Source organism: Photobacterium carnosum (assembly GCF_021236965.1).
Taxonomy (GTDB): domain Bacteria; phylum Pseudomonadota; class Gammaproteobacteria; order Enterobacterales; family Vibrionaceae; genus Photobacterium; species Photobacterium carnosum.
This window is the reverse complement of the sequence record NZ_WMDN01000011.1, coordinates 57,672-144,781: the sequence shown is the minus strand read 5'-3', so window position 1 is coordinate 144,781 and position 87,110 is coordinate 57,672. Positions and strand designations below refer to the sequence as shown.

The window sequence follows — 87,110 nt, the reverse complement described above, 5'->3', positions numbered from 1 at the left end:
GATAATGAGTCAGCTCATTATTTAAAAAGAATTTAGTGTGCCGACTTAGCTCAGTAGGTAGAGCAACTGACTTGTAATCAGTAGGTCACCAGTTCGACTCCGGTAGTCGGCACCATCTTTTGAAAGCCTCATCTCTGATGAGGCTTTTTTTTCGTCTGTAAAAAAAGCACGAAAAAAAACGACAACCTCACCGCTGTCGTTTTACACTACCATCAATAGCCAGTTTTCATCTTAATCTGCAAACATATGCTTGATCCATGTTGCAGGCTGATTATCATGACACTGCGCTTTTAACTCGCCATTTTTATCCCATGCTGGTAATGCAACACTACCATTACAATCAAACCGTAAACTACCATTGGCTGCTGGTTGATACTTAACAGTGGTGATATAAGGTGGCCAGCCGATATTTAACGGCAATGGTTGGCGACGAGCAAGATAATCAGCATAAACCCGTAATGCACCGCTAGAGCCCGTTAATCGTACTGATGTATTATCATCACGACCAACCCACACGACGCCAACTTCGCGGCCATCAGCTCCTGCAAACCAACTATCACGGTTATTATCGGTTGTTCCCGTTTTACCCGCTAACTTAGCAGAACTGAATTTACTCTGAAGAAAACGGGCTGTCCCTTGGCTTACCACTTTTTTCATATCATACGTCGTTAACCAAGCCGCTTGTTCTGGTACCACCTGTTCAATCTGAGACTGGTGTTGATACAAAACACGACCTCGACTATCAACAACGGCATTCAAACTAAACAGCGGTGCTTTACGGCCGTTATTGGTAATGCTCTGGAACATTTGTGCAACTTCAAACGGTGATAAACTAAATGCGCCCAATAATATTGAGGGTAAATGAGGAATTTCGTCCCGCTTAACCCCCAGTTTAGCCATAGTGTTAATTACCGTTCCTAGCCCGACTTTTAAGCCTAGATTTACCGTTGGCACATTTAATGAATGTGCGAGGGCGTAATATAACGGCACTTGACCACGAAATTTTCGATCATAGTTTCTTGGTCGCCACGATGTGCCTTTACTGCCTTTTAAAACAATGGCGCTATCACTCAAGGTAGTCGCTAAGGTGAACTTTTGTGGTTGACTTAGCGCTGCTAGATAAACCGCTGGCTTAGCGAGTGAGCCTATTTGACGGCTAGCATCCAACGCACGATTAAAACCTGCATAGCCCGGGCGACTACCACCAATCAGTGCTCTTACCGCACCATTTTGACGATCAACGACAACCATTGCTGTTTCGACTTTAACACCGGCTTTTTTATTTAACCGTGGCACCATTACGGCAATGGTTTTTTCTGCTGCTTGTTGAGACACCGGATCAAGGGTACTAAAAATACGCAGTCCTTTACCTGATTTGTAAATATCGCCAACATCTTGTTCTAGCTCACGTTGCAATTGTTGAAAATACGCAGGTTGACGACTGGCTATCTTGGGTGTTTTTTGAATCCCTAATGGCTCTGAAACTGCTTGTTCATATTCAGCTCCAGTAAGGTAATTGTGTTTTAAAAGTAACATCAACACTAAGTCACGACGTTTAGTGGTGCGATCAGGATGACGCCACGGATTAAATTGTGACGGCCCTTTTACCATTCCAACTAACATCGCCAATTGATCAACTCGCAACTCTTCTAACGAACGACCAAAATAGAACCGTGCCGCAAGAGGAAAACCATGTACTTCTTTAGCGCCATTTTGACCAAGATAAATTTCATTTAAATACGCTTCAAGAATACGATCTTTACTGTACCGATAATCAATAATAACCGCGATATAGGCTTCACGTACTTTGCGCCATAAACTACGTTCACGACTTAAAAATAAATTTTTTGCCAATTGTTGGGTTAAGGTACTGCCCCCTTGTACGGTATGACCCGCTTTAAGGTTTACCACCATTGCCCGTAAAATCGCTAATGGTGAAACACCTTCATGTTGATAAAAATCACGATCTTCAGTCGTTAACAAACCATCAATTAATAACGGCGGGAATTGATCGCGCGCCATAAAAATCCGTTGTTCATTACCCGTCAGTCCGAGCATACCCAGTAGCTTAGGTTCTATCTTGACCGTTTTTAGTGTTTTTTTTGTTGTAACATCAACGATCGAAGTCAGTCTACTGCCTAAAAAAGTCAACATGACATGTTGTTGTGGCTGAGGATCATCAACAAACTTAAAGGGACGACGAATTAATTCGATACGGGTTGCCGACGCTGAATACTCACCCATTCGTTGTGGGGTTGCTACTTTATGGTATTGCAACGCATCTAATTCATGGCGAACGTCACTTAACGTCATTGCTTGACCTGAATGTAAGGTAAGCACACGCCCATAAACAACAGAAGGTAAGTCCCAAATTTGACCATCCATTTTATTGCGTACCACAGTATCTAAATAAATACCGATCACGAGCAATATTGCTACGACCACCAGCATTATTTTAAATACCAAACTACCCATTTTATGCAGCCACGGATGAGGAGAAGTGTTCTTTTTGGACGTGCGTTTTTTAGTCGCTGTCTTTTTAACGACTGATTTTTTAGATGGTTTTTTTTTCGTAGCTGGTTTTACAGCAACCTTTTTTGGCATAACTGTAGGCTTTTTTGACTGTGGTTTTTGAGGTTGTGGCGACTTACTCATAATGCATCAACTACCGTTATTCCTATAGTGCAGAGGCCATAATAGGCCTCTACTTCATGATTCAGTATATTAAGATCCTAACAACTATAACTGATTATATATACAGGTATCGAGCTTGTTTACCGCGGTTAAAGGTATTTTTTGATTTTGCGGGTTGGAATATGATTTGCAGGATCATCAGGCCATGGATGCTTGGGATAGCGCCCTTTCATTTCTTTTTGAACCTCTTTGTATGAGCCTTGCCAAAAACCCGCTAAATCTTGCGTGATCTGCAATGGTCGTTGTGCGGGTGATAACAATTCCAGCACTAAAGCCACTTTACCGTTAGCGATAGTGGGCGTTGTTGGCTCACCAAACATTTCTTGTAACTTAACCGCCAACACGGGTTGTTGCTGTTCTTGATAACGGATCGTTATATTTGATCCCGTTGGCACTTGATAATGGGTTGGCAATAATTGCTCGAGTTGCTGTTTGTTGTTCCAACCCAAATACGCCTCTAATGCGGCCACCATATTGACTTTTTGTAAGCCTTTTAAGGTTGTAATCCCATTTAAGTAAGGCAATAACCATTGCTCAGCATTGGAGAGTAAACTCGCCTCGTCTAACGCTGGCAAGCCAAGCTCAGGTAACCATTCATTGGCACAACGACCACGAATCAATAATGCGTTGGCTTTTTCTGTCCAATTTAAAACGCCTAATCCTTTACGTTTAACTGCATTGAGTAACGCTTCACTGGCTAAGGCTGAATCTGGCGTCGCAGCAAGACTACGGGCGACAATTAATTTGCCACAATAAACTCGATGCTCAGCACTTAAACGGCCTTTTTTATCATCCCAATCGAGCCAATCACATTCAGTAAACAATAACGGTAAGGTTTGTTGTAATACACTGACGTCAGCCGCAATAGCAGAGAAGATACGACTATCACCTTGGCGGGTTTTAACAACATCGGCCACCACTAACAATGATTGAGTGGCAAGACTTTGACTACTATCAAGTACAACCCCTTGACCATTGGCTAACTGATACCGACCATCATCAGTACGGGATTGCGCAATACGATCAGGAAAACCAACCGCAAGTAAAATAGCGGCCCAATGATTATTAACCTTGAGCGGCGTATTTTTAGGTACTACGAGAGTTGTAAGGTGTTGATGCGTACGTTGCAAATAAGCATGACTTTTAGCGAGTTTTTTTGTTTCTAGTAAGTGCAACTGAAACGCTAAATCTGGATTATCAATACCACGCGGTGGATCTTCTAATAACGCCACTAGCATTGCCGCCGTCGTTAAAATAGTCATATCCGTTTGCTGCTGTGCCATTTGCTGAGCAAAAGCGAGCATCGCCCCATGACGCGGATCAGCACCTAAGGTCTGCATCACTTTCCCTCGCGATGTTTGCTGACCACGTTCATCAATCGCACCTAATTGCTGCAACAATTGCTGCGACTGTTGCAATGCAATCATCGGTGGTACATCTAACCATTGTAGATCTTGTGGATCATGACACCCCCATTGCACCAACTCCATTGCCAGAGCGGTTAAATCACTGCGCAAAATTTCAGGTTGCGGAGTTGCGGGCTGACGCTGTAATAATTCCTCACTGTACATCCGTAAACAAATACCCGCCTCTAAGCGTCCTGCACGACCTGCACGCTGCTCAGCAGATGATTGGGCTATACGTACTTGCTGTAAGCGACTAATCCCTGTTTTAGGCTCCCACAGCGCGATACGTTCAAAGCCACTATCAACCACCAATCGAATCCCTTCAATAGTCAAGCTGGTCTCGGCAATATTGGTCGCAAGTACCACTTTACGTTGACCTGCGGGGGCAGGATTAATCGCTTGCTGTTGTTGTTCGATGGGCAACTGACCATACAATGGACAAATATTGATAGGGTTATTGTTATTTGTTGCCGATAAACGTGTAGCCAATGCTTGCGCAAGCCGTTTGATTTCACCAACACCGGGTAAGAACGCTAATACCGAACCGGATTCTTGCGCGAGTAACTGGCTAATCGCAGCCGCCATATGATCAATCACATCGCGAGGATCATTAACATGCTGGTAGCGATATTCCACTGGGAAACAACGCCCTTGAGATTCAACATACGCCGCTGTAGGAAGTAGCTGTGCCAATGCGATTTGATCTAGTGTGGCTGACATCACTAATAATTGCAGATCGTCGCGTAGCGCTTGTTGGACTTCGATTGCTAACGCTAATGCAGTATCGGCATGAATGCTGCGCTCATGGAACTCATCAAAAATAATCAGCCCAATGCCCGTTAATTCAGGATCATGTTGCAACATTCGCGTCATTACGCCTTCTGTCACAATCTCTAACCGTGTTTGTGCACTGACTTTAGTTTCGCCGCGCACCCGTAAGCCAACGGTTTGACCGACACGCTCACCTAATTGCTGAGCTAAATAACCCGCAATGTTTCTAGCGGCTAACCGTCGCGGCTCCAACATAATAATTCGCCCCGCTATTGTTCCTTGTGCCAATAACGCCAAAGGCAAACGGGTTGACTTACCCGCTCCCGGTGGGGCTTTTAAAATTACTTGGGTATGGCTAGCTAATGCTGCAAACAAAGCAGCTAAAACATCATCAATAGGGAGTTGTGACAAGGGTGTCACCTTATGTCATGATCAAAACGGAACCACATTGTAACGAAAGCCTACTCACAACTAAAAATAATAATCCATGCATGAGGCCATAAATGAAATTTACTCCGCCACTACAAGCAGCCACCTTAATTAAACGCTACAAACGTTTTTTAGCAGACATCACATTAGATGATGGTGAGATTAGAACCATTCATTGTGCTAATACGGGTGCAATGACAGGTTGCGCAGAACCCGGAACCACGGTGTGGTATTCAACGTCTGATAATAAAAAACGTAAATACCCTAATAGCTGGGAATTAGCCCATACCGCCGCTAATGATTGGATCTGTGTCAATACCATTCAAGCTAATCATCTCGTCAAAGAAGCCATTGAACAACAACGCATACCTGAACTCAGTGATTATGAAAATTTACGTACTGAAGTAAAATACGGTGCTGAAAATAGTCGCATCGATTTATTACTTGAATCACAAACTCGTCAGCCCTGCTATATTGAAGTAAAAAGCGTGACCTTACTCACTAACAATGGTCAAGGTTATTTCCCTGATGCGGTTACCACTCGTGGTCAGAAACATTTACGAGAATTGACCGAAATGGCACAGCAAGGATCACGAGCTGTTTTATTTTTTGCGGTATTACATACGGGGATTAATCAGGTCAATGTTGCGAACCATATTGATCCGGAATATGCACGATTACTACAGCAAGCCATCAACGCTGGCGTGGAAATAATTTGCTATCGAGCGACTATTATTGCTGATGAAATAAAACTCGAAGACTGTATACAATTCCAGCATTTGACATAAAAAATGCCGTTTTCTTCACATTGACGTAGAATTGAAGTTATACAATAATTGCCACGCCGTAACCTTTCTGGTATAGATACCGCCCAAAATTAACCAGTGACGGTTATTAGGTACATTAGGAGATGCTATATGCCAGAGACCATTGTTAAAAAATCACTAGGCATCCTGGCTATTGCTGGGGTTGAACCTTATCAGGAAAAAGCTGGCGAAGAATACATGGGCGAAGCTCAATTAGAGCATTTCCTTAAAATTCTATCAGCATGGCGAAACCAACTTCGCGTTGAAGTTGATCGCACAGTAAACCACATGCAAGATGAAGCCGCTAACTTCCCCGATCCAGTGGATCGCGCCGCACAAGAAGAAGAGTTCAGTCTTGAACTTCGTAATCGTGACCGCGAACGTAAACTGATCAAGAAAATTGACAAAACCCTCAAGCGTATCGAAGAAGATGATTTCGGATTCTGTGATTCTTGTGGTGTTGAGATTGGTATTCGCCGTCTTGAAGCTCGCCCAACTGCAGATCTTTGTATCGACTGTAAAACACTTGCAGAGATCAAAGAAAAGCAAATGGCTGGCTAATTACGCCATTATCAGGTTAAAGCTAATTTTAGAGGGAGCGTAAGCTCCCTCTTTCGTTTACACTAGCGCTCAAAATAACACGCAGTAATTAACCTAATGGTTGTTTACTTACCGATGTCGCACGAGCTCTGCCTTTTAATCATAACCTCATGTTATAGATAAATAGGCACCAAACTGAATAGTGCTCTCATAAGTCGAGAGTCTTATTCAGTTTGGAGGGAATATATCTTGTCATATTTGCCCCTGACTCTGGGCGACATTTACGCTGCCGTACCAAATTAAATAATAATCAATTTGGATTTTATAACCGTTTATTAATGTATGACTAACACGAATCAATATGTCGGTCGTTTTGCACCATCGCCCACAGGGTTATTGCATTTCAGATCGTTAATTGCTGCACTCGGAAGCTACCTTCAAGCCAAATCTCGGCAAGGAAAATGGATAGTTAGGATCGAAGATCTTGATCCACCTCGCGAAATGCTAGGGGCTGCTGATGATATTCTTCGCACATTAGAAGCATTTGGCTTCATGTGGGATGGCGATATCATCTACCAGAGCTTGCGCCATGACGTCTATCAAGCTCAAATCGAAACTTGGTTAACGCAAGGTAACGCTTATTATTGTCAGTGTAGTCGAAAAAACATTCAGCAAACGGACGGCTTTTACCCAGGTACCTGTCGTACCCTCAATCAACGGCACAGCAATGGTGCGGTTCGGTTACAAGTAGACACACCAATAACCCATTTCGATGACCTATTACACGGCCGTATCGAATTGCCGTTAGCGTTAGCGCGTGAAGATTTTATCATTCGCCATCGCAATGGCCTATTTGCTTATAATCTTGCTGTAGTGCTAGATGATATCGAACAAGGGATCACCGACGTTGTACGCGGTACAGATTTAATTGAGTCTACTGGGCATCAAATGATTCTTTATCAACAACTTGGGCATCCTTTTGTGCGTTATTTGCACTTACCGCTCGCCATTACTGACAATGGGCATAAATTGTCGAAACAAAACCATGCTCCAGCGATTGATAAACACAATCCTCGGCCAGCATTAATGGCAGCGCTACGCTTTCTCGGCTTTTCGCCACCGACAGAACTTGTCATTGAAAATGTAGAACAAATTTTACAGTGGGGCATCACTCATTGGCAGCTCAAACAGCTACCAAAGACAACTGCTATCACACTAGCATTCTAAAATAGTCTGCCGTGATATATCATACACGGCTGTTTGTTGAACCATGTGCACAAAATGGGGTGTATTATCTTTAATCGAGTAGCTAACTTTTGCCGTAAAGTATTGAATCGCGATAGTAGTACTCGCGTTCCAGAGGAACCAACTTTGCAAGTTTACCAACGCCCAGAGCACGGCATTTCACGAAAAGATATCAGCGAAAATGCGCTGAAAGTACTATATCGTCTAAATAAAGCAGGTTACGACGCTTACCTTGTTGGTGGCGGCGTCCGTGATTTATTACTTCACAAACAGCCTAAAGACTTCGATATTGCAACTAATGCAACTCCCGAAGAAATCAAAAAACTGTTTCGTAACTGTCGCTTAATCGGCCGTCGTTTTCGTCTTGCTCACATCCTTTTTGGACGTGACATTATTGAAGTAGCTACCTTTCGTGGCCACCATTCAGACGCGCCAATACAAGTAACACCACCACAAGACAAGCAAAAACCACAACTATCTTCTCGTAGTGAAGAAGGCATGTTATTACGTGATAATGTTTACGGTACTGTTGAAGAAGATGCAGAACGCCGTGACTTTACCATTAATGCCCTATATTACAGCGTCAAAGATTTTACGGTTACTGACCATGCTCAAGGTATCGAAGATTTAAACAATCGTATCATTCGCTTAATGGGTGATCCTGAAACACGTTACCGTGAAGATCCAGTTCGAATGCTACGAGCAGTACGCTTTGCCGTTAAGCTCGATATGGATATTGACCCCGTAACCGCTGGGCCAATTCGTGAACTAGCACCACTGATGCAAGATATTCCGTCAGCGCGTCTGTTTGAAGAAAGCCTCAAGTTACTGCAATCAGGTCAAGGTCTAGAAACTTACCGTATGCTGCGTGAATACAATTTATTCCAGCAGTTATTCCCAATTTTATCTGACCATTTCACTGAGAATAACAGCAGCAAAACCGAGAAAATGATCGAGCATATCCTTACTTCGACCGATAAGCGAATGGCTGAAGATAAGCGGGTTAATCCAGCCTTTATTTATGCTGCTATGCTGTGGTATCCAATGATGACACGAGCAGAAGAAGTCTCTTTTGCTAGCGGTTTATCATTCTATGATGCCTTTATGGTGGCGAGTAACGATATTCTTGACGAACAAGTGCGTTCAATTGCTATTCCACGTCGCCATACCACCACGGTCCGCGATATTTGGCAGCAACAATTACGCTTTAGTCGTCGTAGTGGTAAGCGTGCATTTAAAACCATGGAACACCCTAAGTTCCGTGCTGCTTATGATTTCTTAGAAATGCGCAGTTTGTTTGAAGGCAGCGATATCAAAGAATTGGCCTTATGGTGGAATGAATTCCAAGACGCAGATTACAACCAACGCGGTCAAATGATGACTAACATCAATGATGGTGGTGGTACTCGTCGCCCACGTCGTCGTCGCCCACAGCAACCACGCCGTAAAAAACCACAAGTTAATTCATGATTCGCGCTTATATTGCTATCGGTAGTAACTTGGGCGACCCTGTCGCCCAAGCTCAAACCGCAATAAAAGCACTACACCACCTACCAAATACACATGTTATTAGCGTATCGTCGTTGTACAGCAGTACCCCGATGGGACCGCAAAATCAACCTGACTATATAAATGCGGTTGTCGCTATCGATACCACATTAGCTCCGCTTGAATTACTTGATCACACTCAAGCAATAGAGCTCGAACAAGGACGTGTTCGCAAAGATGAACGCTGGGGACCAAGGACGTTAGATCTCGATATTATTTTATATGGCGATCTACAGCACCAGTGTGAGCGCCTTACCGTGCCACACTATGGAATGAAAGTACGGGAGTTCGTACTGTATCCACTTGCCGAAATTAACCCTGCTTTAGTTTTGCCTGATCACACTTCTTTATGCACGTTATTAACTCAGGTTAACCGTAATGGCTTAGCTATTTGGCAAGCATAAATTCATCAGGGCGAGAAAGAAGCTATGAAAAAAATCACCATCAACGATCTCCTAAAATGGAAGCAAGAAGGTCGTAAATTTGCATCAATAACAGCATATGACGCGAGTTTTTCTCAGTTATTTGAGCAGCAAAATATGCCGGTTATGTTAGTCGGTGACTCGTTAGGCATGGTTCTCCAAGGTCAAAACGATACCCTTCCAGTAACCATTGATGATATCGCTTACCATACGCGCAGTGTTCGTGCAGGCAGCCCTAACTCGCTGCTAATGGCTGACATGCCATTCATGACCTTCGCAACCCCAGCACAAGCTTGTGAAAATGCCGCTAAACTAATGCGCGCAGGGGCAAATATGGTCAAAATCGAAGGTGGCGCTTGGGTTGCTGAAACGATTACAACCCTGACACAACGAGCAGTTCCCGTGTGTGCTCACCTTGGTTTAACACCTCAGTCTGTCAATATTTTTGGCGGTTATAAAGTGCAAGGCCGCAATTTGGATCAAGCTGAGACAATGGTTAAAGATGCCATTACTCTCGCGAAAGCTGGTGCCCAAATCATCGTATTGGAATGTGTTCCAGCAAGTCTTGCTGAACGTATTACCAAGGCGGTGGATGTGCCTGTCATTGGTATCGGTGCGGGTAATGCGACCGATGGCCAAATACTGGTTATGCACGATATGTTTGGTATTTCTGCAAACTATATGCCGAAGTTCTCTAAGAACTTCCTTGCGGAAACTGGAGATATGCGTGCTGCGGTTACTAAATACATTGAAGATGTTGAGTCTGGTACATTTCCAGGATCTCAGCATACCTTTGAATAAGGAATAAGAGATGCAAACATTCGCCGAGATTGCCCAGTTAAGAGAGCAAATTACGACGTGGCGCCGCGCAGGCCGTCGGATTGCCTTTGTTCCAACCATGGGTAATTTACATGAAGGTCATCTTACGTTAATGCGTAAAGCACGTAAGCATGCTGATATTGTTGTTGCGAGTATTTTTGTTAATCCAATGCAGTTTGAAAAAACTGAAGACTTAACTAATTATCCACGCACACTTGAGCAAGATATTGCCAAGTTACAACAACAAAACATGGTTGATGTGGTTTTTACTCCAACCCCAGAAAGCGTGTATCCAGCAGGTGTTAAAAACCGAACGTTTATCGACGTTCCTGGATTATCGACCATTTTAGAAGGCGAATTACGTCCGGGACATTTCCGTGGCGTAGCAACCATCGTTAATAAACTATTTAATATCGTGCAACCAGACGTGGCTTGTTTTGGCGAAAAAGATTACCAACAATTGGCACTTATCCGCCAAATGGTGATTGATCTATCCATGGATATTAAAATTGTTGGCGTACCAACTGTACGAGAAATGGATGGCCTAGCCATGAGTTCTCGCAATGGTAATCTAACCGTTGATGAACGCCAACGTGCGCCTGTTTTAGCCCGTACTATGCGTTGGATCAACAGCCAAATACGTGGTGGTCGTAATGACTATGACGAATTAATTGTTGATGCGAACGATCAACTTCGTGCCGCAGGCCTGCAACCTGATAAAAGTTTTATCCGTGATGCAGTGACCTTATTGCCCATTACTGACACAACCCAACAAGCGGTTATTTTAATGTCAGCACAATTAGGTAAAGCACGTTTAATCGACAACCAAGTAGTAGATTTATCCCCTGCTGTGACTGTCGAAGAAGAAGTCGCTGAAGCAAATTAATTGCTGATCGCTGACTAAAAAAATACCGCACGTTAACCATTAACGGGCGGTATTTTTTTAACTATATATTGTCAACTATGTATTTTTAGCGACTAGTTAATAAGAACCATCAGCGGTTATGATCGCAAACCAATACCACGTGAAATTAAGTAATAAGCGACACCGTACAACGCAATAACAAATAACGTTAATACCGTAAACGATGTACCAATACCGACATCAGATACCCCAAGAAAGCCATAACGGAATGCATTAACCATATACACAATCGGGTTAACCTTAGACACAATTTGCCATACTTCTGGCAATAGATTAATCGAATAGAATACACCGCCAAGATACGTCAGCGGCGTTAGCACAAAAGTCGGAATAATACTGATATCATCAAAAGTACGCGCAAAAATAGCGTTAATTAATCCACCTAACGAAAACACGATCGAGGTCATTACCACGGTTGCAATAATCACCCACAAATGAGCAATATTAAGGGATACAAATAATAAAGACACCACCGAAACAATCAGGCCGACACTTAATCCTCGCAATACACCACCACCAACATAACCGGCAATAATAATATAATTAGGTACAGGTGCGACTAATAACTCTTCGATATTATGCTGAAATTTGGCACTAAAAAATGAAGAAGCAACATTAGAATAAGAGTTAGTAATCACCGACATCATGATAAGCCCAGGCACGATGTATTCCATGTAGCTAAAGCCTTCCATGTCACCAATACGCTTACCAATCAGATTACCAAAAATAATAAAATATAACGTCATCGTAATCGCGGGCGGCACCAATGTTTGTACCCAAATCCGCGTAAATCGATGGATCTCTTTGCTAATTAAGCTTTTGAATGCCACCCAATACTGTTTTTTCATTACTGATTATCCGCCACTACTGATGCTTTATCTTTATTGACTAAGTTAACAAACAACTCTTCTAGCCGATTACTCTTATTTCGCATTGAACGCACGACAACACCTTGAATGGTTAAAGCACTAAAGACGCGATTTAAGTCATCACCTTTATTGAGATCAACTTCAAGGGTATTACTATCTATTAATCGACACTGACCAATATCTAACGTTGGTACAGCAGCAATAGTATCAATATCTAAAATAAAAGTTTCTAATTCAACCTGGCTCAATAACGCTTTCATCGAGGTATGCTCAACTAATTCGCCATGGTTGATAATACCGATATTACGGCACAACATTTCAGCTTCTTCAAGGTAATGAGTCGTTAAAATAATCGTTACCCCTTCGCGGTTAATGCGTTGCAAAAACGTCCACATTGAACGACGTAATTCAATATCAACCCCAGCAGTTGGCTCATCTAAAATCAACAATTTTGGCTCATGCATTAATGCGCGTGCAATCATCAATCGTCGTTTCATACCACCAGAAAGATTACGGGCACGATCATGACGTTTACCCCATAAATCTAATTGGGTTAAATATTTTTTCGCCCGTTGTTTAGCCAGCGAATGTTCAACCCCATAAAATCCTGCTTGATTAACAACAATCTGTTCTACGGTTTCAAACGGATTAAAATTAAATTCTTGTGGCACTAAACCGAGCTGATTTTTAGCATCTACCTTTTGAGTATCTAAGTCATAACCAAAAATACTGACCGAGCCAGAGGTTTTATTAACTAGCGAGCTAATAATACCGATGGTGGTCGATTTACCGGCACCATTGGGGCCTAGCAAGGCAAAAAAGTCCCCTTGTTCGACATTAAGACTCATGTTTTTCAGCGCCTTGACGCCGCCTTTGTAAGTTTTGCTTACATTTTTTATTTCTAAAGCATTCATTATATGCAATCTTTCTGTTAAATATTTATAGGCTAGTGACAAAACGCTAACAACTAATCCGATTTGCTATCAGCGCAGCTTGTGTATAGTAAGGAACATATTAATATAAGGCATTATCATGGCAGATATAAAGCAGCTCTTCGCAAATAACCTCTCGTGGTCAGAAAACATTAAGGATGAAGATCCCCTGTTTTTCTCTCACCTCGCAGAAGCGCAACATCCACAATATCTTTGGATCGGCTGTTCTGACAGCCGTGTTCCCGCTGAACGACTTACGGGTTTAACTTCAGGTGAATTGTTCGTACACCGTAATGTTGCCAACCAAGTTATCCACACTGATTTAAATTGCTTATCCGTGGTTCAATATGCGGTTGATGTACTTAAAGTGAAGCATATTATCATCTGTGGTCACTATGGTTGTGGTGGTGTTACTGCCGCCATCGAAAACCCACCTTTAGGGCTTATTAATAACTGGTTATTACACATTCGCGATCTGTATCTAAAACATCGCTCAGATCTTGGTAGCCTACCGCGAGACAAGTGGGATGACAAATTATGTGAGATTAACGTTGCCTCTCAAGTTTATCACCTTGGTAATTCCACTATTCTGCAACAAGCATGGGAACGCGGCCAAGATGTCAAAATTCATGGTTGGATTTACGGTACCAGTAACGGTATTTTAAAAGATTTGGGCGTAACAGCTGCCAGTCGTGAAAGTCTTGAAATCACTTATCAAGCAGCAATGTCATCGTTATTATCACCGCTTGAAAAGCAATTAGTACAACATCAAACGCAGCTAGAAAACAATAAATAGTGGCTAAAAAAAAGCGACCACCTAATTGGTGATCGCTTTTTTTGTTTTTATTCTGCGTCTGGAATAACTTTACCAATAAACGGTAAGTGACGGTATTTTTGCGCGTAATCGATACCCACACCAACCACAAACTCATCGGGAATAATAAAGCCATACCAATCAACTTTTACATTCACTTCACGACGATCAGGCTTATCAAGTAGCGTACAGATACTGATTGATTTTGGTTCACGTAGCGATAAAATCTCACACACTTTACTTAACGTATTACCCGTATCGATAATATCTTCCACCAATAGCACATCTTTGCCTTTGATGTCGTCATCTAAGTCTTTTAAAATACGCACATCACGATTACTTTGCATCGTATTGCCGTAACTTGAAGCGGTCATGAAATCCACTTCATGGGGAATTTCAATCGCACGCGCTAAATCTGCCATAAAAACAAATGAGCCACGCAGTAAGCCAACCATTACTAAGTCTGTTGAGTCTTTATAGTGTTCCGTAATCTGCTTTCCTAGCTCTTTGATACGTGCCTGAACATCCTGCTCAGAAATCATTACTTCAATAGTGTGCTTCATTTTATTCTCCATCAACTCGACCGCGTTAGCCGACTGGGGCTATATATTACAAAGGCCATTATTGTAGCATTCATTCATGTTAAGCGTTATTTAATCAATAGTGTCCAAAATCCGAAACACTTATTGATAGTTCAGTTTGAATCAACTCGGTTGCTGTTGTAGTGTTTATGTATAAAAAATAAACACAAATGCAGTAAATACAAACAGGGTTAGGGAATAAATAATTATGGATACGATTACCAAGAAACCACGTACACGCTTATCTCCGGAAAAAAGAAAGCAACAACTACTTGATTACTCAATTGAAGTTTTTTCTCGTCGCGGTATTGGTCGCGCGGGTCATGCTGATATTGCTGAAATGGCAAATGTTTCAGTCGCAACAGTCTTTAACTACTTTCCGACGCGAGAAGCATTAGTTGAACAAGTATTGATGGAAGTTGCCACCCAATTTAATGATCTACTCACTGAATGTATTGGTGCACCCAATAAAGCATTACATGCGCGCTTAACCTGCATTAGCAATAACTTAATTGATACCGTATTAGAACAACAAGATTGGATCAAAGTGTGGTTTGAGTGGAGTACATCCGTTCGTGAAGATGTCTGGCCTCAGTTTATTGAAAGCAACCAAAAAAACCTTAAGCAAGTGCAGAAAGCATTTACTCAAGCAATTGATAATGGGGAAATTAATTCAAATCAAACCCCAGAGAATTTAGCTAAAATGTTACATGGCGTCTGTTATGTCATTTACATGCAAGCGAACCAACACCCAGATCAAGATATACTGCGTGAGCAAGCTCAAATTTATCTACAATTTCTTACTCAGAAAAACTAAATAAATGCTGACATAAACAATCAAGGCTTGTATTTCAAGCCTTGATTGTATTTATACGTTAGTGAATATAACGGGTTGATGAGAGATAACATTAACCGCTACTCGCTCGCCAATATTCAATAATAAATTAGAATTAATCATTAATTTATGCTCTTCAAATTCAACGATATAACGACAACTATCCCCCATAAATTGCTGCTCAATAATAACAGCATTCCCCTCAACATCTGGCGTAACTGTTAAATGTTGTGGTCGCAATAACCAATCTACATCAGTGGCTACAGTGAATGGTTGCTCGGCAACTAATGCTTGCTCACCAAATGGCGTCAATAACTGTTGATTCGCGGTCACAGTAGCTGGTAAATAAGATCCAACACCTAAAAATTCTGCCACAAAACGACTACTGGGTTGATAGTAAAGCTCGGTTGCCGTACCAAATTGTTCAATCACACCGTTATTCATCACCGCCATTTTATCGGCAAAAGCAAACGCTTCTTCACGGCTGTGAGTCACAAAAATAGCGGTCACACCTTGGTCTTTAAATATTTGGCGAATATCACGAATCAAACTATGACGGACTTGAGTATCAATATTAGAAAACGGCTCATCTAATAAAATCAAATCAGGCTCATTCGCTAGCGCACGTGCAATCGCAACCCGTTGCTGCTGCCCACCCGATAATTGATGCGGATAACGATCATCTAGTTCAGTTAAATGTACCAGTTCTAACATTTGTTGAATTTTTGCAGCTACGCGAGGCTTATCCCAATAACGCAAACCAAAGGCAATATTTTCAGCCACCGTTAAATGAGGAAAGAGCGCATAATCTTGAAATATCATACCAATATTACGTTGCTCTGGTGGCAAGCATAATTGTTGGTCGACGATGACACGATCATTAATCGCCATTGTGCCTTGTGTCAGCGGTAACAATCCCGCAACCGCTTTGAGTAATGTGGTTTTTCCACAGCCACTCGCGCCAAGTAGACACACGATCTCACCCCGCTCAACCGCTAACGATAAATCTTGTAATATCGGTTGCCCATGGTAACAACACGTTAGATCAGTGACAGATAATGCATATTTCATCAATGTTTTTGCTCCAAAGAACGATTAACTATCACCAGCGGAATCAAGCCTACAATAACTAATAAAATGGCAGGAAATGCAGCCACTTCTAACTGTTCATCAGAAGCAAAGTTAAATACATAAGTGGCTAAGGTTTCAAAATTAAATGGCCGTAGCAATATTGCAGCATTAAGCTCTTTCATTGATTCGATAAATACCAATAAGCCGGCAATTAAGCAACCACGACGAATTAACGGCAAATGCACTTTACGTAACATGGCAGTCGATGCATAACCCATGGTTTTCGCAGCCATATCCAATGAGGGCGGAATTTTAATCAAACTACTTTCAACACTACCAATCGCTACCGCAGCAAACCGCACCACAAACGCAAAAATAATCGCAAACATTGACCCCGAGAAAACAAGTCCCGGACGACCTAAATCTAAACTGCGCGCAATATCATTCACTAAATGATCGGCGCTGGTTAAAGGGATCATCACCCCAATCGCCAATACAGTTCCGGGAACTGCGTAGCCTAATGAAGCCAGTCGCATCGGTACAATGCTGATACTGCGACCATCTAAACGTTGATAAAAATTGACCATCAACGCTAAACATACGGCAAATATAGCGGCCGAAAGTGACACTATTAAGCTATTAAAACTGTAAGTCTTAAATTGCTCGGTCCAACTTTGAGCAAAATAATCAACTGCGTAATAACCCAATTGTAACATCGGAAAAATAAACGCACACCCAACCAATCCCCAACACCAACCTACCGCAAGCCACTTTTTCCAACCGCTTAATTGGTATTTAGTATGGCTATCATTACCACATTGCTGCTGAAACATTTTTTGTTTACGACGACTAAAACGCTCGCTGCTGATCAATAAAAAAATCACCATCAACATAATTGCAGAAATTTTAGCGGCGGCATTAAGATTAGAATAACCCAGCCACGTATCGTAAACCGCGGTGGTCAAAGTATTTAAAGCAAAGTAACTCACCGTACCAAAATCACCCAAAGCCTCCATCGCAACCAATGAAACTCCAACCGCAATGGCTGGGCGGGCTAATGGCAATGAAATACGTTTGAAGCTTTGCCAAGGCGAGCAGCCAAGTAAGCGCGCAGATTGCAGCAGATTAGTACTTTGTTCCATAAAAGCAGCACGGACTAATAAATACACATACGGATATAGCACTAACGCTAATACAAAACATGCGCCCCATAATGAGCGTAAATCAGGAAACCAGTAATCGCTAACATGTTGCCAGCCAAACAGTTTACGTAGCCAAATTTGAATCGGTCCGGCGTAATCAAACCAATGGGTATAAAGATAACCGACAATATAGCCGGGCATTGCGAGGGGTAAAATCAGTGCCCATTGTAGTATTTTTTCGCCGGGTAAACGGCACATTGCCATTAACCATGCACAAGGAATCCCAAAGATTAAGGTCAATAATACCGTACCAACCACCAGCCCAAGGGTATTTAACGCATAGGTAGACATCACTGTATTCATCAAGTGTGAGAACACCTGATCAGAGTTACCCGTGGCGGTAATGAATATAGCGATAATAGGCAATACTAACAACGATCCTAATAACCAGCTGCTAATCCGCCAAAATAAAAACTTTTCTTTCATTTACTACTACTTAGTACGTTTTTCAATATATTTAAGCCTGTAACATCAGACCACTTTGTCAGTAAATACATCACTGTAAGCAAGCATGAGAAACTATCACAACTTATTGCAAAATAGACTAAGTTAAGCTGAAAAATGGGGCTTTAAACCCCATCTATTTTGTAACTAATTACAGATCAAACTTCACTTCATCTAACAATTTAATTGCCGCTTGATGATATTGTGCCACTTGATCAAGTGATACATCATCAGCTTTAAATTCACCCCATGATGCCACTAACGCTGAACGTTTAACGCCAACTTTAACGGGATATTCATAGTTCATTTCTGCATACATTTGCTGTGCAGTGGTCGCGGTTAAAAATTCCATTAACTTAAGCGCGTTATCTTTATTTGGCGCATATTTTGCCATTGCCATACCACTGACATTAACGTGAGTACCGTTACCTTGTTGGCCGGGGAAGTTAATTTCAACCGCTTCTGCCCATGCTTTTTGGTTGGGATCATTGACCATTTTGCCGAGGTAGTAACTATTACCAATCGCGATATCACATAAGCCTTCTTTCACCGCTTGTACTTGACCGCGATCGTTACCTTGCGGCTTACGGGCTAAATTAGCTTTAACACCTTCAAGCCACGTTTTAGTTGCCGCTTCACCATTGTGAGCGATCATCGCTGAAACGAGTGAAACGTTATATGGGTGCTTACCTGAACGCGTACAAAGTTTCCCTTTCCACTCAGGTTTAGCTAAATCACTGTAATCAAAAGATGCTGGTAATTTACCGATACGATCTTTTGATGAATAAACATTACGAGAACGCAGTGTTAGTGCAAACCACTCATCTTCATTATCACGAAATTGTGCAGGAATATTAGCATCAATGACTTTGCTATCTACGGACTGAACGAGCTTCTTATCTGACAGCTCAACTAAACGACTAATATCGGTTGTTAACACTACATCTGCTGGGCTGTATTCGCCTTCTTGTTGTAGTTTTTCAGCGATACCTGCTTTAGCAAACTTAACGTTAACCTTAATGCCCGTCTCTTTAGCGAACTCATTAAACATTGGCTCAACAAGAAAAGGTTGGCGGTATGAATAGACATTGACTTCTTCAGCCGCTGTCGCGATTTGAGGTGCCGCCAAACCGAATAATACAGCAGTAGCTAAAAGTTTTTTCATTGCTAAATCCCTTAATGCAAAATGTAATGATAATGTTTCTCAATTAGATTAATGCAGATTATACGTTTTTCGTATTCGAACACAATCTAGTGGTAACATTTCATTACAAAAAAACGTCACCGCTAGCGATGACGTTTTTTTTAACTTTAATAGCACTTAAATGCAGCTGTTATTGCTATTTTACACTGACAAACTCAGGATATGCATCAACACCACAGTCATGTGAATCCATCCCTTCTAGCTCTTCATCTTCCGTTACACGAATACCAATAGTGAATTTCAATATTCCCCATACCACTAAACTTGCACCAAATACCCAACCAAAGATAACCGCGGCACCAAATAACTGAGTTAAAAAGGCGGCATCGGGATTACTTAACGGCACCATCATTAAGCCAAACAAACCACACACACCATGGACAGAAATCGCACCAACAGGATCATCAACTTTCACTTTATCAAAACCAATAATACTGAATACGACTAATGCACCAGCAACACTACCAATCGCAACTGCAGCTAATGGGGACGGTGATAATGGGTCCGCAGTAATCGCAACTAATCCCGCTAATGCACCGTTAAGAATCATAGTAAGATCAGCTTTACCCCATCGTATTTTACACACAGCAAGCGCGATAATCGCACCCGCAGCAGCGGCAGCATTAGTGTTTAAAAATATTTGACCAACCGCCGTCGCATTCTCAAAATCAGATAACATTAACTGTGAGCCACCGTTAAAGCCAAACCAACCAAACCATAAAATAAATGTACCGACAGTGGCTAATGGCATATTTGAACCGGGAATCGGATGCACTTCACCATTTTTACCGTATTTACCTTTTCGAGCGCCAAGCAGTAATACACCTGCTAATGCCGCGGCAGCACCCGCCATATGAACGATACCAGAACCTGCAAAGTCACTAAAACCCGCTTCTGAAAGGAAACCACCCCCCCATGTCCAATAACCTTCAATCGGATAAATAAAGCCGGTTAATACCACTGAAAATAATAAAAATGACCACAACTTCATACGCTCAGCAACCGCACCGGATACCACTGACATTGCGGTAGCAACAAAGACGACCTGAAAAAAGAAATCGGATTCTAAAGAGTGATCGGCGCCTTCAGCTTGAGTACCAATTAACGCGCCAAACGAGGGTAACCACCCGCCACCGCTGTTATCGACATACATAATGTTATAGCCGACTAATAAAAAAGTGGTACACGAAATAGCATATAAACAAAAGTTTTTGGTGAGTATTTCAGTGGTATTTTTTGAGCGCACTAAACCTGCTTCTAACATGGCAAAACCCGCTGCCATCCACATTACTAGTGCACCAGAAATCAAAAAGAAAAATGTATCGAGTGCATAACGTAGTTCAATTACTGTCGTTGATAATTCCATGGTAATTTTCCCTTATACCTGATATTTATGATCCTGCTTCCATGCTGCGACTAAAGTGCTTCCCTGTCTACTTCTCCTGTTCGAATACGTACCGCATGTTCAAGATCGTATACAAATATTTTGCCATCACCGATTTTTCCAGTTTGCGCAGCCTTACTGATAGCATCGACAATATCATCTAAATTTTCGGCTTGAGTGGCGATTTCTAATTTCACTTTAGGTAGAAAATCAACTTGATATTCCGCGCCACGATAAAGTTCGGTATGCCCTTTTTGACGTCCAAATCCTTTTACTTCGGTTATCGTCATCCCTTCCACACCGACAATCGCTAATGCTTCACGCACATCATCTAATTTAAAAGGCTTAATAATCGCGTTAATTATTTTCATGATTTACTCCTCACTCTCAAACTATTCCCCAATATAATTAAACAACAAACAATCATCATGCCAACTATTTAACATACTGTTTAATAAGAAAATTAAAAAACAAACCTTTAAAAACGAAAAAAGGCCGCACCATATAGGTGCAGCCTTTTCACTATCATGTAGCACTTAATGGCTATTAATAACTAACCGATTAAAAACGGGTCACAAATGCTCGCCAAGCTTCTAGTGCTTGCGCTAAATCTTCAAAACCACACACCGACATACTTTCTTCATCATAAAAATGCAGATCTTCTTCAAAATCTTCATCTTCTTCTGAAAATAAACAGTTCGCTTGAACTAAAGCTTCATTATCTTGCAAGCATAACGTCAGTTCTTCACCCATTAATCGCCATTCTTTAGTACTATTTTTCAATGCACTAATTTGGCCAATTATCATATCTATTTTGTCGACATCCTTGCCTAACTCGTCAATGATCCAACGGCCTAACACTTCGTGGCCCATTGAAAAAATGGCATGATAACTACCGTCCAAGGTATTTTTTTTAAATTCGTAATCCATACCTTTAGTACCCCATCTCAGATCATCTTAGTTGTTAACTGCTACACTGCCAGCAGAATGCGCTTGGCGCCCATTGTCAGGATCTATCATTAAAATGCAACTCATCTCTAGTAACTAAATAGTTATATCCCTTTTAATCCACTGACTCTCAATATTAAGCGGCTGATAGATTATGAAAATTATTATTGCTCCTGACTCATACAAAGAAAGCCTGACTGCAATGGAAGTGGCAACCGCGATTGAGGCTGGTTTTCGCCAAGTAATACCCGATGCTGAATACATTAAATTACCGATGGCTGATGGCGGTGAAGGCACGGTGCAATCATTGGTTGATGCCAGCAACGGCACCATTATTGAGCATCAAGTTACCGGGCCTTTAGGTGAGCAAGTACCCGCATTTTTCGGCATTATGGGCGATAGTAAAACGGCGGTTATTGAAATGGCAGCCGCATCTGGCTTGCATCTTGTTAGCCCTGATTTGCGCAATCCAATGCTCACCACCAGTTATGGTACTGGCGAATTGATTCTAGCGGCACTGGATCACGGGGTTGACCATATTATTGTTGGTATCGGTGGCAGTGCGACCAATGACGGCGGTATTGGTATGGCACAAGCACTTGGCGTTCAACTACTGGATAACAAGGGTCAAGCACTTGGTTTTGGCGGCCAAGCATTAGCACAATTGGCTAGCATCGATATCACAACGGTCGATCCTCGTCTTGCCCACATAAAATTAGAAGTCGCCTGTGATGTTGATAATCCCCTTTGCGGTAAAAAAGGTGCATCACATATTTTTGGCCCTCAAAAAGGGGCAACACCAGCAATGGTTGCCGAGCTTGATCAACACCTCGATCATTATGCCGCCATTATTAAACGTGATTTAGCTATTGATGTTAAGGATATGGCAGGAGCTGGTGCGGCGGGCGGTATGGGTGCGGCTCTGCTAGGTTTATTTAATGCCCAATTACGCTCTGGAATCGAGATTGTGATCGATGCGGTTCACTTAGGCGACATTATTAAAGATGCAGATCTGGTGATCACTGGTGAAGGCCGCATTGATAGCCAAACCATTCATGGTAAAACACCAATAGGGGTCGCACGTACTGCCAAGAAATACCATAAACCCGTAATTGGTATTGCGGGTTGTTTAAGCCAAGATTGTGGCGTGGTTTATGACCATGGTATCGATGCAGTCTTTAGTGTTGTGCCCGCTGCGATGAGTCTTGAACACGCTTTTAACAATGCGGCTGTTAATGTCGAACTAACCGCTCGAAATATCGCGGCTATATATTGTTTAGGTCGTTAATAAAATTAGTCTCAACGCGTTAATCTAGGTTAATAACAACACAGATAAAAAACAATAAAAACGCCGCGACTATTCGCGGCATTTTTTATGACATGATATTAATAAAATTTAGTTCAACAACCACTTATACAGCTTGCTGAATAATCACTTCATCCGCTTTGCTGGTGTACTCCGCCATACGATCAAAATTCAAATAACGGTAAGTATCTGCCGCCGTCGCATTAATCTGCTGAGCGTAAGTTAGGTATTCTTCCATGGTCGGAATCCGCCCTAGAATTGCCCCCACCGCGGCTAATTCCGCAGAAGATAAATACACGTTAGCGCCATTACCTAAACGGTTAGGGAAGTTACGCGTCGAGGTCGACATTACCGTCGAATTATCTTTTACTCGTGCTTGGTTACCCATACACAAAGAACATCCAGGGGTTTCAATACGCGCTCCAGCACGACCAAAAATACCGTAATAACCTTCTTCAGTAAGTTGATCTTTATCCATCTTGGTCGGTGGTGCAATCCATAATCGAGTCTCTAATTGACCGCCAAATTTCTCAAGTAACTTACCCGCCGCACGGAAATGACCAATGTTAGTCATGCACGATCCAATAAACACTTCATCAATCGCAGTGCCTGCAACCTCAGACAATAAACGCGCATCATCAGGATCATTTGGCGCACATAAAATAGGCTCTTTAATATCCGCCAGATCAATTTCGATCACGTGCGCATATTCAGCATCTTTATCTGCGGTCATTAATTCAGGATTCGCTAGCCACGCTTGCATCGCCGTCACACGACGTTCAATGGTACGACGATCGCCATAACCTTCAGCGATCATCCACTTCAACATCACGATATTTGAGTTTAGATATTCAGTGATCGACTCTGGCGACAGTTTAACGGTACAACCCGCTGCACTACGCTCAGCAGATGCATCAGAAAGCTCAAACGCTTGTTCAACCGATAAATGCTCAACCCCTTCAATCTCAAGTACACGGCCTGAGAATTCATTGATCTTGCCCGATTTTTCAACCGTTAATAGCCCTTGTTGAATCGCAAAATAAGGGATGGCATGAACCAAATCACGCAGGGTGATCCCTTGTTGCATCTCACCTTTAAAGCGCACCAAAATAGATTCTGGCATATCGAGCGGCATTACTCCTGTTGCAGCAGCAAATGCCACCAAACCAGAACCTGCGGGGAATGAAATACCTAATGGGAAACGGGTATGAGAATCGCCACCCGTACCGACGGTATCTGGCAATAACATTCGGTTAAGCCATGAGTGGATCACGCCATCTTTAGGACGTAACGCCACCCCACCACGATTCATAATAAAATCAGGTAAAGTATGGTGAGTATTAACATCAATTGGTTTTGGATACGCCGAAGTGTGACAGAAAGACTGCATCGTAAGATCTGCCGAGAAACCTAAACAGGCGAGATCTTTAAGTTCATCACGGGTCATTGGGCCGGTGGTATCTTGTGAACCGACTGTGGTCATTTTAGGCTCACAATATGTATAAGGACGAACCCCCTCAACACCACATGCTTTACCAACCATCTTTTGCGCTAAGGTATAACCTTTGCCACTGTCTTTAACTTCAACCGGACGGCGGAATACATCAGAAGCCGATAAGCCTAACGCTTGACGAGCACGATCCGTTAAGCCACGACCAATGATCAATGGAATACGACCACCAGCACGGACTTCATCAATCAATACCTCAGTTTTTAATTTAAAGGTTGAGACAACTTCATCACTATCATGACGACAAACTTGACCTTTAAATGGATAAACATCAATCACATCGCCCATTGCCAGCTTCGTAACATCAACTTCAATCGGTAAGGCTCCCGCATCTTCCATAGTATTAAAGAAGATCGGCGCGATCTTACCGCCAAGCACATAACCCCCCGCACGTTTATTAGGAACATAAGCAATATCATCCCCCATAAACCATAACACTGAGTTTGTGGCTGATTTACGTGATGATCCCGTGCCGACCACATCACCGACATACACTAATTGATGACCTTGTTGTTTAAGGGCGTCAATTTGCGTAATCGGACCAATAGTGCCTGCTTGATCAGGGGTGATCCCTTCGCGCGCAATCTTTAACATCGCTAATGCGTGCAACGGAATATCAGGGCGTGACCATGCATCTGGCGCTGGTGATAAGTCATCAGTATTGGTTTCACCACTGACTTTAAATACGGTAAGAGTGATTTTTTCAGCAAGGGCTGGCTTTGATAAGAACCACTCGGCATCCGCCCACGATTGCATGACTTGCTGAGCAAAAGTATTACCCGCTTTGGCTTTTTGCTCAACATCATAAAATGAGTCAAACATCAGTAATGTATGAGAAAGCGCAGTAACAGCAATAGGCGCAAGTTCCGCATCATCAAGTAATGATACTAATGGCTCAATATTATAACCGCCTTGCATCGTACCTAATAACTGTGCCGCTTTAGCTTTAGTGACCAGTGGTGACTGTGCTTCGCCCGTAGTGATTGCAGCTAAAAATCCCGCCTTTACATAAGCGGCTTCATCAACACCAGGTGGAATACGATTTTCTAATAGATCCAGTAGTACCGCGTCCTCACCTTGCGGTGGGTTTTTTAATAACTCAATTAGAGCGGCAACCTGTTCAGCATTTAGCGGCTGGGCAACAACCCCCTCGGCCGCACGTTCTTCGACGTGTTTACGGTAGGCTTCAAGCACGACATATTCCTCTTATATTGGCTCGACGATAACGTCGAACATCCTTGGAAGTTAAATGATCTCTCACTGATCAGTTATTGCGATTTAATCTAGAATCAACATATTAACGGTTAACTTGAGATTAAAACTGTTAAATACCATATCATTTTTAACTTAAAATTAAAATAAATCGATAATTTACAACATTAACAATAAAAATAAATACTTCCTTTCTTGCCTCAAAAATACATCTAAAAATTGATAATCAAGAAGCTAGATATTATGTGATGAATATCAACATTCTTAGTTAAGGTTGGCGATAAGTCATATTGAGCACCATAAATCACTAAAGTTTTTTCATAAATAAGCCGATATATAAATATATATTTTCATTTCACCGACCATCATTACGTAACTGCGCATGGTCTGTTCATTTGCTCATAAATATAAGCCGTTTTATGAATTACAAACATTTAAGCATTAAATCAAAGCTGATCATCGCAATAACCATGGCAGTACTCGCTTCAACGACATTAGTCAGTGTACTCAGTCAAAGCCAGGTACGAGAAGCTATTACCACTCGAATCTTGGACTTAGAATTACCCTCTATCTTGCTGCAAATTCGCAACAACGTAGAAAAAGAAGTCACTCAATTACAATCAGCTGCAGAGCAATTAGCCAATAACAGTTACGTTATCGACAGCGTGTTAGCCACCAAAGCACCCCAAGACAAAACCCGCTTAGTCAAAGAACTGCAAAATATTCAAAAACAATACCAGTTATTAGATGTCTCTATCGCTAACCGTAACAATGGCGATTACTGGAACCAAAATGGTTTTCTGCGCCAGTTAACACCACATCAAGATCAATGGTTTTTTGATGCTATCAAAATTAACAAAACTCGTAGTCTCAGTATCTTTAGAGAAAAAACAGGTGAGGTAAAACTGTTTGTTAATTATCAGCAGCCGCATGGTAATACCTTGGCGGGGTTATCTAAATCCCTCGATGATATGGCACGTTTTATTAGTCAATTTAAAATTGAACAAACTGGATTTGTCTATTTAGTCGATAGTAAAGGGACGATTAAGATCCACCGTGATAATAATAAAATGCTGGATCACAATTCAATTACGACACTATTTAATTCAACCGTTGCCGCAACCTTATTAAACAAACAAAGTTTTAGTGTCGTAGAAACCCAAAATAACAACGAAGATGTCTTTTTAGCGGCGAGTTATATTCCAGCCATGGATTGGTATGTGATTGGTGAACTTCCTAAAAAAGAAGCCTTTGCAGCCCTTACTACTATCCGTAATCAGGTTATTTTATTCACTGCCATTATTGCCGCTATCTTTATTATTATTGCGATTTTTCTAGCCAGCAGCATTACTCGTCCAATTAAAAACTTGGCGTTAATGTTTAAAGAGCTCGGTGAAGGCGATGGTGATTTACGCCACCGTTTAACCGTTGAGGGGAATGACGAAATCGCGCAATTATCATCAGGGTTTAATGGCTTTATTGGTAAGATACACAATTCAATAATCGACGTTGCAGAAACTGGCAATTCCTTACGCCAAGCAGCTGAATCTGTTGCTTCTCAAGCTCAACTTACTCTTGATAATAGCCATAGTCAGCGTGATAGAACTCTGCTGGTTGTAACAGCAATAAATGAAATGGGGGCAACGGTCAATGAAATCGCCAGTAACGCAGCCTTAGCCGCCGAATCAACCCAGCAAGCAGAACAACAAACCCATGATGGTCAACAAGTGGTGAGTGAAGCGAGAAATACCATTAATCAACTGTCATCAGATATTGGTCAAGTCAGTGATGTAATTGATTCATTGGCAAATAATACCCAATCTATTGGTAGTATTTTAGATGTGATTAGAGGGATTTCAGATCAAACAAATCTGCTAGCATTGAATGCAGCCATTGAAGCAGCACGAGCGGGAGAACAAGGTCGAGGCTTTGCAGTTGTGGCTGATGAAGTACGTAATCTTGCGAGTCGAACGGCAACTTCGACTGATGAAATTCAAACGATGATTAACCGCTTACAACAAGAAGCCTCCAATGCAGTTAGCGCAATAGAGCAAAGCCGTCAGTTATCAGACAATGGCGTATCGGCATCAGATCAAGCTTCTACTGCATTAATCTCAATTGCAGATCGTATTAGCTTAATTGCCGATATGAATACTCAGGTCGCGACCGCTACCGAAGAACAATCGATCGTGGTACGAGACATTAATTGCAATATTGAAGAGATCAATGAAACCACCCAATTAACCGCAGAAACAGCAGCGCAACTGGCTGATTCTAGCCAATCATTGCGTCAACTTTCACAGCGTTTGGATGATATGGTGGGCACATTTAAATTGTAATTATGACCACTTGATGGCTATCAGTTCTCGGAATGGTAGCTAGCAAAGATATGTTTAACAAATGAATAAAGTGATAATTAATAAAACTATCGCTAATAAAAAAGCGCCATCAGGCGCTTTTTTTATTCACAGAGCATTAAGCGAGAATTACTTGTTACGCTTTACTGCTTTTGCATTTGGCAGGTCAGTGATTGAACCTTCAAATACTTCTGCTGCAAGACCAATTGATTCATGCAATGTTGGGTGAGCGTGAATAGTTAATGCGATATCTTCCGCATCACAACCCATCTCAATCGCTAGACCAATTTCACCTAACAATTCACCACCATTAGTACCCACGATAGCACCACCAATAACGCGGTGAGTGTCTTTATCGAAGATCATCTTCGTCATACCATCAGCACAATCAGATGCGATAGCACGGCCAGATGCAGCCCATGGGAATGTTGAAACTTCGTAGTTAATACCTTCAGCTTTCGCTTCTTTCTCAGTCTTACCTACCCACGCAACTTCTGGCTCAGTGTAGGCAATTGAAGGAATAACTTTAGGATCGAAGTAGTGCTTCTTCCCTGAAATAACTTCAGCGGCTACGTGACCTTCATGCACACCTTTGTGAGCAAGCATCGGTTGACCAACAACGTCACCAATCGCATGAATGTGAGCAACGTTAGTACGCATTTGTTTATCAACGTGAATAAAGCCACGCTCATCAACATTGATACCTGCTTTCTCAGCATCGATTAGTTGACCATTTGGTACACGACCGATAGCTACTAATACTGCATCATAACGTGTAGGCTCAGCGGGTGCTTTCTTGCCTTCCATTGATACGTAGATACCGTCTTCTTTCGCTTCAACTGCTGTCACTTTCGTTTCAAGCATTAGGTTGAATTTCTTAGAAATACGCTTAGTGAAAACTTTAATGATATCTTTATCAGCTGCAGGAATAACTTGATCGAACATCTCAACAACGTCGACATCAGAACCTAGCGCATGGTAAACCGTACCCATTTCAAGACCAATGATACCGCCGCCCATAATCAGTAACTTTTCAGGTACTTCTTTAAGCTCTAGCGCATCAGTTGAATCCCAAATACGTGGGTCTTCATGTGGAATGAAAGGCAGTTTAATTGGGCGTGAACCCGCAGCAATAATTGCATTGTCGAATGTTACTGTCGTTTGACCGTCAGCACCTTCAACAACGATTGAATTAGGACCAGTAAATTTACCGTAACCGTTAACCACGTTAACTTTACGCATCTTAGCCATTCCGCCAAGACCGCCAGTAAGTTGGGTAATTACTTTATCTTTCCATAGACGGATTTTATTGATATCGGTTTGTGGCTCGCCGAAAATCACGCCATGTTCAGCCATCGCTTTCGCTTCTTCGATCACTTTCGCTACGTGAAGCAGAGCTTTTGATGGAATACAGCCGACGTTAAGACATACGCCGCCAAGAGTATTGTATTTTTCGATTATAACCGTCTCTAGACCTAAGTCTGCACAACGGAATGCCGCAGAATAACCTGCAGGGCCTGAACCCAACACTACTACCTGGGCTTTAATTTCTTTGCTCATCATGACCTCGTTGTAAGTCTTTTATCCCTAACAGGCTATCAGCTATGCTGTACTTTTTAACGCTAAATTTACCGCTAAATTAATTAACAAGTCTACAGAACCGTTAACAACATAAGAAATAAATTACCGCAGCCTGTGAGCTAAACAACAATTCCATGCCTACTTAGCGCAGGCATGGCGTTGTGGATGTGAAATCTTATAGTACCAAACGGCGGATGTCTGATAGACAACCATTTAGGTAAGTAATGAAACGTGCACCTTCAGCACCATCAATCACACGGTGATCGTATGACAATGACAATGGAAGTTGTAGACGCGGTTCAAACTCTTTACCGTTCCATACTGGCTTCATTTCAGACTTAGATACACCAAGGATACCTACTTCTGGTGCATTCACGATTGGTGTGAACGCAGTACCACCTAAGCCACCTAGGCTTGAGATAGTGAAACAGCCACCTTGCATATCAGATGCCGTTAGCTTACCAGCACGTGCTTTCTTAGAGATAGTCATTAACTCTTCAGACAGCTCGTAAATACCTTTCTTGTTCACGTCTTTAAATACAGGAACAACCAAGCCATTCGGCGTATCTACCGCGATGCCGATATTGATGTATTTCTTCAAAATCAAGCTCGCGCCATCATCAGATAGTGAAGAGTTGAATGAAGGGAACGCTTCCAGTGCTTTTGCTACCGCTTTAAGAATGAACACAAGTGGCGTGATTTTCATGCCAGTGTCTTTCTTCGCTTCGATCGCGTTTTGATCTTTACGGAATGCTTCAAGCTCAGTGATATCTGCATTATCCCACTGTGTAACGTGTGGAATCATTACCCAGTTACGGTGCAGGTTAGCGCCAGAAATCTTCTTAATGCGAGAAAGTGGCTTAACTTCTGTGTCACCAAACTTGCTGAAGTCAATCTTCGGCCAAGGTAGTAGACCCAACGCTGCGCCATCGCCTTTACCTGAAGCCGATGCTGCTGCACCAGATTCAAGACGCTTAAGTGCATCTTTAACAAAGCTTTGAACGTCTTCTTTCAGTACGCGGTTCTTACGGCCAGTACCTTTAACTTTCGCAAGGTTAACGCCAAACTCACGTGCTAGACGACGAACAACCGGTGATGCATGTGCATAATCGTTGTTTTCTTCAAAATCGCCAGTCGTTGCCGCAGGTGTTGATGCAACAGGTGCTGCCACTGGAGCAGGAGCCGCTGCTTGCGCAGGTGCTGCAACCGCTACCGCAACAGGTGCTACGCCAACAACGTCAAAGATCATGATCAATGAACCAGTAGAAACCTTGTCGCCAGTCGCGATTTTAATTTCTTTGATAGTACCTGCAAACGGTGCAGGAACTTCCATTGAGGCTTTGTCGCCTTCAACAGTAATTAAAGATTGCTCTTCTTCTACTGTATCGCCAACTGCAACCATGATTTCAGTTACTTCAACTTCGTCACCGCCGATATCAGGCACGTGAACTTCTTTTGCTGCTGCAACAGCGGGTGCTGCCGCCACAGGTGCTACTACTGCAACTGGAGCAGCTACTGCGCCAGAGCCTGCAACTTCAAAGATCATCACAAGTGAGCCAGTTGAAACTTTATCACCCGTTGCAATTTTGATTTCTTTTAGTACACCAGCGAACGGTGCAGGTACTTCCATTGACGCTTTATCGCCTTCAACAGTAAGTAGTGACTGCTCTTCTTCGATGCTGTCGCCGATAGCAACCATGATTTCAGTTACTTCAACTTCATCACCGCCGATGTCAGGCACGTGCACTTCTTTAAGTTCTGCTGTCGCTGCTGCAACAGGTGCGGCAACTGGTGCGGCAACTGGTGCCACTTCTACTACAGGGGCAGCAACCGCTGCGCCTTCAGCTTCAAAGATCATGATCAATGAACCAGTCGATACTGTGTCACCAACAACGATTTTAATTTCTTTCACAATACCCGCTTGAGAAGCAGGCACTTCCATTGATGCTTTATCGCCTTCAACAGTGATCAGTGATTGTTCTTCTTCAACCTTGTCGCCAACGCTAACAAGAATCTCAGTTACTTCAACCTCATCTGCACCGATATCAGGTACATTAATTTCGATTGTCATTATATTTGCCTCTTACGCGTATAGCGGGTTGATCTTGTCTGCGTCAATGTTGAATTTAGCGATTGCATCTGCAACAACTGAATTCTCAATGTCACCACGTTTTGCCAATTCAGAAAGTGCTGCAATAACAACGTAGCCAGCATTAACTTCAAAGTGACGACGTAGGTTAGCGCGGCTGTCTGAACGACCGAAGCCATCAGTACCCAGTACTTTAAATGACTCAGAAGGCATGAACGCGCGAACTTGTTCTGCGTAGTTCTTCATGTAGTCAGTCGCAGCGATTGCAGGCTCAGAACCCATAACCGTTGTGATGTAAGGCACTTTCTGCTCAGCTTGTGGGTGCAGCATGTTGTAACGTTCAACATCTTGACCGTCACGGGTCAATTCGTTGAATGATGTTACAGAGTAAACATCAGACGCCACACCGTACTCTTCACTAAGAATTTGAGCCGCAGCACGGACTTCATTCATGATAGTACCAGAGCTCATTAACTGAACTTTTGACGTCTCACCAGCGTAAGATTCAAGCTTGTAAATACCCTTACGGATACCCGCTTCAGCGCCTTCTGGCATGCCAGGCATCGCGTAGTTTTCATTCATTACTGTTAGGTAGTAATAAATGTTCTCTTGGTTCTCACCGTACATGCGACGAATACCGTCTTGCATGATAACCGCTAGCTCGTAAGCAAACGTTGGATCATAAGAGACACAGTTTGGCACTGTATTAGCCATGATGTGTGAATGACCATCTTCGTGTTGAAGACCTTCACCGTTCAAGGTTGTACGACCCGCAGTAGCACCTAATAGGAAGCCACGAGCTTGTTGGTCACCCGCCATCCACGCCATGTCGCCAACACGTTGGAAGCCGAACATTGAGTAGTAAATGTAGAACGGAATCATTGGTAGGTTGTTGGTGCTGTATGATGTTGCAGCAGCAACCCAAGATGCCATTGAACCTAATTCGTTGATACCTTCTTGCAGTACCTGACCTGAGTTTGCTTCTTTGTAGTAAGAAACAACGCCACGGTCTTCAGGTGTGTAAGTTTGACCCGCTGGGTTGTAGATACCCACTTGACGGAACAGACCTTCCATACCAAAAGTACGCGCTTCATCACAAATGATTGGTACGATGTTTTTACCAATATTCTTATCTTTCAATAGAATATTTAGCGTACGTACGTAAGCCATTGTGGTAGAAATTTCACGCTTTTGCTCAACCAATAAAGAAGTAAACTCTTCAAGCTCAGGCACTTTGAATTCTTGAGTAAACTTAGGGCTACGCTTAGGTGTGTAACCTAGTAGTGCCTCACGACGAGCGTGTAAGTAGTTAAACTCAGCAGAGCCTTTTTCAAGCTCTAGATAAGGCAATGATTTAATTGCTTCATCAGAAATAAGATCTTGTAGACCTAAACGATCACGTAGGTATTGAACATGGGTCATGTCCATTTTCTTCACACCGTGAGCGATGTTTTTACCTTCCGCTGCATCACCCATGCCGTAACCTTTAACAGTTTTAGCAAGAATAACAGTCGGTTTACCTTGAGTGTCTTTCGCATTCGTAAATGCAGCAAATAGTTTCGATGAATCGTGACCACCACGTTTCAGATCGAAGATTTGCTCATCTGTCATGTCAGCAACAAGTGCCGCAGTCTCAGGGTATTTACCAAAGAAGTTCTCACGTACGTAAGCGCCATCTTTAGATTTAAATGTCTGGTAATCACCATCGACAGTTTCGTTCATTAACTGAAGTAACTTACCCGTAGTGTCTTTTGCTAGTAGTGAATCCCAGTTGTTACCCCAGATCACTTTAACCACATTCCAGCCAGCGCCTTTAAATAGACCTTCTAGCTCTTGAATGATCTTACCGTTACCCATAACCGGGCCATCAAGGCGCTGTAGGTTACAGTTGATAAGGAAACATAGGTTATCTAGCTTCTCACGTGCAGCGAAAGAAATCGCACCGCGTGATTCTGGCTCATCCATCTCGCCGTCACCTAGGAACGCGTAAACACGTTGCGCTGAAGTATCTTTAAGACCGCGACCATTTAGATATTTAAGGAAACGTGCTTGGTAAATCGCAGAGATAGGACCTAGACCCATAGATACCGTAGGGAACTGCCAGAATTCAGGCATTAACTTAGGGTGTGGGTATGAAGGAATACCTTTGCCATCAACTTCTTGACGGAAGTTATCAAGCTGATCTGCGGTTAAGCGGCCTTCAACGAAAGCACGAGAGTAGATCCCTGGAGAGATGTGACCTTGGTAATAAACCAAATCGCCGCCATCAACGTCATTAGGTGCGCGGAAAAAGTGGTTAAAACATACTTCGTAGAAAGCAGAAGCAGACTGGTAAGACGCCATGTGGCCGCCTAGGTCTAAATCTTTCTTCGAGGCACGCAATACGATCATGATTGCGTTCCAACGGATGATAGAACGGATACGACGTTCTAGCGTAGTATCACCTGGGTACGCAGGTTGTTGCGCCGCAGGAATCGTATTAATGTAATTAGTATTGATGCCTGTTGCCATATCAACACCGTCTAAACGTGCTTTATCCAATACTTGCTCTAATAAGTACTGGGCGCGTTCAACACCTTCTTCACGAACTACTGATTCAAGAGCTTCTAACCAATCTTGAGTTTCCAGTACATCCAGGTCACTCTTCATGACTTCAGACATGCGATCTATCCTTTCGTTATAATCAACTAAACTAACAATGTCGCGACTTGCAGATGGCCTTTGGCTGATAAAGAACCCTAGTCAAGTCCGTCCTTGCGTTGCTGGATTCGACGGAGAGAGCGTTGACGTCTGCTATCTTCTCGCGATAAATCCAACAAAGTTTCCTCAATATAAGCCAAATGTGCATGGGATGCTTCACGCGCCTTTATAGGCTGTTTTGAAACAATCGCCTCGACAATATTGGCTCTATGTTTGCTTACCTTATCCACCACCGCTTGGTGCCGATTAAGATATTCAAAATTCTGTAATACGTTCTGTTCTAACAACGGCGCTAAGCTACGAATAATATGTAATAACACCACATTATGTGCCGACTCGGTGACCGCAATAAGATATTGCATAACCGCAGTTGCTTCGGCGGCTAAATCACCTTGTTGTTGTGCTTGCTGAATACGCACATGACAATCTTTAATACGATTAAAATCATCATCATTACCACGCAGGGCCGCATAATATGCCGCTAATCCCTCTAGCGCATGGCGCGCTTCGACTAAATCTAATTGTGTTTCTGGGTGTGCGGCTAATAAATCTAGCAATGGTTCAGAAAAACTCTTCCATAACTTCTCTGTCACAAAAGTGCCGCCACCTTGACGACGAGTCAGTAAATGTTTGGCCTCTAAACGTTGAATAGCTTCACGAACAGAGGGGCGAGAAACATCAAATTGCTTTGCTAGTTCACGCTCAGGAGGCAGTTGTTGTCCGGGGGATAATGTTCCCTCGACAATCAAACACTCAAGCTCTTTTTCGATAGCCTCACAAAGTTTGGGTTGGCGAATACGTTTATACGTCATTATGATGAATGCTTCTTATAATCAATATGATTGATAACAAAACTAACAACACGGGTAATTGGTATTACCAATTTGCTGACGTGGAAAGTTTACAGAAATAATCATGAAAGTCCACATTCAACTTGATTGAAATCATAGAACGAAGATTGTTTAACAAAAAACTCACATTAAATGCAAAGCAAAACAACAATCACACTCAAATAAAACTACAGTCAATATTTAAAACCAACACTCAACCAACTACAGCCAATAGTTATTTTTCGTTTTTTATCAATAATATACTCAGTAGTTATTAATAAATAACCGCCTACAACTGAGCTTTATAACTATGCCAATCAAACACTAATCCCGGATCAGTTTTTCGCCCCGGTGCAATAAATTCATGCCCTGTTATTCGCTGCCGAGTAATCGCAGGATACTGCTGCATGATCTTTTGGGTTAAGGTGGCTAATGTTTCATACTGACAATCCGTGAACGGCAAATAATCACAGCCTTCAAGTTCAATTCCTATCGAATAGTCATTACATTTATCTCGCCCTTCAAAGCAAGAAATCCCCGCATGCCACGCACGAGCATTGAACGGTACAAACTGAATAATGCTGCCATCACGACGAATCAAGCAGTGCGCCGATACGCGAAACTGATGAATCAATGCGAAATAAGCATGCTCATTAGGATCAAGCTGCCCCGTAAATAACTGCTCAATGTAAGGTCCACCAAACTCCCCCGGCGGCAAACTAATGTTATGTACCACCAGCAGTGAAATATCATCATCAGGGCGAGTATCACAAAATGGCGATGGCACGTGTTTAACGTTATCAAGCCAGTGATCGCGATTAATGGTTAAAGTCATATCAACCTCAAAGTAAAGAAATAGGTATCGAGTATCGATTATCGAGATAAAAATTAAAACCTCTCTCCTCGAAAACTGATTTTTTTCCCTGTATGCTTTTGCTATCACTCGCGGTAATTCACTTACCGGCAAACTCTTGCTATGGATACGACATGACAACGATGGAACAAAAACACGACAGCAGCGCTCGTCTTGCTTACCTTAAACAACAATTGCCATTAGAAATCACCCGCGCAGTTGCTGATGCCTTGCGTGAAGATTTAGGCGGTGAGATTGATGCTAACCGTGACATTACCGCCAATTTAATTGCCGCAAATAGCCACAGCACCGCCACCATTATTACCCGTGAATATGGCGTTTTTTGTGGTCAACTATGGGCTGATGAAGTGTTTGCCCAATTGGGCGCTGAAGTGGTGATTGAGTGGCAGGTTGCTGATGGTGATGTCGTCAAACCCAACCAAGTGTTATGTACCCTGAGTGGCCCGTCACGGGTGTTGCTTACTGGCGAGCGTAATGCGATGAACTTTATTCAAACCCTTTCAGGCTGCGCTACCCTTACGGCGGAATATGTTAACCAACTGCAAGGTACCAACACCCGTTTATTAGACACCCGTAAAACCATCCCCGGTTTACGCAGCGCACTTAAATATGCAGTCAGTTGTGGTGGCGGTTTTAACCATCGCATTGGCGTGTTTGATGCCTACTTAATTAAAGAAAACCACATCATGGCCTGTGGTGGGATTGAAAAAGCAATCGCCACAGCCAAGAAATTAAACCCCGGCAAACCCGTAGAAGTTGAAACCGAATCGCTAGCAGAATTAGAACAAGCGATTATTGCTGGTGCGGATATTATTATGCTCGATAATTTTTCATTAGAGATGATGCGTGAAGCAGTAAAAATTAACGCAGGTCGTGCGGCGTTGGAAAACTCTGGTGATATTACCCTGAATAATATTCGCGAATGTGCGTTAACGGGTGTAGATTATATTTCAGTCGGTGCGCTAACCAAGCATGTACGGGCAATGGATCTGTCGATGCGGTTTAGTAACTAACCACCGTCGTTTTCAACAGGGAATGCCGAACTCACCCAGTCATTCCCTACAGTGAATGTCCGCGAGGGCGATAGGGAATCTACTCACTGCGCGTTGTTGAATTGATATTTTCACTGGCTTTTCCTGCTCTCCCTCGTCTCTTATTTACCTCACCCCCACCACATTTCTGCGCCCCAACTCCAGCCCTATTTTGTAACTGCTGCAACAATGGCATAAATAATTCAAACTGTGCCGAGCAATAACACCACTGTTATTCAATCAATATCTTAAGCCTTTTATTCTAGTTCCACAGCACTACCCCTTTGTCCATGTTGGACAACTTAAAACCTTCAAGGAATGGAATATGAAAAAGCAACAAGGCTTTACCCTTATTGAATTGATGATCGTGGTGGCGATCATCGGTGTGTTATCAGCTATCGCAGTCCCAGCTTATAAAGATTATGTGGCTAAAAGTGAAATGGCTTCAGCTATGGCTACTATGAAAGCCCTTATCACTCCAGCAGAATTAGTGATTCAAGAAGAAGGAAAGATTAGTGGTAGTGTTACTACATTAAATATTGCAGCAGACGCTAATCCACTAGGGGAAATAGATGTTGCAGATAATGGTTTAGGTCTTACGTTTGAGTTTAAATCAGGGTCTTTAGATACTAAAAAACTAACATTTAATCGTGATACTGATGAGGGTTGGAGCTGTCTAGCAGATAAGGGCATGCCACCAATTGATGGCTGTAAAGAAGATCCAACACCAACACCATAACCATGCAAACAAACCTCGCCTCGATCCTGTTCCAAGCTGAGTTAATCAGCGCCGAACAAGAGCAGCAAATAGTCGAGTCGGTGACGGCGGAAGGGATCAATGTCCCGACCGCCATTACTCGCCTAGGTATCATGGCGGATGATGAACTAGCACGTTCATTATCGCACCTGTTCAACCTAGATCGAGTGGATGTCCACCACTATGACTTTCAAGGTTGCTGTCAAAGTGTCTACCAACGTGAATTGGTGTTACGCCATCGCGTGCTGCCGCTTGCGCAAGACAATAGCACCTTATTCGTCGGCCTTAGCGATCCTACCAATGTCGAGGCGCAAGATGAATTTCGCTTCGCTATTGGTAAGAACGTTGAACCACTGTTATTAGAAAATAAACAACTTGAATCAGCGATTCGACGGGTTTACGGCAGTGATATCGGTGATGTCGGTAACAGCCGCCAAATCAGCGATGAAGATTTAGGTAACTTAATTGATATTAACGATCTTGAAATCGATGACTCAACCGATTTAAGTCAAGACAGCGCCCCTGTCACCCGTTATATCAACCAAGTATTAATGGATGCACTGCGCCGTAAAGCATCAGACATTCACTTTGAACCCTATGAAACCAGCTATCGGATTCGGTTTCGCTGTGATGGCATTTTACATCAACATTTAACCCCACCGTCAAGTTTGTCGCGGCGGTTATCAACCCGTTTAAAAGTAATGTCAAAGCTCAATATTGCCGAGCGTCGTCAACCACAAGATGGACGCATCAAGCTTAAGTTATCAGAATCACTAGCGATTGATTTACGGGTGTCGACCCTGCCCACGTTATGGGGTGAAAAAGTCGTACTGCGGATTTTAGACAGTTCCAGTGCCAGCTTAAATATTGATATATTAGGGTATAGCGATGCTCAAAAGCAGGCTTATTTAAACGCCCTGCAACGCCCGCAAGGGATGATTTTAATGACGGGGCCAACAGGCAGTGGCAAAACCGTATCGTTATATACCGGCTTAAGTATTTTAAATACCGATGAGCGTAATATTTCCACCGCCGAAGATCCGGTTGAGATCAACCTCCAAGGCATTAACCAAGTTCAGATAAATAATCTCGCAGGACTAGGCTTTGCAGAAGCATTACGATCATTTCTACGTCAAGACCCTGATGTAGTGATGGTTGGTGAAATTCGTGATTTAGAAACCGCCGAAATTGCAGTTAAAGCCGCCCAAACAGGGCACTTGGTATTATCGACGCTGCACACCAATTCAGCGGCAGAAACCATTACCCGTTTAACTAATATGGGAGTTGAAGATTTTAACCTTGCGTCATCACTGAGTTTGATTATTGCACAGCGGTTAGCACGCCGATTATGCAGTCACTGTAAACAACCGCACCTGCTGGATGACTTAACCTGTGAGCGCTTAAAACTGCCACTCAACACCAGCGTTTTTCAAGCCAATAAAGAAGGCTGTGATGATTGCAATAAAGGCTACGTTGGACGGGTGGGTATTTATGAAGTGATGCAGTTTAGCCGTGAGATTGCCGAAGCATTAATGCAAAATGCCACCAGCTTACAATTAGAAGATATTGCCGCCAGCCAAGGTATGCAACGATTACGAGAATCAGGCGTCGATAAATTAGTTGATGGCATTACCAGCCTTGTCGAATTACAACGGGTACTGCAACTCTGATCTCACCATCATATTATTGCTCGCAGCGCCCTTTAAACAATCTCTGTATTTTATTAAAAAGGATTTATTATGGTTGTTGCCACTAAAATTCGTTACTACCAATGGCGTGGCGTCAATCAAGCCGGACGTAAAGTCTCTGGCGTCACGATGGGGTTTCAAGAACAAGAAGTTCGCCATCAGCTTACCGAGCAAATGATCAACATTAAAAAGATCAAGCGTACCTCTCCTGGCACCTTAAACCGCCTTCGCAATCAAATGAAGTCCGAAGATGTCACCATGGTCACCCGTCAATTAGCCACCATGGTTGAATCAGGCGTGCCTGTAGTACAAGCCTTAACACTGATGGCGAACAGCCATCATAAAGCAGAAATGCGCGCGACCCTTATTCAGGTGACCAATCAAGTTGAAGCGGGATCGTCATTATCCAAAGCGATGCGTTCCAGCTCACCATTGTTTGATAAATTCTATTGCGACTTGGTCGATACTGGCGAGCAGACGGGGCACCTAAGGCAAGTATTTTCGCGTATTGCCATTTATCGTGAAAAAGCAGAAGCCATGCGCAAGAAGATCATCAAAGCGATGATCTACCCCTCAATGGTATCCATCACTGCAATATTAGTTACAGTACTCATGTTGGTATTTGTTATTCCGCAGTTTGCGGCTATTTTTAGTGGCTTTGGCGCTGAATTGCCGTGGTTTACTCGCCAAGTAATGAAAGCGTCCGATTTTTTAATTAATTATGGGCTTTATCTTGGACTTGGACTGCTATTCACAATCATCGGCTACCGTTATAGCTACCGCCATTATTATCGTTTTCATTACCGTATGGATAAACTGAGCTTAAAGTTACCGCTTGTCGGCGGAGTATTACTTAAAGCCACTATTTCCCGTTTTTCTCGCACCCTCGCGACCACCTTTAATGCGGGTATCCCACTGTTAACTGGCATTCAATCAGCAGGAAAAATCAGTAATAACCTTTATATTGAACAAGCCATTGATGAGGTTTATAACAGCACCGCCGCCGGCATGCCTTTATACTTAGCCTTACGTCAAGCCGATGTTTTTCCTGAATTAATGCTGCAAATGGTGATGATTGGTGAAGAATCTGGCGCACTTGATGATATGCTCAATAAAATGGCACAGTTATACGAAGATGATGTTGATAATACTGTCGATAACTTGGGTCAAATTTTAGAACCGTTTATTATCATTATTCTTGGTATCATTATCGGTGGTTTATTAGTTGCGATGTACATGCCTATTTTTACGCTAATGAGCGTTATGGGATAATTTCAACGTATTCAATAGCCATGATATTAACGTTAATCGATGTATTTTTTAAGAGAGCACTTCATGGCTGTACTGAGTTATTACCCGTGGCTATATCCGCTGTTTGCAACACTCTTTGGTTTATTAATTGGCAGCTTCCTCAATGTGGTCATTTACCGCCTGCCAATCATGATGGAACGCCAATGGCGTCAAGAATGTCAGGATTATTTTCCAGAACTGGATGATCCACAATCCAATGATGTAACCCCATTTAATTTAAGTGTGCCTCGCTCTCGCTGCCCTCATTGTCATCATGCTATCAGTGCGTTGGAAAATATTCCGGTTATTAGCTGGTTAGCTTTAAGGGGTAAATGCCGCGAGTGTAAAGCACCGATCAGCAAACGCTACCCTGCGATTGAACTCCTAACAGCCATGATTAGCTTAACTGTCGCATTAGTATTACCGCCAACATGGTGGGCTGTTGCGGTGTTAGGTTGTAGCTTTGCCCTGATTGCGCTGACGTTTATTGATATCGACAAAATGCTACTGCCAGATCAAATCACGCTGCCATTAATGTGGGCGGGTATTTTATTCGCTCTTATTGGTATCAGTCCGATTTCATTAACCGATTCAATTATTGGTGCAATGGCAGGATATTTATCACTGTGGTCAATTTTTTGGGCATTTAAGCTGCTGACAAAAAAAGATGGCATGGGTTACGGTGATTTTAAGCTATTAGCAGCTATCGGTGCGTGGGTGGGCTGGTCATTATTACCGTTTGTGGTCTTACTATCTTCTCTTGTCGGAGCGATATGTGGCATTGTCATGCTACGAATAAAGCATGAAGATCAACAAACCCCGTTCTCTTTTGGACCATATCTTGCTGTTGCTGGCGGGATTGCTATGCTATGGGGCGAACCAATTTTACATTGGTATGTTAGCTCTTATTTAGGATTCTGATTGATGACAATGGTGATTGGTTTAACAGGTGGAATTGGCAGCGGTAAAACGACTGTTGCTAATTTATTTGGTGCTTATGGAATTGATTTAATCGATGCCGACATCATAGCCCGCGAGGTAGTCGCCATCGGTAGTGTCGGTTTAGCGCGTATTATTGAAAAATTCGGTAACGACATACTGCTTGCTGATGGAAATCTAGATCGTAGCCAATTAAGAGCTGCAATATTTAGTGATCCACAACAGAAAAACTGGCTCAATCAACTGCTACATCCGTTGATCCGTGACAAAATGTTAGCAGATATCGATCGCGCGACTTCCCCGTATTGCCTACTGATTGTGCCGTTAATGATTGAAAATAACCTTCAAACCCTAACTGATCGCTTACTGGTAGTTGACGTTGACCAACAAACACAGATAATGCGTACCCAACAGCGAGATAATGTATCGCTTGAGCAAATAAAAAATATTCTTGCCGCACAAGCATCACGCCAACAGCGGCTTGATGCTGCCGATGATATCATTTGTAATAACGGTGATAATCAGGCACTGTTAACGCAAGTTGCTCAGCTACACCAACATTATCTCGCACTTGCACAAACTGCGAAATAACGCTTAGCGTGCATTCATTATTTTTTGATTTTCACTGGTTTTCCGTTATGCAAATACATAGCTATGAACATCCTCTAAATGAAAAAGTGCGTATTTACTTGCGCCTTGAACACTTACTCAAACAATTACACCACAGCAGCGAACTTAACGATCCGTGGCAATATACGATTTTCTTTAATGCATTGTTTGATTTTCTAGAATTAATAGAACAAATCCCAGTTAAAACCGATCTTGCTAAAGCGCTCAATAATCAAAGTATTAAATTGAAAGCATGGCTAGATTATGACGGCGTTGATCCCATCGCGATCCAGTCATTACTCGATAATATGAGTCATGCTCAGAAAAACCTATTAGCTGCACTACGTTTAGGTCAAAGCCTACGTGAAGACCGTTTTCTAAGCTCGATTCGTCAACGATTTTCGATTCCTGGTGGCACCTGTAGTTTTGACCTACCAGCGCTGCACTTCTGGTGTCAACAACCACTAGAAGAACGTCAACAAACAATGCAAGCATGGCTCGATCAATTGGCTGAAGTCGATGAAGCACTCAAGCTATGGCTACACTTAGTCCGTCAATCTGCACAATACCAACCACAATCAGCACATAACGGTTTTTTCCAAAATGATGCTAGCTTATCGTGTTTACTTCGCATTGAAATCGATGCAAGCTATGGTGTTTATCCTGTTGTATCCGGTCATCGTAGCCACTTCTCTATTCGTTTTTCTCCTTATGAAGAAGGAACGACAGTGGCAACCAATATCGACTTTAAACTAGCTATTTGCTGAGGTAACTATGTCGCAATCCCAACCGACTGTGGTGAAATGTCCAACCTGTAAAACTGACGTTGTCTGGGGTGAACAAAGCCCATATCGTCCTTTCTGCTGTAAACGCTGCCAATTAATTGATCTTGGAGAGTGGGCAGATGAAGAAAAAGCCATTGCTAGTGCGCCAGATATGTCTGACACTGATGTGTGGTCAGAAGATAACTACTAAAAACCACCATGCTATTTAGCAACTTATTGCTGATCAAGGGCGAACTAATATTACTATTAGCTCGCCCTTTTTAATGGCTACATTATTACTGACTGATTTTATGTAGGTACTACGTTATGACAAAAAAAGTGATAATCAAAAAACGAATTTGGATCGCAGCAGGGATCATTCTAAACCCAACTCAAGATCGAATTTTCATTACGCGTCGCCATGCGAATGCCCATCAGGGTGGATTATGGGAATTTGCAGGTGGCAAAGTAGAGGCCAATGAAACCGCTGAGCAAGCGGTTATTCGTGAACTTAACGAGGAAGTGGGGATTCAAGTCACTACGCTAACGCCATTGATTAGCCTTGCTCATGATTACCCCGATAAATCCTTACAGTTTGATTTTTTCGCCATCACAGCATTCACAGGTGAAGCGTGTGGTAATGAAGGTCAAACTGGATTATGGGTCGCAATTCACGATCTTGATCAGTATCCATTCCCTGACGCTAATGTAGCGGTATTGGCGAAGATAGCAGCGGTTTATGGGGAATAAAAAAAGGTCGCTCTAGGCGACCTTTTTTATAACAGCTTAACAGCGATCTTAGTCGATCTTACCGTGACACTGCTTGTATTTCTTACCAGAACCACATGGGCAAGGCTCATTACGGCCGACTTTACGCTCTTCGCGCTCAAACGTACCTTGATGACCATTGTCTTCTGCTGGTGATGATTCATCAGCAATTTGATTGTCTGCATTTTGATGTTGGAATTGTTGACGATGTGCTAGCATTTCTGCCATTTGACGACGTTCATCTTCCATACGATCAACTTCTTCCTGCTGCTGTACTCGTACCTTACTTAAGATAGAAACAACATCACTCTTCAAGTTATCTAACATCTCTTCAAACAGTTCAAACGACTCACGCTTGTACTCTTGCTTAGGGTTCTTTTGTGCATAACCACGTAGGTGAATACCTTGACGAAGATGATCCATCGCCGCTAGGTGCTCTTTCCATAATGTATCGAGGTTTTGCAGCATTACCGTTTTTTCAAAGTTCCGTAGCACTTCAGCGCCAACAACTTGTTCTTTCTCACGGTACAACTCAAATGCTTTTTCGATAATACGTTCACGAAGGGCTTCTTCATAAAGCTTATCTTCAGTGTCTAACCAATTTTTAATCGGGAACTCTAAATCAAAGTCTTCTTTTAGACGCGCTTCTAGGCCGTCGATATCCCACATTTCTTCTAGCGATTGCTGAGGAATGTAGTTATCAATAATTGCGTTCAACACGTCTTCACGGTTGTGCTCAATCATTTCACTGATATCGTTAGCATTCATAAGCTCATCACGTAGTTCATACACTACCTGACGCTGATCATTAGCGACGTCATCAAATTCAAGTAATTGCTTACGAATATCGAAGTTACGTCCTTCAACTTTACGTTGTGCGTTTTCGATAGCTTTTGATACCCATGGGTGCTCAATCGCTTCGCCTTCTTCCATACCTAGCTTCTTCATCATGCCTGAAACACGATCAGAGGCGAAGATACGCATAAGGCCATCTTCCATTGAAAGATAGAAGCGAGACGAACCAGCATCACCCTGACGACCTGCACGACCACGTAACTGGTTGTCGATACGACGAGATTCATGACGCTCAGTACCAAGGATGTGTAAACCACCTGATGCTAATACTGCATCATGCTTGATTTGCCAATCAGCACGGATCTTTGCGATTTGCTCATCAGTAGGATCAATCAGTTTCTCAACATCCGCCTTCCACGAACCACCTAGCATGATATCGGTACCACGACCGGCCATGTTAGTTGCGATAGTTACCGTACTTGGAGAACCCGCTTCAGCAATAATATCGGCTTCTTTTTCGTGGAACTTAGCATTCAGTACGTTGTGCTTGATACCTGCATCTTTCAACGCTTTAGATAACAGCTCTGATTTTTCAATCGACACTGTACCGACAAGACATGGCTGACCATTTTTAACACGCTCAGAAATATCTTTACTGATTGCCACGAATTTCTCAGCTTCAGTCATGTAGACTAAATCGCCGTTATCAATACGTGCCATTGGGCGGTTAGTCGGTAACACTACCGTATCTAAATTATAAATAGACTGAAATTCAAACGCTTCAGTATCCGCAGTACCTGTCATACCTGATAATTTCTCGTATAAACGGAAATAGTTCTGGAAGGTAATCGATGCCAAGGTTTGGTTTTCGTTTTGAATCTTAACGCCTTCTTTCGCTTCAACAGCTTGGTGAAGACCTTCAGACCAACGACGACCTGGCATGGTACGGCCAGTATGTTCATCGACAATGACAACTTCATCATCTTGAACAATATAATCGACGTCTTTTTCAAACAACACGTGTGCACGTAAACCGGCATTAACGTGGTGCAGTAAACTAATATTAGCCGGAGAATATAGAGTATCGTTCTCAGCCATAATGTCATTTTTAATCAATAATTCTTCAATGAATTCTTGACCTGTTTCAGTAAAGTGCGCTTGCTTTGATTTTTCATCGACAGTGTAGTGACCATCGCCACGATAATCAGCGCTATCTTCTTTATCTTGACGAACAAGCAACGGAATTAAGTGATTAATCTTAATGTACATTTCCGAGCTATCTTCAGCAGGACCAGAGATAATCAACGGTGTACGCGCTTCATCAATTAGGATGGAGTCAACTTCATCGACAACCGCAAAGAAGCGCTCGCGTTGAACGCGATCTTCAGGACGGAACGCCATGTTGTCACGTAGGTAATCAAAACCAAATTCGTTGTTAGTACCGTAAAGTATGTCGGCAGCGTATGCTTCTTTTTTCGCTGGCGGTGACATATTAGGTACGTTAACGCCAATAGTCATACCGAGGAATTCAAATAATTCACGGTTAGTTTCGGCATCACGCGCAGCGAGGTAATCGTTCACGGTTACGATGTGAACGCCTTTACCTGTAAGGGCGTTAAGATATGACGGCAATGTTGCAGTAAGAGTTTTACCCTCACCAGTACGCATTTCAGCAATTTTACAGTCGTTTAAAACCATGCCACCAAGTAGCTGTACGTCAAAGTGACGCATGCCATAGACACGGCTTGATGCTTCGCGAACAGTCGCAAAGGCTTCTGGTAGTAGTTGATCTAGCGTTTCGCCTTGATCTAAACGCTCACGAAATTCAGCTGTTTTTGCTTGCAGCTCATGATCTTGTAGGCTTTCAAACTGAGGTTCTAGCTTATTGATTTGATCAACAATTTTGCGCATACGACGCAGAGTGCGGTCGTTACGGCTACCGATAACTTTAGTCAGTAGTTTTGATAACATGGTGATGCCGGTTTCTCTTTGTTATATCAGCGTTTCTATTGCTGAATCGCTTAATTCGGGTTTCATTCCTTGGGGGACCTAAGCCATCCTTATCCCACAGGAATTGTCACGACGGTGACTAAGAAGTTAATCCTAAAACATGTGTTAATTGATATTGTGTCGCGATAGTCGCTTTTCAAGGGTTAACATTACTATCCTAACAAAAAGCACCTTACTCAATGCTAAACTAATACTGTTTATTGCCATCTAAGTACAAAAACACGCTGGTGACTGCGACTTAGCAGACATATCGCTCAACATATATTAACCTATATACCTAATATAATAAGTCATATTCGTGTCATCGCCTATGATAAAAGCCACTACGCAGGTTTTTATCTTTGATAATGAAGATCATATCCGCAAAAGTAACATTTTTATTCTGTCGAATATCCAGGAATTAAAATCATGAGAGATCATCGCCCCCAAACCGCAGCACATCTACTTGATAGTGATGGTCTAACATCGATTCAACAACGGGCAGCGGCATTAAGCCAACTGAATACTGCGGTAAAAAGCCACCTTAATTGTGCCGAGCATTGTCGAGTCAGTAATTATCGACAAGGGGTGTTAATCATTGAAACAGAATCAGCAGCATGGTCGATGCGACTTAACTATGAACGTTACCAATTAACGCTTAAATTACGCGAGAAATTATTACCCAAATTGCGTGAGATCGAAGTTAAGGTAAACCCCATATTGGCGGCAGTGGCAATTCGTAAACAAGATAAAATCCCCGATATTATTCAAAAGCCAATCAGCCATGTGGCCGCGCAACATCTGTTAGCAACAGCGGCTAATGCTCCAGATAAAGTCAAAGTCTGTTTAGAACGACTGGCTAAGCTAGCACAAAAAAATACTCGCTAATGCTTTGTTGAATGCGAATGTCGTATTGGTAAAGAATGTCACCTCGCTAAAAAATATCGCATCGGCAATTCGACAAATAACAGATACAAAAACGCCGAACATTTATGCTCGGCGTTTTTTAATACAAGGCAGTTGCGTGATTTACGCCAATACCATACCCGGTTGAGCAAAAGTGACAGGCACTTCACGCTCGTCTTCAAAGGTTGACCACTCATAGGCTTCTTGATCAGCCAATACTGCACGCAGTAGTTGGTTGTTAAGCGCATGACCTGATTTATAAGCGCGCATTTCACCAATGATATTGTGACCACACATGTAAAGGTCACCAATGGCATCCAATACTTTGTGAGTGACAAGTTCATTGTCAAAACGCAAACCATCCTCGTTCAGGATACGGTAGTCATCCAGTACAATTGCGTTATCAAAGCTACCACCAAGACACAAGTTCTGTGACTGGAGATATTCGATATCGCGCATGAAACCGAAAGTACGTGCACGGCTAATCTTTTTAACAAAAGACTGGCTTGAAAAATCTAACACTAGACGCTGCTGATCTGAATCAATCGCAGGGTGATTAAAGTCGATAGCAAAATCGAGACGGAAACCGTTATAAGGTACGAGTTCCGCCCACTTGTCGCCATCCTCAATGCGAACAGGCTTTTTAATACGTAAAAAACGCTTTGGCGAATTTAATGTATCAATACCAGCTGATTGAAGCAGGTAAATAAATGGGCTTGCGCTACCATCCATAATAGGAATTTCAGGCGCATTAACTTCGATAATCACGTTATCGATACCCATACCGGCTAGTGCAGCATTCAAGTGCTCAACTGTTGAAATGCGCACGCCTTGTTCATTAACAAGAGCGGTACATAGCATGGTATCGCGTACTGAATCTGCATTTGCAGGGAAATCCACAGGTGGATTAAGGTCAGTACGGCGATAAATCACGCCAGTATTTGCGGCTGCAGGACGCAGGATAAGCGTCACTTTACGTCCAGAGTGGAGGCCCACACCAGTCGTCTGCACAATGCTTTTAAGTGTACGTTGTCTGATCATCTGCTTATATCTCAACGGTTAAACAAACTTTTGCTTGCAAACTAATTAGGTGAATAGAAACTATTCTCAACACCAGCATGGCGAATTGAACACTTATCATACCATAACCTAAAAAATATCCAAAATAATTCACTGCAGATGTAAAAAAGCATCTTTTGTGGTGAAACAAAAGATGCAGCTCTTACCCAGCTAAATTAGCCACCACAATCAATATGTTGGCTATTTTAGTCTGCTTGCTTACGCAAGAATGCAGGGATATCTAAGTAGTCATGATCTGCACCCTGAGCTTTAGCTTGTTGACTTTCAACAGGCTTATCTTCAGCGATTGCAGCAGGTTTTTCCTGTGCAACAACAGGTGCAGGCTTTGATGACGTTACTAATGTGATATCAGGCTTACACTCTTTGCCAATGCCTGTTGCCACTACGGTTACACGTAGCTCATCAGTCATATCAGGGTCAAGTGAAGTACCAATAACCACGGTAGCGTTATCAGAAGCGAACGCTTTAACTGTGTTACCCACAGTTTCGAATTCGTCTAGACGCATATCCATACCAGCAGTAATGTTAACTAAAACACCACGAGCGCCAGCTAGGTCGATATCTTCTAGTAATGGGCTAGAAATTGCCATTTCAGCAGCTTCTTCAGCACGATCATCACCAGCAGCAACACCGCTACCCATCATTGCATGACCCATTTCAGACATTACGGTACGTACGTCCGCAAAGTCGACGTTGATCATGCCAGGGCGAGTGATTAGCTCAGCAATACCTTGAACAGCATTTTTAAGTACGTCGTTTGCTTTCGCAAAGGCATCAAGTAATGTGATACCACGACCAAGTACTTTAAGTAACTTTTCGTTAGGAATAGTAATTAATGAATCTACATGCTTAGAAAGCTCATCAATACCTTGCTCTGCAAATGCCATACGCTTCTTACCTTCGAAGCTAAATGGTTTAGTCACAACAGCAACAGTAAGAATACCAAGCTCTTTAGCCACTTCAGCAATGATTGGTGCAGCACCAGTACCGGTACCACCACCCATGCCCGCTGCAATGAAGATCATATCAGAGCCTTCAAGCTCTTTTTTGATCGCTTCACGATCTTCTAACGCTGAATCACGGCCCACTTGTGGGTTAGCACCCGCACCCAAACCTTTAGTGATATCACCACCGATCTGAATAACAGTACTTACGCTTGTTTTACGAAGAGCTTGTGCATCAGTGTTAACACTAATGAACTGCACGCCTTCAATAGACTCACGTACCATGTGATCGACTGCATTACCGCCGCCGCCGCCAACGCCAATGACCTTAATTACAGCTTCATCAGACATTTCCATCATCGGTTCAAACATTTGTTCTCTCCGTTATCCTGTTCGCATCAGGTTTAAAAATTCTTTTCGAACCAACCACTAATTCGTGAAAATAACCCAGTTACCGAGCGTTTCGGTTCTTGTGCATTTTCATCAAATGATTGACTATCCTTTCCGTAGTGCAGTAATCCTACTGCAGTAGCATAGGGTGGCGACTGAACATAATCAGTCAATCCACTCAGCTCAAGAGGCTGACCAATACGTACTTGATTGCGGAAAACCCGCTCAGCACATTCAGTTAAACCTTCCATTTGTGCAGCGCCCCCGGTAAGGACGATGCCCGCTGCTAGGTGGTGTTTAACACCAGCCTCTCGCAATTGATCTTGTACGGTTAGTAATTTTTGATTTACTAACCCTAGCAATTCACTATATCGAGGCTCTATTACTTCTGCGAGTGTTTGACTTTGCAAGCTTCTAGATGGACGACCACCAACACTCGGTACATCAACCTTAGCATCTTTGCTCACCAATTCACTCAGTGCACAACCGTATTTCACTTTAATATCTTCAGCGTCACCCGGTGGTGTACCAAACGCATAAGCAATATCACTGGTTACTGCATTACCAGCATACGGAATCACTTCCGCATGGCGTAATGCGCCGCCAGTCCAAATAGCAAGATCCATTGTACCGCCGCCAATATCGACCACGCATACGCCGAGCTCACGCTCATCTGGGGTCAGTACAGCATGGCTTGTTGCTAATCCTGAGAAAATCAGATGATCAACAGTTAAACCACAACGCTCTACTGCTTTAACGATGTTGCGCGCCATGTCGTTATGACAAGTGATCAAATGAACACTTGCTTCCATACGAACACCTGATAAACCAACAGGGTTTTTAATACCTTCTTGGTAATCAATCGCAAATTCTTGTGGAATCACATGCAACGTACGTTGCTCATCGCTTATTTTTACTGATTTCGCCGTATGAATAACATTATCGACGTCATCTTGAGTTACCTCTTTATCAGAAATTGGCACCATGCCTTTTTCTGTTTGGCAACTAATATGTTTACCTGATAGCGACAAACACACGGAACCAATTTGGCAATCAGCCATAAGTTCAGCCTGATCAACAGCACGTTGAACTGACTTCACTACTGACTCAAGGTCATTAACCCCACCTTTATCCATTCCGCGTGACGGGCTGCTACCTACACCAATGACATTAACATTGCCATCGGGTAGGACCTCCCCAACCAAAGCGCAAACTTTGGAAGTGCCGATATCAAGACCAACGATGAGTTTTTTATCTGCAGCCTTAGTCATCAGTGCACGCTCTTATTTTTTATCCGGCGCATGATTATCATACTCCGGCTTTGTTTTCCAACCCACAGCTGCGCCAGTATCGTAACGCAAATCTACATAATCAATCGGCTTATCCTGTTTCAATAAATCAGGATAAATCTCGATAAAACGCTTTATACGTTGCATTCGAGCGTCATGCCCCAATTCAAGTCTAATCCCGTTTGTTAATACCACGCGCCAAGCACGGCGTTCATTAAACGATAATGACGCAATCCCGAAACCCGCTTTTTTCAACACTGGACGCATTTCTTTGAGTCCAGCTAAAACTTCTTCACTGCTGCCTTTAGGACCAATAAGATTGGTTAACCCTAATCCTGCGACTTGCAATACTGGCGCTTTAAAAACAACGCCTGAACGGTTAACTAAATAAGTACCATTCCATTCAGCGACAGGTTGATTTTCAACCAAAAAAACTTTAATGGTATCTGGCCATTGTTTACGTACAGCAGCTTGAGCAACCCAAGGTAAAGCCTCTACGGATGCTTGAATACTATTTACATCTTGGGTCATAAAGCTACCCAAATGATGAAGATGTAAAATTGACTGTCTAACATCATCTTTAGTGAGATAATGTAACTGCCCTTGAATGACTAAATTTGACAAGGGTAATCGGTTTGCATCTGTCATCCAGTCTTTGGTAGCACTAACAAGCCAAACCGTAAAACCAATGACAAAGAGAAAAAACGCTAATCCACCCCAACGCTTTAAACCACGAGGTGAAGATAATATATGCTCTTTATTTTCGACTTGTTCAGTCATCGCGTGTCTTTTTACCTTACCATTTAAGCCAAACCATTCCATAAAGGTATTTTATGATGGCGCGCTCAGTCAGGTATAACGAGCAAAGTTAAACGATTATACCGAGCAACTCGACCCACTCCAACACTCATAGGGCGTTTTCCGAGCATAACCTGACAATAAATTTATCTATTTGTCGAGAAATCACAAAAAATAGCGATCACTGGCGATGGAATATTCATTTTACAACCAGTAATCGATATTAATGCGTTTACTCAAAGCGAAATATACCAATTAAGCATCTTGACGCATATTAGCTATATTTAGTCTTAACTCTGCCAGTTGGCGAGCTATTTTGCCGACATCACCCGCACCTTGGGTCAACACCAAATCATCATTTTGGATAATATTGGCTAAAATTGCAGGCAAATGCTCTGCTTGTGACACAAAGATAGGATCAATTTTAGCGCGTGAACGAATAGTGCGACATAACGAACGACTATCAGCACCCGCAATAGGCGTTTCTCCCGCAGCATAAACATCCAGCACCAATAACACATCGACTTGCTCTAACACATTGGCAAAATCATCGTATAAATCACGAGTACGACTATAACGGTGCGGTTGGAATATCATCACTAACCGTTTATCTGGCCAACCAGCACGTGCAGCTTGAATCGTTACATCAACTTCACTTGGATGATGACCATAATCATCTACCAGCATCACGTTACCATTACCGGTTTCAAACTCACCAAGATGATCAAAACGACGACCAGTACCTTCAAATTCAACTAAGGCACGCATGATAGCATTATCACTGACACCTTCTTCGGTAGCCACAGCAATAGCCGCCGTTGCATTTAACGCGTTGTGCTTACCAGGAATATTAAGGGTAATATTCAATGCCGGCTTATCATTACGCAATACTGTAAAGTGACCCTGTTGGCCAGTTTGAGTATAGTTAACTAAACGCACATCAGCATCTTCTGCAAACCCATAAGTCAACATTGGGCGACCCACTCGTGGTAATAATTCACGCACAACGGGATCATCAATACACATTACCGCTAAGCCATAGAATGGCAGATTATGGATAAAATCAATGAAGGTTTGTTTTAGCACCTCAAAATCGCCGCCATAAGTATCCATATGATCAGCTTCAATGTTAGTGATCACACACACCATCGGTTGCAAATGTAAAAATGACGCATCACTTTCATCAGCTTCGGCAATTAAATAACGGCTACAACCTAAACGTGCATTAGTACCAGCACTTTTTACCAAACCACCATTCACAAACGTTGGATCTAGCCCTGCTTCAGAATAAATTTGGGTTGTTAATGCTGTTGTGGTCGTTTTACCATGCGTTCCTGCAATCGCGATACCATGACGGTAACGCATTAATTCTGCTAACATTTCAGCACGACGCACAACCGGAATACGTAATTCTGTTGCAGCTAATAATTCTGGATTTTGTTTGTTGATAGCGGTTGATGCCACAACTACACTTGCACCAATCACATTTTCAGCCGCATGGCCAAAAAAGATCTCGACGCCTTTAGCCGTTAGACGATTAGTCAAAGCATTCGGTGTAATATCAGAACCACTGATACGATAACCTTCATTAACTAATACTTCTGCGATGCCGCTCATTCCAGCACCACCAATACCAACAAAGTGAATACGTTCGACTCGGCGCATCTCGGGCACCATAGTTCGAATTTTTGCTAATTGCTGGTTATCCAGTTTACTCATCACTTTGTTCCTGTTTAATTCTTTGCTAGTGATTTGATCACATCAGCAACACGTTGGTCTGCATCAATGATAGCAGCATTACGCGCAGCACAAGCCATGTGCTCAAGCGCAATACGATTTAATAAATTAATTTGCTGGGCTAAACCATCAACCGTTAATTGTGGTTGTTCAATCATTTTAGCCGCACCACATGCCACTAAATGTTCAGCATTTAATGCTTGCTGACGATCTTTATGCATGAAAGGAATAAAAATAGCACCAACACCCGCGGCCGATAATTCAGAAACAGTCAGTGCCCCTGAACGACAAACAACTAAATCGGCCCAAGCATAAGCGGCAGCTACATCATCAATAAACTCAGTCACTTTATGTTGTGTTTGGCTATCTTTTGCATAAGCTTGCTCAGTCGATTGCTGATTACCTTTACCCGCTTGATGCCAAATAGTGACATTTTCACCTAGGATCCCCGCCACTTCTGGCATGGTCTGGTTTAAAATTCTCGCCCCTTGACTGCCGCCCATCACCAGCACTCGAATTGGGCCGGTGCGTTCAGCAAAACGCTGTTGCGGTGCAGGTAATAATGTCACATCCTCACGAACCGGATTACCAACGACTTGCTTATCTTTAAATGCACCAGGGAATGCTTGTAGCACTTTACTGGCAATTTTAGCGAGCCATTGATTGGTTAGCCCAGCGACAGCATTTTGTTCATGCAATACCACTGGAATACCCAAAGACCATGCCGCAACACCACCAGGGCCACTGACATAACCGCCCATGCCAAGCACCACATCCGGTTGCCATGCTTTGATATATTTACGGGCTTGAATAATGGCACCAACAATTTTAAACGGTGCACCAAGTAAAGACACAATACCGCTACCACGCAGGCCTTTAACTTTAATGAAATCAATAGCAATACCATGCTTCGGTACTAACTCAGCTTCCATACGATCAGCCGTGCCTAGCCAGCGGATCTCCCACCCTTGTTGCTGTAATTTACGAGCAACTGCAAGTCCGGGGAAAACGTGACCGCCAGTACCACCAGCCATCACTAATAAACGTTTATTCTTTGTCATTAGAATGCTTTTTATCTTGTTCTAGTTGTGAATGATTAGCCGTTACAAGCACTTGAGAATCTAAAGTTCCTTGTTCAACCGCTACGTCCATCGTATCTAATGCTTCATCATCAACATCAGCAGGATGCTCTGATAAAAATTTAGCCGCGACCCGTTGTTCAAAATCGATTCGAATCAAAATAGCCACAGCAGCAGCCATAATAAACAAACTCGAACCACCATAACTGATCAAGGGTAACGTTAAGCCTTTCGTCGGTACAATACCTGCGGCGGCGCCAACGTTAACCAAGGTTTGAAATGCAAACCAAATACCAAACCCAAACGCTAAATAGCCGCCAAACAATAGGCCACCTTCAAGACATTTACGTCCAATAATAATTGCTTTAAACACTAGGGCAAACAACAGTGTTAATACCACAATCACCCCCGCCAAGCCTAATTCTTCGGCTAAGACGGCAAATACAAAGTCAGTATGTGCTTCAGGAAGATAGGCTAATTTTTGAATGGAGTTACCCAACCCCTGACCAAACCATTCACCACGACCGAATGCCATTAGTGATTGGGTTAACTGATAACCACTACCATAAGGATCTTGCCATGGGTCTAAAAACGAAGTTACCCGTCGCATACGATAAGGTTCAAAGGCAATCAGCATTGCAATACCGACTAATGCCGTTGCTAGCATCACTAAGAATTGCCATAACCGTGCACCTGCAATAAATAGCATCCCGATAGTACCAACAAACATCACCACGAACGAACCTAAGTCAGGTTGTTGTAGCAATAGAAAGCCCATAATACCGAGTACAACTAATGGCTTAGCAAAACCAATAAAACTGCCACGCACTTGGTTATATTGACGGACTAAATACCCGGCAAGAAACACAAATAACGACAATTTAGCGACTTCTGCAGGTTGTAAGTTAAATACCCCAAGTGGGATCCACCGTGCAGCACCATTAACTGAATGGCCAATAGCTAATACTACAATCAATAACAAGATTGAGATTAACAACATTGGCACACTGTACTTTTCCCATTGAGCTAATGGGATCCGCATAACAAATGCCGCGATCACTAACGAACAGACTAAAAAGAATCCATGTCGTAGTGCGAAGAAGAAAGGAACACCAGTAAGACGAGTTGCGACAGGTATGGATGCTGAAGTAACCATGACTAAACCGATCATCATCAGAGCTATTGCTATCCACACCAATTGGCGGTCATACAGAATCGGTTTGGCGGGTTTTAAAAACCAACCAGAGACTACCGATAATCCGTTACGGGCCATTTTAAACATTACATTTTTCCTGAGACTGAATCTTGAAGCCGAAGGGCTTGTTCAACAAAAGCATCACCGCGTGCCATAAAGTTGGCAAATTGATCCCAACTGGCACATGCTGGTGATAATAAAACCATATCGCCAGCTTTTACGGTAACTGCTGCGCGATCCATTGCTTCACTCATGGTATCGACATTTATCGCGTTTTCGACTAATTCGCTAAATAAATGACCATCACGACCAAAACAATAAAGTTGTACATTTAAGTCAGCTAGAACTGGTTTAAGTTCACTAAAATCAGCGCCTTTACCATCACCACCCATTAATAAATGCAGTTTTCCTGCTAATTGTAAGCCCGTTAATGCAGCTACTGTACTAGCAAGGTTTGTCGCCTTAGAATCATTGACCCATTTAACACCGTGACGATTCACTGCCAATTGACAACGATGGGCTAATCCAGTGTAACGACGCATGGTTTGACAAGCCGCTATACGATCAATACCGACAGCATCGGCTAACGCTAATGCAGCTAAACAGTTAGCGACATTATGGCGACCAACTAACGCAATTTCACTGACAGCCATTAATGGCTCACCCGCAATGGCTAACCATTCTGCGCCATCAACCATCACCAAACCATAATCAGTATTATCAAAACCAAAACTGGTCATGTTACCGTTAAAATCAGGCTTAGTTGCGAGATCGTCACGGTTATACACCGCTAATTTAGCATGATCAAAAATACGCATTTTAGCGTTACTATAATCAGCCAAACCACCAGGATAACGATCCATATGATCTTCAGACAGATTTAAATACACCGCAGCTTCAAGCACTAACGATGACGTAGTTTCTAACTGAAAACTAGACAGCTCAAGGACATAAAGATCATGATCTTGCCCTAGCATATCAAGTGCTGCAAAACCAATATTGCCACCAACACCAACATCAATGCCGGCTTCTTTTGCCATTTCACCGACTAAACTAGTCACGGTACTTTTACCGTTAGAGCCAGTGATAGCCACTACGGGCTTATTCACTGCACGAGCAAATAGTTCAATATCACCGATAAGCTCAATGCCTGATTGTGCCGCTAACAATAACTCTGGAGTCGCTAATGCAATCCCAGGGCTAACAACAATTAAATCTGCGTCAAGTAGCCATTGCAGATTCCATTGACCAGCACACAGATCAACACCTGTAGGCAATTGTTCTTGGCCTGGTGGATTATCACGGGTATCAATTACTTTAATATCCAGCAATTGTGGTAATCGTACTAAATGATTCACCACCGATAGACCTGTCATTCCAAGTCCAATCACAACAACCTTGTTAATACCTACCAAGCCATTCATGTTAACGCACCTTCAATGTAGCTAATGCAATCAATACCAGCATCAGCGTAATAATCCAGAAACGGACAATAACGCGTGGTTCTGGCCAACCTTTTAATTCGTAGTGATGGTGAATCGGTGCCATGCGGAAAATACGTTGTCCACGCAGTTTAAACGAGCCAACTTGCAAAATAACCGATACCGTTTCCATCACGAACACACCGCCCATGATCACCAATAAAAATTCTTGGCGAACTAACACGGCAATCGTACCTAATGCGCCACCTAATGCTAATGAGCCTACATCGCCCATAAATACTTGCGCTGGATAGGTGTTAAACCATAAGAAACCCAAACCTGCACCAACAATAGCAGTACAAACAATAACTAACTCACCCGCATTACTTAAATAAGGGATATGTAAGTATTCAGCATAGTTGTAGTTACCCGTTGCCCATGCAATAAAGGCAAAACCACCAGCAACCATCACTGTTGGCATAATGGCAAGACCATCTAAACCATCGGTTAAATTAACCGCATTACTGGTACCGACAATCACAAAATAGGTCAGTACAATATAAGACAGGCCTAACTGTGGCATCACATCTTTAAAAAATGGCAAGACTAATTGTGTTGCAGCGGTATCTTTTCCGTAGGCATAAAGCACAAAAGCCACCACAAGTGCGATAGCTGATTGCCAAAAATATTTCCAACGTGCAATTAAGCCATCGGTATTTTTTCGTACCACTTTACGGTAGTCATCAACAAAGCCAATCACACCATAGCCAAGCATAACGATAAGCACAGCCCATACATAAGGGTTGCTAAGATCACACCATAACAATACGGTTAACGTAATTGCAGCTAAAATCATCAGTCCGCCCATGGTTGGCGTACCACGCTTACTGAAATGTGACTCAGGACCATCGTTACGTACTATTTGACCAATTTGCAGCATTTGCAATTTAGCAATCATGCGTGGGCCTAACCACAACGAAAATATTAACGCGGTTAAAATACTCATAATGGCGCGGAACGTCAGGTATTCAAACAGACGAAAAAAGGGGATTGAGGACTGAAAGTGGTCAGCTAACCAGTAAATCATTATTTATCTTCCTGCAATGCAATAATAACATCTTCCATCTGTGAGCTACGCGCGCCTTTAGCAAGCACAGTCACCTGAGGAGAATTAGGTTGGTTAAGTTGTTGATGTAATTGTTGTTTAAGTTCATCGATCAATGCAGTTTTATCGCTAAAATGTTGACCGTTATTTAATGCACTGACCACAGCACTGGCACGACCAAATGTCATCACACCATCAAACTGTTTATCACGCGCATATTCACCGACCTCACGATGTAAGCTCTCACTTTCTTCGCCCAGCTCAGCCATGTCGCCTAAAATAAAGTAACGTTTACCACTGAAATTATGTAGCACATCAATTGCTGCTTTTACAGAAGCAACACTGGCATTATAAGTATCATCAATTAACCGTAACCCAGAAGGAAGCTGAGTGATCGCTAATCGACCTTTAACATTAACAACGCACTCTAATCCTTGTTTTACATCGGCAAGAGTAGCACCCAATGCCATAGTCAATGCAGCGGCGGCCAGTGCATTACTAACATTGTGAGTACCCGCTAACGTTAAGCTAATATCAATAGCACCCATTGGGGTTTGCATTGTAAAACAAGCTAGCCCTTGAGAGTTAATATTTATATCAGTAGCGAAATAATCTGCATTATTAGTCGTTATAGAGAAGCAACTAACACGGTACTTTGCCAGTAATGGTTGCCACATTGTTAGCTGGTTAGAATCAAGATTAATGACCGCTTGCCCTTGTGCGGCTAATCCTTCAAAAATTTCACCTTTGGCTTTTGCAACACCGGCTAATGAACCGAAACCTTCAAGGTGAGCGGCCGCAAGATTATTAATTAATGCCACATCAGGTTTGACTAATGCTGTTGTATAAGCAATTTCACCTAAATGGTTAGCGCCTAATTCAATTACTGCGTAATTATAGGCAGGAGTTAAACGTAACAATGTCAGTGGGACGCCAATATCGTTATTAAAATTACCCGCAGTCGCTAATACTTGACCTTTAGTCGCTAAAATTGCCGCTGCCATTTCTTTTACAGTGGTTTTGCCACAACTACCCGTTAATGCTAATGTTTTTAACCCATGCTCAGCGGTCATTTTTGCTTTTAACCATTGACCTAACTGCCCTAATGCTTGATGGGTATCAGCAACAACTAACTGTGGAATATCTAACGCTAAGGGTTTACTTACCAATAATGCTTTTGCACCATTTTCAACCGCCGTTTGACAAAAGTCATGGCCATCAAAACGCTCACCAATTAAGGCAATAAAGAGAGTGTCATTGTCAATTACACGCGTATCAGTTGATGTCGCTGCAATTTCAGTATCCGCGCCAATAAGTTCAGCATTTAAAACTGACTGTAAATGACTTAGTTGAACTTTTATCATGCCTGTTCTCTAAATAATGCGGCCACAGTTTCGCGGTCTGAATAGTGGATCGTACGATCTGCTAGAATTTGGTAGTCTTCATGGCCTTTACCTGCAACTAAAATAATGTCATTAGGTTTAGCCTGTGTAATAGCATAAGCACACGCTTGAGCGCGGTCATGGATCACAGTTGCAGCAGTAATTGCAGTTAACCCTGCTTGCATATCAAGCATGATTTGTTGAGGATCTTCACTACGCGGGTTGTCATCGACTAAAATAATATGATCAGCATATTGCTCTGCAATCGCAGCCATCATAGGGCGTTTGCCCGTATCACGATCACCACCACAGCCAAATAAACACCACAACTGACCGTCACAATGGACGCGTAATGCTTGCAGTGCTTTTTCTAGTGCATCTGGAGTATGAGCATAATCAACCACCATCATCGCTTTGTCGCCAATCGAGGATTGAAATACTTCCATACGCCCAATAACTGCTTGTAAACGCGGGGCGACTGCTAATAACTCTGGTAATGAATGACCGCTGACTAATAAGGTCGCCAATGCCAATAATAAATTAGTTGCATTAAATGAACCTACAAGTGGCGCGGTAAAGGTACCTTTACCCCAGCTAGACTCAAAACTAATGGTGACACCTTGGGTACTAAAATCGACCGCCGTTGCCCATAGTTTTAATCCAGAGTGAGCTATAACAGCGTCAGCATTCATTGCAACCGCAACCGCTTGAGGTAAATCAGCTAGCCATTGTTGACCAACCATATCATCAGCATTAATGACCGCAATACCGCTGTGATGCTCGGTAAACAAACTTTTTTTAGCAGCGGCGTAATGCGCCATATCACCATGATAATCAAGGTGATCACGACTAAGATTAGTAAAGATACTTGCTACAAAATGTAACGCACTAACTCGACCTTGTACTAAGCCATGGGATGACACTTCCATTGCCGCAAAATTAGCACCTTGAGCAACTAATTCGGATAACGTTTGTTGGATTTCAATCGCACTACCAGTGGTATTTGCAGCTGGTCGTAAATCAGTTAACAAGCCATTACCCGTCGTGCCCATTACGCCAGCACGATAACCGACCAAATCAGCCCATTGTGCTAATAGTTGGCTAATAGTGGTTTTACCATTGGTGCCTGTTACCGCATACAATTTAAGCTGGCTATCAGGCTCTCCATAAAAGCGCCCAGCAATGGCAGATAATTTATGACCAAGATTGTGCAAATAAATAATGATAACCCCATTTTCAAATAGGATCTCACCGTCAGCCGCAACACCATCGGCTTCTGCAATAATTGCGCTTGCACCAGCAGCAATCGCATTATCAATAAAACGACGCCCATCAACAGTATGACCGTTAACGGCCGCAAATAAACAGCCAACCGTGACTTGACGGCTATCTAATGTCATTGAGGTTAACATCAACTGTAAATATTCAGTTGGCACTTTTGCAATTGTTAACCAAGGTGCTAATAAAGCGCCTAATTGTACTTCCTGTTTAACCAATGCCATGATCACACTCATTTATCTATTTTTAGCGTATCAGCATCTGGCGGTACGTTCAGGATCTGTAATGCACCACCAAGTACTTTTGATAAAATTGGTGCTGCAACGGCACCACCATAGAATTTATCGCCTTTAGGTTCATTGACCATTACCACAATCGCTAATCGTGGATGACTAATTGGTGCCACACCAACGGTATAAGAGAAGTAATCATTACCATAGCCACCTGCAATCGCTTTTTTCGCAGTACCCGTTTTAACACCAACACGGTAACCTGGAATAGCACCACGCCAACCACCACCACCACCCGCTTTATCGGTCACTGATTCAATCATCAATAAAATCTTCTTAGCAATTTTAGGATCAAGCACTTGCTCTCCCGGCACCACTTTTTCTGTTTTTAAAATTGATAATGGACGTTTAATACCATAAGCACCTAAGGTGGTATAGGCATGTAGCAATTGAATTGGCGTTAATGAAATACCATAACCATAGGCTAAAGTAGCGCGACCAATGTCTGACCAACGATAACGATTAGGGAAGTGACCCGTTGTTTCACCAATCAGGTTGATCCCTGATGGTTCATCAAAACCGACTTTACGGTAAGTATCTAAAATATCTTCCACTGGCATCGCCAACGATAATTTACTCACACCGATGTTACTCGATTTCTGTAAAATTCGTTGTACGGTTGCTAGAGGCTCAATCCGTGATACGTCAGTGATAACCTTACTACCAACGCGGAAATGCTTACTCTGTGGAATATTAATCAGCGTATGTTCGTTAACAACCCCTGTCTTAAGCGCGGTATAAACGACAAAAGGTTTCACCGTTGAGCCGGGTTCAAAGGTATCGGTAATGACTCGGTTACGCATTTTATATGGCTGACGATCATTACGATCATTGGGATTAAATGACGGAGCATTAACCATCGCTAAAATTTCACCAGTACGCACATCTGAAACAGCAATACTGACCGAGGTTGCAGGAATATCCATTACCCCTTCTTTAGCTGCACGATAAGCAATCGCTTGAATGCGCTGATCAATACTAAGCTCTAATGGCTTTCCTGGTTGCCGACTTTTCTGGGAGATATTTTCGACAACACGACCATAGCGATCTTTACGTACAGTACGACGACCTGGTTCACCCGTTAACCAACCATCATAGGTTTTTTCGATACCATCAAGTCCGTGACCATCAATACCTGTAAAGCCAATTAATTGTGCACTCACTTCACCAGAAGGATAAAAACGACGTGATTCCGCTTTTAGGCCAATACCGGGTAATTTAAGTTTTTTAACGTAATTTGCCATTGGAGGACTAACTTGGCGGGCGAGGTAAATAAAACGACGAGTCTTATTTTTTTCTAGGCGGTGTAATAATTTTGCGCGGTCAAGGTCGAGTACATCGGCAAGCGCATTCCAACGGTTGGTTTCACTTAAACCACCGTGTTTGAAAATTTCGACCGGATTGGCAAATACAGCTTGTACGGGCACACTAACTGCAAGTTGCTCACCGTTACGATCGGAAATAATACCGCGAGCAGAAGGCATTAACTGTACGCGTAGCGAACGAGCATCTCCCTCTTGAATAAGACGCCCCGGTTCAAGTACCTGAATATAGGCTGCACGAGCAATTAAGCCAAAGAAACCTAACAGAATAAAACCACAGACGATGATAAAACGCCATTTTAAAAATGGTGTGCTCTTAGGACTAACCTGAGTCTTTTTATTTGAACGATTAAATAATTTCATCTTTTAATGTATAACAATTTCATTATCGACAGATGGACGTTGCATTTTGAGTTCAGTTTCAGCTAATCGTTCAATGCGACTGTGTTCTGCAAGTGAATTTTCTTCAAGAATTTGATTTCGCCACTCAACATCATAATTCTCACGTTGCATCAGTAATTTTTCTTGCTGAGCAATTAATTGACGAGACTCATGAGTAACATAAACAACAGATAAGGCAGAAAGAAGGATAGCGAAAGCTAAAATCAGCGGCACCAACCCGACCGTGACGAGGTCTCGTCCGATCAGGCTAGCCAGATTCATTGAAGATTCTGTTGGTTTCATAGATGCTCGGCCAAACGTAGCACTGAACTACGAGCGCGAGTGTTATAACCTAATTCATTTTGTGACGGTTTAATCGCTTTACCGATAGGTTTCATCTCAGCACTACCCAGCGCTTTAATTTGATCTTCGGTCAATGGAAAACCCGCTGGAACTTCAGGCCCTTTACTCTGCTTACGAATAAAGCGTTTTACCATGCGATCTTCCAATGAATGGAAACTGATCACAGATAATCGACCACCAGCAGCAAGGGTATTCATTGCGCCATGCAGAGCTGTATCAATCTCTTCTAATTCACTGTTAATGTAAATACGAATCGCTTGGAAACTACGGGTCGCGGGATGCTTATGCTTATCTCTAAACGGTGACACTTCAGCGATAAGGCTGGCTAATTCACGAGTACGCGTTAACGGTTCTTTATCAGGATTTTCACGATGATCAACAATACCGCGAGCAATGCGCTTAGCGAAACGTTCTTCACCAAACTCTTTTAGTACCCATGCAATATCATCAACTTCTGCTTCTGCTAACCATTCAGCAGCAGACATTCCTGATGTTGGATCCATTCGCATATCAAGTGGGCCGTCACGCATGAAGCTAAAGCCACGTTCAGCATCATCAAGTTGTGGCGACGAAACACCAAGATCAAGTAATACACCATCAACACGACCAATCAGATCGCGTTCTTGCATGTATTTTTCCATGCCAGAAAAAGGCCCATGGATAATTTCAAAACGTGGATCATCAATTTTTTGCGCTTCAGCAATCGCTTGAGGATCACGATCGATACCGTAAAGGCGACCATTGTCACCTAATTTTGAAAGAATTAGACGGCTATGACCGCCGCGACCGAAAGTACCATCGATATAGATACCGTCGGGTTTAATTGCTAATCCGTCTACTGATTCATTAAGTAAAACGGAAACGTGCTCAAATTGCTCAGACATAAATATAATTTCAGCTAAAGTGAAAGCTCACTAAGGCGCGGGGAACATTCCGGCGCATCCTCAGCCTGAAGGTCGATATCATGTTCAATTTGCTGTTGCCATAAAGGCGTGGACCAAATTTCAAATTTATTTAGCTGGCCAACGACCATTATTTTATTCGCTAACTGAGCATATTGTCTTAACGTCGGTGGAATTAATATCCGTCCCTGCGCATCCAGTTCACATTCGCTAGCGTGGCCAAGCAACAATCGTTGTAAGCGGCGCTCTGCGAGGTGAAGGCTAGATAGACGTACTAATTTAGCTTCAATTCGTTCCCATTCATCGATGGGATATAGCAACAAGCAACAAAACTGGTGATCGATAGTACAAACAAAGTGTCCCTGACATTGTTCAATTAATGCAGTACGGTAACGCTTAGGCATTGCCCAGCGACCTTTGTCATCAATAACAACGTTAGTGGCACCTCTTAACATTTGGGGGATCTCGGTTAAATTACACGATAAAAGAGTACGTTAATCACTCATTTTAGCAGCATAACAACAAAGATAATGAGACGACACCACTTTTCCCCACAAATTCCCACCACAAAGTGTACGTATGAGACAAAAACGATGTCAAGCAATTGGCAGTAATTCAGACACATTTCTAACAATGGCCGAATAAACATAATTGCGAAATGTAATTTTGGCGGAAAATAAAACGAAAAAAAGGTGGTGCTTGTAATCAAACACCACCTTCTCTAAATGTAGGGAGTCGGTCGATAAGCCGGGTTTTGTTCCGCTTTCGCGGCGGCAATCATTCGTCTAGGTCTGCAATCGCTCACAGACTCAAGCAACCTACCCGTCCCCAACGCGGGCCGCGCCATTAGGGACCTATTTGGTCTTGCTCCGGGTGGAGTTTACCCTGCCACAAACTATTGCTAGCCGTGCGGTGCGCTCTTACCGCACCCTTTCACCCTTACCTGTGCACCATTGCAAGCAATGGGCCATCGGCGGTTTGCTCTCTGCTGCACTTGTCGTGGGCTCGCGCCCCCCAGACGTTATCTGGCACCCTGCCCTATGGAGCCCGGACTTTCCTCCCCTCCATTGATTTCCCGAAAGTTATCAACGAAGCGGCGATTACCTAACCAACTCCGCGGTGAATTGTATAAGACAACGCTCACAGTTACCAGTGAAAAAATCACCAAAATTGCAGCTTGAACAAAAAACCAACGGCTCAATTTTAATTTGTTGATTAAATCCACGCTCTTTGGCACTGCGAGCAAATATAAACAATCACCTATAATGCTTATTCTAGATTTTCAAGGCCCCACTTATACAATGCATTTTTCTTTACACCATGAATCTCAGCTGTTAATGCTGCCGCTTTTTTAAGGGGAAGCTCTTTTACAAGTAATGCTAATGTGCGTAGAACCTCAACCGATAGTTCATCTTTCTGCGCACGATGCCCTGCAACTAAGATTACCATCTCGCCACGAACACGATTACTGTCTTCTGCAATCCAATCAATCAACTCGCCAAGTGGTGCACTATGGATAGTTTCATAAGTTTTTGTTAACTCACGCGCTAATACTACTTGGCGATCAGGGCCAAGCACAGCTAACATATCACTTAGGGATTCATTAATACGATGTGGCGATTCATAAAAAATCAATGTTCGCGCATCGTCGGCTAATGCTTGAAAACAATCGCGGCGACCTTTACTTTTTGGAGGAAGAAAACCTTCAAAGCTAAAACGGTCAGACGGTAAACCAGAACCGCTCAAGGCTGTAATTACAGCACATGGGCCAGGTAATGGCACAACTTTAACACCCGCATGACGACAGCGATTAACAAGATGATACCCTGGATCACTGATCAGCGGCGTACCAGCATCTGACACAAGCGCAATACTGGTACCGGCTTGAAGTTTCTCAATCAAAAAGTCAGCTTTTTGCTGTTCATTATGATCGTGAAACGCAAAGGTGCGGGTCGAGATAGAGAAATGGGACAACAATCGCGATGTATGACGTGTATCTTCAGCAGCAATTAAATCTACGTTTGCTAATACATCTAATGCGCGCTGCGTTATATCAGCAAGATTACCGATAGGTGTTGGTACGATGTACAACGTTGCGACATCTACCATGCCTGAATTGCTCTCACTCATTTGTCTAAGATCTCATCTGCAATTAATATCAAAAGTAATTTGTCACAGTTGAATAAATTCAATGCCCAATTTTACCCATAAGCGTAAAAGTGTATCACGACTGATGGCGCCTGTAGCCCTTGCTGTTGCTTTAGCAGGGTGTAGCACGCCAAATCTGTATAATAATCAGGTGCCATTAACGGATATCACTGCGGTAGCCGCTCAAAGCTCAGCCGCCTATTTAAGTAAAGCTAATACCAGTAATGGCGCAGAACGCATTAACTGGGAGATCATGGCTGTTAAAGCAATGATCCTCGAAAATAAATGGCAACAAGCCGATCAATGGATTGCTAAATTATCCCAACAATCTATGAGTCCAACTCAAATTGCGGAATGGCAACTCGCGCGTGCCATGGTACGTGAGCATCAAGGTCAACCACAAGCTGCACTGAACAGTTTAAATTTTCAACCTTCATGGCAGTTAACTAAAAGCCAATATCAACGCTATTACACGCTACGCGCTAACTTATTGGAACAATTAAACCATCAGTTCCAAGCTGCACGTGAACGTACTAAGCTTGATTTCTATTTAGATCATAGCCAAAAAACGACTAACTGGCAGCAAGTTTGGCATGATCTATCGGGTTATACTAACGCTCAATTAGGCAGTGTTAAACTAACTGATAACGAGAGTGTTTTAAAAGGCTGGGTTGAACTCGCAATGTTGAAAAATAGTGCGACGTTACCACCGATGCAACTTAAACAAGCACTTGAACAGTGGTTATCTCGTCATCCTCAACATCCAGCAAATCAATATTTACCCGCTAATTTAAAAGCGTTAATCGAGATGAAAGCGATTAAACTGGGTAATATTGCGTTATTGTTGCCACTCTCAGGTCGTTTTTCCGCACAAGGTAAAGCAGTTCGGGATGGCTTCATCAATGCAATGATGGACGATAAAGGCCGTGATGCCGATAATGAGCTCAATATTTATGATACTGAAGCTCAATCAATGCCAACGATCATGGCACAACTACAACAAAACGGGACTCAGTTTGTTGTAGGACCATTACGTAAAAATATTATTACTGAATTTCAGCAAGATAACACCAGCCATATCAATATGCTGGCATTAAATATGCCACCGCAAATCAGTAATAATAAACCCAATGCTTGCTATTTTTCATTGTCACCAGAACAAGAAGCTCAACAAGCTGCAGAACGTATTTATGCTCAAGGTCACCGTAACCCTGCTGTATTAGTGCCTGCAAATAGTTTTGGTCAACGTGTTGCAACAGCATTTAATCAGCAATGGTCGCAACTTGATGGCCAATCAGTATTAACCGTTAACTTTGGTAATCAAGCTCAAATACCACAACAAATAAGAGCGGCTTTTGGCCGTGGTGCAGGCCGTCATGTTGATGCGATTTATATGGTAGCAAGTCGCAATGAAGTGATGATGCTAAAACCTTTTATTGAAGCAGCAATGCCACCAACAGGCAATCCAGCACAAATCTATACCAGCTCTCGCAGTAATCCCGATAGCCATAACACTAATCGTGAATTACGTGGTATTGAGGTGAGCGACATCCCATTACTGATCAATCCACAATCAGCTTATATGGAGCGCTTTAATCAATTATGGCCAAACCAAGGTAACACTAGTATCCGTTTACATGCCTTTGGTATGGATGCTTACGCGATCGCCAAGCAATTGCCTGAGATGCGCGCTAATCACCATCACACTATTCAAGGTGAAACGGGACAACTGGCAATGAATAACCAATGTGTTGTTCAACGACAAATAGATTGGGGTAAGTTCAGTAATGATGGCATAACACCGCTATCAACAACTCAAATGCCTGCAACCACTATCTCTGATACGCCAGACAGCATTGATCTGATCAGTGGTGGTACGCCTGCCCAATAAACGTCAGATTGGCCAAGCCTATGAACAGATGGCGGAACAATATTTGTGCCGCCATCATTTGACGCCTATTGCTCGTAATTTTAGCTGTCGTAGTGGTGAGATTGATTTAATCATGCGACAAGGTAAATGTTTGGTATTTATTGAAGTAAAATACCGAACGCAATCCCATTATGGCTCGGCAGTTGAAGCCGTTAATTGGCGCAAACAACAAAAACTCAAACGAGCCGCTTTTTTTTGGATGCACAAAAATGGCATCTCAATTGAGCACAGCCAATTTCGCTTTGATGTCGTTGCAATCCAAGGTCATCACCACTACATTGAGTGGTTTACTAACATATTAGTTGAAGGTTAGTCATGCTAGATAGCATTCGAGAAAGTTTTACCGAAAGTATCCAAACCCAAATTGCTGCTGCGGAAGCGCTACCTGACGCGATTTCAAAAGCGACTCAAATGATGGTGCAAAGCTTATTAAATGGTAATAAAATTTTGAGCTGTGGCAATGGTGGTTCAGCCGCCAATGCTCAACAACTTGCGTCATGCTTAATTAATCGTTTTGAAATTGAGCGACCAAGTTTACCGGCTCTTGCATTAACAGCAAATAGCACTGTTTTAACCGCAATTGCCAACGATTATCACCATGATGAAGTGTTTTCAAAACAAGTCCGTGCTTTAGGTCAAGCCGGCGATATTTTAGTGGTGTTATCAACCAGTGGTAACAGCAAAAATATCATTAAAGCAATGGAAGCGGCATTAACACGAGATATGAATATCATTGCCTTAACAGGTAAAGATGGTGGTGAAATGGCAGGACTATTAGGCGTACAAGATGTTGAGATACGTATTCCATCACAACGTACGGTCCGTATTCAAGAAGGTCATTTGTTAACAGTACATTGTTTATGCGATTTGATTGATCAAGTTTTATTTCCGCATAACGAAGGCTAATCAATGAAGTGGTTATTGACGTTACTTGTTATATCAAGCTTATCGTTATCAGGATGTACGGTTTTTTCAACTAATGATCCGCGCAATAATGCTCAGCATTGGCAAGATCAAAAAATAGAAATGGATATTGCGGGCATTGCTCATACGCGTGAATATACCAAACAACTGAGTATAGATAGCATAGCGCTCGATGGGACAATTTTGTTGGTTGGCCAAGCAACATCACAACCTATTAAACAAGCATTTGTTAACCAAGTGCGTCATCTTACAAGGGCGGATCGTATTTACGACCAAATCCAAGTACGCCCTTTACTCACCATGACAAGCATTAGCGAAGATGTATGGTTAACCACAAAAGTGAAGTCGCAACTGATTGCTAGTAAGCAACTTACCAATGTCGTTATCAAAGTGATCACTGAAAATAAACGGGTATTTTTATTAGGTTATGTCGCGCCAGAACAGGCGACAATAGCCACTAATATTGCACGGAATATTTCAGGTGTTGAACACGTTATTACCCTATTTGAAAAACCAGTCACTTTCTAACGATACCATCGTGTTTTAAATAAAAAAAACGCAGCCAATGGCTGCGTTTTTATTTTAGCAGATTGCCAATATTATTTGACAACGCGTAAGCTTGGACGACCACGTGGACGTGGTGGCTCATCATCAGGCTCATCACCTTCAGCCGCTTCAGTAACGACTGCAAATGGTGAAACTGTTGGAGCAACAACATCATCAGTGCTCTCGCCTTCTAACGCCTGCTCATCATCATAGATAGCGGAATCAGTATCATATGTAGCTTCTGGCTCGAACATCGTTCCTGCACCGTTTTCACGAGCATATATAGCCAAAACTGCATACATTGGTACGATAACAGAATGTGGGCGACCACTAAAACGTGCACTAAAGCTTACCGCTTCATTACTCAATTCTAAATTACCCACCGCCATTGGAGCAATGTTAAGGATGATTTGACCATCACTCACAAACTCCATTGGTACCTTAACGCCAGGTAAAGTCGCATCAACGACTAAATGTGGTGTTAGGTCGTTATCAACCAACCAATCATAAAACGCGCGCAGCAAATAAGGGCGACGCGGCGTCATATTTTCCATATCCATAATTACTGGCCAGTTAAACGCATTTCACGTTCAATTTCAGTTAAAGAAGCAAGGAATGAATCACGTTCAAATACGCGCGTCATATAAGCCTTCACTTCTTTAGATCCAGTACCACTTAGCTCAATACCCATTTCAGGTAAACGCCATAATAGTGGAGCAAGGTAGCAATCAACTAAGCTAAATTCATCACTCATAAAGAATGGATATTCAGCAAATACAGGTGCTAGCGCTAATAACTCTTCACGTAATTGCTTACGTGCTTTATCAGCTTCATCAGCAGTACCTGAGTTAATCTTATTCGCTAGTGAGTACCAGTTACGTTCAACACGGTACATCATTAAACGACTATTACCACGGGCAACAGGATAAACAGGCATTAGAGGTGGATGAGGGAAACGCTCATCCAAGTACTCCATGATAATGTTAGCTTGGTATAACGCTAATTCGCGATCAACCAATGTTGGAACTGAACTATATGGGTTCAATTCTAACAGATCTTCCGGCAGGTTCATTGGATCAACCAGCTCAATTTCAACACTAACGCCTTTTTCAGCTAGTACGATACGCACCTGATGGCTGTAGATGTCTGAAACATCAGAATACAGAGTCATCACAGAGCGTTTATTGGCAGCAACAGCCATCAACCCCTCCAGTATATTTAATACACAAAAAACAACGGAGGCTTTAGCCCCCATTGCGAGATTCTTAACCCACTAGATTACCTTATCAGTGGACATCACGCCAATATTCTTTCTTCAACAACACCGTTAATACTAAGAATATGGCAATAAACCCCATAACCCATAGCCCTAATCGCTGTCGTTCCAGTTTCATCGGCTCGGCCGAATAATCTAAAAAATTCACCAGATCACGTACTGCAGTATCATATTGTTGCGAATTTAACTCGCCACTACCGTCAGTTTCAATTCCGATTAAGACTTGAATTGGGCTACCGTCGATTATCTGTGTTTCATAAATCTTACGAGGTACCCCTTGTAATTCTTCCAATACATGGGGCATTCCTACACTAGGAAACAAGGTGTTATTAACCCCAAATGGACGACTAGGATCAGCATAGAATGAATGTAAATAAGTATATAACCAATCGGTCCCCCGTACTCTAGCTACCATGGTCAGATCCGGTGTTGGTGCACCAAAAGAAGCCGCGGCATATTGTTTCGACATTGCATTTGTCATTAAATCGCCAATTTTAGCATTAGGATTAAACATCAAATGCTGTTGCATTAATTCAACGGGGATCCCTAAATCGATAGCAACTCTTTCATAGCGCTGGTATTGAGTTGAATGACAACCTGCACAATAATTAGTAAATAATTGCGCTCCACGCTGTAAAGAGGCTTGATCAGTTAAATCATTGTTCGCAGGTTGCAGACGAACATTACCTCCGGCCGCAAAGGCTAATGCAGGAACCAACAGCAACAATATTACAATCCATTGTTTCATTTGAAGTTCACCCTCTTCGGTAGCGGTTGAGTCGCTTCATTTTTACTGTAGAAAAACAACACAATAAAAAACATAAAATAGGTAAAACTAAACATTTGAGCCAACGCAGTGAACAACGGCGTTACAGGTAGCGAGCCTAAAATCCCCAGAGCGATAAAACTCACGGTAAATTGAGCCAGGTTAATAACATGCCACTTACTCCGATAACGAAATGAACGCACATTACAACGGTCAAACCATGGTAATAAGAACAGAAATATAATTGCAGCCCCCATTGCAGCAACCCCAAGTAACTTATCAGGAACCGCCCGCAAAATGGCGTAAAAAGGAGTGAAATACCAAACAGGGGCAATATGTTCTGGTGTTTTCATCGAGTTAGCCGCTTCAAAATTTGGCGCTTCTAAAAAATATCCGCCCATTTCAGGCGCAAAAAAGATCACATAACTGAAAAATAATGCAAACACCGCCACCGCAATCAGATCTTTGACGGTGCCATAAGGATGAAACGGGATCGAATCAATAATGTCGTATTTTTTAGTATAATCGTCATGAAATTCAAACTGGGTTTGATAATCATCACCTTTGCTACCTTTAGGCAACTTAGTATCAATACCGTCAGGATTATTTGACCCTACCTCATGTAACGCTAACACGTGCAATACCACCAATAATAATAAAACCAATGGCAACGCAATGACATGTAACGCAAAGAAACGATTTAGGGTTGCGCCAGAAATGACATAATCACCACGGATCCATAAGGTGAGATCATCGCCGATCACCGGAATAGCCCCAAACAGCGAAATAATAACCTGCGCCCCCCAATAAGACATTTGTCCCCACGGCAACAAATATCCCATAAAGGCTTCAGCCATCAACACCAAAAAAATCAGCATTCCAAATAACCACAATAGCTCGCGTGGTTTTTGGTAGGAGCCGTAAATCAACCCACGGAACATATGAAGATAAATCACCACAAAAAAGGCTGATGCACCAGTGGAATGCATATATCGCAATAGCCATCCATACTCAACGTCACGCATTATGTATTCAATAGATGCAAATGCACCATCAGCTGACGGCACATAATTCATGGTTAACCAAATACCGGTAATTATCTGATTCACCAGCACTAACATCGCTAATGAACCAAACACATACCAAAAATTAAAATTCTTCGGCATCGGATATTGAGACAAATGTTTACGGTACGCATTGGTTACCGGTAAGCGCTTATCGATCCAATCAACTAAGCCCGCCATTATGCTGTCTCCTTATCAAGTCCAATCAAAATGGTGTTATCGTCTAAGAATTGATGCGGTGGAACCACCAAATTAAGCGGAGCAGGAACACCTGCAAATACTCGACCAGCCATATCAAAGGTTGAACCATGGCATGGGCAAAAAAAACCAGCAGCAACGCCACTAACCTGTTCACTAAAGCTATTGGGTAAATAAGTGGGTGAACAACCGAGATGAGTACAAATCCCCACAGCTAAGAATATTTCAGGTTTTAATGATCGATAGGGATTTTGCGCATAAGCAGGTTGCTGGGGTTCATTAGAGATAGGATCACGAAGCTGATCATCGTGAGTGGCGAGTTGCTGTAATACGGCTTTACTACGCCGAACGATCCATACTGGCTTGCCTCGCCATTCAACGCGGATCATTTGTCCATCCGTTAATTTACTAATATTAACCTCAACAGGCGCCCCTGCCGCTTTCGCTTTTTCACTCGGATTCCATGATTTAATAAACGGGATTGCAATCGCAATCGCACCGATACCGCCAACGACGGACGTTGTTGCCGTTAAAAAGCGACGTCTTCCATTATTTATTCGCACATTGCTCATCCATTTTCTCCAATAGCTCCTGCTTGGATTTCTTCTTTTTTCTTTTTTATATCCCTAACGTTTAACTTGAGGCCTAACTAAAAAAGAATGTAGTAACAATTTTGTTACAGTTTTAAATTATCACCAACATTTAAAGAATAAGTAAAGGTCAACAGATTCACAAGTTCAAGCCATTGTTTAGCAACAAATGTTGGATATAGCGCATTTTTCGTTATTATGCATCAGTGTTTATTGAAAAATATGACGAGGTGCGAGGTGCGAGGTGCGAGGTGCGAGGTGCGAGAAAACACATCATTGACAGTAATGAACAATACTTCTGTAAAAAATAATAAAAAAAAAGCCCAACCCGAGGGCTGAGCTTTCTGTACACAGTATCCAGATATAAAAATCTGGAAGCGTAATATTAACGCTTAGAGAACTGTGGTTTCTTACGTGCTTTACGTAGACCAACTTTCTTACGCTCAACGCAACGAGCGTCGCGAGTAACGTAGCCAGCTGCACGTAGAGCAGGACGTAGAGTTTCATCGTATTCCATAAGAGCACGAGTGATACCGTGACGGATAGCGCCAGATTGACCAGTGATACCACCACCTTTAACAGTGATGTATAGGTCAAATTTCTCAGTCATACCTACAAGCTCAAGAGCCTGAAGAACTACCATGCGCGCTGTTGGGCGGCTGAAGTACTCTTCGATGCTACGCTTGTTGATTACGATGTTACCAGTACCCGGTTTGATGAAAACGCGAGCTGCTGAGCTTTTACGGCGACCAGTGCCGTAGTATTGATTCTCTGCCATTGTCATAATTCCCAATTAGATGTCTAGTACTTTAGGCTGTTGTGCAGCATGGTTGTGCTCAGTACCCGCATAAACTTTAAGCTTACGGAACATAGCACGGCCTAGAGGACCTTTTGGAAGCATGCCTTTAACAGCAGTTTCAATAACCATTTCTGGTTTCTTAGCAATTAGCTTATCAAAGCTGATTGACTTAAGGCCGCCGATGAAGCCAGTGTGGTGATGGTACATTTTATCTGTACGCTTCTTACCAGTTACTGCTACTTTCTCAGCATTGATAACTACAATGTAGTCACCAGTGTCAACGTGTGGAGTATACTCCGGCTTATGCTTGCCACGTAGACGAGAAGCGATTTCAGTTGAAAGACGACCTAGAGTTTTACCTTCAGCGTCAACAACATACCAGTCACGTTTTACAGTTTCTGGTTTAGCAACGAAAGTTTTCATGCTAATTAATACCCATTATTTAAGATAGTTTCACTTACTAGAACCATCGAATGATGATTCCTCTGTTAAGAGCCCAGTCATCACCCCTTCGAGTGGGTGGTACTCCTGGCTTTCGCCATACAGGTACGGTGGGTCGCAAGATTATAGAGAAGGGTGCGGAAAAAATCACCTTATTTCCCAAAAAAAATGGTTTTTTTTCATATTAGCACCCATTAATTGCTAATTAGGCCAATAAATCACACTTTAAAGTGTGCTATTTACACGAATAACATCAATAACCTTGCTTGCTTGCCTGCCACAATTAATCCACTAAATGTGATCTTGCTAAATATTGCTCACTTTGCATTTCAATTAAGCGTGAACAACAGCGCTCAAATTCAAACAATAATCGACCTTCGATATAAAGTTCAGTTAATGGCACTTCAGCAGATATGATCACGGTAACATTACGCTCATAAAATTCATCAACCATGGCAATAAAGCGCCGAGCAGCATCTTGATGTTGTTCTTCCATCACCATCACATCCGCGATCAACACCGTATGATATAACTGTGCAATCTCTATATAATCATTTTGACTACGTGCGGTTTGGCATAATTGCTGAAAACTAAATTGTACAATGCCATTCGCTTCACGTTGAGCCGTAATTGCTCGTTGATTAATAATAATATCTTTAATGCTATAACGAGGTTCCGCACTCAACAATTCAAAATAATAGGCTAAATAGTCATTGGCTGGTTGCCCTAATGGCGAATAGTAAATTTCAGCTTGTACCAACGACCGTAGCCGGTAGTCAATACCCGCATCAACATTAACCACTAGGCAATGTTGTTCAATAAGCGCGATGGCAGGTAAGAACCGTGCACGTTGCAAACCATTTCGATACAACTCTTCAGGGGCAATATTAGATGTTGCAACTAATGTGATACCCCGTTTAAACAGTGCATCAAGCAAGGTTGCCAGAATCATCGCATCAGTAATGTCACTAACATAAAATTCATCAAAACAAATAATATCAGTTTGTTGTTTAAAATTATCTGCTACATGTTCTAACGGATTTTCAATCCCTTCAAGTTGTTGCAACTGTTGGTGGATTCGATACATAAAACGATGAAAATGAATCCGCATTTTTCGTTGGGTTGGTAAACAATCATAAAAGGTATCCACCAAATAAGTTTTCCCTCGCCCAACACCGCCCCAAAAATACAATCCTTTTACTGGCACGATATCTGCTTTGTCATCAGACATTCGTAATAACATTTTGGTTGCTGAGCACCATCGTTGCCATTCTGTCAGCGGTAATGGCTTAACGGGTATAATTAACCTATGGTATAAATTATCTAAATGAGCCACGGCTTGGGCTTGCGCTGAGTCTGCAAAAAAATCAAGATGTTGCAAATCTTCATGATATTTATTTAGCGGTGTCAGCGTCTTCATTTGATGTTATTCCTTTTCATCTTATTACCATAAAATCAGAGCATCAATTGTCACAATATATGATTGAATAAGTATCATGCACAACCAGCTCAAGGTATAGTAATAATGTTATTACATACTAATAAACAGCATCTTGACTAAAAAATACGTATTAACACTAAAATCACAAGGAGTTATCATGGCTATGAGTTGGATTATTGCAACGGCTATTTTTATTGTAGGGATCTGTGTTGGTTACATCATCAGTCGCTTAACCAATAAGAATCAAAAACAACAAACATCACTTAAAAAAGATCTTGATAAATCAAAATATGAACTAGAACAGTATCGACAAGAACTTGTTGATCACTTTGCTCGCAGTGCTGAATTACTGGACAACGTCTCGAAAGATTACAGTAAACTTTATGAACATATGGCAAAGACCTCAGCAGAGCTTATGCCTAATTTACCGACTCAAGACAACCCATTTGCACAACGAATTGCGACCTTAGAACCTGTAGAAAACAATGAGCCCATTGAAGATGAAGTAATGGATCATCAACCACGAGATTATGCCAATGGCGCAACGGGACTCTTTAGTGATAAACCCACCGCCATTCGAGAGAATGAAATTCCAGTGGCAGAAGCAAAAGCAAGTTAGTATTAACTCACTACACCGCACATGCTTAACAAGAAAAGTATGATCATGGGAACTTAATTCCGGTTAACAAGTCATACTTTAACTTGTTAACTCGGAGTTAAAGTATGCGTAAAAAAAACCTTTTTGTTATTAGTGCATTAGCGTTAACAGTAAGCACACTGATGACCCCCTTTGTTGCAAATGCTGCATTACCGATTACAGTAAATAATCAATCGATGCCTAGCCTTGCACCTATGCTTGAGCAAGTCATGCCAGCGGTTGTCAGTATCGCCATTGAAGGCAAGCAAGTTTCAAAGCAACAACTTCCTGACGCTTATCGTTTTTTCTTTGGTCCTGATTTTCCAACCGAGCAAGTGCAAGAACGGCCGTTTCGAGGTTTAGGTTCTGGCGTTATTATTGACGCAAAAAAAGGCTATATAGTTACAAATCAGCATGTTATCAATAACGCTGATAAAATCACAATTCAACTTTATGATGGCCACGAAGTTATCGCTAAATTGATTGGTAGTGATAAATCATCAGATATCGCCTTATTACAAATTAATACCCCACAAAAATTAACTGCGATTCAATTAGCCAACTCCGATAAATTACGCGTAGGTGATTTTGCCGTTGCCATTGGTAATCCCTTTGGTCTTGGACAAACGGTTACTTCTGGAATTGTATCAGCCTTAGGGCGCAGTGGTTTAAACCTTGAAAATATAGAAAATTTCATTCAAACCGATGCGGCGATTAATAGTGGTAACTCTGGCGGTGCGCTAATTAATCTTCATGGTGAACTCATTGGTATTAATACTGCAATACTGGCACCAGATAGAGGCAATGTCGGAATTGGATTTGCGATCCCATCAAATATGGTTAGTAACCTTACTGCGCAGATCATCAAATTTGGCCACGTCCAACGAGGAACATTAGGCGTACAAGGACGTGAACTTACCGCTGAATTAGCGCAAACATTTGGTTATGACACCAATAAAGGTGCGTTTGTAAATCAAGTCATGCCAAATTCAGCAGCTCAAAAAGCGGGCTTAAAAGCAGGTGATATTATTACCGCCGTTAATGGTAATCCTATACGTTCATTCAGTGAGTTACGGGCAAAAGTTGCAACATTAGGAGCAGGGAAAACCTTAACCCTACAAGCAATGCGTAATGGTAAATTACAGCAATTCACCGTCACTCTTAGTGCGAGCAAAGATAACAGTATTAACGCCGATGATCTTCATTCAAGCTTAACCGGAGTTCAATTTACGAATGCAACGCTTAATGGTAAAGCGCATGGCGTTGAAGTTATTCAATTGACTAAAGACTCGCTAGCTGCACAAGCGGGATTACTCAAAGGTGATATTGTTATTGGTCTTAATCGAACTGTGATTAATAACCTAGCTCAACTACGTAAAGCATTGACTCACCCACCGAAAATCATCGCATTAGAAATTCAACGAGGTAATAATGTGCTCTATCTTATTATTCGTTAATTTTATTTAATTAATACCCACTAATCTCTGATTGTAGAATAAATTCAACAATAGCAGTCAGCGCAATAGTTGGTTTCACTTTAGAGGGGGTGCTATTCTGTTAGCACCTTTTTCTTACTCATTTTATAAGGACTGTTAATGCTGGCATTTTTTGGTCGTTCTATTATCCTCGGCCTTATCACAGCCATTATTATACTGATTGCCGTCCCTGATTTACGTCCGACGACGCCAGAGTCTTTATTATTAACAGATAGCAACTCAACCCCGCTTTCATTTAATTACGCTGTTCGTCGCGCGTCCCCTGCCGTGGTTAATATTTATAACCGTCGTTATGATAATAATAATGACGAAGAACGTGAGCTACGCACTCAAGGGCTGGGATCCGGTGTTATTATGAGTGACAAGGGTTATATTGTGACTAACTATCATGTCGTCGCCCATGCGGATCAAATCATTGTCGCACTTCAAGATGGACGAGTGCTTAATGCACAATTAATTGGTCTAGATCAACTAACAGATCTAGCCGTGCTAAAGATCAATGCTGATAACCTACCCATGATTCCTGTGAACCCTGAATATAAAGCTGCGGTTGGTGATGTAGTACTGGCAATCGGCAATCCATATAACCTTGGTCAAACGACTACTTTTGGGATTATCTCAGCGACTGGACGATCTGGTATGAGTTTCTATGGCCCTCAAGATTTTCTCCAAACTGATGCGGCGATAAATAAAGGCAATTCAGGCGGAGCGCTAGTGAATACTAAAGGGGAATTAGTCGGCATTAACACCGCCTCTTTTCAACAAGCGACAGACATTGAAACCTATGGTATTTCGTTTGCGATCCCTTATCAGCTCACAATTAAGATCATGCAGAAATTAATTGCAGACGGACGAGTTATTCGTGGTTGGATTGGCATACAAGGTCGTGAAATAAACCCATTAATGGCACGACTTTATGATGTCGCAAAAGTTAATGGCATCATTGTTGATGGCATGGATCCTAGTGGTCCCGCATCCAAAGCTGGGTTTGAGAAAAATGATATTGTGGTTGAAATAGCGGGTAAAGAAGTCACCAATGTTCAGAGCGTGCGTGATATCGTTACTGATATTCGCCCAGGTACTCACATTGAGGTGAAGATTTTACGTAATGGCAAACCGATGATGATTCCCGTCACTGTTGCCAATAGACCGCCAGAAACTAATCCGCCTAAATAGATGGCGATAGCAGTCATGAATAACAGTAAAAAATAAAAAACAGCAACAAAAAAGCCTCGTATATCCTTTAAACAAAAAAGGTATAATTACGAGGCTTTTTATTATCAATCTAAATTGTTATAGCTTATTCAGTAATACGTTCGATATTCATACCTAGCGCACTGAATTTTTGCTCAATAAACTCATAACCGCGATCGATATGGTAAATACGATCAACAATGGTTTCACCTTTCGCAATACTGCCAGCAATCACAAGACTTGCAGAAGCACGTAAATCAGTCGCCATTACTTGCGCGCCACTCAAACCATCGGTATCACCACAAATCACAGTATTACCTTCGATTTCAGCATGAGCCCCCATACGAATCAATTCAGGAATATGCATAAAACGGTTTTCAAAAATCGTTTCAGTAATAATACCAGTACCTTTCGCGACTAAGTTTAATAGCGAGAATTGCGCTTGCATGTCCGTTGGGAAACCTGGATGCGGAGCAGTACGAATATTAACAGCCTTCAGCTCACGATCAGTCATGTCTAGGCAGATCCAATCAGAACCCGTTTCAACCAATGCACCCGCTTCTTCTAGCTTCGCTAATACGGCTTCAAGTAATTCAGGCTTAGTATTGCGACAAACAATTTTGCCACCAGAAACAGCAGCAGCAACTAAGAAAGTACCTGTCTCAATTCGGTCTGCAACCACTTCATGGCAACCACCAGCAAGACGATCAACACCTTCAATAGTGATAGTTGCAGTGCCTGCACCAGTAATTTTGGCACCAATTGCATTTAAGAATGCCGCGGTATCTTCAATCTCTGGCTCACGGGCCGCATTTTCAATTACCGTTGTACCTTCTGCTAATGTTGCCGCAGACATAATGGTAACTGTAGCGCCAACACTCACTTTATCCATCACGATATGAGCGCCTTTCAGACGACCATCGACCGAGGCTTTAACATAACCTTCATCTAACGTAATCGTTGCACCAAGCTGTTCAAGACCCACAATGTGTAAATCAACAGGACGTGCACCAATAGCACAACCACCAGGTAATGATACTTGACCTTGACCAAAACGTGCCACTAATGGACCTAACGCCCAAATAGACGCGCGCATGGTTTTTACGAGATCATAAGGCGCACAAAATTCATTAACGTCACTTGCGTCAATATGAACAGATGAACCATTACGAGAAACTATTACACCTAAACGTGACAGTAATTCCATCGTAGTATCAATATCACGTAACTGAGGAACATTGGCAATTTCTACCGGACCATCAGCAAGTAATGCGGCAAATAAAATTGGTAATGCTGCATTTTTAGCGCCAGAAATAGACACTTCACCGCTTAGTGGGCCACTGCCCTGAATACGAAACTTTTGCATCATTTAGCTCTCTATAACGACATTAATTTTTTATCACGCGCCCACTCTTCAGGCGTATATGTTTTAATACTTAACGCGTGAATGTCGTTTGCTGCAATACGATCCATTAGTGGACCATAAATTGTTTGTTGTTTTTTGACACGGCTCATACCGTCAAATAGTGTACCCACCGCGATCACTTGGTAGTGGCTACCTTCACCTTTAACGATGATTTCATCAACGTCTAAAGCCGTTTCTAGAATTTGTTTAATCTCAGAGATTTCCACAAGCTATCCTCTCTACAGCTTACTCCATGCAAGCTGCTAACATTGGTTCGATATGGCTTAAGCGAAACAGCGTCTTAAGCTGTTGAGGTACATTGTGCAACATAACGCGACTCCCTGCTTGCTCAAGATGCTGGCACAAATGCAGTAACATCACCATGCCAGAAGAGTCTACTCGAGACAAGTCAACAAGATCGAGTACAAGCTGCTTATTATGTGGCATCCATTCGCTTCTTTGGCGCCAAAAAGCAGGCACTGTGTCACGATCTAACGACCCTGACAAGCGGTATTGCCCTTCAGCAACCACCAGCCAACAAATCTCATTCGCAGCCATGATTAATTATTCTCAATTTGAATCGGTTTTGCTGCTAAATCACGTAAACTTTGTGTTACAGCATCAATGCCTTTAGTGCGAAGTTGACCACTCCACTCACTTTGCTTCGTTGAAAGCATACTGACACCTTCTGCAACCATGTCAAATCCCTGCCATTCTTTGGTTTTTTTATTCAAGCGTAATTTAAAATCAAGACGAATGGGTGGACGTTGCGGGCCAACAATATCAACCCGAACCGAAATAATACTGCGATCAGCTGGAACTGGCTTAGGTGATTCTAATTCAATTTTCTGATCGGTATATTGCGTCAATACTTGAGCATATGATGCCACTAAATAATCAGTGAAAGCCGCCGTAAATGCATCACGTTGCTCAGCTGTTGTATTACGTAAATTAGATCCTAAAACTTTGTAAGCTGCATAACGGGTATTAATATACGGCAATAATTCTTGCTTCACGATCACCCGTAATTGTTCTGGATTCGCTTTAATTTTTGTTTGTTCTGCTTTTAAAGTACCAAATAAATGCGCAGATACTGTATTCATCATTTTATAAGGGTTGGTTTGATCAACTGTTGCCGCTTGGGCTAACATTGGTATAGCTAATAAACATAGCATTAAACCTCGTACAAATTTCATAGTAACTATCCTCATTATTTCTTATCACCGCCAAGGCTATACAGCACTTGACCAATCATATCTTCTAATACTAACGCAGATTTAGTGTCTTCAATTAAATCACCGTTATGTAACATCTCAGTATCAGTATCAATAAATCCAGGGCTAATACCTAAGTATTGTTCACCTAATAGACCTGAAGTCAAAATAGAGGCTGAACTGGTTTCAGGGAAATAACCAAACTTTTTATTAACATCTAGGGTAACAATAGGAACATACGTCTGTTTATCTAAGGTAATCGAGGTTACTTCACCAACAGTAACACCACCGACCTTAACAGGTGATCGTACTTTTAGGCCGCCAATATTATCAAAATGCGCTTTCAGGGTATAAGTTTCAGTACTACCAAAACTTTGTATGTTAGCGACTTTAAACGCTAACACTAATAAGGCACTAATGCCGGCGAGCATAAACACACCAACCCACAATTCTAATCGTTTATTTTGTTGCATTATCTTTTATCCATGTAATTTATGCCGTCGTATGCATGCGGCTAAGTGAATGTTTAGCTTCCAAACATTAATGCTGTTAACACAAAATCAAGCCCGAGTACCGCCAATGATGAATTAACCACCGTACGAGTTGTTGCCCGACTAATGCCTTCGGAGGTTGGTACGGCATCATAACCATTAAAGACTGCAATCCATGTAATCACGATAGCAAATACGACCGACTTGATAATGCTATTACCAATGTCAGTACTAAAATCAACTGATGATTGCATCACAGACCAGAAACTGCCGTAATCAATGCCTTTCCAATCAACACCGACTAATTGTGCGCCCCAAAGTCCAATTAAAGAGAACATTAGTGCTAACAATGGCATTGAAATAACACCCGCCCAAAAACGCGGTGCAATCACACGACGTAGCGGATCGACGGCCATCATTTCCATACTGGATAATTGTTCGGTGGTTTTCATTAACCCAATTTCTGCCGTTAACGCAGAGCCTGCACGACCTGCAAATAATAGGGCCGTTACTACTGGTCCTAATTCACGTAATAAAGATAATGCCACCATTTGTCCAAGGCTGGTTTCTGCACCATAACCTGCGAGGACCAAATAACCTTGGAGGCTTAACACCATACCAATAAATAATCCCGATACTAAAATAATCGCCATTGATAGCACCCCAACTGAATACAGTTGTTTGATCAATAATGGCAACATTTTTATCGGTTGTGGCTTACACACTAACGCCCCATATAACATCAAGCTTGCACGACCGCATGCTTGACACTTTTCAATGGTCGCTCGTCCCAATCGGGAAATAGCATCAATTATCATTTTTTGCTCATATTTTCTATTGTCATACACTAATGCCATAACAGCGTTCAGGGCTACAAATTAACCAAACAAATCATCATGTAATGGTTGTGCTGGAAATTGAAAAGGAACAGGACCATCAGCATCACCATCTAAAAATTGGCGTACTTGAGGGTTAGTATCGGCACGTAATTGATCAGGTGTGCCACTACCAATGATCTTAGCACCAGAAAGAATATAGACATGATCGGCAATACTCATCACTTCAGGCACATCGTGAGATACGATGACAGAGGTAATATTTAAAGCTTGATTAAGATCGCGGATTAACTTAACCAATACCCCCATTGTAATCGGATCTTGGCCAACAAACGGTTCATCATACATCATTAAATCAGGATCAAGGGCAATCGCGCGCGCCAATGCTGCTCGACGGGCCATACCGCCTGACAATTCATTGGGCATCAATTGTGCAGCTCCCCGCAAACCGACCGCTTCTAATTTCAAGAGTACTAATGTTCGCAGTAAATCTTCAGGTAGCTGAGTGTGTTCTCGCAGTGGGAAAGCAACATTATCAAACACGGTCATATCGGTAAATAATGCCCCAGATTGAAATAACATACTCATACGTTTACGCGCTTGGTAAAGTTCACTGCGGCGCAATGTGGGTATATTCCATTGATCAAACCACACCTCACCATTATCTGGTGCAATCTGACCGCCAATCAAACGTAATAAGGTCGTTTTTCCGATCCCTGATGGCCCCATAATAGCGGTGATTTTTCCGCGTGGAATATCAAGGCTAATATTATCAAAAATAAGCCGTTCACTACGGGAGAAACTCATGTTTTTAATCGAAATCAGTACATCGTCATTGAACATTATGTTTACGGCACCTCTCGCTAGCTTGCGTAAGCGATGAATATTGATGTTATTTGACACAATAGCGTTTCATGCCACTTTTAATAAATAACTTAAAAATAATTAATCGACATTATAAAAACAGATCGACGATGATAGGAGGAATTAAACGCTAACTCAACCAAAGCGCAGAATTATCATACTTTAACGGTAGGTTTTTATTAAAAAATAACACATTTACCATAAAATTTATCCTAACCGCTTTATTCCATTCTAAAACAAATCAAACTGATTATAAGTCACTTAAAATAAAACATTGTTTTAATAGTGTAAATAGTCAACGGCTGATTTCTAACCTTTATCGGTTCAGGTTCAGCACTAGTTAATCCATCAGAGCGCCTAAAACAACCTTAAGATAATAATTAGTATTGGCTTATGCTTCCCTTTTGCATGAGTTAACGTCAAAATTGACAACTCAAATTGGAAATATTTTATCAATTGACTAAAAACCGCTTTTTTAGCGAGTCATACTGAAAAGGAATTAAAATGCTAGAAGCCATTGTGTTGCTCTGTATCGGATTAGCTTTACTGGTTTGGAGTGCAGATAGATTGGTATATGGTGCCGCAGCATTAGCAAAAAACTTTGGTGTTGCACCACTGGTTATTGGTATGACTATTTTGGCAATGGGATCTTCTGCACCAGAAATGATGGTTTCAGCCACCGCAGCGCTGGCAGATAAAACTGATACCGCCGTCGGTAATGTACTAGGTTCAAACATTGCTAATATCGCGTTAATTCTTGGTATTACAGCGATAATAAAACCATTATGCATTAGCTCAACCATTATTCGACGTGAATTACCGATTATGCTGGGCGTCACAGTTATTGCTGGTGTGGTTCTGTGGGATAATTATTTAAGCCGTCACGAAGGTATTATTCTCGCAGTACTGTTTGGTATTTTCTTAATCGCTATGCTAAAAATTAGCCGCGACAGTAAGAGCGATCCATTAGTAGAAGAACAACAAGCAGACATTCCCGCGGGCGTCAGTAATACCAAAGCGATTATCTGGGTATTTATCGGCCTAGGTCTTCTATTGTACTCTTCAGATATAGTGGTGGGGTCAGCAGTTACTATCGCTAAATATTACGGTATGAGTGACTTAGTGATTGGTTTAACAATCATTGCTGTCGGTACCAGCTTGCCTGAACTTGCAGCCTCAATAGCCAGCGTTTTTAAAGGCGAAGATGATATGGCCGTTGGTAATATTATTGGCTCTAATATTTTTAATATTTTAGCGGTAATGGGCATCCCTGGATTACTGAATCCATCAGCATTAAGCCCACTGGCTATGAGCCGTGATTTTTATGTTATGTTGGCTATTTCAATTTTATTACTGGTAATGGCACTCGGTAAACACCGCCTCATTAATCGTATTGAAGGTGGAATATTAGTGATTTGCTTTATTGCTTATCAAGCATTTTTATTTCTTAATATCGCCGCATAACAGGAGCATTCTCTAATGTCTGGTCAATTTGATTTTTGCAGCCATGGTAAAAAAGTACTCAATACTGAATTACAAGCACTTGAAAAAATCCGTGATTATATTGATAACAGCTTTATCCTTGCGTGTGAGTTAATCTTACACTGCCAAGGCAAAGTAATTGTAATGGGTATGGGGAAATCAGGTCATATTGGGCGAAAAATAGCCGCAACATTGGCCAGCACAGGAACCCCTGCATTCTTTGTTCATCCAGGTGAAGCCAGCCATGGTGACTTAGGCATGATCAAAAAAAGTGATGTCGTGATTGCCATTTCTAACTCAGGTGAAGCAGTTGAAATACTCGCATTACTGCCCGTTATTAAACGACTCGGTATTGCGATGATCAGCATGACAGGCAAGCCTGAATCCAGCATGGCAAAAATGGCGCAAGTTAATCTTCAAGTCACGGTAGATAAAGAAGCCTGCCCATTAAATCTAGCTCCCACCTCAAGTACAACCGCTACTCTTGTTATGGGTGATGCTGTTGCTATTTCAGTAATGGAAGCTCGC

The 87,110-nt window shown here is 42.3% G+C and carries 79 protein-coding genes, 1 tRNA gene and 1 other RNA gene (1 of these 81 only partly in view); 31 read left to right on the top strand and 50 right to left on the bottom strand.

Translation table 11 applies throughout. The features are described from left to right. The first annotated feature begins 39 nt into the window (after positions 1-39). Positions 40-115 (top strand) — tRNA-Thr (locus GLP24_RS12195). 116 nt (positions 116-231) lie between these two features. On the opposite strand, the gene mrcB is transcribed toward GLP24_RS12195, so the two are convergent. Beyond that, a complete protein-coding gene (gene mrcB / locus GLP24_RS12190) occupies positions 232-2,604 on the bottom strand; it encodes a penicillin-binding protein 1B (RefSeq protein WP_407951505.1) in 2,373 nt (790 codons plus the stop codon). Between the two features lie 179 nt (positions 2,605-2,783). Beyond that, positions 2,784-5,282: an ATP-dependent helicase HrpB gene (hrpB, locus tag GLP24_RS12185; protein ID WP_232616078.1), complete on the bottom strand. Its 2,499-nt coding sequence runs from the start codon at positions 5,280-5,282 to the stop codon at positions 2,784-2,786. 92 nt (positions 5,283-5,374) lie between these two features. Between hrpB and sfsA the strand changes: the two genes are divergently transcribed. The 7 genes from sfsA to panC all read left to right on the top strand — a co-directional run bounded on the left by sfsA (position 5,375) and on the right by panC (position 11,566). After that, positions 5,375-6,088: a DNA/RNA nuclease SfsA gene (gene sfsA / locus GLP24_RS12180; RefSeq protein ID WP_101768574.1), complete on the top strand. Its 714-nt coding sequence runs from the start codon at positions 5,375-5,377 to the stop codon at positions 6,086-6,088. 129 nt (positions 6,089-6,217) lie between these two features. Next, positions 6,218-6,667: an RNA polymerase-binding protein DksA gene (gene dksA / locus GLP24_RS12175; protein ID WP_045037371.1), complete on the top strand. Its 450-nt coding sequence runs from the start codon at positions 6,218-6,220 to the stop codon at positions 6,665-6,667. A 321-nt stretch (positions 6,668-6,988) separates the two neighbouring features. Then, the gene (gluQRS, locus tag GLP24_RS12170) at positions 6,989-7,873 is read left to right on the top strand and encodes a tRNA glutamyl-Q(34) synthetase GluQRS (protein WP_232616077.1); all 885 of its coding nucleotides are present in this window, start codon (positions 6,989-6,991) and stop codon (positions 7,871-7,873) included. Positions 7,874-7,927: 54 nt separating this feature from the next. After that, entirely contained in the window at positions 7,928-9,361 is a 1,434-nt protein-coding gene (pcnB, locus tag GLP24_RS12165) for a polynucleotide adenylyltransferase PcnB (RefSeq protein ID WP_269154996.1), read from the top strand. Continuing rightward, complete coding sequence (gene folK, locus GLP24_RS12160) at positions 9,358-9,843, top strand: 2-amino-4-hydroxy-6-hydroxymethyldihydropteridine diphosphokinase (RefSeq protein WP_101768571.1); 486 nt, start codon at positions 9,358-9,360, stop codon at positions 9,841-9,843. The genes pcnB and folK overlap by 4 nt, the downstream gene beginning before the upstream one ends. Before the next feature lie 24 nt (positions 9,844-9,867). Beyond that, on the top strand, positions 9,868-10,662 hold the full coding sequence (panB, locus tag GLP24_RS12155) for a 3-methyl-2-oxobutanoate hydroxymethyltransferase (protein WP_101768570.1): 795 nt from the start codon (positions 9,868-9,870) through the stop codon (positions 10,660-10,662). 10 nt (positions 10,663-10,672) lie between these two features. Beyond that, entirely contained in the window at positions 10,673-11,566 is an 894-nt protein-coding gene (gene panC / locus GLP24_RS12150; RefSeq protein ID WP_101768569.1) for a pantoate--beta-alanine ligase, read from the top strand. A 116-nt stretch (positions 11,567-11,682) separates the two neighbouring features. On the opposite strand, the gene GLP24_RS12145 is transcribed toward panC, so the two are convergent. Together GLP24_RS12145 and GLP24_RS12140 are read right to left on the bottom strand one after the other, a co-directional pair. Then, a complete protein-coding gene (locus GLP24_RS12145) occupies positions 11,683-12,453 on the bottom strand; it encodes an ABC transporter permease (RefSeq protein WP_101768568.1) in 771 nt (256 codons plus the stop codon). Beyond that, complete coding sequence (locus GLP24_RS12140; protein WP_101768567.1) at positions 12,453-13,388, bottom strand: ABC transporter ATP-binding protein; 936 nt, start codon at positions 13,386-13,388, stop codon at positions 12,453-12,455. Before GLP24_RS12140 ends, GLP24_RS12145 begins: the two co-directional genes overlap by 1 nt. 118 nt (positions 13,389-13,506) lie before the next feature. Between GLP24_RS12140 and can the strand changes: the two genes are divergently transcribed. After that, positions 13,507-14,202: a carbonate dehydratase gene (gene can, locus GLP24_RS12135; protein WP_101768566.1), complete on the top strand. Its 696-nt coding sequence runs from the start codon at positions 13,507-13,509 to the stop codon at positions 14,200-14,202. Between the two features lie 47 nt (positions 14,203-14,249). Here can and hpt read toward each other — a convergent pair whose 3' ends face one another. Continuing rightward, positions 14,250-14,783 carry a hypoxanthine phosphoribosyltransferase gene (gene hpt / locus GLP24_RS12130; RefSeq protein WP_101768565.1) on the bottom strand — a complete coding sequence of 178 codons (534 nt, stop codon included), beginning with the start codon at positions 14,781-14,783 and terminating at the stop codon, positions 14,250-14,252. 226 nt (positions 14,784-15,009) lie between these two features. Between hpt and GLP24_RS12125 the strand changes: the two genes are divergently transcribed. After that, positions 15,010-15,618 (top strand): TetR/AcrR family transcriptional regulator, encoded by a 609-nt coding sequence (locus GLP24_RS12125; protein WP_101768564.1) that lies wholly within the window; start codon positions 15,010-15,012, stop codon positions 15,616-15,618. A 51-nt stretch (positions 15,619-15,669) separates the two neighbouring features. Here GLP24_RS12125 and GLP24_RS12120 read toward each other — a convergent pair whose 3' ends face one another. From GLP24_RS12120 to GLP24_RS12095, 6 genes are all read right to left on the bottom strand, one after another. Further along, positions 15,670-16,707: an ABC transporter ATP-binding protein gene (locus GLP24_RS12120; RefSeq protein ID WP_232576128.1), complete on the bottom strand. Its 1,038-nt coding sequence runs from the start codon at positions 16,705-16,707 to the stop codon at positions 15,670-15,672. After that, positions 16,707-18,335: an ABC transporter permease gene (locus GLP24_RS12115; RefSeq protein ID WP_232578717.1), complete on the bottom strand. Its 1,629-nt coding sequence runs from the start codon at positions 18,333-18,335 to the stop codon at positions 16,707-16,709. The genes GLP24_RS12120 and GLP24_RS12115 overlap by 1 nt, the downstream gene beginning before the upstream one ends. A gap of 169 nt (positions 18,336-18,504) precedes the next feature. Beyond that, positions 18,505-19,518, bottom strand: coding sequence for a Fe(3+) ABC transporter substrate-binding protein (locus GLP24_RS12110; protein WP_232616076.1), 1,014 nt, complete (start codon positions 19,516-19,518; stop codon positions 18,505-18,507). A 175-nt stretch (positions 19,519-19,693) separates the two neighbouring features. Next, positions 19,694-20,923, bottom strand: coding sequence for an ammonium transporter (locus GLP24_RS12105; RefSeq protein WP_221943844.1), 1,230 nt, complete (start codon positions 20,921-20,923; stop codon positions 19,694-19,696). A 50-nt stretch (positions 20,924-20,973) separates the two neighbouring features. Next, on the bottom strand, positions 20,974-21,312 hold the full coding sequence (locus GLP24_RS12100) for a P-II family nitrogen regulator (protein ID WP_045037357.1): 339 nt from the start codon (positions 21,310-21,312) through the stop codon (positions 20,974-20,976). A 190-nt stretch (positions 21,313-21,502) separates the two neighbouring features. After that, positions 21,503-21,871 carry a YacL family protein gene (locus tag GLP24_RS12095; RefSeq protein ID WP_232616075.1) on the bottom strand — a complete coding sequence of 123 codons (369 nt, stop codon included), beginning with the start codon at positions 21,869-21,871 and terminating at the stop codon, positions 21,503-21,505. A 172-nt stretch (positions 21,872-22,043) separates the two neighbouring features. On the opposite strand from GLP24_RS12095, the gene GLP24_RS12090 reads away from it, so the two are divergent. Next, positions 22,044-23,177, top strand: coding sequence for a glycerate kinase family protein (locus tag GLP24_RS12090; protein ID WP_232616074.1), 1,134 nt, complete (start codon positions 22,044-22,046; stop codon positions 23,175-23,177). 124 nt (positions 23,178-23,301) lie between these two features. Here GLP24_RS12090 and acnB read toward each other — a convergent pair whose 3' ends face one another. Beyond that, entirely contained in the window at positions 23,302-25,899 is a 2,598-nt protein-coding gene (gene acnB, locus GLP24_RS12085) for a bifunctional aconitate hydratase 2/2-methylisocitrate dehydratase (protein WP_232616073.1), read from the bottom strand. Positions 25,900-26,336: 437 nt separating this feature from the next. On the opposite strand from acnB, the gene GLP24_RS12080 reads away from it, so the two are divergent. Beyond that, positions 26,337-28,256 (top strand): methyl-accepting chemotaxis protein, encoded by a 1,920-nt coding sequence (locus GLP24_RS12080; protein ID WP_232577795.1) that lies wholly within the window; start codon positions 26,337-26,339, stop codon positions 28,254-28,256. Positions 28,257-28,403: 147 nt separating this feature from the next. On the opposite strand, the gene lpdA is transcribed toward GLP24_RS12080, so the two are convergent. The 5 genes from lpdA to ampD all read right to left on the bottom strand — a co-directional run bounded on the left by lpdA (position 28,404) and on the right by ampD (position 36,309). After that, positions 28,404-29,834 (bottom strand): dihydrolipoyl dehydrogenase, encoded by a 1,431-nt coding sequence (gene lpdA / locus GLP24_RS12075; protein WP_232576124.1) that lies wholly within the window; start codon positions 29,832-29,834, stop codon positions 28,404-28,406. 196 nt (positions 29,835-30,030) lie between these two features. Further along, entirely contained in the window at positions 30,031-31,926 is a 1,896-nt protein-coding gene (aceF, locus tag GLP24_RS12070) for a pyruvate dehydrogenase complex dihydrolipoyllysine-residue acetyltransferase (protein WP_232616072.1), read from the bottom strand. Positions 31,927-31,938: 12 nt separating this feature from the next. Further along, on the bottom strand, positions 31,939-34,605 hold the full coding sequence (gene aceE / locus GLP24_RS12065) for a pyruvate dehydrogenase (acetyl-transferring), homodimeric type (RefSeq protein ID WP_101768554.1): 2,667 nt from the start codon (positions 34,603-34,605) through the stop codon (positions 31,939-31,941). A gap of 77 nt (positions 34,606-34,682) precedes the next feature. Then, entirely contained in the window at positions 34,683-35,456 is a 774-nt protein-coding gene (pdhR, locus tag GLP24_RS12060) for a pyruvate dehydrogenase complex transcriptional repressor PdhR (protein WP_101768553.1), read from the bottom strand. A 307-nt stretch (positions 35,457-35,763) separates the two neighbouring features. After that, a complete protein-coding gene (gene ampD, locus GLP24_RS12055) occupies positions 35,764-36,309 on the bottom strand; it encodes a 1,6-anhydro-N-acetylmuramyl-L-alanine amidase AmpD (RefSeq protein WP_045037348.1) in 546 nt (181 codons plus the stop codon). A 161-nt stretch (positions 36,310-36,470) separates the two neighbouring features. Between ampD and nadC the strand changes: the two genes are divergently transcribed. From nadC to mutT, 9 genes are all read left to right on the top strand, one after another. After that, positions 36,471-37,361, top strand: coding sequence for a carboxylating nicotinate-nucleotide diphosphorylase (gene nadC, locus GLP24_RS12050; RefSeq protein ID WP_232616080.1), 891 nt, complete (start codon positions 36,471-36,473; stop codon positions 37,359-37,361). 343 nt (positions 37,362-37,704) lie between these two features. Continuing rightward, positions 37,705-38,118, top strand: coding sequence for a pilin (locus tag GLP24_RS12045; RefSeq protein WP_232616071.1), 414 nt, complete (start codon positions 37,705-37,707; stop codon positions 38,116-38,118). 2 nt (positions 38,119-38,120) lie between these two features. After that, positions 38,121-39,806, top strand: coding sequence for a type IV-A pilus assembly ATPase PilB (pilB, locus tag GLP24_RS12040; protein WP_045037346.1), 1,686 nt, complete (start codon positions 38,121-38,123; stop codon positions 39,804-39,806). A 66-nt stretch (positions 39,807-39,872) separates the two neighbouring features. Beyond that, positions 39,873-41,096 (top strand): type II secretion system F family protein, encoded by a 1,224-nt coding sequence (locus GLP24_RS12035; RefSeq protein WP_456291276.1) that lies wholly within the window; start codon positions 39,873-39,875, stop codon positions 41,094-41,096. 63 nt (positions 41,097-41,159) lie between these two features. Then, complete coding sequence (locus tag GLP24_RS12030; RefSeq protein WP_101768549.1) at positions 41,160-42,035, top strand: prepilin peptidase; 876 nt, start codon at positions 41,160-41,162, stop codon at positions 42,033-42,035. 3 nt (positions 42,036-42,038) lie between these two features. Further along, positions 42,039-42,644 (top strand): dephospho-CoA kinase, encoded by a 606-nt coding sequence (gene coaE, locus GLP24_RS12025; RefSeq protein ID WP_232616069.1) that lies wholly within the window; start codon positions 42,039-42,041, stop codon positions 42,642-42,644. Between the two features lie 47 nt (positions 42,645-42,691). Further along, positions 42,692-43,429 carry a cell division protein ZapD gene (zapD, locus tag GLP24_RS12020; RefSeq protein ID WP_232616068.1) on the top strand — a complete coding sequence of 246 codons (738 nt, stop codon included), beginning with the start codon at positions 42,692-42,694 and terminating at the stop codon, positions 43,427-43,429. A gap of 7 nt (positions 43,430-43,436) precedes the next feature. After that, positions 43,437-43,637 (top strand): DNA gyrase inhibitor YacG, encoded by a 201-nt coding sequence (gene yacG / locus GLP24_RS12015; RefSeq protein WP_101768546.1) that lies wholly within the window; start codon positions 43,437-43,439, stop codon positions 43,635-43,637. A gap of 116 nt (positions 43,638-43,753) precedes the next feature. After that, positions 43,754-44,176, top strand: a complete 423-nt coding sequence (gene mutT, locus GLP24_RS12010) for an 8-oxo-dGTP diphosphatase MutT (RefSeq protein ID WP_269154995.1) — start codon at positions 43,754-43,756, stop codon at positions 44,174-44,176. Between the two features lie 48 nt (positions 44,177-44,224). Here the strand turns inward: mutT and secA are convergent, their stop codons facing one another. Beyond that, positions 44,225-46,960, bottom strand: coding sequence for a preprotein translocase subunit SecA (gene secA, locus GLP24_RS12005; protein ID WP_232576117.1), 2,736 nt, complete (start codon positions 46,958-46,960; stop codon positions 44,225-44,227). A gap of 447 nt (positions 46,961-47,407) precedes the next feature. Here secA and GLP24_RS12000 point away from each other — a divergent pair, with 447 nt between their 5' ends. Continuing rightward, positions 47,408-47,866, top strand: coding sequence for a DUF721 domain-containing protein (locus tag GLP24_RS12000; protein WP_232576116.1), 459 nt, complete (start codon positions 47,408-47,410; stop codon positions 47,864-47,866). A 141-nt stretch (positions 47,867-48,007) separates the two neighbouring features. Here GLP24_RS12000 and lpxC read toward each other — a convergent pair whose 3' ends face one another. The 17 genes from lpxC to rsmI form a co-directional block, all read right to left on the bottom strand. Further along, positions 48,008-48,925: a UDP-3-O-acyl-N-acetylglucosamine deacetylase gene (gene lpxC, locus GLP24_RS11995; RefSeq protein WP_101768543.1), complete on the bottom strand. Its 918-nt coding sequence runs from the start codon at positions 48,923-48,925 to the stop codon at positions 48,008-48,010. A 224-nt stretch (positions 48,926-49,149) separates the two neighbouring features. Beyond that, positions 49,150-50,280 (bottom strand): cell division protein FtsZ, encoded by a 1,131-nt coding sequence (gene ftsZ, locus GLP24_RS11990; protein WP_101768542.1) that lies wholly within the window; start codon positions 50,278-50,280, stop codon positions 49,150-49,152. 32 nt (positions 50,281-50,312) lie between these two features. Beyond that, a complete protein-coding gene (gene ftsA / locus GLP24_RS11985) occupies positions 50,313-51,569 on the bottom strand; it encodes a cell division protein FtsA (RefSeq protein ID WP_101768541.1) in 1,257 nt (418 codons plus the stop codon). Between the two features lie 12 nt (positions 51,570-51,581). Beyond that, entirely contained in the window at positions 51,582-52,367 is a 786-nt protein-coding gene (locus GLP24_RS11980; protein WP_101768581.1) for a cell division protein FtsQ/DivIB, read from the bottom strand. A 273-nt stretch (positions 52,368-52,640) separates the two neighbouring features. Further along, positions 52,641-54,104, bottom strand: a complete 1,464-nt coding sequence (gene murC / locus GLP24_RS11975; RefSeq protein WP_232616067.1) for a UDP-N-acetylmuramate--L-alanine ligase — start codon at positions 54,102-54,104, stop codon at positions 52,641-52,643. Between the two features lie 14 nt (positions 54,105-54,118). Continuing rightward, positions 54,119-55,183, bottom strand: coding sequence for an undecaprenyldiphospho-muramoylpentapeptide beta-N-acetylglucosaminyltransferase (gene murG / locus GLP24_RS11970; RefSeq protein WP_101768539.1), 1,065 nt, complete (start codon positions 55,181-55,183; stop codon positions 54,119-54,121). Next, the gene (gene ftsW, locus GLP24_RS11965) at positions 55,170-56,483 is read right to left on the bottom strand and encodes a cell division protein FtsW (RefSeq protein WP_101768538.1); all 1,314 of its coding nucleotides are present in this window, start codon (positions 56,481-56,483) and stop codon (positions 55,170-55,172) included. The genes murG and ftsW overlap by 14 nt, the downstream gene beginning before the upstream one ends. Further along, on the bottom strand, positions 56,483-57,820 hold the full coding sequence (murD, locus tag GLP24_RS11960; RefSeq protein WP_101768537.1) for a UDP-N-acetylmuramoyl-L-alanine--D-glutamate ligase: 1,338 nt from the start codon (positions 57,818-57,820) through the stop codon (positions 56,483-56,485). Before murD ends, ftsW begins: the two co-directional genes overlap by 1 nt. Position 57,821: 1 nt before the next feature. After that, positions 57,822-58,904 (bottom strand): phospho-N-acetylmuramoyl-pentapeptide-transferase, encoded by a 1,083-nt coding sequence (gene mraY / locus GLP24_RS11955; RefSeq protein ID WP_101768536.1) that lies wholly within the window; start codon positions 58,902-58,904, stop codon positions 57,822-57,824. After that, positions 58,904-60,286, bottom strand: a complete 1,383-nt coding sequence (gene murF / locus GLP24_RS11950; RefSeq protein ID WP_232616066.1) for a UDP-N-acetylmuramoyl-tripeptide--D-alanyl-D-alanine ligase — start codon at positions 60,284-60,286, stop codon at positions 58,904-58,906. The genes mraY and murF overlap by 1 nt, the downstream gene beginning before the upstream one ends. Next, entirely contained in the window at positions 60,283-61,806 is a 1,524-nt protein-coding gene (gene murE / locus GLP24_RS11945; protein WP_232616065.1) for a UDP-N-acetylmuramoyl-L-alanyl-D-glutamate--2,6-diaminopimelate ligase, read from the bottom strand. The genes murF and murE overlap by 4 nt, the downstream gene beginning before the upstream one ends. 8 nt (positions 61,807-61,814) lie before the next feature. Beyond that, positions 61,815-63,557 (bottom strand): penicillin-binding transpeptidase domain-containing protein, encoded by a 1,743-nt coding sequence (locus GLP24_RS11940; RefSeq protein ID WP_152653878.1) that lies wholly within the window; start codon positions 63,555-63,557, stop codon positions 61,815-61,817. Between the two features lie 3 nt (positions 63,558-63,560). Continuing rightward, positions 63,561-63,878 carry a cell division protein FtsL gene (gene ftsL, locus GLP24_RS11935; RefSeq protein WP_045028111.1) on the bottom strand — a complete coding sequence of 106 codons (318 nt, stop codon included), beginning with the start codon at positions 63,876-63,878 and terminating at the stop codon, positions 63,561-63,563. Continuing rightward, positions 63,875-64,822: a 16S rRNA (cytosine(1402)-N(4))-methyltransferase RsmH gene (rsmH, locus tag GLP24_RS11930; RefSeq protein ID WP_101768532.1), complete on the bottom strand. Its 948-nt coding sequence runs from the start codon at positions 64,820-64,822 to the stop codon at positions 63,875-63,877. Before rsmH ends, ftsL begins: the two co-directional genes overlap by 4 nt. 14 nt (positions 64,823-64,836) lie before the next feature. Beyond that, positions 64,837-65,295 (bottom strand): division/cell wall cluster transcriptional repressor MraZ, encoded by a 459-nt coding sequence (gene mraZ / locus GLP24_RS11925; RefSeq protein ID WP_101768531.1) that lies wholly within the window; start codon positions 65,293-65,295, stop codon positions 64,837-64,839. Positions 65,296-65,567: 272 nt separating this feature from the next. After that, an RNA gene (gene rnpB / locus GLP24_RS11920) (RNase P RNA component class A) lies at positions 65,568-65,956 on the bottom strand. 153 nt (positions 65,957-66,109) lie between these two features. Continuing rightward, positions 66,110-66,970, bottom strand: coding sequence for a 16S rRNA (cytidine(1402)-2'-O)-methyltransferase (gene rsmI, locus GLP24_RS11915; protein ID WP_101768530.1), 861 nt, complete (start codon positions 66,968-66,970; stop codon positions 66,110-66,112). A gap of 103 nt (positions 66,971-67,073) precedes the next feature. On the opposite strand from rsmI, the gene GLP24_RS11910 reads away from it, so the two are divergent. Genes GLP24_RS11910 through GLP24_RS11895 form a run of 4 tightly spaced genes read left to right on the top strand, consistent with a single transcriptional unit; the run spans position 67,074 to position 70,370 of the window. Further along, positions 67,074-68,879, top strand: coding sequence for a penicillin-binding protein activator (locus GLP24_RS11910; RefSeq protein WP_232616064.1), 1,806 nt, complete (start codon positions 67,074-67,076; stop codon positions 68,877-68,879). After that, a complete protein-coding gene (locus tag GLP24_RS11905) occupies positions 68,860-69,231 on the top strand; it encodes a YraN family protein (RefSeq protein WP_167388541.1) in 372 nt (123 codons plus the stop codon). Before GLP24_RS11910 ends, GLP24_RS11905 begins: the two co-directional genes overlap by 20 nt. A 2-nt stretch (positions 69,232-69,233) precedes the next feature. Beyond that, positions 69,234-69,824 (top strand): phosphoheptose isomerase, encoded by a 591-nt coding sequence (locus tag GLP24_RS11900; protein ID WP_101768527.1) that lies wholly within the window; start codon positions 69,234-69,236, stop codon positions 69,822-69,824. A gap of 3 nt (positions 69,825-69,827) precedes the next feature. Beyond that, positions 69,828-70,370, top strand: coding sequence for a BON domain-containing protein (locus tag GLP24_RS11895; RefSeq protein ID WP_232576110.1), 543 nt, complete (start codon positions 69,828-69,830; stop codon positions 70,368-70,370). A gap of 71 nt (positions 70,371-70,441) precedes the next feature. On the opposite strand, the gene sspB is transcribed toward GLP24_RS11895, so the two are convergent. The 8 genes from sspB to zapE all read right to left on the bottom strand — a co-directional run bounded on the left by sspB (position 70,442) and on the right by zapE (position 76,933). Continuing rightward, entirely contained in the window at positions 70,442-70,948 is a 507-nt protein-coding gene (sspB, locus tag GLP24_RS11890; protein WP_101768525.1) for a ClpXP protease specificity-enhancing factor, read from the bottom strand. 2 nt (positions 70,949-70,950) lie between these two features. Then, entirely contained in the window at positions 70,951-71,589 is a 639-nt protein-coding gene (gene sspA / locus GLP24_RS11885; RefSeq protein ID WP_101768524.1) for a stringent starvation protein SspA, read from the bottom strand. A gap of 85 nt (positions 71,590-71,674) precedes the next feature. Next, complete coding sequence (locus tag GLP24_RS11880; protein ID WP_232583894.1) at positions 71,675-72,412, bottom strand: cytochrome c1; 738 nt, start codon at positions 72,410-72,412, stop codon at positions 71,675-71,677. Beyond that, positions 72,409-73,674, bottom strand: coding sequence for a cytochrome b (locus GLP24_RS11875; RefSeq protein ID WP_232616063.1), 1,266 nt, complete (start codon positions 73,672-73,674; stop codon positions 72,409-72,411). Before GLP24_RS11875 ends, GLP24_RS11880 begins: the two co-directional genes overlap by 4 nt. Continuing rightward, entirely contained in the window at positions 73,674-74,264 is a 591-nt protein-coding gene (petA, locus tag GLP24_RS11870) for a ubiquinol-cytochrome c reductase iron-sulfur subunit (RefSeq protein WP_101768521.1), read from the bottom strand. The genes GLP24_RS11875 and petA overlap by 1 nt, the downstream gene beginning before the upstream one ends. Before the next feature lie 403 nt (positions 74,265-74,667). Next, a complete protein-coding gene (gene rpsI, locus GLP24_RS11865; protein WP_101768520.1) occupies positions 74,668-75,060 on the bottom strand; it encodes a 30S ribosomal protein S9 in 393 nt (130 codons plus the stop codon). A gap of 15 nt (positions 75,061-75,075) precedes the next feature. Then, on the bottom strand, positions 75,076-75,504 hold the full coding sequence (rplM, locus tag GLP24_RS11860; protein WP_045030122.1) for a 50S ribosomal protein L13: 429 nt from the start codon (positions 75,502-75,504) through the stop codon (positions 75,076-75,078). Positions 75,505-75,805: 301 nt separating this feature from the next. Beyond that, complete coding sequence (gene zapE, locus GLP24_RS11855; protein ID WP_269154999.1) at positions 75,806-76,933, bottom strand: cell division protein ZapE; 1,128 nt, start codon at positions 76,931-76,933, stop codon at positions 75,806-75,808. A 193-nt stretch (positions 76,934-77,126) separates the two neighbouring features. Between zapE and zapG the strand changes: the two genes are divergently transcribed. The 3 genes from zapG (at position 77,127) to degS (ending at position 80,272) form a co-directional block, all read left to right on the top strand. Then, positions 77,127-77,582 carry a Z-ring associated protein ZapG gene (gene zapG / locus GLP24_RS11850; protein ID WP_101768579.1) on the top strand — a complete coding sequence of 152 codons (456 nt, stop codon included), beginning with the start codon at positions 77,127-77,129 and terminating at the stop codon, positions 77,580-77,582. 104 nt (positions 77,583-77,686) lie between these two features. Beyond that, positions 77,687-79,057, top strand: coding sequence for a Do family serine endopeptidase (locus GLP24_RS11845; protein WP_232598372.1), 1,371 nt, complete (start codon positions 77,687-77,689; stop codon positions 79,055-79,057). A 138-nt stretch (positions 79,058-79,195) separates the two neighbouring features. Further along, positions 79,196-80,272, top strand: a complete 1,077-nt coding sequence (degS, locus tag GLP24_RS11840) for an outer membrane-stress sensor serine endopeptidase DegS (RefSeq protein WP_152653871.1) — start codon at positions 79,196-79,198, stop codon at positions 80,270-80,272. Positions 80,273-80,396: 124 nt separating this feature from the next. Here degS and murA read toward each other — a convergent pair whose 3' ends face one another. The 7 genes from murA to mlaF are packed head-to-tail and all read right to left on the bottom strand — an operon-like array spanning position 80,397 to position 85,079. After that, on the bottom strand, positions 80,397-81,656 hold the full coding sequence (gene murA, locus GLP24_RS11835; protein WP_232602931.1) for a UDP-N-acetylglucosamine 1-carboxyvinyltransferase: 1,260 nt from the start codon (positions 81,654-81,656) through the stop codon (positions 80,397-80,399). Positions 81,657-81,667: 11 nt separating this feature from the next. Next, positions 81,668-81,922 carry a BolA family iron metabolism protein IbaG gene (gene ibaG / locus GLP24_RS11830; protein ID WP_101768517.1) on the bottom strand — a complete coding sequence of 85 codons (255 nt, stop codon included), beginning with the start codon at positions 81,920-81,922 and terminating at the stop codon, positions 81,668-81,670. Between the two features lie 19 nt (positions 81,923-81,941). Further along, a complete protein-coding gene (locus GLP24_RS11825) occupies positions 81,942-82,253 on the bottom strand; it encodes an STAS domain-containing protein (RefSeq protein ID WP_101768516.1) in 312 nt (103 codons plus the stop codon). A 2-nt stretch (positions 82,254-82,255) separates the two neighbouring features. Then, a complete protein-coding gene (gene mlaC / locus GLP24_RS11820) occupies positions 82,256-82,891 on the bottom strand; it encodes a phospholipid-binding protein MlaC (protein ID WP_101768515.1) in 636 nt (211 codons plus the stop codon). A 14-nt stretch (positions 82,892-82,905) separates the two neighbouring features. Next, positions 82,906-83,382 carry an outer membrane lipid asymmetry maintenance protein MlaD gene (gene mlaD, locus GLP24_RS11815; protein ID WP_101768514.1) on the bottom strand — a complete coding sequence of 159 codons (477 nt, stop codon included), beginning with the start codon at positions 83,380-83,382 and terminating at the stop codon, positions 82,906-82,908. 53 nt (positions 83,383-83,435) lie between these two features. After that, complete coding sequence (gene mlaE / locus GLP24_RS11810; RefSeq protein WP_101768513.1) at positions 83,436-84,218, bottom strand: lipid asymmetry maintenance ABC transporter permease subunit MlaE; 783 nt, start codon at positions 84,216-84,218, stop codon at positions 83,436-83,438. Positions 84,219-84,278: 60 nt separating this feature from the next. Continuing rightward, positions 84,279-85,079, bottom strand: a complete 801-nt coding sequence (mlaF, locus tag GLP24_RS11805; RefSeq protein ID WP_101768512.1) for a phospholipid ABC transporter ATP-binding protein MlaF — start codon at positions 85,077-85,079, stop codon at positions 84,279-84,281. 525 nt (positions 85,080-85,604) lie between these two features. On the opposite strand from mlaF, the gene GLP24_RS11800 reads away from it, so the two are divergent. Together GLP24_RS11800 and GLP24_RS11795 are read left to right on the top strand one after the other, a co-directional pair. Further along, the gene (locus GLP24_RS11800; RefSeq protein ID WP_232616061.1) at positions 85,605-86,564 is read left to right on the top strand and encodes a calcium/sodium antiporter; all 960 of its coding nucleotides are present in this window, start codon (positions 85,605-85,607) and stop codon (positions 86,562-86,564) included. A gap of 15 nt (positions 86,565-86,579) precedes the next feature. Then, positions 86,580-87,110, top strand: the 5' portion of a protein-coding gene (locus GLP24_RS11795; protein WP_232616060.1) for a KpsF/GutQ family sugar-phosphate isomerase. 441 nt of this gene lie beyond the right edge of the window; the window shows 531 of its 972 coding nt (coding positions 1-531); its start codon is at positions 86,580-86,582; its stop codon lies beyond the right edge, outside the window.

Bases quoted from the DNA above. Each gene is read 5' to 3' on its own strand.
- degS (WP_152653871.1), top strand. From the start codon at position 79,196: ATGCTGGCATTTTTTGGTCGTTCTATTATCCTCGGCCTTATCACAGCC.
- coaE (WP_232616069.1), top strand. From the start codon at position 42,039: ATGACAATGGTGATTGGTTTAACAGGTGGAATTGGCAGCGGTAAAACG.
- GLP24_RS12125 (WP_101768564.1), top strand. From the start codon at position 15,010: ATGGATACGATTACCAAGAAACCACGTACACGCTTATCTCCGGAAAAA.
- GLP24_RS11900 (WP_101768527.1), top strand. From the start codon at position 69,234: ATGCTAGATAGCATTCGAGAAAGTTTTACCGAAAGTATCCAAACCCAA.
- pdhR (WP_101768553.1), bottom strand. From the start codon at position 35,456: ATGACGTATAAACGTATTCGCCAACCCAAACTTTGTGAGGCTATCGAA.
- mlaF (WP_101768512.1), bottom strand. From the start codon at position 85,079: ATGTTCAATGACGATGTACTGATTTCGATTAAAAACATGAGTTTCTCC.
- GLP24_RS12090 (WP_232616074.1), top strand. From the start codon at position 22,044: ATGAAAATTATTATTGCTCCTGACTCATACAAAGAAAGCCTGACTGCA.
- nadC (WP_232616080.1), top strand. From the start codon at position 36,471: ATGGAACAAAAACACGACAGCAGCGCTCGTCTTGCTTACCTTAAACAA.
- pcnB (WP_269154996.1), top strand. From the start codon at position 7,928: ATGGGGTGTATTATCTTTAATCGAGTAGCTAACTTTTGCCGTAAAGTA.
- GLP24_RS12115 (WP_232578717.1), bottom strand. From the start codon at position 18,335: ATGAAAGAAAAGTTTTTATTTTGGCGGATTAGCAGCTGGTTATTAGGA.
- secA (WP_232576117.1), bottom strand. From the start codon at position 46,960: ATGTTATCAAAACTACTGACTAAAGTTATCGGTAGCCGTAACGACCGC.
- mraZ (WP_101768531.1), bottom strand. From the start codon at position 65,295: ATGTTAAGAGGTGCCACTAACGTTGTTATTGATGACAAAGGTCGCTGG.
- GLP24_RS12095 (WP_232616075.1), bottom strand. From the start codon at position 21,871: ATGGATTACGAATTTAAAAAAAATACCTTGGACGGTAGTTATCATGCC.
- panC (WP_101768569.1), top strand. From the start codon at position 10,673: ATGCAAACATTCGCCGAGATTGCCCAGTTAAGAGAGCAAATTACGACG.
- GLP24_RS11845 (WP_232598372.1), top strand. From the start codon at position 77,687: ATGCGTAAAAAAAACCTTTTTGTTATTAGTGCATTAGCGTTAACAGTA.
- GLP24_RS12000 (WP_232576116.1), top strand. From the start codon at position 47,408: ATGAGAGATCATCGCCCCCAAACCGCAGCACATCTACTTGATAGTGAT.
- ftsW (WP_101768538.1), bottom strand. From the start codon at position 56,483: ATGTTTAAAATGGCCCGTAACGGATTATCGGTAGTCTCTGGTTGGTTT.
- lpdA (WP_232576124.1), bottom strand. From the start codon at position 29,834: ATGAGCAAAGAAATTAAAGCCCAGGTAGTAGTGTTGGGTTCAGGCCCT.
- GLP24_RS12105 (WP_221943844.1), bottom strand. From the start codon at position 20,923: ATGGAATTATCAACGACAGTAATTGAACTACGTTATGCACTCGATACA.
- rsmI (WP_101768530.1), bottom strand. From the start codon at position 66,970: ATGAGTGAGAGCAATTCAGGCATGGTAGATGTCGCAACGTTGTACATC.
- GLP24_RS12110 (WP_232616076.1), bottom strand. From the start codon at position 19,518: ATGAAAAAACTTTTAGCTACTGCTGTATTATTCGGTTTGGCGGCACCT.
- GLP24_RS11880 (WP_232583894.1), bottom strand. From the start codon at position 72,412: ATGAAACAATGGATTGTAATATTGTTGCTGTTGGTTCCTGCATTAGCC.
- aceF (WP_232616072.1), bottom strand. From the start codon at position 31,926: ATGACAATCGAAATTAATGTACCTGATATCGGTGCAGATGAGGTTGAA.
- mlaC (WP_101768515.1), bottom strand. From the start codon at position 82,891: ATGAAATTTGTACGAGGTTTAATGCTATGTTTATTAGCTATACCAATG.
- murF (WP_232616066.1), bottom strand. From the start codon at position 60,286: ATGATAAAAGTTCAACTAAGTCATTTACAGTCAGTTTTAAATGCTGAA.
- GLP24_RS11895 (WP_232576110.1), top strand. From the start codon at position 69,828: ATGAAGTGGTTATTGACGTTACTTGTTATATCAAGCTTATCGTTATCA.
- GLP24_RS12145 (WP_101768568.1), bottom strand. From the start codon at position 12,453: ATGAAAAAACAGTATTGGGTGGCATTCAAAAGCTTAATTAGCAAAGAG.
- ampD (WP_045037348.1), bottom strand. From the start codon at position 36,309: ATGACTTTAACCATTAATCGCGATCACTGGCTTGATAACGTTAAACAC.
- murE (WP_232616065.1), bottom strand. From the start codon at position 61,806: ATGGCATTGGTTAAACAGGAAGTACAATTAGGCGCTTTATTAGCACCT.
- murA (WP_232602931.1), bottom strand. From the start codon at position 81,656: ATGCAAAAGTTTCGTATTCAGGGCAGTGGCCCACTAAGCGGTGAAGTG.
- folK (WP_101768571.1), top strand. From the start codon at position 9,358: ATGATTCGCGCTTATATTGCTATCGGTAGTAACTTGGGCGACCCTGTC.
- petA (WP_101768521.1), bottom strand. From the start codon at position 74,264: ATGAGCAATGTGCGAATAAATAATGGAAGACGTCGCTTTTTAACGGCA.
- mlaE (WP_101768513.1), bottom strand. From the start codon at position 84,218: ATGATAATTGATGCTATTTCCCGATTGGGACGAGCGACCATTGAAAAG.
- murC (WP_232616067.1), bottom strand. From the start codon at position 54,104: ATGAGTAAACTGGATAACCAGCAATTAGCAAAAATTCGAACTATGGTG.
- ftsA (WP_101768541.1), bottom strand. From the start codon at position 51,569: ATGACTAAGGCTGCAGATAAAAAACTCATCGTTGGTCTTGATATCGGC.
- sfsA (WP_101768574.1), top strand. From the start codon at position 5,375: ATGAAATTTACTCCGCCACTACAAGCAGCCACCTTAATTAAACGCTAC.
- ftsZ (WP_101768542.1), bottom strand. From the start codon at position 50,280: ATGTTTGAACCGATGATGGAAATGTCTGATGAAGCTGTAATTAAGGTC.
- GLP24_RS11910 (WP_232616064.1), top strand. From the start codon at position 67,074: ATGGCGCCTGTAGCCCTTGCTGTTGCTTTAGCAGGGTGTAGCACGCCA.
- GLP24_RS11875 (WP_232616063.1), bottom strand. From the start codon at position 73,674: ATGGCGGGCTTAGTTGATTGGATCGATAAGCGCTTACCGGTAACCAAT.
- GLP24_RS11940 (WP_152653878.1), bottom strand. From the start codon at position 63,557: ATGAAATTATTTAATCGTTCAAATAAAAAGACTCAGGTTAGTCCTAAG.
- GLP24_RS12140 (WP_101768567.1), bottom strand. From the start codon at position 13,388: ATGAATGCTTTAGAAATAAAAAATGTAAGCAAAACTTACAAAGGCGGC.
- zapG (WP_101768579.1), top strand. From the start codon at position 77,127: ATGAGTTGGATTATTGCAACGGCTATTTTTATTGTAGGGATCTGTGTT.
- GLP24_RS11825 (WP_101768516.1), bottom strand. From the start codon at position 82,253: ATGGCTGCGAATGAGATTTGTTGGCTGGTGGTTGCTGAAGGGCAATAC.
- panB (WP_101768570.1), top strand. From the start codon at position 9,868: ATGAAAAAAATCACCATCAACGATCTCCTAAAATGGAAGCAAGAAGGT.
- can (WP_101768566.1), top strand. From the start codon at position 13,507: ATGGCAGATATAAAGCAGCTCTTCGCAAATAACCTCTCGTGGTCAGAA.
- GLP24_RS12080 (WP_232577795.1), top strand. From the start codon at position 26,337: ATGAATTACAAACATTTAAGCATTAAATCAAAGCTGATCATCGCAATA.
- ftsL (WP_045028111.1), bottom strand. From the start codon at position 63,878: ATGAAACCAACAGAATCTTCAATGAATCTGGCTAGCCTGATCGGACGA.
- mrcB (WP_407951505.1), bottom strand. From the start codon at position 2,604: ATGCCAAAAAAGGTTGCTGTAAAACCAGCTACGAAAAAAAAACCATCT.
- rplM (WP_045030122.1), bottom strand. From the start codon at position 75,504: ATGAAAACTTTCGTTGCTAAACCAGAAACTGTAAAACGTGACTGGTAT.
- lpxC (WP_101768543.1), bottom strand. From the start codon at position 48,925: ATGATCAGACAACGTACACTTAAAAGCATTGTGCAGACGACTGGTGTG.
- GLP24_RS12120 (WP_232576128.1), bottom strand. From the start codon at position 16,707: ATGAAATATGCATTATCTGTCACTGATCTAACGTGTTGTTACCATGGG.
- sspB (WP_101768525.1), bottom strand. From the start codon at position 70,948: ATGGATATGGAAAATATGACGCCGCGTCGCCCTTATTTGCTGCGCGCG.
- GLP24_RS12100 (WP_045037357.1), bottom strand. From the start codon at position 21,312: ATGAAAATAATTAACGCGATTATTAAGCCTTTTAAATTAGATGATGTG.
- rpsI (WP_101768520.1), bottom strand. From the start codon at position 75,060: ATGGCAGAGAATCAATACTACGGCACTGGTCGCCGTAAAAGCTCAGCA.
- murD (WP_101768537.1), bottom strand. From the start codon at position 57,820: ATGAATGGCTTGGTAGGTATTAACAAGGTTGTTGTGATTGGACTTGGA.
- GLP24_RS12045 (WP_232616071.1), top strand. From the start codon at position 37,705: ATGAAAAAGCAACAAGGCTTTACCCTTATTGAATTGATGATCGTGGTG.
- mutT (WP_269154995.1), top strand. From the start codon at position 43,754: ATGACAAAAAAAGTGATAATCAAAAAACGAATTTGGATCGCAGCAGGG.
- rsmH (WP_101768532.1), bottom strand. From the start codon at position 64,822: ATGTCTGAGCAATTTGAGCACGTTTCCGTTTTACTTAATGAATCAGTA.
- gluQRS (WP_232616077.1), top strand. From the start codon at position 6,989: ATGACTAACACGAATCAATATGTCGGTCGTTTTGCACCATCGCCCACA.
- zapD (WP_232616068.1), top strand. From the start codon at position 42,692: ATGCAAATACATAGCTATGAACATCCTCTAAATGAAAAAGTGCGTATT.
- GLP24_RS11800 (WP_232616061.1), top strand. From the start codon at position 85,605: ATGCTAGAAGCCATTGTGTTGCTCTGTATCGGATTAGCTTTACTGGTT.
- sspA (WP_101768524.1), bottom strand. From the start codon at position 71,589: ATGGCTGTTGCTGCCAATAAACGCTCTGTGATGACTCTGTATTCTGAT.
- dksA (WP_045037371.1), top strand. From the start codon at position 6,218: ATGCCAGAGACCATTGTTAAAAAATCACTAGGCATCCTGGCTATTGCT.
- hpt (WP_101768565.1), bottom strand. From the start codon at position 14,783: ATGAAGCACACTATTGAAGTAATGATTTCTGAGCAGGATGTTCAGGCA.
- GLP24_RS11980 (WP_101768581.1), bottom strand. From the start codon at position 52,367: ATGACTGAACAAGTCGAAAATAAAGAGCATATATTATCTTCACCTCGT.
- GLP24_RS12030 (WP_101768549.1), top strand. From the start codon at position 41,160: ATGGCTGTACTGAGTTATTACCCGTGGCTATATCCGCTGTTTGCAACA.
- murG (WP_101768539.1), bottom strand. From the start codon at position 55,183: ATGACAAAGAATAAACGTTTATTAGTGATGGCTGGTGGTACTGGCGGT.
- mraY (WP_101768536.1), bottom strand. From the start codon at position 58,904: ATGATTTACTGGTTAGCTGACCACTTTCAGTCCTCAATCCCCTTTTTT.
- yacG (WP_101768546.1), top strand. From the start codon at position 43,437: ATGTCGCAATCCCAACCGACTGTGGTGAAATGTCCAACCTGTAAAACT.
- aceE (WP_101768554.1), bottom strand. From the start codon at position 34,605: ATGTCTGAAGTCATGAAGAGTGACCTGGATGTACTGGAAACTCAAGAT.
- mlaD (WP_101768514.1), bottom strand. From the start codon at position 83,382: ATGCAACAAAATAAACGATTAGAATTGTGGGTTGGTGTGTTTATGCTC.
- pilB (WP_045037346.1), top strand. From the start codon at position 38,121: ATGCAAACAAACCTCGCCTCGATCCTGTTCCAAGCTGAGTTAATCAGC.